The organism is Ciceribacter ferrooxidans (assembly GCF_004137355.1).
Lineage (GTDB): Bacteria > Pseudomonadota > Alphaproteobacteria > Rhizobiales > Rhizobiaceae > Allorhizobium > Allorhizobium ferrooxidans.
This window is the reverse complement of record NZ_SDVB01000170.1, coordinates 113,203-224,488: the sequence shown is the minus strand read 5'-3', so window position 1 is coordinate 224,488 and position 111,286 is coordinate 113,203. Positions and strand designations below refer to the sequence as shown.

Genomic DNA, 111,286 nt, shown 5'->3' with positions numbered 1-111,286 from the left:
TGAACCCTGGCGGATGGGCGTCGGCGCGCTGGTCACGGCCGGACGCGGCGATCTCGCCCGCGAGGCCTTTGCCGGGGTTCCGGAGGCCGCGCGGCTCGTGGCCATGCTGGAGGGCGGAATGCGGGTCGCCGAAACCTCGAGCCTCGGCCGGCTCTTCGATGCGGCGGCGGCGATCGCCGGGACCCGCATGATCCAGACATTCGAAGGGCAGGCGGCGATGGAATTCGAGGCCGTTGCCCGCGAGGTGGAGGCGGATACCGCGGGCTATCGCATCGAGAAGGGTGTCGTCGACTTCCGACCGCTCCTGGTGCGGATCGCCGAGCAGGGGCTCAATGGTACGGCCGCTTCTAGCTTCTTCCATGCGACGCTCATCGCCGGCCTTGCCGAATGGACGCTCGCGGCCGCGAGGACCGAGGGGCTCGACCGCGTCGTGCTCTCCGGCGGCTGCCTCGCCAACCGAAGACTCGCGGAGGGCCTTCGTGCAAGGCTCTCGGCTGCCGGCATCGAAACCTGGTTGCCGCAGGCGGTGCCCGCCGGCGACGGCGGGCTGTCGCTCGGCCAGGCGGCCTTTGCGCGGCACGTCGTCGCGAACGACAGAACACAAGTGGAGGAGCCGTAGGCATGTGTCTTGCGATACCCGTTCAGGTGAAGGAAGTGCTTCCCGGCGAGATGGCGAGGGTGACGCTGGACGGCGTCTCGAAGGTCATTTCGACCGCCCTCGTCGATGACGTGAAGCCCGGAGACTATCTCGTGTTGCACGTCGGCTACGCGCTCGCGAAGATCGAGCCGGAGGAGGCGGAACGGACGCTGGAACTGATCCGGCAGGCGGCAGAAGGGGCGGCGGCATGAAATACATCGACGAATACCGTGACGGCAGGCTCGCCAAGGACATCGCCCGGCAGATCGCCGCGCTCGCGCGGCCCGACCGTACCTATCATTTCATGGAGTTCTGCGGCGGCCACACTCATGCAATCTCGCGCTACGGCCTCGAAGACCTGCTGCCCGCCAATGTGCGGATGATCCACGGACCGGGCTGTCCCGTCTGCGTGCTGCCGATCGGTCGGATCGATGCGGCGATCTCGCTCGCCATGCGCCCGGAGATCACTCTCTGCACCTATGGCGACCTGATGCGCGTACCGGGCTCGGAGGGATCGAGCCTCCTGAAGGCGAAGGCCGCCGGCGCCGACATCCGCATGGTCTATTCGACGCTCGACGCGATCCGTATCGCCGAGCAGGAACCGCACCGGGAGGTGGTGTTCTTCGCGATCGGCTTCGAGACGACGACGCCGCCGACCGCCATGGCGATCAAGATGGCGATCGCGAAGGACCTGCCGAACTTCTCCGTCTTCTGCAATCACGTCCTGACGCCGGCTGCGATCCAGAACATCCTCGAAAGCCCGGATGTCCGCAAGCTCGGCACGGTCAAGATCGACGGGTTCATCGGCCCCGCCCACGTCTCCACCGTGATCGGCACCGAGCCTTACGAGTTCTTCGCCGAGGAGTTCCGCAAGCCCGTCGTCGTGGCCGGTTTCGAGCCGCTCGACGTCATCCAGGCGATCCTGATGCTGGTGAAGCAGGTGAACGACGGCCGCCACGAGGTGGAGAACCAGTATATCCGGGCGGTCACGACCGTCGGCAACGAGAAGGCACAGGCCGAGGTCGCCACCTATTTTGAACTCAAGGAGAGCTTCGAGTGGCGGGGGCTGGGGCAGGTGCCCTACAGCGCGCTGCGGCTGCGGTCCCAATATGCCCGCTTCGACGCCGAAAAGCGCTTCGGCCTCGAAACGCGGGCGGCGAGCGACAACCCGGCCTGCGAATGCGGCGCGATCCTGCGCGGCGTCAAGCGCCCGGCCGATTGCAAGCTCTTCGGCACCGTCTGCACGCCGGATACACCGATGGGCTCATGCATGGTCTCGTCGGAAGGTGCCTGCGCCGCTCACTGGACCTATGGCCGCTTCCGGGAAAAGGCGAAGGAAGCGAATGCGGGGAGGGCTGTCGCGTGAACATGGTGCTGAAAGCCTATAAGCGCAAACTCGACATTCGCAACGGCCTCGTCGATCTCTCCCATGGTGCCGGCGGCCGGGCGATGGGGCAGTTGATCGACGGCATTTTCCACAAAGCCTTCGACAACGACTGGCTGCGCGCCGGCAACGACCAGTCGGCCTTCACGGTGCCCGCCGGGCGAATGGTGATGACCACGGACGGCTATGTCGTCTCGCCGCTCTTCTTCCCCGGCGGCAATATTGGTTCGCTGGCCGTTCACGGCACCATCAACGATGTCGCCATGGCGGGTGCGACGCCGCTTTACCTCTCGGCGAGCTTCATCATCGAGGAGGGATTTCCGCTCGCCGATCTGGCGCGGATCGCCGAAACCATGGGGGAAGCGTCGCGCGAGGCCGGCGTGCCGATCATCACCGGAGACACCAAGGTCGTCGAACGCGGCAAGGCGGACGGCGTCTTCATCTCGACGGCCGGCGTCGGCGTGGTGCCGCCGGGCCTCGACCTGCGCTCGGATGCCGCTCGTCCGGGGGACGCGGTGATCGTCTCGGGCTCGATCGGCGAGCACGGCGTGGCGGTGATGTCGAAGCGGGAGAACCTGGAGTTCGAGGTCGATATCGTTTCCGACACGGCGGCGCTGCACGGCTTGACTGCCGCCATGGTCGAGGCCGGCGGGGCTGCTCTCCGACTGATGCGCGATCCGACCCGCGGAGGCCTGGCGGCGACGCTGAACGAGATCGCCAACCAGTCGAAGGTCGGGTTCCGGATCGACGAGGACGGCATTCCGATGCGGCCGGAGGTGGCCGCGGCCTGCGAGTTCCTCGGACTTGATCCGCTGAACGTCGCCAACGAGGGCAGGCTGGTGGCGGTCGTCGCACCCGAAGGGGCGGAGATGATCCTCGCGGCGATGCGAAACCATCCGCTCGGCCGCGACGCTGCGATCATCGGCCACGCGGTTGCGGACGAGCACTGCTTCGTACAGATGGAGACGTCCTTCGGCGGCGGCCGGATCGTTGACTGGCTGTCCGGCGAGCAGCTGCCGCGCATTTGCTGACCGCTATGCGCATTCTGTTCTTATGCCACAGTTTCAATTCGTTGTCGCAGCGTCTTCACGTAGAGCTTCGGGAAGCGGGATACGTCGTCTCGGTCGAGCTCGACATCCATGACGACCTGACGCGGGAAGCGGTGGATCTCTTCTCCCCGGACGTGATCGTCGCGCCGTTTCTGAAAAGGGCGATTCCAGAGGATATCTGGTCGCGTGTTCTCTGCCTCATCGTCCATCCGGGTATTCGCGGCGACAAGGGGCCGAACGCTCTCGACTGGGCGATCTTGGAGGATGAGCCCGTATGGGGTGTCACGCTCGTCGAGGCCCGGAAGGCGATGGATGCCGGTCCGGTCTGGGCCTTTCGGGAGTTCCCGATGCGTGAGGCCCGCAAGTCCGACCTCTACCGGGAGGAAGTGACCGATGCCGCCACCGCCTGCGTGCTGGAGGCGATCGGACGGATCGCGGCGGGAGACCGCACACCGCTTATGGAGGCGAACAACGGCAAGGGTCGTCTCCGCCCGCCGGTGCCGCGGCAGCGCCGCGCGCTCGATCCTTCGGCAATGACGGCGGCGCAGGCGCTACGGATCGTCCGCGCCTCCGACGGCGATCCGGGTGCGATGATCGAGATCGCGGGAAAGACGTTCCGCGCGTATGACGCGGGGCTCGCCGAGGGATGCTCAGGCCCTGCCGGCATGATCGTCGCACGAAGCGGCGGTGCAGTCGCGATTGCCTTTTCGGACGGCGCCCTGTGGATCGGCCATTTGCGAGAGCCGGGCGCGCAGAAGCCGAAACTGCCGGCCACGACGCTGCTTGCCGAACATCTGGCGGCGGTGCCGGAAATGGCCGCACTGTCGCGCGTCTCCTACCGGGAGGAGGACGGTGTCGGTTTCCTATCCTTTTCCTTCCACAACGGGGCGATGTCCTCCGAGGATTGCGAGGAACTGCGGCAGGCGTTCCTTGCCGCAGTGGCCCGGCCGATGCGCGTCCTGGTGCTGCAGGGCGGTTTCGAGACATGGTCGAACGGCATCCATCTTTCCGTCATCGAGAACGCTGAAAGCCCGGCCGACGAATCCTGGCGCAACATCAACGCCATGAACAATCTCGTCGAGGCGATCATCCGTGCCGACGACCGGCTGGTGATCGGAGCCGTGCTCGGAAACGCAGGGGCGGGCGGCGTGTTCCTGTCACTCGCCGCCGACGAGGTCTGGATGCGCGACGGCGTGGTCCTCAACCCGCACTACAAGGACATGGGCAATCTCTACGGCTCGGAGTACTGGACCTATCTGCTTCCCGCCCGAGTCGGCGAGATGCGGGCGCGGGTGATAACGCAGGCGCGCCTCCCGATGGGTGTGTCGGAAGCCGACGCGCTCGGCCTTTGCAGCCGGCGGCTGCCGAGAGCGCGGGCGGAGGCGCTCGAGGCGCTCGGGACGGCGGCGAAGGAGCTTGCCGCGGCACCGGACCTCGACGACCGGATCGCGGCGAAGCGGGCGCGGCTCGCTGCGGACGAGGAGAGAAAACCGCTCTCGGCCTACCGGGCCGAAGAGCTTGCCCGCATGCGGCGCAATTTCTACGGCTTCGATCCGAGCTACCATGTGGCGCGGTTCAATTTTATCCATAAGATAGCGAAGTCGAGAACGCCGGCGACGCTGGCCGTTCACCGCGCCGGCGACGGCGGCAGACAGGGGGGCGCAGGGTGCAGGCCTTGATCAATACCCACACGACCGTTCTGGTCGTCGACGACGAGGTACGCTCGCTTGAGGCGATCCAGCGCATCCTGAGCGACGAGTTCGAGGTCATCTGCGCCCGCAACGCCGAGGAGGCGGAGGCCGTTCTCAGCGGCGAACTGGTGCAGATCATCCTGTGCGACCAGCGGATGCCGGGCGAATCCGGGGTTTCATTCCTGCGCCGTGCCCGCGAACTCTGGCCGGACACGATCCGCATCATCATCTCCGGCTACACAGCCTCGGAAGACATCATCGACGGCGTAAACAAGGCCGGCATCTATCGCTACATCACCAAGCCGTGGAACCCGGACGAACTGCTCACCTGCCTGCGTGAGAGTGCCAGCCTCTGGCGGCTCCAGCATGCCGCCGGCGAGGTGAATGTCGAGGTGAAGCCGGTGAGCGACCGCCTGGAGAAGGTCGTCACCGACAAGCGGCGCAACGCCCAGAAGAGTTTCGGCTTCGATCGCATCGTCCATACGCCGGCAAGCCCGCTCGTGCATTCGATCCGGCTCGCCCGCCAGGCGGCACGTTACGACGTTTCGGTGCTGATCACCGGCGCCTCGGGTACGGGCAAGGAACTGCTCGCACGCGCCATCCACCGGGAATCGGCCCGTTCGGACCAGTCCTTCGTCGTCGAGAACTGCGGTGCGCTGCCCGACGACCTGCTCGAAAGCGAGCTCTTCGGCTGCAAGAAGGGGGCCTATACCGGCGCCTACCAGGATCGCGTCGGCCTTTTCGAACTCGCCGACAACGGTACGATTTTCCTCGACGAGGTCGGCGAGACCTCGCCCGCTTTCCAGGTGAAGCTCCTGCGCGTGCTGCAGGAGGGGGAAATCCGCCCGCTCGGCGCGCAGCGGCCGCGCAAGGTCAATGTTCGGGTGATCGCCGCGACCAACCGCGACCTTCTCGCCGAGGTCGCCGTCGGACGCTTCCGCCGCGACCTCTATTATCGTCTGGCAGCCTTCCCGATCCACATGCCGGCACTGAAGGAGCGCGCCGAGGACATTCCGGTCATCGCCGCGCGGATGCTTATGCAGGTCAACCAGTCCTTCAATCGCCAGGTTCCGGGTTTCCACCCGCGCACCCTCGATCTCATGAACGCCTATCACTGGCCGGGCAATGTCCGCGAGCTGCACAACGAGATCCAGCGGATGGTGGTCCTGTGCGACGAGAACACACCGCTGGAACCTTCACTACTGTCGCCGGAAATCGTCGGTGCGCTAGGTCCGAAGCCGAACGGCGTGAACCACTGCGAGGCGAAGCAACTGAAGGACATCGTCGCGGATGTAGAGAGGGTGGCGATCCAGGCGAGCCTGGAACGCAACCACGGCAATATCAGCCGCACGGCGGACGAATTGGGCTTGTCGCGCGTCGGTTTGCGAAGCAAACTCGAACGATACGATCTGCGACGTGGCCAGGACGACGATGACGCCGACTGAGGCAATGCTCGGACATCAAAACGGAACGGTCCGCACTCAGGGTGCGATGGAGCTCGACAGCGCCAGCGAAGCCATGTGGGTGGACGTCATCCGTCGCATGGACGAGGTCTATTCCGAACTCCTGCGCAACGAGGCCGATCTCGAACGCAAGAATGCCGAACTCGAGGAGGCGCAGACCTTCATTTCGAGCGTTATCGCGTCTGTGTCCGATGTCCTGATCGCCTGCAGCGCCGACGGCCGCATCAAGAAGGTCAATCCCGCCTTCCTGAAGTTGACCGGGCATGAGGAGAAGGCGGTGCTCGGAAGCCGGATCTTCGGCTATCTCGCCGAACGCGACAGGCCGCAGGCGGAAAGGCTGATCGCCGCCGGCCATCAGGGCAACGTCATGGAGGGCGATCTGCATCTGATCGCTGCCGACGGACGCGAGGAGTGCCTAGCCATCCGCTGTGCGGCGCTGTTCGATGCCGGCCGCCGCCGCATCGGCGCAGTCCTGACCGGGCGTCCGATCAGCGAGCTCAAGCAGGCTTACGAGGCGCTGCATCGCGCCCATATGAACCTGCAGCAGGCGCAACGCCGGCTGATTGAACAGGAAAAGATGGCAAGTCTCGGCCGCCTCGTGGCGGGCGTCGCTCACGAGCTCAACAATCCGATCAGCTTCGTCTACGGCAACATCTATACGCTCGACCGCTACCGCAAGAACCTGATCTTCTACCTCGACGCCATCCATCGCGGCGAGACGCCGGAACGGCTCGCCGAGCTGCGCAAGAGCTTGAAGATCGATGCCATCACCGCCGATGTCGGTTCACTGCTCGAAGGGACGCTCGAAGGCGCGAACCGGGTGAGCGACATCGTCAAGAACCTGCGGCGGCTCTCCTTCAGCAAGGCCGGCGAGCGCCAGACAGTCGATGTCGGCCGCCTTTTGCGCAATTCCGCCCACCTTGCAGCCAAAGCGAAGAACGCGCAGGCCGAAATTGTAATCGACAGCGATCCAGACCTCGTCATCGAGGGGCATGAGGGGCAGCTGCATCAGGTGGTCGTCAACCTGATCGACAATGCACTCCATGCCGTCGAGGGGCGAGACGGTGCGCGGGTGCAGCTCGCTGCACGACGGCTGGATCAGGCGATCGAGATCTCCGTCGCGGATAACGGGCCGGGCATCGCCGAGAAGGACATGGGCAAGATCTTCGAGCCATTCTTCACGACCAAGGCGGTCGGCGAGGGGACCGGGCTCGGGCTCTGGATCAGTTTCACCATCATCGAGGATTTCGGCGGCACGATCACCGCCGGGCGCTCGAAGGACGGCGGTGCCGAGTTCAGGATCGTCTTGCCGGCCGCCGAAGGGCGCTCATAGGCGAGGAGAGGGCGGGCGGACGCTCAGATCAGCCGGAGCCCACGGAAGCTCGCGTGACCCTGCCGGCCGATGATGATGTGGTCGTGGACGATGATGCCGAGCGGCTTTGCGGTATCGATGATGGTTTTCGTCATGTCGATGTCGGCGCGTGACGGCGTCGGGTCTCCGGACGGGTGATTGTGGACGAGGATGATCGCCGTCGCGGAAAGTTCGAGCGCGCGCTTCACCACCTCCCGCGGATAGACGGGCGTGTGGTCGATCGTGCCGCGCCCCTGCACCTCATCGGCGATCAGCGCGTTGCGCTTGTCGAGGAATAGGATGCGGAACTGCTCCGTCGTCTCGTAGGCCATCGCCGCGTGGCAGTAGTCGATCACCGACGACCACGAGGAGAGCACGTGCCGCTCCTTGAGCTCGCTCTTCAGCATCCGCTGGGCCGTGGTCGCGATGAGTTTCAGGTCAAGCGCCACCGTCTCACCGATTCCCTTCACCTCCTGCAGCAGTGCAGGTGGCGCGCCGAGCACGCCGGCGAGCGTCCCGAAACGGCTGATCAGCGCCTTGGCAATGGGCTTGGTATCGCGGCGGGGGATGAGCCGGAAAAGCAGAAGTTCGAGGAGTTCGTAGTCCGCGAGCGCCGCCTCGCCGCTTTCGCGGAAGCGTGTCCTCAGCCGGTCGCGATGACCGATATAGTGCGCCTCTTCCTGGGCGTTCGCTCCGGAGATCGGTCGCGGCTTCGTCGGCTGTTCAGCGAAGAAGCTTCGTTCGTCGACGGCGGCAGTATCCTCCTCCGCCTCTTCCCGGTCCGGAGCGACGATTTCGTCGTCTTCATCGTCTGCCGGGAAAAGGGAAGGAGGTTTGCCCATCGTCAGCCTCGAAGCGGCGGCAATCCCGGCCGGTCGATGCCGGCGGGCGAAAGCGTGAAGATTTCGCAACCCGTCGCCGTCACGCCGACGGCATGCTCGTATTGCGCGGTCAGCGAACGGTCGCGGGTGACCGCGGTCCAGCCGTCGGAGAGCACCTTCACGTGCGGACGGCCGAGATTGATCATCGGCTCGATCGTGAAGATCATTCCCTCGCGCAGTTCCGGCCCTTCGTCGGCCCGGCCGTAATGCAGGATGTTCGGTGAATCGTGGAACAGCTTGCCGATGCCGTGGCCGCAGAAATCGCGCACGACAGAGCAGCGCTCGGCCTCCGCGTAGGTCTGGATCGCTTCGCCGATCGCACCGGTGCGGGCGCCGGGGCGCACCGCGGCGATCCCGCGCATCAGGCACTCGTAGGTGACTTCGAGCAGCCGTTCGGCGGCGCGCTTGATCTCGCCCACTGGATACATGCGGCTCGAATCGCCGTGCCAGCCATCCAGAACATAGGTCACGTCGATATTAATGATGTCGCCCTCGCGCAGCGGCTTGTCATTCGGAATGCCATGGCAGACCACGTGGTTGATCGAGGTGCAGCAGGATTTCGTATAGCCGCGATAGTTGAGCGTCGCCGGGAGCGCCCCGTTGTCCATGCCGAATTCGAAGACGAAGCGATCGATCGCGTCGGTCGTGACGCCGGGCTTCACGATAGAGGCGAGTTCGTCCAGGCAGCGCGCCGTCAGTTGCGACGCCTTGCGCATGCCTTCAAAGGCCTCGGGGCCGTAGAGCCGGATCGCTCCGGTGTTCTTGAGCGGCGCCGTTGCCGCATCGATGTAATTTACCATTCATCCGCTTTCAGGTTGGATGCATTCCGATTGTCAGACCGTACATAATGCAGCAGGGGCGGCCTCGTCCATCGTGATGCGCTGAAATGGCGCGATTTCCGCAGCACTCACCCGGCATTTGACGGCATAGGCCTCGACGCCGCGCCGTCTCGCTTCGGTGAAGGCGTGCGCATACGTGGGGTCGAGATCGCCCGAAAGGCGGAAACGGTCGCAATCCTCGCGCTGGATGAGATAGAGCATGACGGCACGATGACCGGCATCCACCATCGTCGCGAGCTCTTCGAGATGCCTGGCGCCGCGTGCCGTGACGGTGTCCGGAAATTCGGCAAGCCGGCTCTCGCGGATGAAATGCACGTTCTTCACCTCGACATAGGCGTCCGGCCGTCCGGGTGAGGAAATGAGGAAGTCGACACGCGAGTTCCGACCGTAGCGCTGCTCGCGGCGCAAGGTTTCGTAACTCGCCAGGTTGTCGACGAGGCCCATCCGGATCGCCTCTTCGCCGAGGCGGTTGGCGAGCGCGGCATGGACGCCGACGACGGTATCGGCGGCCTCGATCAGTTCGAAGGCATACCGGTGCTTGCGCGCCGAGCCGGCGTGATCGGAAAGCCAGATGCGCGAACCGGCATCCGTCAGCCCCAGCATCGAACCGGTGTTCGGACAGAATCCGGTGATCTCGGTTCCGTCGTCGAGCACCGCGTCGAACAGGAAGCGCTTGTAGCGCCGTATGAGCGTGGCGGGGACGAGAGGTGGGTCGAACTTCATCGCCCCGGCATCACGCCCGTTCGCGCACATAGGTGCCGGGGGCATCGGCGATTGCGTTCAGTGCACCACCGCCGACCTTGCGGGCAGGGACCCGCTTGCCGTCGAGCGACTCGACCCAGGTCTGCCAGTGAGGCCACCAGGAACCCGGCGTCTCTTCGGCTTTTGTCAGCCAGTCCTCAAATGCGCCGGTGGGCGCGCCGCCGGTCCAGTACTGGTACTTCTGCTTGCCGGGCGGGTTGACCACGCCGGCGATATGGCCGGAGCCGCTGAGTACAAAGGTGACCGGGCCGCCGAACAGGCTGCTGCCGACGAAGACGGACTTGGCTGGCGCGATATGGTCCTCGCGGGTCGCGAGATTGTAGATCGGAATTTTTACGTCCTTCAGCGACAGCGTCTTGCCCGCAATCTTCATCCGTCCCTTGCTGAGCGCGTTGTCGAGATAGCAGTTACGCAAATAGAAGGAGTGGTTGGCGGCCGCCATCCGGGTCGAGTCCGAATTCCAGAACAACAGGTCGAAGGGCATTGGTTCCTCGCCCTTCAGGTAGTTGTTGACGAAGTAGGGCCAGATGAGCTCGGAAGCCCTCAGCATGTTGAAGGCGGACGCCATCTTCGAGCCTTCGAGATAGCCGCTTGCCCGCATGCGCTCTTCCATCGCGTCGAGCTGTTCCTCGTCGACGAACACCTTGAGGTCGCCGGCATGGGTGAAATCGACCTGGGTGGTGAAGAGCGTGGCGCTGGCGATGCGTTTGTTGCGCTCCTTGGCGTGCAAGGCGAGCGCGGCGGAAAGCAGCGTACCGCCGACGCAGTAGCCGATGGCGTTGACCTTGGTCTCGCCGGTCGCCTTCTCGACGGTCTCAAGGGCAAAATCGACGCCCTCGCGGATATAGGCTTCCCAGTCCTTCGTGGCATGCCGCTCGTCTGGGTTGACCCAGGAAATGACGAAGACCGTGTGCCCTTGGTCGACGCACCACTTGATGAAGGATTTCTGCGGGTTGAGGTCGAGGATGTAGAATTTGTTGATCCACGGCGGCACGATCAGGAGCGGTCGCTTGAGAACTGTGCCGGTGGCCGCTTCGTATTGCAGGATTTCGCAGATGTCGTTCTGGGCGATCACCTTGCCCGGTGTGACGGCCATGTTCTCGCCGACGGCGAACTTGCTGTAGTCGGTGTGGCGAAGACGCAGGTCGCCGCCACCGGCGGCGAAGTCCTCGGCGAGCATCTTCATGCCGCGCACGAGATTGTCGCCGTGGCTGGCCACGGTTTCGCGGTAGACCTGCGGATTGGTGACGACGAAGTTGGCGGGCGAGAGGGCAGCCGTGATCTGCCGGACGTAGAAGGCGGCCTTGTGCCGGGTATGCTCGTCGAGCCCCTCGGCATCGCGCACCATGCGCTCGGCCCAGTCGCTGCCGATGAAATAAACCTGGCGCAAGAAGTCGAAGAACGGGTTGCGCTGCCAGTCCTCGTCGGAGAATCGCTTGTCGTTCGGGAACTGCGGCGCAGGCTCCGCGCCTTCACCGCCGGCGAGCCTCTGTGCGGTCCGCGTCCAGGCGCCGAACATGCCGGCCAGCAGATGGCTCTGCGCTTCCAGCGTCCGCTTCGGGTCCGACATCCAGTATTCGGCGACCTTCGACATCGTCTTGACGAGTTCCGTCAGCGGTTGCGACACCGGGTCGACGATCTCGCCGCGCTCGCGCGGCGCAAGCCATGTCGAGGCGGCTTTTCCGAGGTTTTCGAGGGCACGGGCGACATTGAGTGCCAGCGCTTCGGGATCCTTGACGATGTAGGGTTCAATCAGCTTCGGATCGAAGCCTTGGGCCGTGGCACCGGATGTAGCACCGTCTTCGGTGTCTCTGCTCAAGCTGTTCCTCCCGAGAGTGCTCGTGCGAGTCCTCTTTTATGTTTGCTTATCCTGCCTGAAAACGACTACAAGTTCCAGCGATACGAAAGCCATTCCTGACGTATTCGGAAGCAGGGATCAACCGCCGGATGCAGCGCGGCGCCGGTTTGGGATATATGGGTATGATTGCAGCGATGTGGGCGATGAAAACGTGGCGTCTTGCTTCCGGTCTGGCACTGGCCTGTGCACTCGGGCTTGCCGCGGGATGCTCGTCGACGGGCGAGCAGACGGCTGCGGCCGAACCGCGTTCCTCCGTGCTCGACGTCACCGTCAGCGACGAGGCCCGTAGCCCGCAGGCGCCGGCGCTCGGCACGTCTCCGGACGGCTACCCGGATTTCTCGCAGCCGCTGACGGCCGCAAGCGTTCAGATGAGCGACGAGGAGGCGGTGGCGCTGCAGGCGAAGCTGTCTGCACTCGCCTCCGCCCGTAAGGCGGGCACGATTTCCGAGGCCGAATACCAGCAGCGGGTGGAAGAGTTGCGCAAGCTCGCCGCAGAGCACGGCGTCGACGTACAGGCCGCACTGGCCAAATAGCGCTTGCCTTTGCTGCAATTTGGAAGCAAAGCAATCGAGGTGTGACCGCTCGCTGCGGCGGGTCCGTCCTTTGCCGACGGACACAGATTTGCCGCAGCGCTTCGCCATTGCATCACAAAAGGATCTGTTCCGGTTTCGGGTTCGTTACGGAACATGTCAGGAGCAACAAACGAACCCGCTTGGCGCGGATGCTGCCGCGCGATCCCACGGGGTTTGAGATGGAAGAGTTTCACAAAGTTCGGCGCCTGCCGCCCTATGTTTTCGAACAGGTCAACCGTTTGAAGGCTAGCGCGCGAGCCGGTGGCGCCGACATCATCGACCTCGGCATGGGCAACCCCGACCTGCCGACCCCGAAAGCCATCGTCGACAAGCTCTGCGAAGTGGTCCAGGACCCGCGCACGCACCGCTATTCGTCTTCCAAGGGCATTCCCGGCCTCCGTCGCGCTCAGGCCGCCTACTACGCGCGCCGCTTCGGTGTGAAGCTCAACCCGGAAACCCAGGTCGTCGCGACGCTGGGTTCCAAGGAAGGTTTCGCCAACATGGCGCAGGCGATCACCGCGCCGGGCGACGTCATCCTCTGCCCGAATCCGACCTATCCGATCCACGCCTTCGGCTTCCTGATGGCCGGCGGTGTCATCCGTTCGATGTCCGTCGAGCCGGACGAGACCTTTTTCCCGCCGCTCGAACGCGCCGTGCGCCATTCGATCCCGAAGCCTTTGGCGCTCATCATCAACTATCCGTCGAACCCGACGGCGCACGTCGCCTCGCTCGACTTCTACAAGGACGTGATCGCGTTCGCGAAGAAGCATGACCTGATCGTGCTCTCCGACCTCGCCTATTCGGAGATCTACTTCGACGACACCCCGCCGCCGTCGGTTCTCGAGGTCCCCGGTGCAATGGACATCACCGTCGAGTTCACCTCGATGTCGAAGACCTTCTCGATGCCCGGCTGGCGCATGGGCTTTGCCGTCGGCAACGAGCGGCTGATCGCGGCGCTGACCCGCGTGAAGTCCTATCTCGACTACGGTGCCTTCACGCCGATCCAGGTCGCGGCGACCCACGCCCTCAACGGCGACGGTTCCGACATCGCCGAAGTCCGATCGGTGTACAAGCGCCGCCGCGACGTGCTGGTCGAGACCTTCGGCAAGGCCGGCTTCGAAGTGCCTCCGCCGGCGGCGACCATGTTCGCCTGGGCGAAGATCCCGGAGAAGTTCCGCCCGCTCGGCTCGCTCGAGTTTTCCAAGCTTCTCGTCGAGAAGGCCGACATTGCCGTCGCTCCCGGTATCGGCTTCGGTGAGCAGGGCGACGACTATGTTCGTATCGCGCTGGTCGAGAACGAGCACCGCATCCGCCAGGCGGCGCGCAATCTCAAGCGCTTCCTGTCGACGGCCGACGAAACGATGCACAACGTCATTTCGCTGAACGCTCACCGCCAAGGTTGAGCTTTCCCGCTGGCGGCGATAACGTCGCCGGCCAGAAGCCCGGCGGCCCGCTCGCGGCCGCCTTTTGTGCAATCGTAAAGTTTCGGGAAGTTGACTTATGGCGGATGCCCTCAGGATAGGCATTGCGGGTCTGGGCACCGTTGGTGCCGCGCTGGTTCGCATTCTTCAGCAGCGCAGCAATGAGCTTGCCATCTCCTGCGGTCGGAAGATCGAGATTACGGCGGTGTCCGCACGCAACCGAAACAAGGATCGCGGCATCGATCTTTCCGGAATCGCCTGGTACGACGATCCTCTCGACCTTGCCGCCAATGCCGATATCGACGTCTATGTCGAACTGGTCGGCGGTGCCAACGGCGCGGCGGAGACGTCCGTCAGGGCAGCGCTGGCGCGGGGCCTGCATGTCGTTACCGCCAACAAGGCGCTGCTCGCGCGTTACGGCGTCGAACTGGCGCGCATCGCGGAGAAGAACGGCGCTCTCCTCAATTACGAGGCGGCGGTCGCCGGCGGCATTCCGGTGATCAAGGCACTGCGCGAGTCGCTGACCGGAAACCATTTCTCCCGCGTCTACGGGATCATGAACGGTACCTGCAACTACATCCTCAGCCGGATGGAGAAGGAGGGCCTTTCTTTCGACGAGTGCCTGAAGGACGCCCAGCGGCTCGGTTATGCCGAAGCCGATCCGAGCTTCGACATCGAGGGCAACGACACCGCCCACAAGCTCGCGATCATGACGACGCTCGCCTTCGGCAGCGAGATCGCCGCCGATGACATCTATCTCGAAGGCATCACCAACATCTCGATCGAGGACATCCGCGCGGCCAACGAGCTTGGTTACCGTATCAAGCTCCTGGGTGTTGCCCAGAAGACCGAGACCGGCATCGAACAGCGTGTTCATCCGACCATGGTGCCGCTCGATTCGGTGATCGCGCAGGTCGACGGCGTCACCAATGCCGTCGCGCTCGAATCCGACATTCTCGGCGAACTGCTGATGGTCGGCCCCGGCGCCGGCGGCAGCGCGACGGCTTCGGCGGTGCTCGGTGACATCACCGACATCGCCAAGAGCCGCCCTGGCGCCCAGCAGGTACCGGTGCTCGGTCGCCCGGCGCATCTGCTCGAACCCTATCGTCGCGCACAGATGCGCAGCCACGAAGGCGGCTATTTCATCCGGCTGACCGTCGCCGACAGGATCGGCGTGTTCGCGAACATCGCGACCCGCATGGCCGACAACGGTATCTCGCTCGAATCGATCGTGCAGCGCTCGCAGCCGGATGCCGAGCCCGGCGCGCCGGTAACGATCATTCTTGTCACTCATGCGACGATGGAAGATTCGGTCCGCAAGGCGGTCTCGGCCATTCGCGCGGAGGGATATCTTGTCGGCGAGCCGCAGACGATCCGCATCGAGCGGCCGAAGACGGTGTGACGGCCTCCTGCCTTCCGGGCGGGGCGGCAGAGGCTGCCGGTGGCTTGCCGCATGCGATCTCTTATGGGCGCGAACCTGGAATGAAAACAGGCGGGAAGACAGATGGGCATGATTGAACCGGTCGATCCGGTGCCGCGCGCGTTCCTCGGCGTGGAAAGCTCGGTGAGCGGCCAGCGTTGGGTTTCGCGCCTCGACCAGGCCGGCCAGAACCGTGCGCTCGCCATCGCCCAGCTTCACGGCATGCCGGAACTTCTGGCGCGCGTTTTGGCGGGTCGCGGCGTCGGTGTCGACGAGGCGCCTGCCTTTCTCGATCCCACCATCCGCTCTCTGATGCCGGATCCGGACTCGCTGACCGACTGCGAGGCGGCGGCGGCGCGGCTCGTGCGGGCGATCGCCGCCGGCGAACGCATCGCGATCTTCGGCGACTATGACGTCGACGGAGCAGCCTCGTCGGCGCTTCTCTACCGCTTTCTCAGCCATTTCGGCGCCGAGGCGGAGATCTACATTCCCGACCGTATCTTCGAGGGGTACGGCCCGAATCCGGCGGCGATCGGCCAACTGATCGAACGCGGTGCGCGGCTGGTGGTCACCGTCGACTGTGGCTCGACGAGTTTCGAGGCCCTGGAAGAGGCACGCCGGCGCGGCATCGATGTCGTCGTCATCGACCACCACCAGATGGCGCACGCCATGCCCGCCTGCCACGCGCTGGTCAATCCCAATCGCGAGGACGATTTGTCGGGGCAGGGGCATCTCTGTGCCGCCGGCGTCGTCTTCCTCGTGCTGGTCGCCACGCTGCGGCTGCTCAGGCAGCAGGGCAACGGTCGTGCCGGATCGCTCGACCTGCTCGCCTGGCTCGATCTCGTGGCACTCGCAACGGTCTGCGACGTCGTTCCGCTCAAGGGACTGAACCGCGCCTATGTGGTGAAGGGGCTGATTGCCGCACGCCATCAGCAGAATGCCGGTCTCGCCGCCCTATTGCGCGTGGCCGGCATCGGCGGTCCGGTGACGCCCTATCATTTCGGCTTCCTCGTCGGACCCAGAATCAACGCCGGCGGTCGCATCGGAGACGCGGCGCTCGGGAGCCGCTTGCTGACGCTCGATGATGCCACCGCCGCTGGTGAGATCGCGGCCAGGCTCGACGAACTCAATCGCGAGCGGCAGGCGATGGAGACCGCGATGCTGGCCGAGGCGGAAGCGGAGGCGCTTGCCGAATACGGCACCGGCGAAACAGCGTCCGTCATCGTCACCGCCCACGACCATTGGCACCCTGGCATCGTCGGGCTGCTCGCCGCGCGTCTGAAGGAGAAGTTCAAGCGGCCAGCCTTCGCGATCGCCTTCGATCCCTCGGGCAAGGGCACGGGCTCGGGACGTTCGATCAACGGCTTCGACCTCGGACGCATGGTGCGGGCGGCCGTCGATGCCGGCCTGCTCGTCAAGGGCGGCGGCCATGCCATGGCGGCCGGCCTGACGGTCGAACGTGCCAATCTCGGCAGGCTGCGCGCCTTCTTCGACGAGGTCGCAGGCAGCCAGGTGTCGACGCTTGCCGCCAACCGCAGCCTGAAGATCGACGGAGCGCTCGGTGCATCCGGCGCGACCATCGCGCTGATCGACCAGCTGGAGACGGCGGGTCCATACGGCGCCGGCCACCCGCAACCCTGTTTCGCGATTCCGGCGCATCGCTTGCGGGATTCGCGCCTGGTCGGCGTCAATCATGTGAAGGTGACGGTCGAAGCGCAGGACGGATCACGACTCGACGGGATCGCCTTTCGTGCGGCCGAAACGCCGCTCGGCGATTTCCTGCTGTCCTCGCGGGGCAGTCAGGTCCATCTCGCGGGCTCGCTGAGTGCCGAGCACTGGCAGGGCACGCGGCGCGTGCAGATACGCGTCACCGACGCCGCGAAAGCGTTCTGAGCAATATCCGGCGATGTTCAGAAGAGTGGAAGTGGCACGCCCTAGGGGAGTCGAACCCCTCTTCCCAGAATGAAAATCTGGTGTCCTAACCGATAGACGAAGGGCGCGTGCGCTTCGTTGTGGCGCCCTTATAGTCAGGGCTTCGGAATCCCGCAAGCGGAAAAATGCATTTTTCCGGTCGTCCGCCAAAAAAATCGGGAGAGAGCCAAGTTACGGGAAAAATTACCGAAAATGCCTGTGACGACGCCAGACGCATGACCGCGCGAGGCGTCGCGGCGGCTGTGTCATCCAATTGCAGGGAAAAGAAAGTGGCACGCCCTAGGGGAGTCGAACCCCTCTTCCCAGAATGAAAATCTGGTGTCCTAACCGATAGACGAAGGGCGCGTGCGCTTCGTTGTGGCGCCCTTATAGTCAGGGCTTCGGAATCCCGCAAGCGGCTTTCTTCCGATTTTTGCAAAAAATATGACGGCTGTGAATTCTTGCGAAGCTTTTATGAAAAAGATGTTTTATATCAGATGGATAGACGCGCATTCTGCGTCGTGCGCAAACAGCATCACCTTACGGAAGACGACTGAAACGAACAGGACATCTTTCGCTGGCGGAGCTGCAGAAGGCAGTAGGCGTCCTACGACTTGGCCTTGCCGAGCAGTCGTCCGAGAATCGGGAAAAGCGTCTTCTTCGCCGGTTCCGCCAGCGCCTCCTCCGCCAGCGGTTCCGCAGGATCTGCGCTTGCCGCCTCTTCGGCGTCGGTCGCTGTCGGAGCGTCGGCTATGTCGGCCGGGGCCTCTTCCTCGAGCGGCGGTGATGTGACCTGCTCGTCCGCCGGCAGGCCTGCCGGATCGGCGGATGCATATTGCGGGGCACTGAACAGGCTGCCGGTCATCGGGCTCACGCGCCGCGTCGGCATTTCGGCCGGTACGAGGCTCGCGGCCGTCATCGTCGATGCTGCGGCATCGGCCGGCATTGGCTCCTGCTGCTGGGCGAAAATACTGGAACGACCGGCATTTATTGCTGCCGGCTGCATCACGACCTCGCCGAGGTTGGCCGTCGCTGCTCCTGGTGTCGCCGTGTTCTCCTGCGTCGCCGCGGGCGCCGCCATCGGCTGCTGGCCGCCCGCCGCCATCGCGACGACGGACGGATCGGTATAGCCAGGTTTTCTCGCAGCAGGTTTGCCTGCGGCCGTTTCAGCCGGGAGCACTGCGACCTCGGATGCGGAGGCCGGGGCCGTCTCGGCGGACGCCTTTTCGCCCGTCGTCGCGCAGCCTTGCAGCGCTGCCAGGGTCACGCCGCAAAGGACGATCCGGCATACGATCGGGCGACGCACCGAGGATATCGGCAGGCAGGTCATGGAAAACCCCGCAGAACTGGTTGAGCGCGGCCGAAACGGAAACAGAAGGAATGCTGCGTCGGGCCACGTGTTCTGCAGGGGATAGCCCGCCAAGCTTGCGCGAGGCGGGCCGAAGCCGCTACCAGCTTCCCGTATTCGGCATCGACAGCCAGGGCTCGGCCGGTGTGAGGCTTCCGCCCTTCTGCAGGATCTCGATCGAGATTCCGTCGGGCGAGCGCACGAAGGCCATGTGACCGTCGCGCGGCGGGCGGTTGATCGTCACGCCGTTCTCCATCAGGGTCCGGCAGGTGGCGTGGATGTCGTCGACCTCGTAGGCCAGGTGACCGAAGTTGCGGCCTCCGGTATAGTCCTCGGTATCCCAGTTGTAGGTGAGCTCCAGGCACGGCGCCTTGTTGTCGCGCGCCGCCTCGACGTCGTCCGGGGCGGCCAGGAAGACCAGCGTGAACCGGCCCTTTTCGTTCTCGATCCGCCGCACCTCGGTGAGGCCGAAGACACGGCAGTAGAAGTCGAGCGACGCATCAAGATCTTTGACGCGCACCATGGTGTGAAGATAGCGCATGATGTCCTCCTAATAACGTGTCCGGATATGGAGCAGACGACAGCTTCGAGCAAGGATGAAGCGTCAAAAGGATTTGGGTATATCTTAGACAGGGACTTGCGCGACACCAACAGGCGAATGTTAACTTGTTCGTCAAGAATCAGTTAACGAACCGGTGTGACGCGTTTTCGAGGGGCGTGAGGAAATGGCGGACAGGATTTCATCGAAAGGGCTCGTTGAGTTCGAGGAGCTGTCCGGCGAAGGCGTCGAACTCCTCGAGATTACCGGCATCGTCAAGTGGTTCGATGTCGCCAAGGGATTCGGGTTCATCGTTCCGGACAACGGCATGCAGGATGTCCTGCTGCACGTGACCTGCTTGCGGCGCGACGGTTACCAGACCATCCTCGAGGGTACGCGCATCGTCGCGCTGATACAGAAGCGCGAACGCGGTTACCAGACCTTCCGCATCCTCTCCATGGACCAGTCGACGGCGATCCACCCCTCGCAGATGCCGCCGGTGCGCACCCATGTGCAGGTGACGCCGACGAGCGGGCTCGAGCGGGTGCTGGTGAAGTGGTTCAACCGCACCAAGGGTTTCGGCTTCCTGACCCGCGGCGAGGGCACGGAAGACATTTTCGTCCACATGGAGACCCTTCGGCGCTACGGTCTTACGGAACTTCGGCCCGGGCAGAGCGTTTTGGTACGCTTCGGCAATGGTGAAAAGGGGCTGATGGCCGCCGAAATCCATCCTGACAATCCGGGCCCGGCGACCCGCGCCCATTGAGGCAGCGTCTTATGATCGGCGAAATCTGGAGAAGCGCTGTCCTGGCGCTTTTTTTGTTGCTTCCGGTGGCGGCTTCGGCGCAAGAGGCCGACCTGCGCAAGACGGCGCTGGCGATTGAAACGCCAAGCGGCGAGCGCCATGTCTTTCAGGTGGAATGGGCGGGCACGGCGGCCGAGCGTGAGCACGGGCTGATGTTCAGGACCGAGCTGGACGCCGATTCCGGCATGATCTTCGATTTCGGCGAAGCACGGACGGTGATGATGTGGATGAAGAACACGCCTCTTTCGCTTGATATGCTGTTCATCGACGAGAAGGGTGTCGTCAGCCGCATTGCCGAGCGCACGGTGCCCTATTCGGAGGATATCATCGCCTCTCCCGGACCGGTTCGCTACGTGCTGGAGGTCAACGGCGGACGGTCGGCCGCCCTCGGCATCGTCCCGGGCAGTCGTGTGGATGTCGACGCGGCCCGGGCGGCGTTGAAATGACAGCGTTTTTGTCACCGTTCACGGTGGCGGAAAGTCGATTTTAGCTGTTGCCCATGACGGGTGAACCGTGTATTTCGGCATTGATCGCTGGAACGGAGTGTAGCGCAGTCTGGTAGCGCATCTGGTTTGGGACCAGAGGGTCGGGAGTTCGAATCTCTCCACTCCGACCACCGCGGTGGTCCTGCGATCGTCCAGGAAGGGACCTTCCTTCCTTCGCAGTCCTTTGGAGCTCGTTGCGACATGACCGCCAAGATTTATCGCCCCGCCAAGACCGCCATGCAGTCGGGCAAGGCCAAGACGCAGTTCTGGCTGCTCGAATACGAGCAGGAAGTGCCGCGCAAGGTCGAGCCGATGATGGGCTATACGAGCTCGGCCGATACGCGCCAGCAGGTCAGGATCACCTTCGAGACGCTCGAACAGGCAGAAGCTTTCGCCAAGCGCAACGGCATCGAATACCGGGTGATCCTGCCCAAGGAAGCCAAGCGCCAGGTCGTATCCTATACCGACAATTTCCGTTATAACCGCCTGCAGCCCTGGACGCACTGACCGCGTCCGGCCTTGCAGGACCGCCGTCGTCGTCCGCCGGACCAGAAGGCGACACACGGAGGCCCCTTAGCTCAGCTGGATAGAGCACCTGCCTTCTAAGCAGGTTGTCGTTGGTTCGAGTCCAACAGGGGTCGCCAATCCTCCGGTTTTCCAGCTCCCACGTGCATCGTCGCGGTGACCATTGTCGCCTTGTTCCTGTCTCGTTCTCGCGCCCTCTGGCGACGACTCCCGCGCCGTGATAATGGCGGGACGTGAGGTATTCGCATGGCTCGTTCTCCTTCGTCGTCATCCAGGCGCGCGCCGCGCAAGCGCCGCAAATCGTCCAGCTCGCGCTCGTCCGGCAGCCTCTGGCCATGGGCCGGCGCGCTGATCGTCGTCGCCGGCGCCATCGCCGTTTACGACAGTCGTGACCAGTGGCAGGCGAGCTGGCCGAGGATTGCCGCTCTGGTGCAGCCGAAGAGCGGCGGAGCCGGCAAGGGGGCGGACGGCGGCACCGCGAGCAAATCATCGCCGGCAAGGACCGTTCCGCCCGCCGCTGTCGGTTCGACGGCCAAACCGAAACCCGCACCGGGCCGTACAACCGCAGCGCTGATCCCGCCTGCGCCAGTGGGCAAGACTTTGCCGCAAGCGCTGCCGCAACAGCGGCCGTCCGAGGCTGGTATGGAGGGCAGGGGCTTTGCCGGCACCTTCTATTATTGCGGCACCTCCGGGCTCGACAACTGCGTCGCGAGCGGCGACACCTTCTGGCATCACAAGACGAAGATCGTGCTTGCTGACGCGGTCGCGCCCCAGACGGAGAGGGCGAAGTGCCAGGCGGAGCGGGACAAGGGCTTTGCCGCCAAGGTCCGGCTCAAGGAACTGCTCAATGCCGGCGCCTTCGATCTCGTGGCACCAGGCATGCCGGTTGCGGCTTCGGGCAGTGAATACAAGGTCGTGCTGCGCAACGGACGCTCGCTCGGTGCCGTCCTCCTGAACGATGGCCTGGCACAGCCGAGGGCCGGGGAACGCAAGGGTTGGTGCCCGTAGGGGGTACCTCCGGACGGCGGGAAGCAAAGAGAAACCCGCCGCGGCGATGAGCCGGGCGGGTTTTCGTGTCGGCGCTGAGTCCGCCTGTCAGTGCAGGATCTGGCTCAGGAACAGCTTGGTGCGCTCGTGCTGCGGATTGTCGAAGAACTCGGCCGGCGAGTTCTGCTCGACGATCTGCCCCTGGTCCATGAAGATCACGCGGTTGGCGACCTGACGGGCGAAGCCCATTTCATGGGTGACGCAGAGCATGGTCATGCCTTCTTCCGCGAGGCCGACCATGGTATCGAGCACTTCCTTGACCATTTCCGGGTCGAGCGCTGAGGTCGGTTCATCGAAGAGCATGATCTTCGGCTTCATGCAGAGCGCGCGCGCAATCGCCACGCGCTGCTGCTGGCCGCCGGAGAGCTGGCCCGGATACTTGTTGGCCTGTTCCGGGATCTTCACGCGCTTCAGGAAGTGCATGGCGACCTCTTCGGCTTCCTTCTTCGGCATCTTGCGGACCCAGATCGGGGCAAGCGTGCAGTTCTCGAGGATCGTCAGATGCGGGAAGAGGTTGAAGTGCTGGAACACCATGCCGACTTCGCGGCGGACTTCATCGATCTTCTTCAGGTCGTTGGTGAGTTCGATGCCGTCGACGACGATCTGCCCGGCCTGATGCTCCTCGAGCCGGTTGATGCAGCGGATCATAGTCGACTTGCCAGATCCGGAAGGACCGGCGATGACGATGCGCTCGCCCTTCATGACCTTGAGGTTGACGTCGCGCAGCACGTGGAAGTCCCCGTACCACTTGTTCATGTTGACGATTTCGACCGCGACTTCCGTCTGCGAAATTCCGGATTGAACGGCTTGCTGGGCCATGTTTGTTCCTCTCATTTATCTCTTGTGGCCTCTGTCCAGGCGGCGCTCGACGAAAGCCGAGTAGCGCGACATCCCGAAGCAGAACAACCAGAATACAAAGCCGGCGAAGATGAGGCCGGTGAGCGGGGTCACCGGGGTGAGCCAGCTGGCGTCACCGAAACTCGCCTTCACGATGCCGAGCAGGTCGTACATGTTGATGATCGACACGAGCGAGGTGTCCTTGAACATGCCGATGAAGGTGTTGACGATGCCCGGAATGACGAGCTTGATCGCCTGCGGCATGATGATCAGGATCATCTTCTGCCAGTAGGTGAGGCCAAGCGAGTCGGCACCTTCATACTGACCCTTCGGAATGGCCTGCAGGCCGCCGCGGATGACTTCGGCCATGTAGGCCGAGGCGAAGATCGAGACGCCGACCAGTGCCCGCACGAACTTGTCGATGTTGTTGCCGGGCGTCAGGAAAAGCGGCAACAGCACGCTCGCCATGAAGAGCACGGTGATCAGCGGAACGCCGCGGACGAGCTCGATGAACCCGATGGAAGCGCTCCGCACGATCGGCATGTCGGAGCGACGGCCGAGCGCGAGCACGATGCCGAAGGGCAGGGAGACCACGATGCCGACGAAGGACAGCAGCAGCGTCACCATCAGGCCACCCCACTGGCTCGTTTCAACGTGGGGGAGGCCGAACCAGCCACCGAGCAGCAGCACATAGGCGAGGATCGGCAGGACGACGAGCAGCAGCAGCGCGTTGAGCCCCTTGCGCGGTGCCGAGGGCACGAGCATCGGAGCGAGCAGGCCCACGAAGAGGACGGCGATGAGGATCGGACGCCAGAGCTGGTCGCGGGGATAGGAGCCGACCATGAACTGGGTGAACCAGTCACCGACGTAAGCCCAGCATGCGCCGCTCCAACCATCCGGCTGGATTCCGCCCTGAACGGTGGTGGCGCAGACCGCACGGCCTTCGCCCGTCCAGACGGCCGAGATGAACAGCCAGTCGAAGGCCGACACGGCGAACCAGACGATGATCACGCCGAAGATGATTGTCGTTACCGCGTCGAGTGGGCTCGCAAAAAGGTTCTTGCGGGCCCAGCCGATCGCCGAGCGGTCGCTCAGCGGGGCGGGTCGGGGCGCCAGGAACTCCTGGCGGAGATAGGAGACGTTGTTTTCGCTCATGTCAGCGCTCCACCAGGGCCATCTTGGCATTGAACCAGTTCATGAAGAGAGAGGTCGCGAGGCTGATCGACACGTAGATCAGCATCCAGATCGCGATGATCTCGATCGAATGGCCGGACTGATTGAGGATAGTCCCGCCGACCGCGACCAGATCGGCGTAACCGATGGCGACGGCAAGCGAGGAGTTCTTGGTCAGGTTGAGGTACTGCGAGGTGAGCGGCGGAATGATGATCCGCAACGCCTGCGGCAGGACGACGAGACGCATCGTCGGACCGCTCCGCAGGCCGAGCGCGCTCGCCGCTTCCGTCTGGCCCTTCGGCACGCCACGGATACCGGCACGCACGATCTCGGCGATGAACGCGGCCGTGTAGAAGGACAGCGCCATGTAGAGCGACAGGAACTCCGGACCGATGACGGTGCCGCCGCGCATGTTGAATTTGCCGAGTTCCGGAATGTCGAAAGTGATCGGCGCGCCGAGCACGACGAAGACGACGAGCGGCAGTCCGACGATCAGTGCGATATTGACCCAGAGGACCGGCGGGCGCTTGCCCGTGGCGAGCTGTCTCTTCGTCGCCCAGCGGGCATAGAAGATGGCAGCGGCGATGCCAATGACGAAGGTTCCGACGACCAATGAGATGCCTTCGCCGAAGACCGGTGCCGGCATGTATATGCCGCGGTTGCTCACGAAGACGGAGAGCGGCAAGGCCAACGCCGACCGGACCTCCGGCAGCAGCGAAAGAACGCCCTTGTACCAGAAGAAGATGACGAGCAGCGGCGGAATGTTGCGGAACACTTCCACATAGACCGTCGCGAGCCGAGAGATCAGCCAGTTGTGCGAAAGCCGGCCAATGCCGACGATCAGCCCGATGACGCTGGCCGTGATGATCCCGCTTACGGCGATGATCAACGTATTCACCAGGCCGACCGCGAGCGCCTGCAAGTATGTATTGTCGCTCGTATAGGCGATCGGCGTCTGGGCGATGTCGAAGCCCGCGCGGTTTCTCAGAAACTCGAACCCGGCCGTCATGTTGGCGCGGGCGAGGTTCTGGGCGGCATTGGTTCCGGCGAACCAGAACAGCCACACGATGAAGACGAGAGTCAGCGCCTGATAGACGAACTGACGGAAAGCTGGATTGTACAGCAAAGAGTGCACCGAACGGCTATTGCCGTCCCGGCCCGAGGCGACCACTGCCATGCATTATCCCCTGTTCGCAGCCATCATTTTTCGTAGCTGCCTTTTTTCATTCTGTCGATCGGAAAGGCGCCGCGGCGCCTTTCCGGTATGCTGGTTGCGACCGCTCAGCGGATCGGCGGAGCGTACTGCAGACCGCCCTTGGTCCACAGAGCGTTGAGGCCGCGCTCGATCTTCAGCGGGCTGCCGGCGCCGACGTTGCGCTCGAAGGACTCGCCGTAGTTGCCGACCTGCTTGATGATGTTGTAGGCCCACTTTTCGTCAAGGCCGAGGTCCTTGCCGATGGTCTGGTCCTTTTCCTCGCCGAGGAAGCGCTTGATGTCCGGGTTTTCGGACTTCAGCATTTCGTCGACATTGGCGGAGGTGATGCCGAACTCTTCACCTGCGACCATGGCGAAATGTGCCCAGGTCATGACGTCGAGCCACTTGGAGTCGTTCTGGCGAACGGCCGGGCCGAGGGGTTCCTTGGAGATGATTTCCGGCAGAACCATGTGATCGTCGGGGTTGGCGAGCGACAGGCGGATCGAGTAGAGGCCGGACTGGTCGGTCGTGTAGACGTCGCAACGGCCGGACTGGTAGGCCGCGTCGACTTCTTCCTGCTTCTCGAACACGACCGGCTTGTACTCGAGGCCGTTGGCCTTGAAGTAGTCGGCGAGGTTGAGTTCGGTCGTCGTGCCGGACTGTACGCAGACGGCAGCGCCCGAGAGCTCGAGTGCGGACTTTACGTTGAGGCTCTTCGGAACCATGAAGCCCTGGCCGTCGTAGTAGTTGACGACGCGGAAGTCGAAGCCGAGCTGCGAGTCACGGCTGGCGGTCCAGGTCGTGTTACGGGCCAGCATGTCGATTTCGCCCGACTGCAGGGCCGGGAAGCGGTCCTTTGCCGAGAGGGGGGTGTACTTGACCTTGGTTGCGTCGCCGAAAACGGCAGCGGCAACGGCACGGCATACGTCGACATCAAGACCGGCCCAGTTGCCCGAGGAGTCCTGGGCGCCGAAGCCGGCGAGATTGGAGCCGTTGACGCCGCACTGCACGAAACCCTTCGCCTTCACGTCGTCCAGCGTGCCCGCGAACGCGGCCGGCGCACCAAAACCGACGACCGCAGCGCCGAGAGCGACTGACAGAAGCTTCTTGTTCATTTTTCCCAACCTTTGTCTATTGTTCTTGAAAATACGCGACGGTCACGTTCGCTCGAACGATTTCATGCCTCCGCCGGCCCGCTGACCTCCCGGTGCGAGCCGTGCTATCACAGTCTTAAAATGAACCACGGTCAAGACTGCGGTCCGCGAAATGGGGTAGAAAATTGGAAAAATGCCTAATTCGCATCAAAATCGGGCAGGAAATGGCGGAAAAAATCGGAAATTGGCTAAAAAAGCACCGATTCGCCGCATAACCAGCATCGAGACTCCGGTCGCGGAGGCCTAAACGTGCCTTGACGTCCTTTCTTCAGAATACGACAAATCCGCTCGTCATATTCCCGAGGAAAGGCTTGGTTCGCATGAGAGACAGAAAAGAGATGCTGGCCGCCGCCGGTACGGACACGCGCTTGTGCCATGTCGGCAATGATCCGATGAGCTATCATGGCTTCGTCAACCCGCCCGTGGTCCATGCTTCGACCGTTCTGTTTCCCGATGTTCAGACCATGGAGACGCGGTCGCAGAAGTATACCTACGGCACACGGGGGACGCCGACGACGGACGCGCTTTGCGAGGCGATCGACGAACTCGAAGGCTCGGCCGGTACCATTCTCGTGCCGAGCGGACTTGCCGCGATCACGGTTCCGTTTCTGGCTTTCCTTTCACCTGGCGACCACGCGCTCATCGTCGATTCGGTCTACGGACCCTGCCGTCATTTCTGCGACACGATGCTGACCCGCCTCGGCGTCACTGTCGAATATTATGATCCGGACATCGGTTCGGGGATCGAGGCGCTGATCCGTCCGAACACGAGACTGGTACACACGGAGGCTCCGGGTTCCAACACCTTCGAGATGCAGGACATCCGGGCGATCTCGGAGGCTGCGCACAGGCACGGCTGCGTCGTCACGATGGACAATACCTGGGCGACCCCGATTTATTTCAAGCCGCTCGATTTCGGCGTCGACGTCTCGATCCACGCGGCGACGAAGTATCCGTCGGGCCATTCTGACATCCTGATGGGCACGGTCTCGGCCAACGCCGCCCACTGGCCGCAGTTGAAGGAAGCAAACGGCACGCTCGGTATCTGCGGTTCGCCGGACGATTCCTATATGATCCTGCGCGGGCTGCGCACGATGAACCTCCGGCTGGAGCACCACAACAGGAGTGCTCTTTCGGTCGCCACATGGCTCGAGGCGCGTGACGACGTCGCAAGGGTCCTGCATCCTGGCCTGCCGAGTTTTCTCGGCCACGACATATGGAAGCGCGACTTCAAGGGCGCGAGCGGCATCTTCTCCTTCGTGCTGAAGGTGGATGACCGGGAGAGCTTCAAGCCGAAGGCACGCGCCTTTCTCAATGAACTCTCGCTCTTCGGGCTCGGCTATTCCTGGGGCGGCTACGAGAGCCTCGCCGTCATGGTCGACCTCTCCGACCGCAAGATTCGCAAGGCGCCGGCCGAAGGTCCGGTCATCCGCCTGCAGATCGGACTGGAGAACGTCGAGGACATCATTGCCGACCTCGAACGCGGGTTCAGGGCCGCGGCCGGGGCCTGAAGTCAGCCCTTCGCGTGATAGCCGTAGAGCCAGTCCAGATCGGCGGCGAGGCTCTGCGGCGATCGCGTCGCGAGCACCAGGTCGCGGGCGATGCGGACCGGGCCGCGCGCATGATAGGCGAAGCGGTTGAACGCGCCGCGCTTGCCGACCCGGGCGGCGCGTGCCTGCCGAACGCGCTCGTAGATCGCGAGTGCTTCGGGAAGCGGCGTGCTCGCGACGAGACCGGCGAGTTCGAAGGCGTCCTCGATCGCCATTGCCGCACCCTGTGCGGCGAACGGCATCATTGCATGTGCCGCATCACCGATCAGCACCGTGTCGCGTCCGTTTTGCCACCGGCCGGGCCCCGCTTGGTAGAGGGGCCAGAAGGTGGCGCCTCGCAAACTCGAAAGCAGGTTCCGGATATCGGGATTCCATTCGGAGAATTGCTCGGCGAGCGTCCGGCTCTGCCGCTCGCTGCCTTCCGTCGACCAGGTTTCTCCGGGATCGACGCCCGCGGCGATCGCCACGATGTTGAAACCACCGATCTCCTTCAGCGGATAGCAGACGAGGTGGGTTCTCGGGCCGAGGAAAGCGGTGACGTTCGCGGGATCGAGGAAGCCTGGGGCGTTTGCTCCCGCCATCGTGAAGCGCCAGGCGATGTTGCCGGAAAAGTGCGCCTTGGGTGCATCCGGGATGCGGGCGCGGGTTCTCGACCAGACGCCGTCCGCGCCGATGACGAGATCCGTCTGTTCGCCGGTCGCGCGCGCCACCGCCGCGTCGCTCGGGCTCTCTATATGGCAGCCGAGATGGATCTTGCAGAGCGGATTGCGCAGCACCGCAGAAAGGAGTGCCTGCTGGAGCGTCGATCGGTGCAGAACGCCGTAGGGTGCGCCCCAGCGCTCCCGCGCGAAAGCCCCCACCGGGACGGCGGCGAGTGCCCCGAGCGTCACGCCGGATTTCAGCCGGATTTCTTGCGGCTCGCACCAACGTTGCTCGATATCGCGAAGGACGCCGAGTTCGCGAAGGATTCGCGAGGCATTGGGCGAAATCTGCAGGCCGGCACCAACCTCACCGAGCTGGGGTGCCTGATCGACGATCTCGCTGCGGATCCCGTGTCGCGCCAGCGCCAGCGCAGCCGTAAGCCCCGCCATCCCGGCTCCGATGATGGCGACGACGTTGGTGGCCATAGTTTTGCCGATCGTAGAAAGCGGGTGGCGGTCAGGCCGCCTTGACGTGGTAGACGCAACCGGCGGGATTGGTCTGTTCGGCCTTCAGCGACGGATTATAACGATAAAGGGTCGAGCAGTAGGAGCAGACCTTTTCGTTGTCGTCGCCCATGTCGATGAAGATATGCGGATGGTCGAAGGGGGCCGAAGCGCCCGTGCACATGAACTCCTTCACGCCGATCTCGATCACGCGGTGCCCGCCGTCGTTCTGGAAGTGGGGAATGGTGTGCCCGGCCATATGTCTCTCCGAATGCCTTTTCACTTTGCGGCGGACATTATCCTCCTTCGCCGCGAATGTGTAGAGACAAACACGCGCCCAACCCACAGAAAAGAGACAGATGCGCCTTTGATGCGCAGGCCCGTTTCACTAAGGTGCGCGCCGTCACGCCCCGAATAAGACATGGATCGAAGCGATGAATCTGAATGCGCCCGCATTCTCCCTTTTCTATCACGACGGATTGCAGCTGGCCTATTTCGATGCTGGCGATCCGTCCGGCCCGCCGATTCTGCTGATCCACGGATTCGCCTCGACGGCGACGGTGAACTGGGTTCACCCGGGTTGGCTGAAGACGCTCGGCGAGGCCGGCTACCGCGCCATCGCGATCGACAATCGTGGCCATGGCGCGAGTGATCGTCCGCATGAGCCGGAGGCCTATCATCCTTCACGGATGGCCGCGGACGCCGCCGCGCTACTGACCCATCTCGGGCTGCCGGACGCCGATGTGATGGGTTATTCGATGGGCGCGAGGATTTCCGCCTTCATGGCGCTCGAACATCCCCACCGCGTGCGCTCGCTGGTCTTCGGCGGGCTCGGCATCGGTCTCTGCGACGGGGTCGGCGACTGGGACCCGATCGCCGAGGCGCTGCTGGCGCCGTCGCTTTCGGATGTGACCCACGAGAGGGGGCGCATGTTTCGCGCCTTCGCCGAGCAGACCCGCAGCGACCGCATCGCGCTTGCCGCCTGCATTCAGGAGTCCCGTGTGCTGGTCGACCGCGCCGATATCGCCCGCATCGATGTCCCGACCCTGATTGCCGTCGGCACCAAAGACGATATCGCCGGCTCGCCTCACGAGCTGGCGGCGCTGATGCCGGACGCGAGGGCGGTCGATATCCCGAACCGCGACCATATGCTCGCGGTCGGCGACAAGGTGTTCAAGAAAGCCGTGCTCGATTTCTATCGCGAGATCGGCCGTCAATGACGCCCGCGTCGTTCATTCCCCGGTGAAAGCGGGCCTGCGCTTTTCCGCGAAGGCGCGCCGGCCTTCGGCATAGTCTGCGCTGTCGAAGGTCGAGGCGCCGACCACCTCTGCTTCACGCAGAAGGTCGTCGTCGACTTCAGCGACGGCCCTCAGGGCGAGCTTCGAGGCCTGTACCGACAGCGGGGCGTTGGTGGCGATCGTTTCGGCGAGCAGCATGACCCTGTCGTCCAACGTGTCGGGTGCAGTGACATCGAGCAGGAAGCCGCGGGCGAGCAGTTCGGCAGCGCGCATGGCGGCGCCCGTGTAGAGCACCTTGCGGGCCATCTGATCGCCGAGCGATCGTGCAAAGTCCTGGACAGCGTCGGCCGGATAGGCAAGCCCGAGGCGAGCGGCGGGGACTGCGAAGGCTGCCGTGTCGTCGGCGATGCGCAGGTCGCATGCCGCCGCAAGCCCGAAGCCACCGCCGTAGCAGATGCCGCGGATCGCGGCGATGACGGGGACACGAGCCTCCCGCACGGCGGTGAAGGCCGCACTGTTGTCCGCCTCGTAGAGCCGTGCGGTCGCCGTGTCCTTGCGCACGATCGGGAACTCCGAGATATCGGCGCCTGCGCTGAAATCGCGTTCGCCTGCACCCGACAGCACGATGGCGCGCGCGCCGGCTTCGCCACACAGCCAGTGAACGGCGTCGGGGATCGCCCGCCACATGGCCGCCGTGACGGCATTCTTGCGTTCCGGATTGTCGATGACGAGGAGGCCGACGCCGTCACGGCTCTCGGCGCGAATTCTTCCTGCAGCGAAATCACGGATTTGCTTCATCGTTTCTGCCCATCTGGTTTGCTTCGCCGATAGCCTATATAATGTAACCGCGATGGAACAGAGGAGACCGGCGATGGCCGCAAAGACAGAAGTCCTCCACGGCGAGCATATCAAGTCGATGGACCCCATCTGGGATACGCTTCGCCACGAGGCCCGGACGGCAGCCGAGCATGATCCGCTCCTGGCGGCCTTCCTCTATTCGACGGTCCTCAATCATCGCTCCCTCGAAGACTGCGTCATCTACCGGATTTGCGAACGGCTGGATCATGCGGACCTTCAGGCGATCCTGCTGCGGCAGACGTTCGAGGAGATGGTACGGGACTGGCCGGAATGGGGCCAGATCATGCGCGTCGACATCCAGGCGGTCTACGACCGCGACCCCGCCTGCACGCGATTCATGGAGCCCGTCCTCTATTTCAAGGGTTTCCACGCCATCCAGACGCACCGCCTCGCACATTGGCTGTGGAATCGCGGACGGAGCGATTTCGCGCTCTATCTGCAGAGCCGCTCCTCCAGCGTCTTCCAGACGGACATCAATCCGGCGGCACGGATCGGCAAGGGCATCTTCCTCGATCATGCCACGGGCCTCGTCGTCGGCGAGACGGCGCGGATCGGCGACAATGTCTCGATCCTGCACGGCGTCACCCTCGGCGGCACCGGCAAGGAGGGAAGCGACCGTCACCCGAAGATCGGCGATGGCGTGCTGATCGGAGCGGGCGCGAAGGTGCTCGGCAATATCGAGGTCGGTTGCTGCTCGCGTGTCGCTGCCGGCTCCGTCGTCCTGAAACCCGTTCCGAAGGGCTCGACCGTGGCCGGCGTGCCGGCCCGGGTCGTGGGCGAGGCGGGCTGCGCCGAGCCGGCCCGTTCGATGGACCAGATGCTCGCCTCCGAGGCGTGACCGGAAACGACCACGTCGGCAAAGGCAGTCGAAGGTGGTGGGGTTTCAGCCTCCGGCCATTTGTCCGCGCCCGTGTCTTTACATCATCCGAGCGGCCGTGCGACAAGCGCCGCGAACCTGAATCGCCCATGGAGAACTGTAGTGAAGCCCGACGAAATCAAGAAGCTCGACGCCTATTTCAAGCGGATGTTCAATCCGGCCATCGTGGTCAAGGCTCGTCCCCGCAAGGACGACTCCGCGGAAGTCTATCTCGCTGATGAGTTTCTCGGCGTGGTTTTCCGCGACGATGAGGACGGCGACCTCTCCTACAATTTCTCGATGGCGATCCTCGACGTCGATCTCTAAGCCTCTAGTTGCAGGCTTGCTGATATATTTCTTCCATATCAGTATGCAGGGTCGCCCGTGCTCCAGGCGGCCCTTATTTCTAACAATGACTGCAACCTGAGCGGGATATTGCGGCGCGGAAAACAATTGACAAAAATTGTGCACGTGCTATGTGCGTTGGCAGCGAAATCAAGCAGAAGGGACACTGCCGTATGTTTAATTTCGATGAAGCGAACAGAAAGGGCAAGGAAGCCATGGACGCGATGCTGAAGAATTACGCAGAGATCGCGAAGGGCTTTCAGGCCATCGCGACGGAAGCCTCCGAATATTCGAAGAAGTCGTTCCAGGATGCGGTTGCGCATATGGAAAGTCTGGCCGGCGTGAAGAGCGTCGAAAGTGCGCTGGAACTGCAGACGAACTTCGTGAAGGGCGCATACGAAGGCTTCGTTTCCGAAGCGACGAAGCTCACGGAAATGTATGCCGACCTGGCGAAAAGCGCCTACAAGCCGTATGAGGCCCCGGTCGTGAAGGCGTCGAAGTCCGTCGGTGTCCCGGCCGCGACGGCCGCCTGAGGCAAACCGGTCGCGCCACCGGGCATCGAATAAATCAAGGCCGGCTGCGGGACCCGCGGCCGGCCTTCTGCGTTCCCTCTCACGGCCTGTCCCCGCTTTTCTCGACGGCGGCGGCCGTTACGATGCAAATGTGTTTGCACTCCCTTGCAGGGGGCTTAAAATCACCAAATTACGAACTACCTTAATGTGCTAAGTGTTCGCTTCGGCGCCAGCCGGCCGGCGAACCACTGGAGAATGGAAGAATATGATCGCCACGCCGGTCTTCATGCAGCAGAAAAGTGACGGGGACAACGCCGGTCGCGGCACGTCGGTCATCACGCGCACGAAGCCGAAGACCAAGAAGCCGAATCTGTATCGCGTGCTGCTGCTCAACGACGACTACACCCCGATGGAATTCGTGATCCACATCCTGGAGCGCTTCTTCCAGAAGGACAGGGAGGCGGCCACGCGTATCATGTTGCATGTTCACAATCATGGCGTCGGGGAGTGCGGTGTCTTCACTTACGAGGTCGCCGAAACCAAGGTCAGTCAGGTGATGGATTTTGCCCGGCAGCACGAGCACCCGCTGCAATGTGTGATGGAAAAGAAGTGAGGATCTGACGTGCCAACATTTTCTCCGAGCCTCGAAAAGGCGTTGCACCAGGCACTGACCTACGCGAACGAGCGGCATCATGAATATGCCACGCTCGAGCATCTTCTGCTCGCGCTGATCGACGATGCCGATGCGGCGGCCGTGATGGGGGCGTGCAACGTCAACCTCGACGTGCTGCGCAAAACCGTCAGCGACTATGTCGACAACGAGCTTTCCAACCTGGTGACGGGCTACGATGAGGACTCCAAGCCGACCTCTGGCTTCCAGCGTGTGATCCAGCGCGCGGTCATTCACGTGCAGTCCTCCGGCCGCGAAGAGGTGACCGGCGCGAACGTGCTGGTGGCGATCTTCGCCGAGCGCGAGAGCCATGCGGCCTATTTCCTGCAGGAGCAGGAGATGACCCGCTACGACGCGGTCAACTACATTTCCCATGGCATCGGGAAGCGTCCGGGCTCGTCGCAGGTGCGCCCGCCGCGTGGCGCCGAAGAGGGTGAAGCCGAGGCCAAGCAGGCGCGTGACCAGGAGGAGGGTGCCGCGAAGGGCAAGCAGGAGGCGCTGAAGGCCTACTGCGTCAACCTCAACGAGAAGGCTCGCGCCGGCCGGATCGACCCGCTCATCGGCCGCAACGACGAGGTGAACCGGACGATCCAGGTGCTTTGCCGCCGCTCCAAGAACAACCCGCTCTATGTCGGCGATCCCGGCGTCGGCAAGACGGCGATCGCCGAAGGTCTCGCCAAGCGCATCGTCGAGGGCAAGGTTCCCGACGCGCTGAAGGATGCGACGATCTTCTCGCTCGACATGGGGACGCTGCTCGCCGGAACCCGCTACCGCGGTGACTTCGAGGAGCGCTTGAAGCAGGTGGTCAAGGAGCTCGAGGAGTACCCGGGCGCCGTGCTCTTCATCGACGAGATCCACACCGTCATCGGTGCGGGTGCGACGTCGGGCGGCGCCATGGACGCCTCGAACCTCCTGAAGCCGGCACTCTCCTCGGGGGCGATCCGTTGCATCGGGTCGACGACCTACAAGGAGTATCGCCAGTTCTTCGAGAAGGACCGGGCACTCGTCCGCCGTTTCCAGAAGATCGACGTCAACGAGCCGTCGATCGACGATGCGATCGAGATCATGAAGGGCCTGAAGCCGTATTTCGAGGACTACCACAAGCTCCGTTACACGAACGAGGCGATCAAGGCGGCCGTCGAGCTTTCGGCGCGCTATATCTCCGACCGCAAGCTGCCGGACAAGGCGATCGACGTGATCGACGAAACCGGCGCGGCGCAGATGCTGCTGCCTGCCTCCAAGCGGCGCAAGCTGATCACCGAGCGGGAGATCGAGGCGACGATCGCGACGATGGCGCGCATTCCGCCGAAGACGGTTTCCAAGGACGACGAGATGGTGCTCGCCAATCTCGAGAAGGAACTGCGTTCGGTGGTCTACGGTCAGGACAAGGCGATCGAAGCGCTCTCGACCTCGATCAAGCTCGCCCGTGCGGGCCTGCGCGAGCCGAACAAGCCGATCGGCTGCTACGTCTTCTCCGGCCCGACGGGTGTGGGCAAGACCGAAGTCGCAAAGCAGCTTGCCGCCTCGCTCGGCGTCGAACTGCTGCGCTTCGACATGTCCGAATACATGGAGCGCCACACCGTCTCGCGGCTGCTCGGGGCGCCTCCCGGCTATGTCGGCTTCGATCAGGGCGGTCTCCTGACCGACGGCGTCGACCAGCACCCGCATTCGGTCGTCCTTCTCGATGAAATCGAGAAGGCGCATCCGGACATCTACAACATCCTGTTGCAGGTGATGGATCACGGTTCGCTGACCGACCACAACGGCAAGAAGATCGACTTCCGCAACGTCATCCTGATCATGACCACCAATGCCGGTGCGACAGAGGGGGCGAAGGCGGCGATCGGTTTCGGCTCGTCGAAGCGGACGGGAGAGGAAGAAGAGGCGCTCAACCGCCTCTTCACCCCGGAATTCCGCAACCGGCTCGATGCGACGATCCAGTTCGCACCGCTGCCGACCGAGGTCATCCATCAGGTGGTGCAGAAGTTCGTCATGCAGCTCGAGGCGCAGCTTTCCGAGCGCAATGTCACCTTCGACCTTGCGCCGGAAGCGATCGCCTGGCTTGCTACCCGTGGCTACGACGAGAAGATGGGCGCCCGCCCGCTGGCGCGCGTCATTCAGGAGTACATCAAGAAGCCGCTCGCCAACGAAATCCTCTTCGGCAAGCTGAAGAAGGGCGGCGTCGTCAAGGTCGGCGTCAAGAAGGACGAGACCGGCGCCGAGGTCCTCGATCTCGATGCGGTTCCGGATGTCGCGCCGGTGAAGCCGAAGGCGGAGGCCGAGACTGTTGGCGGAGCGGCCAGGACTGCCCGCAAGGCGAAAGCCTCGGCGGAAGAGCCGGACGAGGCCCCGGCTCCGCAAAAGCGAAGCTCGGTTCCCAAGGTGCCGAAGAAGAAATAGCGGCTGGTCTTCGAATGGTGGTCCCTTGCTATACGAAGAGGTGAATTGACCCCTCGCGGCTATGCTGCGAGGGTTTTCTCGTTGGTACTGCCGACGGCAATCGGGGGAGCGAAAGGATGGAGCATGAGAGCGGCGAGGTACCTCGTCTCGGTGATGAGGAGCAGCTGCTCTGGGAGCACGTCCAGATGCTATGGGAGCTCGCCCGCCGGCGTGAGACTGCACCGGTCCGCAAGCTTCTGCATCCCGATTACACCGGCTGGGTGACCGGCCTCGACAGGCCGCATGACTACGAGGCGGCGGTGGCGTCCGTCGGACCGGATTCGCCGCGCATTCTCCGCTACCGACTGCAGCCTCTCAAAGTGACGGTCTTCGATCACGAGGTCGGCGTCGTTCACTATCGTTACGAGGCGGAGGTCGAGGCCGCAGGCGGCGCATCCCAGACGATCGCGGGGCGCTGGACGGAGGTCTACAAGCGTCGCGGCCGCGGCTGGTTGATGATTTCTGTGAGCGGCGGGCCGGACGGCATGCGCTGAGGTGATGGCGGGATTGCGGAAAACCGCTGTCTCGCTCGGGGAATCGCCGATATAGCTTGCCGCGAGCCCTTTTCTTCGGATCGGAGCACCGGTCCCTCCCGTCTTCCGCGGAACCACCGATGACCCTTTTGAGAGCCGATCCCGAGTCGTTTCGCTGGTTCAGGCGCGGTGCAAGCGGTATTTTCAGCCTGCCGGCGCTGATTCTTATGACCTCATTCGTCGGTTTCGCCGCCTTTGCCCTGGAGGCGGGCATTTCGCGCGGCGCGGCCATGTTCATGACGCTGATGGTCTGGGCGCTTCCGGCCAAGATGATCCTGACCGGGATGCTCGCAAGCGGCGCCCATATTCTCGCGATCATCGTCGCCGTCTCGCTCTCCTCGATCCGGATGATGCCGATGGTGGCCTCGCTCGTTCCGGAGATCCGCACGCCGCGCACACCCGTCTGGCTGCTGCTCTTTCTTTCCCATTTCATCGCGATCACCGCCTGGGTTTTCACCACCCAGCACATTGGTGCCGTGCCGCGCGAGCATCGGACCGTCTACTTTGCCGGTTTCGCGATCACGCTTACGCTCACCAACACACTCCTGGTCGGCATCTGCTATGGCCTCGTCGAGACCTTTCCGCCGCTGGTGGCCGGGGTGCTGTTCTTTCTGACGCCCATCTATTTCGTCGCATCCATCTGGGCGACCTCGCGCCAGCCTGTCCTCAAGCTGGCATTTCTCGTCGGGATCGTCGGCGGGCCGCTGCTTTCGCTTGTTGCGCCCGGACTGGACGTACTGATCGCCGGCCTCGGCGGCGGGACGCTGGCCTATCTTGTCGACCGGCTGGTGCTTTCCGGCCGACGGAAGCGTCAAGAGGGAGAGAGCCGATGAACGACTACACGATCTATGGCGTGATCCTCCTCGCCGGCTGGCTGGCGACGGATGTCTGGCGCTGGCTCGGTGTGATCGCAGGCAACCGCATGAACGAGGATTCCGAGGCGCTGAAATGGGTGAGGGCGGTTGCCACTTCGCTCGTGATGGCGGTGACGGCGAAGCTCATCGTCTTCCCGACCGGCAGTCTCGAAGCTTCGCCGCTCTGGCTGCGGCTCGCCGCGGCGGGGCTCGGCTTCGCCGCGTTCCTCGCAGCAGGGCAGCGGGTCGTCGTCGCCGTCGTGGTTTCCGTGGCGCTTCTGGCGCTCGGCCTCGCCTTCGTCTGAGCCTCAGCCAGCCGGAAGGGTCGCGGCGGCCGCTTCCGCAAGCAGCCAGTCCCGCATCAGGACCGCTTCCGGTGAGAGGCTTGCCGCTTCCGTCAGCCAGTAGGCCTTCTCCATATCCGTCGGGCGATCGAACAGGATTTCGAGTTCCCCTCGCGAAAGCTCGTCGGCAATGAGCGCGGTCGGGCAGAGCGCAACGCCGAGCCCGGCGGTCAGCGAACTCAGGAGCAGGTTGAAATCGGCGAAGATCGGCCCTGCCTCGCGCGGGCTTTCGAGGCTCCCTTCGGCAAACCAGCGCCACCACGCGGCCGGGCTCTCGTCATGTAGGAGATCGGCCTCGAGAAGGTCTCGGGGATCGCGGATCGGGCCTTTGCGATGCAGATAGGCCGGCGCACAGGTCGGATGTGTCGCACCGGAGAGGATCGGTACTGCTCCGGCATCCGGACGAGCGCCGTGCTGGATCAGCAAGTCTGACGCCGCCTCGGACGCTGTCTTTGCGCCTGCTGCGTAGGAAATCGCGACCTGTATGTCCGGATGGGCGGCGCGGAAGCGGGGCAGCCGCGGCGCCAGCCAATGGGTGACGACCGAGGGAAGGCAGGCGAGACGCACGGTGCGGCGCCTTGCTGCCGCGGTGAGCCGTTCGGCGGCAGCGGCGATGCCGGCGAGCCCCGCGGTCACCGCGCTGCCGAATTCCCGACCGGCGGGCGTCAGCCGCACGCCGCGGGCGCTGCGCTCGAAGAGCCTTACGCCGAGCCAGTCTTCGAGGCTGCGCACGTGCTGGCTGACGGCGGCCGGTGTCATGCCAAGTTCGGTTGCCGCCTGGCGGAAATTCTCGCGGCGGGCGGCGGATTCGAAGGCGCGGAGACTTGGCAGGGGCGGGAGCTTCATGAGCAAGAAGGATAAGTGGTACTTACTCTTCTGGCAAGGAAAAGTCGTCTTGTCAGCTGCCTTGCCGGCGTGCAGTGTCCCTGCCGATATTCGTCCAAGAGCGCGCAGGATCATTCATGACCGCCAAGTCCGCCATCCCGGCCCCCATTCAGGCCCCCGCCGACGCCGCCGAGCGCCGGGCCCATCGCCCCGTCGTCGTCTACCCTAACGGAACCTTGCCGGCTCCGGACATGGCGCGACTCGAGGAAGCGCGCGCAACACTCGAAAAGATCGACGAAATTATCGTTCCGCCGCGCGACGGCGGGGCGTTTGAGGTGCCGAAGGGGCATTTCTTCCGTGTCGTCAGCATCGAGGGTCCGCAGGTCGGCGACCTCAACCTCTGGAACGCGGCGGATCTTTCCGAGCGCTTCTTCAGCGGCAAGACCCGGGCGCTGCACGCGACCCACGTCTCGGTCGGCGACCGCTTGTGGAGTTCGCTGCCGCACCTGCGCCCAATGGCGACGATCACCCATGATACGCTCGCCTGGTACGGCTGGGACGAGGACGGCGCGGGCCTGCATGACGTTATCGGAACGCGCTGCGATCCCTATACCAACCGGCTGCTCTCCGGCGGCGACTATCATCATTGCTGCCATTCGAACCTGACGCGTGCGCTCGGTGGGGTGAAGGGGCTCGCCTTCCGCGAGGCCGAACCGCACGTCCACGACGTGCTCAACGTCTTCATGTGCACCGGCTTTACGAAGGATACGCACCAGTACTTCATGAAGGCGAGCCCGGTCCGGCCCGGCGACTACATCGAGTTCTTCGCCGAGATCGACCTCATCGGCGCGCTTTCGGCCTGCCCCGGCGGCGATTGCAGCGCCACCCATTCGAGCGATGCTGCCGCGTGCTATCCGCTGAAGGTCGAGATCTTCCGGCCGGACATGGGGCTTTTGAAAGACTGGCCGTTTCCGGCGCGGAACGGCTATCGTAATCCCGAGTAAACCGGAGAGACGACGGAATGCGAAGAAGCGCGGTCACGTTGCTGCTGTCGGTTGCCTGCGTTTCCTGTTCGCCTCTCTCCGGCCAAGTGGGGAAATTGGAAAGCGCTCTTCTCGCAATCCCCGTTGGTTCATCGGTCAGATTCGAGGATCCATCGCAACTTGCCGGAAGAACGATCTGCATGGTTCAGCCATACCAGGACAATCTGGCTCTACGACATCCTCTGGCAGATCAGGTGAACGAGTATCTTGCAGATCAAGGATTCGAGTCAAACGAAGCGTATTTCGCGTTTGTTTTGGTCGGGGACAATGAATTCGATGTCGTCAAGCTACCACGCTCGGACAAGCTCGACATCCTCGCGCTTCATCAAGCCTCGCAAATGTCGCGGGGGACGTTGCCACAAGGCTTCGTCCCTCGCGAATGCGTCACCGGTCCAGATGCGGCGACTGCCAAGATTGAGTTTATGGGGCGAGCGTATATCCGCTTGGGGCAGATGCAGTAGCAACTTGGTGACCGGCACGGATCGGCACCACGGTCGCTTTACAGCGCCGCCTTGATCTTCTCCGCGTGCGCCTTCAGCACCTCGATATCCTCCATCTGACCGGAATGCGGCCGGAGCGACACACCCTCGTAACGGGGAATGACGTGGAAATGCAGGTGGAAGACGGTCTGACCGGCAGTAAGCTCATTGAACTGGGTGACGAGAACGCCGTCTGCATCGAGCGCTTGCCTGACGGCAACCGCAAGCTTCTGGACGACCGGCATCGTGCGGGCGAGGACCGCGGGATCGGCGTCGAGCAGATTGCGCGATCCCTCTTTGGGAATGACCAGCAGATGGCCCGGCGACTGCGGCATCACGTCCATGAAGGCGAGCGTATGCTCGTCCTCGTAGAGACGAACCGAGGGAATTTCGTTGCGTAGGATCTTGGCGAAGATGTTGTTGGGGTCGTAGGCCGGGCTGGTCATCTTGGGGCTCCTCGTTTCGCTGCGTACCTAACGCGACCGAGGCGGCCGATCAAGCGTCCGTCAGTCGTCGCGACACTGGCGCTCACCCTTCCGGAAAGGGGTGTGCTCGCCGAGATACTCGCCGATCTGTTCGACCTCGCGGCGCTCGTGTTCGAGATAGTCGGCGACGGCGCGTCTAAGGCCGGCATGGGCGATGAAATGGGCGGAGTGGGTGGTCACCGGCTGATATCCGCGGGCGAGCTTGTGCTCGCCCTGCGCTCCGGCCTCGACCTTCTTGAGGCCCTTCGCGAGGGCGAAATCGATCGCCTGGTGGTAGCAGACCTCGAAATGCAGGAACGGATGCTCCTCGATGCAGCCCCAGTGGCGGCCGAAGAGTGTGTCGCCGCCGATGAAGTTGATTGCGCCCGCAATGTATCGCCCGTTGCGTTTCGCCATCACCAGCAGGATGTCGTCGGCCATCCGCTCTCCGATGAGCGAGTAGAAGTCCCGTGTGAGGTACGGGCGGCCCCATTTGCGGCTGCCGGTGTCCATGTAGAAGGCGAAAAACTCGTCCCAGACCGACTCGGTGAGATCGGAGCCGGTGAGCCAGTCGATCGTGATGCCGTTTTCGAGCGCGGCGCAGCGCTCCTTCTTCAGCGCCTTGCGCTTGCGCGAGGCGAGGGTGTCGAGGAAGTCGTCGTGATCCCTGTAGCCGGCGTTCAGGAAGTGGAACTGCTGGTCGGTCCGGTGAAGATAGCCCTGTCCCTCGAATGCGGCGAGCTCGTCTTCCGGCAGGAAGGTAACGTGGGCGGAGGAGGCGCCGAGCTTCTCGGTGATCTGGCGCAGACCTGCGGCGAGCAGCGCGCGGATCTCGGCCTGGTGTCGGCCTTGCGCCACCATCAGCCGCGGCCCCGTCGCCGGGGTGAACGGAATGGCGGCCTGCAGCTTCGGATAGTAGTGCCCTCCGGCGCGCTGGTAGGCGTCGGCCCAGCCGTGATCGAAGACGTATTCGCCACGGCTGTGGCTCTTGAGATAGCAGGGAACGGCGCCGATCAGGATTCCGGCGGCATCCTCCAGCAGCAGATGATGGCCGAGCCAGCCGGTCTCGGCAGTCGCCGACCCCGACTCCTCGAGCGCGGAGAGGAATCCATGGGCGTTGAAGGGATTGTAAACCCCGCCCGCCTTATCGCGATCAGCACCTTCGAGCGTGGCCCAAAGCTCGGGCGGGATCGCTGTGAAGGACTGTTCGATCCGGATGGATACCTCTTGCGTCATGCTGCTCCCGTCAGGCGGTCGCGACCGTTTCCCTGGGGTCGAACCCCTCGAAGGTCATCTGCTCCGCATATTTATAAGTATGCTGCCGCATGATTTCATCCCTGACCGTCCAGGTAATGACCGGGATGCCGCGTTCGCGCTGGGCGGTGACGAAGCTGTTCGGCAGATGCGCGGCACAGTAGGAGATGAAATCGAGCCCAAGCTGCATCGCCTCGTCATGGACGAAGAAGGTTTCGGGCTTGGCGCCCTCCGCCGTAAGTCCGACCGGGTAGGGGCAGTCGAGCGACTTCAGGTCCTTCAGCAGCCAATGGTCGAAGCTCATCAGCGCGACCTTGCCTTCGTAGCCTTCGAGCACGTCGAGCACGGTTACGGCGAAGCCGTCGTCCTCCTCGACGCTGGTGCCCTTGAGCTCGATGACCAGCGGAACACGACCCTTGATGAGCGCCAGCATCTGCCGGAGCGTCGGAATGCGGTCGGCGGTGCCGCCGACCGACAGCAGGCCGAGCTCGGCGGCGGTGCGCTCGCGCACATCACCGGCAATGCCGCACAGCCGCTGCAGATCGTGGTCGTGGAACACGACGGGGACGCTGTCGGCCGAAAGCTGCACGTCGCATTCGATCGCGAAGCCGGCGTCGATCGCCCGCTGGAAAGCGGAAAGGGTGTTTTCCCAGACGGCCTTGTTCATGTCGTGGAAGCCGCGATGGGCGACCGGCAGGTCCCTGATCCAGCTGGCGTCGGTCACTGGCCGATCTCCAGGATCGCGTCGATCTCGACGGCGGCATTGAGCGGCAGGGCGGCCATGCCGACGGCGGCGCGGGCGTGCTTGCCGGCGTCTCCGAGAACATTGGCGATGAGGTTGGAGGCGCCGTTGATCACGAGATGTTGCTCGGTGAAGCCCGGTGCCGAAGCAACGAACCCGTTGAGCTTGATGACGCGGGCGATGCGGCCGAGATCGCCGAGGGCCGCCTTTGCCTGTGCGAGAATGTTGATGGCACAGAGCTCCGCGGCCCGCTGCGCTGCCGCGAGATCGACGTCGCTGCCGACCAGGCCGGTCACTGCGATCTTGCCGTCCTCCATCGGAAGCTGGCCGGAAAGGTAGAGCAGGTTGCCGCTGATGACATATGGAACGTAGTTCGCGGCCGGTGCGGCGGCGACCGGAAGGCGGATACCCATGGCTTCCAGACGATTGTCGATTGTCTCGGACATTCTAGTTTCCCGGTTTTGTTGTAAACATTGAAAAAGAATCTTGCATTACACGAAGGCGTGCCTCGCTTTCGCCGGGACAGTTCTTATATCATCACCGTCCAGTCCAACAGGAGGTATTGAATGTTTCGCTCGAGCTATGCAGCTGCCGCTCTGGCCACCCTCGGAGCCGCCGGCTGGACGGCGAGCGGGGCAGAAGCTGCCGCCGGGCGTTTGGCGCCCCACAGGGCCGTCTACGACGTCGAGCTGAAGGAAGCCTCCGAACGGGCCGGCATCGAGGCGATGCGCGGTCGCATGGTCTACGAATTCGACGGATCGGAATGTAAGGGCTACACCACCAACTTCCGCTTCGTGACCCGAATCGACACGGGCGAGCAGGTGCGGGTAACCGACCAGCAGAGCCGCACCTTCGAGGACATCGCCAACGGCAAGTTCCGGTTCGAGACGAAGTCGTTCACCGACGACCAGCTCGACAAGGACGTGAAGGGCAAGGCCGCCGATGATAACGGCCGGGTCAAGATCGAGATCGAAGGGCCGGCGAAGCGCGCCGTGGAACTGGTCGACAGCCGCTTCCCGGCCGAGCACATGCTGGAGGTCATCGACAGGGCGAGGAAGGGCGAGACCTTTTTCGAGGCGCGCATCTTCGACGGCTCGGAGGACGGCGATCGCAGCTATCTGACGACCACGATCGTCGGCCATGCGACCGAACCGGGCAACGACGAGCCGGATGCCGGAAAGGCCGGCGCAATGGCCCGGGCGAAGTACTGGCCGGTCTCGATCGCCTACTATGACGACAAGACGGCCGGGGACCAGTTGCCCGTCTACACTCAATCCTTCAAGCTCTACGAGAATGGCGTCACCCGCGACCTTACCCTCGACTATGGCGACTTCATCCTCAGCGGTCATCTCTCGAAACTGGAGATGCTCGAGGACCGCGGCTGCAAGTAGTCCTGCCAATACCGGTTCACCGAAACAATCTTTGCCGACAAAAGCCTTGATTTCCTGACGAACTCGCTATATGGCGAGCGGCATTCCACACGTAAGGCATGGGATTGTCCGGGAGAAATCCGGGCGTTTCCGCCGGTGGCATTCTCGAAGAGGGTGCTGTTCGCCTTGCGGAGGTTCAACCGGAAAAGGAGAAAAAGGCATGGCATTGCCTGATTTCAGCATGCGCCAGCTTCTGGAAGCTGGTGTTCACTTCGGCCACCAGACCCACCGCTGGAACCCGAAGATGAAGCCGTACATCTTCGGCGATCGTAACAACATCCACATCATCGACCTCGCGCAGACCGTGCCGATGCTTTCGCGCGCCCTGCAGGTCGTTTCCGACACCGTCGCCCGCGGCGGTCGCGTGTTGTTCGTCGGCACCAAGCGTCAGGCTTCCGACCTGATCGCCGACAGCGCCAAGCGTTCGGCCCAGTACTACGTCAACTCCCGCTGGCTCGGCGGCATGCTGACCAACTGGAAGACCATTTCGAACTCGATCGCTCGCCTGCGCAAGCTCGACGAGATCCTTGCTTCGGAAGCCCAGGGCTATTCGAAGAAGGAACGCCTCAACCTCGAGCGCGAACGCGAAAAGCTGAACAAGGCTCTCGGCGGTATCCGCGATATGGGCGGCACCCCGGACCTGATGTTCATCATCGACACCAACAAGGAAAAGATCGCAATCGATGAAGCCAAGCGCCTGGGTATCCCGGTCGTTGCCATCATCGACTCGAACTGCGATCCGGACCAGATCGACTACGCGATCCCCGGCAACGACGACGCCTCGCGCGCCATTGCTCTCTACTGCGACCTGATCGCCCGCGCGGCGATCGACGGTATCGCACGTCAGCAGGGTGCCTCCGGTCGTGACATCGGCGCCTCTGCCGAAGCCCCGATCGAGCCGGCGCTCGAAGACGAAGCCGGCGCCTGACGATGGCGAGCGGCGGAGCCTTTTCGGTCTTCGCTGCGTTTTCCTGATACGGGACGGGGCCGCTCTCAGCGATGCTGTTGGCGGCCTGTTCCTTTGCGGCGCGGACCTTTCGAACTCGCCGCCGCGATAGTCACCAGAGTTTATTATCGTGATGGCGCTGCTTCATCACGTTGTCATACTTCCGGGTACAGTTCGTGCCCCAAACAGGGCGCCTTCCGTCGTTTCGGGGGCGGGCGCACCGCTTGAACCGACAAGAGGCAAACAATGACCGAGATCACTGCTGCAATGGTGAAGGAACTGCGCGAAAAGACCGGCGCAGGCATGATGGATTGCAAGAAGGCGCTCGCCGAGACCAACGGCGACATGGAAGCCGCGATCGACTGGCTGCGCGCCAAGGGCATCGCGAAGGCCGACAAGAAGTCCGGCCGTACCGCAGCGGAAGGTCTCGTCGGCATCGCCGGCGCCGGCACCAAGGCCGTCGTCGTCGAAATCAACTCCGAGACCGACTTCGTCGCCCGCAACGACGCCTTCCAGGACCTCGTTCGCGGCGTTGCCGGCGTTGCGCTTTCGACCGACGGCTCGGTTGACGCGATTGCCGCCGCCACCTACCCGGCAACCGGCAAGTCCGTCGCTGAAAGCCTGAAGGATGCGATCGCCACGATCGGCGAAAACATGACGCTGCGTCGCGCGACCCTGCTCTCCGTCGAAGACGGCGTCGTCGCCACCTACATCCACAACGCCGTCGCCGACGGCCTCGGCAAGCTCGGCGTGCTGGTCGCGCTGAAGTCGACCGGCAACAAGGATGCCCTGAACGCTATCGGCCGCCAGGTCGCCATGCACATCGCCGCCACCAACCCGCTCGCCATCCGTGCCGAGGAAGTCGACGCCGCTGTCGCCGAACGCGAACGCAACGTCTTCATCGAGCAGTCGCGCGCTTCCGGCAAGCCGGACAACATCATCGAGAAGATGGTCGAAGGCCGCATGCGCAAGTTCTTCGAAGAAGTCGCGCTGCTCTCGCAGGCCTTCGTCATCAATCCCGACCTGACGGTCGGCGCTGCGATCAAGGAAGCCGAGAAGGAAGTCGGCGCTCCGATCGAAGTCACGGGCATGGCTCGCCTGCTGCTCGGCGAAGGCGTCGAGAAGGAAGCGACCGACTTCGCCGCCGAAGTCGCAGCCGCTGCCAAGGGCTGATCGGCTCTTTCGTCCTTCATTGGGAAAAACATGGGCATCGCGTGACAACGCGATGCCCTTCGTGTATCCGGCATCTAGTCATTCAAGGAGCGATCATGTCTTCCGCACCTCTCTACAAACGCGTTCTTCTGAAGGCCTCGGGCGAAGCCCTGATGGGCAGCCAGGGTTTTGGTATCGACGTGGCGGTCGCGGACCGCATCGCCTCCGATATCGCCGAAGCGCGGGCCATGGGTGTGGAAGTCGGCGTCGTGGTCGGCGGAGGCAACATCTTCCGCGGTGTCGCAGTGGCCTCGAAGGGTGGTGACCGGGTGACCGGCGACCATATGGGCATGCTCGCGACTGTCATCAACGCTCTGGCGCTCGCAACCTCGCTGCGCAAGCTCGACATCGACACGGTGGTGCTTTCGGCGATCGCCATGCCGGAAATCTGCGAAAGCTTCTCGCAGCGCGCGACGCTCTACCATCTCTCGCTCGGCCGCGTCGTGATCTTCGCGGGCGGCACCGGCAATCCCTTCTTCACGACCGATTCGGCAGCCGCACTCCGCGCCGCCGAGATGGGCGCCGAGGCGATCTTCAAGGGAACGCAGGTGGACGGCATCTACTCGGCCGATCCGAAGAAGGAGCCGACGGCCACCCGCTTCGAAAAGCTCACCCATGACGAAGTTCTCCAGAAGGGTCTGGCAGTGATGGACGTCGCTGCCGTCGCCCTGGCACGCGAGAACCACATTCCGATCATCGTCTTCTCCATCCACGAAAAGGGCGGGTTCCGTGACATCCTCGCCGGTGGCGGCAGGAAGACGGTCGTTTCCGATACCTGAAACGCCGGGGCATTCTTTCTCCAGGCCGCCGGCCATTTCGACTACAGGAGCATCATCATGACTGCAGAGGTTGATCTCAACGATCTGAAGCGCCGAATGGAAGGCGCGATCAACGCGTTCAAGCACGATATCGCGTCGCTGCGCACCGGCCGCGCGTCGTCCAACCTGCTCGATCCGGTCCAGGTCGAAGCCTACGGCTCGCGGGTGCCCCTCAATCAGGTGGCCAACATCACCGTCCCGGAACCGCGCATGCTCGGCGTATCCGTCTGGGACAAGTCGATGGTCGGTGCCGTCGACCGGGCAATCCGCGAGTCGAATCTCGGCCTCAATCCGATCATTGACGGCCAGAACCTGCGCATTCCGCTGCCGGAATTGAACGAAGAACGCCGTAAGTCGCTGGTCAAGATTGCCCACGACTACGCCGAGAAGGCGAAGGTCGCCGTTCGCCATGTGCGCCGCGACGGCATGGACGGCCTTAAAAAGGCCGAGAAGGACGGCGTTATCGGTCAGGACGAGAGTCGCGCGCAGTCGGACAGAGTGCAAAAGATGACCGACGATACTATTTCTGAGGTCGACCGCTTGCTCGCGGAGAAGGAAAAGGAAATCATGCAGGTCTGAGGGGCGCCGGGCGCGTCCCTGTCGTCCTGCCGAACGGAGAACCGGATCGAACATGTCCACATCCGAGAGCCGCGCTGCCCCGCAGCATGTTGCGATCATCATGGATGGCAACGGCCGCTGGGCAAACGCACGCGGTCTGCCGCGGGCGGTCGGCCACCGCAAGGGGGTTGAGGCGGTCCGGGAGGTCGTTCAGGCAGCCGCTGATGCGGAGATCAAGTATCTGACCCTTTTCGCCTTTTCCTCGGAGAACTGGCGGCGTCCGCAGGCCGAGGTCAACGATCTGTTCGGCCTCCTGAAGACTTTCGTCCAGCGCGACCTTGCGGAACTTCATCGCAAGGGTGTCCGCATCCGGGTGATCGGCGACCGCGTGCACCTGCGCGACGACATCCGCATGCTCCTCCTCGAGGCGGAAGAGACGACGCGCGCCAATGGTGCGCTGACCTTGATCATCGCGTTCAACTACGGCTCCCGCGACGAGATCGCGCGAGCTTGCGCAGCAATCGCCGCGGACGTCCAGACCGGCCGCCTACAGCCGTCGGACATCGACGCGCAGATGATCAACGATAGGCTGGATACTGCCGGCATTCCGGATCCGGACCTCGTCATCCGCACCAGCGGCGAGGAGCGACTCTCCAATTTTCTGCTGTGGCAGGCGGCTTATGCGGAGCTGATGTTCGTGCCGGAATACTGGCCCGATTTCACCCGTGAAATCTTCTTTTCGGCACTTGATCGCTATGCGGCGCGCGACCGGCGATTTGGTGGGCTGTCGGCCACGCCCGTGGCTGTGAGCTCGTAACGATGGCCCAAGAACTCCGTCTTCGCATTTATTCGGCAATCGTCCTTGCCGCGATCGTGCTGGCCGCGACCTGGATCGGAGGTCTGGCGTTTCGCATCGTCGCCTCGGTGATCGGCCTGCTTGTCTATTATGAGTGGTCGATGATAACAGGGCTCGCAGAAAAGAGCGTGCGCGGCAACGCCTGGGGATGGTTCTCCGTCGTGGCGGTCACGGCGACGCTGCTGCTGACCTCGGGCGAGATGGCGGTTCCGCTCTTTGCCGGCCTGGTGCTGACGGCTGCACTGCCGGCAATCGCAGGGCGCTGGAGCTGGTGGCAGCCCGGCGGCATCTTCTATGCGGGCCTGAGCGCAATCTCGCTGTCGGCGATCCGCGGCGAGGATTCGCTGGGCTTCACGGCCATGCTCTTCGTCTTCGCAGTCGTCTGGGGTACGGATATTCTCGCCTATTTCGTCGGCCGGGCGCTCGGCGGACCAAAGCTCGCGCCCAAAATATCGCCCGGCAAGACGTGGTCCGGTGCCATCGGCGGCACGGTTGCGGGTGTTGCCGGTGGGATTGCCGTCGCGCTCGCCTATTTCCAGAGCGTCGCGCTGTGGGTGCCGGCCGTCGCCTTTGCGCTCTCGGTGTCGAGCCAGATCGGGGACCTCTTCGAGTCCTTCATAAAGCGTCGCTTCGGCGTGAAGGATTCCGGACGGATCATTCCGGGACACGGCGGCATCATGGACCGCGTCGACGGACTTGTTTTTGCCTGTTTTTCGGCTTTCCTTCTGGCTGTCGGCTATTCGGCGGTCACCGGCGCCGGAATAGACTCGCTCGGCGGCTTCCTGCTCGGCCTCTGACGCAAACCATCAAAGGGAGCGGAAATGGATCAGATCACGGCATTTTTCGGATTTCTCACGGGCTATATCCTGCCCTATGTGATCATCCTGTCCCTGCTCGTTTTCGTGCATGAAATGGGGCACTATCTCGCCGGGCGCTGGTCCGGCATCCGCATTCTCGCCTTTTCCGTCGGCTTCGGGCCGGAACTCGTGGGCTATACCGACAAGCACGGTACGCGCTGGAAGATTTCCGCGATCCCCCTCGGCGGCTATGTCCGGTTCTTCGGCGATGCGGATGCGGCAAGCCGTCCGGGCGGAGAGCTGGAAGGCTTGAGCCCGGCGGAGCGCGAACAGACGCTCGCCGGTGCGCGGTTGTGGAAGCGTGCGATTACCGTCGCCGCCGGTCCGATCGCCAATTTCGTGCTCGCGATCGTGATCTTTGCGGCGATCTTCGGCGCCTACGGCAAGCCGGTCGCCGATCCGGTGGTCGCCGAAGTCAAGGCGGAGAGTGCAGCCGAGGCGGCGGGGGTCAGGCCGGGCGACCTGCTGATCTCGCTCGACGGCTCCAAGGTCGAAACGTTCGACGACGTCGTGCGCTATATCACCATGCGGCCGGAAATCCCGGTCGTCGTGACCGTCAAGCGTGGCGAGAACCTCCTCGATCTCGAAATGGTGCCGCGCCGGACGGTGACGACCGACCGCTTCGGCAACAAGATGGAAGTCGGCCAGATCGGCATCGTCACCAACAAGGACAGCGGCAATTTCCGCATCGAGCCGCTGTCGCCGCTGCAGGCGGTGGGCGAGGGCTTCCGCCAGACCTGGCACATCGTTACCGGAACCGTCGACTATATCGGGAACATGTTCGCCGGGCGGATGAATGCCGACCAGCTCGGCGGGCCGGTCCGTGTGGTACAGGCGTCCGGCCAGATGGCCACTCTCGGCGTTCTGGCTCTCCTCAACCTCGCGGCGGTCTTGTCCGTTTCTCTTGGACTATTGAATTTGATGCCAGTTCCGGTCCTTGACGGAGGCCATCTGGTGCTCTACGCGCTTGAGGCCCTGCGCGGGAAACCGGTCGGGGCGGCGGCCCAGGAAATTGCCTTCCGGATCGGTTTGGCGATGATCTTGTCACTGATGGTTTTCGCGACGTGGAACGACATCAGCCGGCTGATCGGATGAGGGCCGTCTTGAAAGGTGCGATACGATTTGTTTACGATGATTCAAACTCGTAGTGGCGATTGGGTCACGGATTCAAACGAAGTAAATAGAAATTAACGTCCACACTTGCTTGTAGGGTAAAACCCGTTAAAACCACTCACGGGCCGGAGTCGGCATACGGCTGCGGGACATTGGGAAGAAGGTTGGAAATACACATGAAGGCTGGTTCAAAGTTTTTGAACGCAGTATCGGCGGTCGCGTTGTCTGCTGGTGTTGTTTCATCTGGCGCAGGTATCGCCTTTCTCGCATCGGCGGTTGTCGCTGAAGCGGCGGTCATTCAGCGTATCGATGTCCGGGGTGCCCAGCGTGTCGGTGTCGAAGCCGTGCGTTCCAACATCACCATCAAGCCCGGCAAGAGCTTCTCGAATGCGGATATCGACGAGTCCGTGAAGCGCCTTTACGAGACCGGATTCTTCTCCGACGTGCGGATTTCCGTTTCTGGCGGCACGCTTGTGGTTTCCGTCGTGGAAAACAAGCTGGTGAACCAGGTGGTCTTCAATGGTAACCGCAAGATCAAGGACGACAAGCTACAGACGGCCGTGCAGACGCAGCCGCTCGGTCCCTACAGCGAGAGCCTGATCGCTGCCGACATCGAGCGCATCAAGGAAGCCTATTCCGCGATCGGTCGCAGCGACGTCGAGGTGACCACGCAGGTCGCCGAAGTGGGCGACGGTCGCGTCAATCTTGCCTTCGTGATCAACGAGGGCGAGCGCACCAAGATTTCGCAGATCAACTTCGTCGGCAACCAGGCCTACAGCGACGGTCGCCTTGCTGCGGTGATCCAGACGAAGCGCTCGAACATGCTGTCGTTCCTGACCCGTCGGGACGTCTACAACGAGGACAAGCTGCGCGCCGACGAAGAGGCGCTGCGCCAGTTCTACTACAATCACGGCTATGCCGACTTCCGCGTCGTTTCCTCGGATGTGTCTCTGAACGAGGCAGGCAACGAGTACACGATCACGCTGACCGTCGAAGAAGGCGAGCGCTACAAGTTCGGCGACATCAGTGTTGAATCGACCGTCGAAGGTGTCGATGGCGAAGAGCTGAAGCGGTATGTCGAGTCGCGTACCGGCGACACCTACAGCGCCAAGGATGTCCAGAAGTCGATGGAGGCGATTTCCCGTCGCGTCTCTTCGGAAGGCTATCCGTTTGCCCGCGTCGTTCCGCGCGGCGACCGCAATTTCGAAAACAATACGATCGGCGTGACCTATCTCGTCGATCAGGGCGAGCGCGCCTATGTCGAGCGGATCGAGATCCGTGGCAACACCCGCACGCGTGACTACGTCATCCGCCGCGAGTTCGACATCAGCGAAGGCGATGCCTTCAACCAGGAAACCATCTCGGCTGCCAAGCGCAGGCTTGAAGCGCTCGGCTATTTCACGACGGTCAACATCTCGACCGCGCCGGGCAGTGCTCCAGACCGCGTCATCGTCGTCGTGGAAGTCGAAGACCAGCCGACCGGCTCGTTCGGTATCGGCGCCGGCTACTCCGTTGGCGGTGACGGCTTCGTCCTCGAAGCGTCGATCGAAGAAAAGAACTTCCTCGGTCGCGGCCAGTTCATCCGTCTGGCGGCCGGCGGCGGCTTCGAGGATGCCCGTAGCTACAACTTCTCCTTCACGGAGCCGTATTTCCTCGGCTACCGCCTCGCAGCCGGCTTCGATCTCTTCAAGAGCTCGACCAGCAGCAATGACAACTATGATTACGACGAGCGGGGCGGTACCGTTCGTGTGACCGCGCCGATCACCGAAGATCTGGCGACGACGTTGAAGTACACCTACAAGGAGATCGATTACAGCGCGAGCGGCTCGGACTACGCAGCCCTTTCGGCGCCCTACCAGGATCTGGTGGACGGCAGCCCGTGGAAGCAGTCGATCATCGGCAATACCTGGGTCTACAACACGCTGGACGACCGCATCATCGCGCGTGAAGGCATGTACCTGAACGTCACGCAGGAATATGCGGGCCTCGGCGGCGATTCCGACTTCTACAAGATCTATGGCCGCTTCCGTTACTTCCACAGCCTGTCCGACGAGATGGACATCATCGGTTCGGTCTCGCTCGGTGGTGGCCACGTAGTCTCGACCGACGGATCGCTCAAGGTCTTCGACCAGTTCATGATCGGTGGCAAGGACCTGCGCGGCTTCGAAAGCAGCGGTATCGGTCCGCGCATGGCGAACGGCGATGCGCTCGGCGGCACGACCTACTTCACGGCTTCGGCTGAAGCGAGCTTCCCGATGCCGGGCATCCCGCAGGACTTCAACCTGCGTGGCGCGGTCTTCGCCGACGCCGGTACGCTCTACGGCAATGACGTGGCCAACAGCGCCGGCGCTGTCGGAACCGACATGTCCTGGCGCGCCTCGGTCGGTGCCGGCATCGTCTGGGTGTCGCCCTTCGGTCCGCTGCGGTTCGACTACGCCGTCCCGGTCGTCAAGGAAGACTTCGACAAGGTTCAGAACTTCCGCTTCAGCATGGCGAACCAGTTCTGAGTTGAGTGCTCCCGGACTGCAGGCAGTAATACGTTCTGGGGCTATGGCTTATGGAGCATGAGTATTTTTTTCCGCCCCATGACGGCATAAGCCTCGCTTCGTTGGCTGCGCAAATTGGGGCGGAACTCGAAGACGAGAACCACGCCGATCGACTGATCCACTCCGTTTCGCCCGTGTACAGGGCGAAACGGGGGCAGATTTGTTACATTCTCTCGCGCAAGAACCGCGAGGAGCTGCAGACCTGCGAGGCGTCCGCGATCCTGTGTGACAGGGCGCTGCGTTCTCTCGTTCCCGATCACATTCCCGTCCTTCTGAGCAAGACGCCGCACACCGCTTTTGCAATGGCGGGCGCAATCCTGCATCCGAAGGCGATGCGGCCGTTGACGACGGCCGAAAAGGCGGAAGGCGTTTCGCCGGCGGCGTTCGTCGATCCGACGGCAAGGCTCGAGCCGGGCGTTGTCGTCGAGCCGATGGCGGTGATCGGCGCCCATGTCGAGATTGGCAGTGGAACGCGGATCGGCGCCGGCGCGGTCATCGGCGAGCACGTGCGCATCGGGCGCGAGTGTTCGATCTCCTCCGGAGCGTCTATTCTCGCGGCGCTGATCGGCAACAACGTCATCATCCACAACGGTGCCCGCATTGGGCAGGATGGCTTCGGCTATGCGCCGGGTCCGCGCGGCATGCTGAAGATTGTTCAGGTCGGACGGGTCATCATTCAGGATCACGTCGAAATCGGCGCGAACACGACGATCGACCGCGGCACGATGGACGACACGGTCATCGGCGAAGGCACGAAGATCGACAATCTGGTGCAGATCGGTCACAACGTGCGGATCGGACGCCATTGCGGCATCGTGAGCCAGGTCGGCATTGCCGGCAGCGCGAAGATCGGCGACGGGGTGATGCTCGGCGGGGCCTGTGGCGTCAACGGACATATTACGATCGGCGACGGGGCACAGATCGCGGCGATGAGCGGTGTGCTGGCAGACGTCCCGCCCGGCGAGCGCTATGGCGGCGTGCCGGCACGGCCGCTCAAGGATTATTTGCGTGAAGTGGCCGCAACGCTCGGCCAGGCTGACAGCCGCGCGAAGGAGAAAGGGGGCAAGAATGGTTGACGACGTGAAGTCGACATTGGGTTCGGCGGATATCCTCGAGATCATGAAGCTGTTGCCCCATCGCTATCCGTTCCTGCTCGTGGACCGGATCATCGAGATCGACGGCGACAATTCCGCGATCGGCATCAAGAACGTGACCGCGAATGAGCCGCATTTCACCGGCCACTTCCCGGACGCCCCGATCATGCCGGGGGTGCTGCTGGTCGAGGGCATGGCGCAGACGGCGGGTGCGATCTGCGCACGCAAGCAGGGTGAGGGCGGCAATCTCGTCTACTTCATGACGATCGACAATGCCCGTTTCCGCAAGCCCGTCGTGCCGGGCGATCGCGTGGAATTCCATGTCGTGAAACAGAAGCAGCGCGGCAACATCTGGAAGTTCCATTGCGAGGCCAAGGTCGACGGCGCACTTGCGGCCGAGGCCGATATCGGCGCCATGATCATGCGCAAGGACAGTAAATGAGCGGCATCGCAGCAAGCGCCGTCATCCATCCGCTCGCCGTCGTCGAAGACGGTGCGGTTATCGGCGAGAATGTGAAGATCGGCCCGTTCTGCCATGTCGGCCCGAAGGTCACGCTCGGCGACGGATGCGAGCTGCTTTCGCATGTTTCTGTGACAGGACTTACGACGATAGGCCGCAATGCGCGCATCTTTCCTTGCGCCGTCATCGGCGGTGAGCCGCAGAGCATTCATCATGAGGGCGAGGAGACCACGCTTTCGATCGGCGACAATTGCACGATGCGCGAAGGCGTGACGATGAATGCGGGCACGGTCGGCGGCGGTGGCAAGACCGTAGTCGGCAACAACAACCTGTTCCTTGCCAACTCGCACGTTGCTCACGACTGCCAACTCGGCGATCACATCATCCTCTCGAACAACGTCATGCTTGCAGGCCATGTCACGGTCGAGGATCGGGCGATCCTCGGGGGCGGTTCGGCCGTGCATCAGTTCACCCGCGTTGGCCGTCACGCCTTCATCGGCGGGCTGTCGGCGGTCAGCTACGACGTCATCCCCTACGGGATGCTGAACGGCAACCCGGGCGTGCTCGGCGGTCTGAACGTCGTCGGCATGACGCGCGCCGGCATCGAGCGCTCGGTCATTCACCGGGTTCGCCGCGCCTTCAAGCAGATATTCGAAGGTGAAGCTTCCGCGCGCGCCAATGCGGCGGCCATTCGCGAGGAATACCTCGATTGCCCGCAGGTGATCGAGATCCTGGATTTCATCGCCGCCGAGAGTGACCGGGCGCTTTCCTCGCCCTTCCGCGGAAAGAACTGACGGCGATGTCCGCCCCCGCCGGAAAGCATGACGGTCGGCTGGCGATCGTTGCCGGCAGCGGCATGCTTCCTCATTTCGTCGCAGAGGCTGCGCGAGAGGCGGGCGAGAACCCCTTCATCTTCCGGCTCAGCAACGAATCCGACCAGACCTGGAACGGTTTTGACAGTGCGGCAATCGGTGTCGGAGACATGGCCGGGCTTTCCCGCCTCGTGAAAGCGAAGGGCATCGGCCGCGTAGTGCTTTCCGGCGGCGTCAAGCGCCGCCCGGCCTTTCGCGACATCCACGTCAACCTGCGTTCGCTTCTGAAGCTGCCGATGGCAGTGAAGACCCTGCTTGCGGGAGGCGACGACGCTGTCTTGAAGATGGTCATCGCGTTGATCGAGGCGCAGGGCTGCAAGGTGCTCGGCGCCCACGAAATTGCTCCCGATCTGCTGGCCGAAACCGGGCCGCTCGGCAGCGTAAAGCCATCGAGCGACGACATACGCGATATCGCCCGCGCCGCCGAGGCTGCGGAGGCGCTCGGACGGCTCGATGTGGGGCAGGGCGCGGTCAGCGTCGGCGGCCGCATCGTGGCGTTGGAAGGGGTCGAGGGCACGGATGCCATGCTCGCGCGTGTGGCGCGGCTTCGCGCGGAGGGCCGTATATCGAGCTACCGCAAGGGTGTGCTTGTGAAGCTCTGCAAACCGCAGCAGGATATCCGGGCCGACCTGCCGACGATCGGTCGATCGACGGTCGAGAACGCCGCGAAGGCCGGACTTGCCGGCATCGCCGTCGAGGCGGGTCGCGCGCTGGTCATAGAGCGCGCGGCGGTTCTGGAGGCTGCAGACGCGGCCGGAATCTTCGTCTGCGGGATCGATCTTGATCTGCCGGGAGGAATGATGTGAGCGCGAAGGCCCTCAAGATCGCGGTGATCGCGGGCGAGGTCTCCGGCGATCTTCTGGGCGGCGATCTCGTGGCGGCGCTCAAGATGCGGTATCCGGGGCCGGTGAACCTGGTCGGTGTGGGGGGGGAGGCGTTGCGGGAGCAAGGGCTCACCTCGCTCTTCGACTTCTCCGAACTGTCGGTGATGGGGCTGACGCAGGTTCTCGCAAGGCTCCCACGCTTCATCAAACTCATCTCATGGACGGCCGAGGCGATCATCGCCGAAAGGCCCGACCTGCTCTTGATCGTCGACAGCCCGGATTTCACCCATCGCGTGGCGAAGAAGGTCCGCAAGGCACTGCCCGACCTGCCGGTCGTGGATTATGTCTGCCCGAGCGTCTGGGCCTGGAAGGAATACCGCGCCCGCGACATGCTCGCCTACGTCGATCGGGTACTCGCAATCCTGCCCTTCGAGCCCGACGTCATGGAGCGGCTCGGCGGCCCGGAAACCCATTTCGTTGGCCACCGGTTGACGGCCTATCCTAAGCTCCTCAATACCCGCGCCGCCCGCATCGCCAGGGGCACTGCCGCCGAAGGGACGGAACGGACGGTTCTTCTCCTCCCGGGATCGCGCAAGGCGGAGGTAGTGACGCTCCTGCCTATCTTCGGCGAAGTCGTCCAGCAGTTCGTCGAGCGCAACGGCCCGGCCCGTCTTCTGCTGCCGGCTGTCCCGAAACAGGTGGAGCGGATCCGAGCAATTACTGATACGTGGGCCGTGAAGCCGGAGATCCTCCTCGGCGAGGAGGAGAAGTGGCGAGCCTTCGAAGCGGCCGACGTCGCGCTTGCGGCGTCCGGCACGGTGATCCTGGAGCTCGGGCTCGCCGGTGTGCCGGTGGTCTCCGTCTACAAGGCCGACTGGCTGATCACGCTCATGAGGAACAGGATAAAGGTCTGGTCCGCAGCCCTGCCGAACATCATCGCCGACTATCCTGTCGTCCCGGAGTACCTGAACGACGCGGTGCGGCCCGGTCCACTCGTCCGCTGGCTGGAGCGCCTTTCCTCCGACACCCTCGAGCGCAAGGCCATGCTTGCGGGCTTCGACGAAGTCTGGGCCAGGATGAAGACCGAGACCGCGCCGGGTGAGGCGGCGGCAGCCATCGTTCTCGATCTCCTGCGGCAGAGGGGTGTCATCTCGTCTCTCTGAGCCGGGCGTACGGGGCGCCGCATGCGTCTATGCACGCGTCGTCCAGGAGGCGAAGGGGTCGGGAAGATTGCGCCACACCTCCGGCGTGAAACCGTCCGCCGGGACCAGACAGTTGTCTAGCTCGGCGCGGATATCTTCCTCGCTCATCGGATCGCATCCGATGAAGACGAGCTCCTGCCGGCGGTCGCCCCAAACGGGATCGAGATAGGGCGTCATGGCCCGCAGAAACTCCGGATCATCCGGCCATTGCTCGCGCGGCACCGATGCCCACCACAGCCCCCTGCGGCCTGTGCGGACGAGCGGTCCGGCATGGCTGAGTTCGCCCACATGGTGCGGCCGGGTTGCCAACCAGAAGAAGCCCTTGGCGCGAATGACCCCGGGCCATGGGCGGTCGAGAAAAGCCTGAAACCGCATTGGGTCGAAGGGCGTGCGCGCCTTGTAGACGAAGGAGCGGATGCCGTATTCCTCTGTCTCCGGCACATGGTCACGGAAGCCGTGCAGCTCCTTGAACCAGAGTGGATGCGTTTCCGCCCGGGCGAAGTCGAAGAGCCCGGTTCCGAGAATGTCGCCCGGCGCCACCGCTCCGAAATCCGCCTCGATGATCCGGGCGTCGGGATTGAGCCCGGTGATGATCTTGCGCGCGGCGGCGCGGTCCTGTTCGCGCGCAAGCGAGACCTTGTTCAGCACGATCACATCGGCGAATTCGATCTGTTCCACCAGCAGGTCGACGATCGTGCGATTATCCTCCGGGCCGGCCGCTTCGCCACGCTCGACGAGGAAGTCGGAGGAGCTGTAGTCACGCAGGAGGTTCGCTGCATCGACGACGGTGACCATGGTGTCGAGCCGGGCGACGTCGGAGAGGCTCTTGCCGTCCTCGCCGCGGAAGTCGAAGGTGGCGGCGATCGGCAAGGGCTCGGCGATGCCGGTCGCCTCGATCAGCAGGTAGTCGAAGCGGCCCTGCGCCGCGAGATCACGAACCTCCGTCAAAAGATCGTCACGCAGCGTGCAGCAGATGCAGCCGTTGCTCATCTCCACGAGCTGTTCGTCGGTGCGGGAAAGGGCGGCGTCTCCGCCGCGCACCAGCGCGGCATCGATATTGATCTCGCTCATGTCGTTGACGATGACCGCGACCCTGAGGCTGCTGCGGTTCCCGAGCACATGATTGAGCAAAGTGGTCTTCCCGGCACCGAGGAAGCCGGAAAGGACGGTAACGGGGAGCTTGTTCATCGGATGTCCTGCTTGTGGCAACGTAATACTATAACAAGTCGAGGGCTGAAGAAGGCGGATGTCGCCATCCGCCGTCGTCTGGTTCATAGGATTACTTGGAAAGGCACTCGGTGAGCGAGGTTGCCATGGCGCGCAGGAGGTCACCATAGAGGGCCGGACCTTCGGCGAGAGCCCCGCCCTCCGGATCGAGGACGCCGGATCTTGCGGTCGTGCCTTCGGTGACGACGTTCAGCAGCTTCGGTTCGAACTGGGGTTCCGCGAAGACGCAGGCCGCGCCGAGTTCGCCGATCTTGGTGTGTATCGCCGAAAGGCGCTCGGCGCCCGGCATCGTCTCGGGGCTGACCGTGACGGAGCCGGCCACGTGGACATGATAGCGGTTTTCGAAATACTGGTAGGCGTCATGGAAGACGACGAAGGGCTTGTCCTTGACCGGTTCGACGGCCGCGGCAATCTCCTTGTCGAGCGCGTCGAGCTGCTTGCCGAGCGTTTCGGTATTCTTCCGGTAGATGTCGGCGTTCGCGGGGTCGGCCGCAACGAGGGTATCGCTGATCTCGGCGGCCATTGCTTTGGCGTTCATCGGATCGAGCCACAGGTGCATGTCGACGCCGCCGTGCTCGTGGTCGTCGTGGTGTTCGGCCTCGCCACCCGCCTCGGCCGCGTGGCCCTCATGGTCGCCGTCGTCATGGGCTTCGAAAGGGCCGCCCTCGCGGAAGGGAAGCTCGACGAGCCCGCGTGCTTCGCTCAGGGCGACGACCTTGGCGTCGCCGGGCAGTGCTTCGAGCGGCTTGTCGAGAAAGGCTTCGAAATCGTGCCCGATCCAGAAGACGACGTCGGCATCTTCGAGCTTCTGCGCGTCCGATGGCTTCAACGAGTAGGTATGCGGGGAAGCGGCGCCGCCGACGATGAGTGCGGGCTCGCCGACGCCTTGCATGATCGAGGCGACCAGCGAATGGATCGGCTTGACCGAGGCGACGACCCGGACCTCGGCTGCGGCGAGGGACGGCATGACGAGCAGCGCGGCGGCCGATGCTGCCGCGCGGATGAGGCTTTGATTCATTTCGAGACTCCAGCTTGCGAACGATATGTAATGTTATTACATCAATTGCGTAATGCTATAACGTGTGTCATAGCCGTTCGCAACAGCAAAACGTCAGGTCACCATGCTTCATTCTGCCAAACAGGGCGGCAAGCCGCTCGTCAGCCTATCCGGCGCCGGCGTCCGCCGTAATGGTCGCTGGCTCGTCCGCGGCGTCGATTTCACCGTTCATCGCGGCGAGATCGTCACCCTGATCGGACCGAACGGATCGGGAAAATCGACCAGCGCGAGAATGGCGATCGGTGTCCTGCGGCCTGACGAGGGGCAGGCGGCGCGAGTATCCGGCCTGACTGTCGGATACGTTCCGCAGAAGCTCGCCGTCGACTGGACGATGCCGCTCACCGTGCGCCGGCTGATGACGCTGACGAGCAGGCTCTCCGAACGGGATATCCTCGAAGCGCTGGATGCGGTCGGCATCGCCCATCTTGCGGGTGCGGAGGTTCAGCATCTCTCGGGCGGCGAGTTTCAGCGGGCGCTGCTCGCACGGGCGATCGCCCGCAAGCCCGACCTGCTGGTGCTCGACGAGCCCCTCCAGGGTGTGGATTTCGCCGGAGAGATCGCCCTCTACGATCTCATCACCTCCATCCGCAACCGCACCGGCTGCGGCATCCTGCTGGTCTCGCACGACCTGCATGTCGTCATGGCGGAGACGGACACGGTCATTTGCCTCAATGGGCATGTCTGCTGCCGCGGCACGCCGGCCCATGTCAGCCAGAGCCCGGAGTATATGCGTCTCTTCGGGGCGCGGGCCGCCGGTACGCTCGCCGTCTACCGTCACGAACATGACCACACCCATCTGCCGGATGGCCGCGTGCTTCACGCCGACGGTTCGGTGACGGAACACTGCCATCCCGGTGACGGCCACCACGATCACGCGGGGCACGATCATCATGATCACAGTCATGACCACGATCATGACGGCGCCCATCAGCATGAGGCTGCCAGCGGCCCGGCGCACGGCGAAGAGAGAAGGGGTGAGCACCATGCTTGACGATTTCTTCACCCGCGCGCTGATTGCCGGCATTGGTCTCGCGCTGACCACCGGGCCGCTCGGCTGTTTCGTCGTCTGGCGCAGAATGGCCTATTTCGGTGACACGATGGCGCATTCCGCCTTGCTCGGGGTCGCCCTTTCGCTGCTCTTCTCGGTGAACCTGATGGCGAGCGTGTTCGCGGTCGCCGTCACGGTCTCGCTGGTCCTGCTCCTGCTGCAGCGGCGTCAGGCGCTTTCGGCCGACGCGCTTCTCGGCATCCTCAGTCACGCAACGCTCGCCGTCGGCCTCGTCATGGTCGCCTTCATGTCCTGGGTGCGCTTCGATCTCATCGCCTTCCTGTTCGGCGATATTCTTGCGGTCACTCCGACCGATATTGCGATCATATGGGGCGGCGGCGCGGCAGTGCTGGCCCTCGTCGCCTGGCTCTGGCGACCGCTGCTTGCGGCGACCGTCAATCCCGAGGTCGCGGAGGCGGAGGGAATGAACCCCGAACGGTCGCGGCTCGCCTTCATGCTGCTGATGGCGCTGGTGATCGCGATCGCGATGAAGATCGTCGGCATCATGCTGATCACATCGCTCCTGATCATTCCGGCAGCCGCCGCACGCCGCTTCTCCTCAACGCCGGAGATCATGGCCGTGCTCGCCTCGCTGATCGGCGCCATCGCCGTCGCCGGCGGCCTGTTCGGATCGTTGACCTATGACACGCCATCCGGACCGTCGATCGTCGTTGCCGCGACCATCCTGTTCCTGGTGAGCCTGTTGCCGTTCAGGCTGCGGGCCGGCGAAACCGCAGCCCGTTGAGCGGAGGACACCATGACGACACCGCAGCTGACGCGCAATCAGTCTCTCGTCTTCGACACGCTCATGAAATCGGAAGGGCCGATGTCGGCCTATACGATCCTCGACCGGCTGCGCGACCACGGATTTCGTGCACCTCTGCAGGTCTATCGCGCGCTCGAGAAGCTGGTAGAGTTCGGGCTGGTTCACCGCTTGGAGAGCATCAACGCCTTCGTCGCCTGCTCCCACCCGGCGCAGGACTGCTGCCGGCACGGCACGGTGGCGTTCGCGATCTGCAACAGTTGCGGCGGTGTCACCGAGTTTCACGACCACTCGATAGACCATCGGCTATCCGACTGGGCGAAGGGGCAGCAGTTCAAGGCGGAAAAGACGACCATCGAGATCCGCGGTCTCTGCCGTCAGTGCAGTTGAGGCGAGGGGACGAGTGCCTCTTCAGAGCGGCCGGAGTTCGCGAGCGAACCGCTGCCAATTGCGGACGTAGTTTTCCGCCGAGAGCCTGAGACCCGCGGCCGCCCGTTCGTCCAGTGTCCGGACGATCCGCGCAGGCGAGCCGACGATCAGTGAATTGTCGGGAAATTCCTTGCCCTCCGTCACCAGCGCGTTGGCACCGATCAAGCAGTTGTTGCCGATTCTGGCGCCATTCAGCACCGTCGCTCCCATGCCGATCAGCGAATTGTCGCCGATCGTGCAGCCGTGGATGATGGCATGATGGCCGATCGTGCAGCCCTTGCCGATCCGCACGGGAAAACCCGGATCGACGTGTAGCATCGCGCCTTCCTGGATATTCGTGCCGTCGCCGATCGTGATCGGCTCGTTGTCGCCGCGCAGCACCGAACCGAACCAGATGCCGACATCGAGTCCGAGCTCGACCTGGCCAATCACATGGGCGTCAGGCGCGATCCAGAAGCGATCCTCGGCCGGCGTCTTCGGGACGAGATTTCCGAGCGCATAAAGGGGCATAACGGCACTCCGTGCTACCGGCCGGGGTTGGTTGCGTGACGTCAACGGAGTCTCAGCACCACCGGTGCCCGGCCTCCGGGTGCGCAGACATGCAGGTGGATGTTGGTCTCCGGCTGTGAATAGCGCCAGGCGCGCGCGCCGTGGCAGAGCAGAAGTCCGATCAAATCCTTGGTCATCGACCTTTTCCGGCCGAGTCCGAGGTCCGCGATCCGCATTGCCGCCTCATGAAGCGGATGCAGCGCTGGGCGATACGGCCTTTTCGTCTCCCCGCCATGGGGAGAAAGGCCGAAGCGGTTCTCGTTCGATGCCATGTCTGCTACCTCGTACTCACTACATTTCGAGGTGGCCGACGGGCGTCCTGCTTACTGCAGGGAAGCCCAGCAGCCAAATCCTTTGCTCTTCAGCGCCTTGCACGCGTTCACGGCCGCCTTCTGGTCGGCGAAGCCGCCGAAGCGTGCACGGTGGACCTGTGCGGAACCGCTGCCGTAGGCGACGGTGAAGGGGGAGGCGGAACGCAATACCTTGCCGCCTTTGTCCTGCGCCTTGCGCAGAAGCTCCATTGCGAGTTTCTTGTCGGCCGCAGCGCCGATCTGGATCACCCAGCCTGCGGGTGCCTTCGGGGTGGACGCGGTGACCGTGTTGTCAATTTCTTCCGCCGCCGGGGCAGGCGCCGCTACCGGCTCGAGAGAGGCCTGCTCATTGCTGACGCGACCCGTCTTTAGGCTGGATTCCGGCATATAGGCTGGCGCCGGCTCCGGGACCGGAAGAGCGGCTGCCGGAGGCGCGGCGACAGGGGCCGTGACTGCTTCGAGAGCAGGACTTGCGCCGCCCGTGCTTGCGTAGGCGGTCTGCATGCCGGCCGGCTGATAGCGAATTTCCGGAAGAGGGCCGCGCGAAGGAAGATCGACAGCGGACGCAGAAGCGGAGGCAGCGGCGGCCGAAGGTGCTGCCGCAACGGGCGATTCCGGGGCGATCGTCGTCTCGCTGCGGGCGAGGACAAAATCGCCACTGCCGGACCGCGATGCCTTCGGAAGATAACGAAGCACGAGCTGCTTCATCGTCTCGTTGCGCTTGCCCCCGGAGGAAGACCCCATGACGACCCCGACGATCGACCGGCCGTCAGCCTGGGCCGATGTCACGAGATTAAATCCGGCAGCGCGGGTATAGCCGGTCTTTATGCCGTCGACGCCGCGAACGGCACCGAGCAGGCGGTTGTGATTACCGATGACCTGCTTGCCGAATTTGAAGCTGCGCGTCGAAAAATACCCGTAATACTGCGGGAAATGCTGACGCAGGGCGATACCGAGGCGCGCCTGGTCGCGCGCCGTGGTCATCTGCGCGGTGTTCGGCAGGCCGTTGGCATTGCGGTAGGTCGTCTTGCTCATGCCGAGGCTGCGGGCCTTCGCGGTCATCATCTTGGCAAAGCGGGCTTCCGAGCCGCCGAGATACTCGCCGAGAGCCGTCGCGATATCGTTGGCGGAGCGCGTGACCAGGGCAAGGATCGCCTGCTCGACAGTCACGGAACGCCCGGCACCGACCCCAAGCTTGGATGGCGGCTCCGCAGCGGCATTGGCGGAGACCGGAACGCGGCTGTTGAGGCTGATCTTGCCCGATTCGAGCGCTTCGAACGTCAAGTACAGCGTCATCATCTTGGTGAGCGACGCCGGATAGCGAAGGCTGTCGGCGTTCTCGCTGTAGAGAACCTTGCCGGTCTTGGCGTCGATGACGATGCCGGCATAGGTGGGAGCCGCACTTGCTGGCGCCGAAGACGCAAACGACAGTGCCGAGAAAGCCATGGCCACCATCAATATCTTGCGTGCCGACGCCGAGAAGATGGACATCAAGCCGTGGCAATTCTTGATATTTTTCACCGCGAAACTCTTCATATGCTGACAAGGACGAACTGGGCGCTCCCCCAACGCGACCATTTCGCCGGAGCTTACGGCGGTAGCCTTACCAAGAGGTTTATAATGAATCATTTCTTGCCGGCTTCTCTGGAATTTTAGAAAAACGCGATGGAAAGTGCGCCTCTGAATCGATCCTTGCGGTGATGTAGCTACGCACGGCATCGTCGATCGCCGCCCAGTCGGAAAGAAGCCCGCTCGAGAAGCGGTAGAGGACGCTGAGGTCTCGTCCGACGTGGATGTCGCGCTGGCAGTCGCCGCTGCTGGCGGGGGCGCCTGCGGCGGGCAGCGCGCAGCGCACGGCGAAGTCGGGTCCGCCCGGCCGGGGCGCCGTAAGAAGGACTTCATTTCCGTAGCCGGCGTCGGATTTCAGACGGTGCAGGGTGAGGCCGTACTGTCCCGTCTCGGCCGGTCCGTCGAACAGATGACTGTAGATCGGCTCCACGCGCCCGGACATGTCGCGCGACATCGTGCTTTGCGACAGCTGTACGAAGATGAGTCCGCCGGATTGGGTGACGTCATCGAAGCGCGCCCGCAACTCACTGCGATATCCCGACATCTCTGGCCACAACAGGTAGAGATCGGCCCGTTCCGCAGGGCCGTGACGACGCTGCGCCTCGAACCGGAGAGTGTTGGCGGCGAGGTGGAGCCGATCCTGCCCGATGGTCACGAGGAAGTTTTGCGTGCTGTCGCTGTGTCCGGCCAGTGCCAGCTCCGCGCCGAGCTTGCGTCCGCCGACATTGATCGCAACGGAAAGCAGGGCCAGAAATGCGACGAGTGCCGTCGCAGTATAGACAAACCGGTTGGAGATCAGTGGCAGGTGCTCGGAAACCTGTTCAGGCGCGACCGGCCTCTTCATCTCTCGTCCCTTCCGCCGGCAGTCGTTGATGCGGGTCAGTCACGCGGAACTGGAGGAGACGCTCGCCGCCATTGGTCGCGGGCGCATCGAACACTGCGAATGATACAGTGCTCAAGAAATAGTCGGCTCATGGTTAATGTCGGGTAAATGCTGCGGCCCGCAGTGTCGCTTGCTCCCGGAAAGGAAAAGCCGGCCCCGCGGAGCGGGGCCGGCCTTCGGTTCGGTCAAGGGAAGGGATGACGGACGACCGAACCGGATGCTGCAATCGCTGCGTCAGTTCGACCCGACGCTGCCGACCGCGGTCGCGCGTCCGTCCTGCAGCTTGACCCAGCGGCCGGGATCGTCGGCCGACTGGCGCTTCAGATAGGTATACTCGGTGTCCGACCAGAGCAGGACCTTGTTGCGCATGTTGTCGAGAATGAAGTCGCCGTGGTCCGTGCGAACCGTCAGGACGGCATGGCCTTCGCCGTTCGGCTGCAGTACGACCGTCATCAGCAGGTCCGCGGGCGAGAAGCCGCGGTCGATAAGGAGCTTGCGCTTCAGAAGCGCGTAGTCCTCACAGTCCCCGACCGAACGTGGATAGGCCCAGCGCTCCTCGACGCCGTAGATCTCCTGATCCGTCAGGGGTTCGATGGAGGTGTTGACGGTGTAGTTGATGTCGAGCATGGCGCGCCAGGCGTCCTCTGACAGCGCGGCCGGGCCGGTGTCGCCGGTCTTGCCGCGGCATTCGTCCGGGTAGCTGCGGCAGAACTCGTAATGCCCGATCGGCGGATTTGCCTTGCCGACGACGTGCATGTTCGACGGCATTGCCGCAACCGGCAGCGCGATGGCGCCGCTCAGCAGGGCTATCAGAACTCCAACGCTCAGACTTCTTTTCTTGGTCATTTGTCGTCTCCCCGTGTTGGGAAGACAATGACAGGTGCGGTTTTACTCTGCGCAAAAACGCGAAGTAAAATAAGCGGATTACTTGAGTATAATTACGCGAAAAATAGAATTGAATAAGAATAAAACTGTAGATGTATTTGACGATAATTTTCGTAAAATTGTATCTAGTTACGGCGCCGCATCGCATCGGATCTGTCGAGGGCATGAGGTATGGTGCTGAAAAGAAAAGAAAAATTGCGATGAGGTGTCGGGTTTCGGCTGGCTTCGCTCCGGCGATCGTGGCGACCGGCGAGCTTGCAGCTTCGTCGGTGTGACATCGGAGGCCGTTCCGTGCGCAAAATCGTGCGGCATGCGCACGCTGCGACGTTCAGAATTTCTTTAGCGTAATCGAAAGTGGCGGGAATGCGAGCCGCGGTCGCCGCCTCTGTCTTCGGAGCCTGAGGCTCTGGAAGTCCGTCAGAGAAACTCGGTCAGGGCTTCGCGGGACTGCAGGGTCAGGAATTCGATCGCCACGCCCTCGACGAAGTGTCGGACGACTCGGCCCCGCATATTGCCGACGCGGACCGCCGTCCCGATCGGCGGACGAATATCGATGTCGATCGCGGCGCCCGACAGCGACAGGTCCATGAGGCGGCAGGGATAGCGCCGTCCATCTTCCAGGACGAGTTCGGTCCGGGTCTGTCTTGGCGTCAGGCGATCGTGGCGGCGATCTTCGGGCAGGCCGAGTTCGTGCTTGTTGGCGATCCAGGTGAGTTGCGCTGCGAGCTTCTCGCGCTTGCGGCCCGTGGCGACGATCGACATGACGAAGCCGTCTTCGGTGAGCTTGATCGTGCTGCCTTCCAGGCGCCCGAGGTGATCGATGTAGGCAATGACCTTTTCACCCGGGCCCGGCCGGCCAGCGCAGGCGAATCGCACGTCGCCGGGGGACATGTCGACGACCTGGCAGACATACTCGTCGTAATTGGCGAGCATCAGCCGCCCCTGAAGGCTGACGCTGACACGCTGGAAGGCCCGGCGCCCGGCGGGAGAAACTGCACTACCGGTCTGGGATGCCTGCGACGTGAACATGGTGTCGATTCTTGACCCTTCAGCTATGGTTAAATCCTTACCTGCGAGCGGTTAACAGAACGTTTTGCGAGTATTGTGCCAATCCGTAGCAGGAGGGGCGGGGCCGCCGCGGTTAATCTTGTTTTCGAAACTTGATTGCATACTAATAATGGCTGTGGCACATCGTGCCCATTGATTTCGAAGGGCCTCCTTCGGCACCAACTGTCGGGCGCGGTTTTCCCGTGCATTCGATTGGCCGTCCGGATATCAGCCGGACGGCTTTTTTTTGCCCTTTGTCTGCGATAAGGCTCCGGGTAGTGAGCGGTCACAGGGATACGCCGGACATGGATGAAATGCCGACACGGCCTTCGGGCGACGACTGGCCGGGTGGCGATACAGCCGAAGGTGGCGCCGCGCGCCAGCCGGTCTTCAATATGCCGGCCGGCATCCTGTTTTGTCTCGCGGGGCTTGCCGTCATCTATTTCGTCCAGTCGACGCTGTTGTCGCCGAATCTTGCCGAGTGGCTCGTCATAGAGTTCGGTTTCTCGCCGCTGCGCTACGTCTACGGTTTCTCCGAGCAGGGCTACGAGTGGCTTTGGACGCCACTGACCTATTCCTTCCTTCACGGCAGTCTCGAACACCTTGCCTTCAACGGCCTGTGGCTGGCAGCGTTCGGAACGCCGGTGCTCAGGCGCATCGGCGGGTGGCGCTTCGCCGCGCTGTGGGTCGTATCGGCTGCTGGTGGAGCGTTGGCGCACGCGCTGGTGAACTGGGGACAGCCGACACTGATGATCGGCGCATCGGGCGTCATCTCCGCGCTCATGGGGGCTGCATGTCGATTTGCCTTCGGACCGGGAAGATCGGTTCGCGTTCAGCCTGATCGGCCGCTTCCGAGACTTTCGGTGCCCGCGGCGCTCCGGCAGCGGACGGTGGTCGTCTTCATCGCAGTCTGGCTCTTTGGCAACCTCGTGATCGCAATCGGCATGCCGCTGGTGGGCGCTCTCTCCGGTGCCGTTGCGTGGGACGCGCATATTGGCGGCTTCCTGGTCGGTTTTCTGGGATTCGCCGCCTTCGATCGCCCGCTGCCGCGAGATTGAGCCGGTATCCTCGGGGTAGGAGAGCAAACCCCTCGTTTCGCAGGGTTGGCCGGACCGTCGAACTTGTTGCAAACTTCCTTGAATAGGGGCACCATTTTCAGTGTGCCGTCGCGGCCAGGAGGGGCTGGCGACGGTCCATTGAAGGCCAGCGATCTGGAAAAGGAGGAGCCATGTCTGCAACGGTCAGGAGCATACTCGAAGAGAAGGGCCGCAACGTCGTCACGATCGGGCCCGATACAACCCTTGCCGACGCCGCCCGTATCCTGGAGGAAAACCATATCGGGGCCGCGGTGGTGTGCGATGCCAGGGGGCAGATCGCCGGAATCTTCACCGAGCGCGACCTTGTCCGGGCGATCGGCCGTAGCGGATTGATCAGCCTGAGCCAGTCGGTGGCCGCCGTGATGACCAAGAACGTGCATCGCTGCAGCGAGGAGACGACCGTCAACGAGCTGATGGAAGTGATGACCGGACGGCGGTTCCGGCACGTCCCTGTGGAGAAAGACGGCAAGCTCGCCGGCATCATCTCGATCGGGGATGTGGTGAAATCCCGCATTCGCGACATCGAAACCGAAGCGGAACAGATCAAGGCCTATATCGCCGGATGACGGCGGTCCTCGGCGGCGTTCAGCGGGCGAAGGAGTCCTGCATCCGCTTCAACTCGCCGAGGCGGAGCTTTGCCTCCTCGTAACCGCGGTCGATCGCTTCGCCGGCACGGTGAAATTCCGAAAGGCCGATGTCGTTGACGCGCGGTTGAAGTGCCAGGTCAGGCGGGTCGCCGGCAAGCCGGGCGCGCGAAATACGGTCCTGGATGATGTTGAAGGCCTGGACCATGACGCCCGTCATGCCGAGGCGGCCGTGGTGCTTCTGCGTGTCGCCCTCGGGCACGGCGACTTCGCCGGCCTTGTGCTTGACGACGGCCGACCGACCGAAAAGGTCGTAGTGGAGGTTCACCGCCATGACGAGCGGCTGCTCGTAGGCGCGGCAGACGGACACCGGGACGGGGTTGACGAGCGCGCCGTCTATCAGCGTGCGGTTGTTGCAGAGAACCGGTTCGAAAATGCCGGGCAGCGCGTAGGACGCGCGCAGGGCCGTGATCAGCGGGCCGCCGTCGACCCATACCTCGTGACCGGTGTTGAGCTCCGCAGCCACCGCAATGAAGGGTTTGGGCAGGTCCTCGATCGCCAGCCCCTGCAGATGTTCCTGCATCCGTTTGGTGAGGCGCATGCCGCCGAGCAGACCGCCCCCGCCGATCGTGAGGTCGAGCAGGGATGCGATGCGCCGCATCGTCAGCGAACGTGCGAAGATTTCCAGTTCGTCGAGCTTGCCGGCGAGATAGCAGCCGCCGACCAGCGCGCCGATCGACGTGCCGGCGATCATGCTGACCTCGACGCCTGCTTCATCAAGTGCGCGAAGCACGCCGATATGCGCCCAGCCACGGGCGGCGCCACCGCCGAGCGCGAGTGCGATCGGTGCCTTTTTCGGTGGTGAAGGAACAGGACCGGGATCGACGACGATCGGCTCCTGGCCGCTACCAAGGCCGGCCCCGGCGGCAGACGGACTGTTCCTCATATTCCAGTTCAGCATTTACGCGCACCTCAAGCTGAACGCTCCCAATGCCTCGATTAACGCACCGGAGACTTACCAAATCGTTTAGCGAAAGGGCGCCGTTGTGCCGTTCCTGGTCGAAGTCAGCCCTTTGTCGCGTCGTCGTAGATCGTGTCCGGATCGAAATGCCGGTGGTGATCGGTTATCTCGAGGCGAGCTTCGCCGCCGACCGACGACACGCGCCTGTAGAAGCACGAGCGGCGGCCGGTATGACAGGTTGCGTCATGTCCGGCGACCTCGACCTTCAGCCAGACGGCATCCTGATCGCAATCGACGCGCACTTCCCTTACATGCTGGAGATTACCGGAGGTTTCGCCCTTCTTCCATATCTTGTTGCGGGAGCGGCTGAAATAGTGCGCGATCCCGGTTTCCAGCGTCAGGCCGAGCGCTTCGGCATCCATGTGGGCGACCATCAGCAGCTCGCCGTCCTTCGCGTCGGTCACGACGGCGGTCACGAGGCCGTTGGCGTCGAATTTCGGGGTGAAAGGCCCGTCAACCTCCAGCGCGCCCTTGTCCGAAGGCGGGCGGTCGAATGTGATCGTCATGGCTGGTCTTCCGGATGCGTTGCTGTGGTCAACGGCCACGCACCATGGACATGAAGCGCGCCTGTTCGGCGGCGCTGTCCTTGAAGCTGCCGGTGAAGGTGGTGGTGAGCGTCGTGGAGCCGGACTTCTGGACACCGCGCATGGCCATGCACATGTGCTCGGCTTCGACGAAGACGGCAACGCCGCGCGGGCTGAGGCCCTGGTTGATCGCGTCTGCGATCTGCGCGGTCATCGCTTCCTGGGTCTGCAGGCGCCGGGCGAAGACCTCGACGATGCGGGCGATCTTGGAGAGGCCGAGTACCCGACCGGACGGCAGATAGGCGATGTGCGCCTTGCCGATCACTGGCAGCATGTGATGCTCGCAATGGGAAAAGAACGGGATGTCACGGACGAGCACGATGTCGTCATAGCCGGCGACCTCTTCGAAAGTCGTGCCCAGCACGTCGTCGATGTCGGCATCGTAACCGGCGAAAAGCTCGCTGTAAGCCTTCACGACACGTTTCGGGGTGTCGAGCAATCCTTCGCGGGAGGGATCATCGCCGGCCCAGCGCAGCAGCACGCGAACGGCTTCCTCCGCTTCCTCGCGGGTCGGCCGAGCGCTCTCCTGCGACAGTTTCTTGGCGAATGCGTCCATGCCTTCGGTCTCCCGGTCCGTCGACGGCCCGACGGAGTTTTGTGTTCTTCCAGCCTGTAAATGCGTAACTCGGCTCATGATGGCAAGCCCATATCTCTCGATTGTCCGTGGCCGTCGGCGACAAGGCTCTTGTTTTCTTTGGACCGCGTTTGCACTTCTTATATAGTGAGCTCGACGCGGCATGTGAAGGAATGACGGTGCGACACACTGTTGCCAGGGCGTCGACAGTTGCCCGGAACGGGCCGCTTCTAGCATCGCATTCTAAGGTTCGATAGCGCATGGACGACATTTACAACAGCAAGATCCTCGAATTTGCCGGCAATATCGCGCGGATCGGAACCTTGCCGGATGCTGATGCGGTTTCCGAAAAGCACTCCAAGCTCTGCGGCTCTAAGGTCAGGGTCTACCTGAAGATGGACGACGGAGTCGTCAGTGATTTCGCCCACGAGGTGAAGGCCTGTGCCCTCGGGCAGGCCTCGTCCTCGATCATGGCGCGTCACGTCGTCGGTGCGACGGCGGAAGAGCTTCGCCGGGCAAGGGAAGACATGCTCGCCATGCTGAAGGCCGATGGCGACGGACCGACGGGTCGTTTCGAAGACATGCGGTTTCTTAAACCCGTGAAGGACTACAAGGCGCGGCACGCCTCCACCATGCTGACCTTCGACGCCGTGGTTGACGCGATCGACCAGATCGAGGCGAAACGGCCGGCGGCCGTGGCAGGCTGACGATGTGCAATGCTCCCGAGTGTGGCGGCGGTCACGACCACGGTCCGCCGGCGCGTCGCGGTCGCAACTGGTCCGGCCCGTTCGCCAGGACGCCCGGTCGGCTCTTCGGCATGGGCTTCATCCGCCTCTATCAACTGACGCTCTCCGGCTTCGTCGGCAATTCCTGCCGGCATATGCCGACATGCTCGGAATACGGCTACGAGGCAATCGCGCGGCACGGGTTGTGGGCCGGCGGGTTCCTGACGCTCTTCCGGGTCGGACGCTGCGGTCCGGGGGGAACGTGGGGTTTCGACCCGGTGCCGGAGAGGCTGGACGAGCGCTTTCACTGGTGGACGCCCTGGCGTTATCGGCGGCCCGGTTTGCACCGCTCGGACATCAGTCGTTGACAGAGACCGGCTGGCGGTACACTCGCGGGAGTCCGCTGCTGCAACAGAGGGAGGGCGCGGTCTCATGACGGTCCCGATGGAATACCGAGAGGCCACACGGGATTTCGAGAGTTTCCTGATTGCCGTTCGTGATCGCGCCGGCCTCGCGACCACCAACCAGGCCTTCACCATGGTGGACGGCGTCTTACGCACCTTCCGTCGTCGCCTGGAGCCTGCTGAGGCGATCGCCTTCGCACAGGTCCTGCCGGCCTGCCTGCGCGCGCTCTTCATCCGTGACTGGGACCTCGACGAGCCGCGGAAAACCTTCGACACGAGGGAGGCGATGACGCTGGAAGTGAAGGCGCTGCGGTCGGAGCACAATCTCTCGACCGAAAGCGCGATCGCCGATGTGGCGTCGGTTCTCAGGGAAACTCTTGATATCGCAGTGCTGGATCAAGCACTCGCCGGCCTGCCGGCAGGGGCGAAGCGGTTCTGGCTCACCTAGCCGGCAATCGCCTTTACTCCCGCCGGATTTCCCGATATCACGCCGACGTTGCGGCCGGTCGAGTCCGGCGCTTTCACCACCCGCATTCGTTGGCGGGACTGGATAAGGAGAACCTCATGTCTGCTTCCGTTTCCCTCACATTTCCCGATGGCTCCGAGCGCAGCTTTCCTGCCGGCACGACCGGACGGGATGTCGCGGAATCGATCTCGAAGTCGCTGGCCAAGAAGGCCGTCGCCGTCACGCTGAACGGCGTGACGACCGATCTTGCCGATCCGGTCACCGACGGTGCCAAGATCGAGATCGTCACCCGCAGCGACCCGCGCGCGCTGGAACTCATCCGCCACGACGCCGCCCACGTCATGGCCGAGGCCGTGCAGGAACTCTGGCCGGGAACCCAGGTAACCATCGGGCCGGTGATCGAGAACGGATTCTATTACGACTTTGCCAAGGACGAACCCTTCACGCCCGACGATCTGCCGAAGATCGAGAAGAAGATGAAGGAGATCATCCAGCGCAACAAGCCGTTCACCAAGGAAGTCTGGCCGCGCAACAAGGCCAAGGAGGTCTTCGCCGCCAAGGGTGAGGCCTACAAGGTCGAACTCGTGGATGCGATCCCGGAAGACCAGGACCTCAAGATCTACTATCAGGGCGACTGGTTCGACCTCTGCCGTGGCCCGCACATGGCCTCGACCGGACAGATCGGAACGGCCTTCAAGCTGATGAAGGTCGCCGGCGCCTACTGGCGTGGTGACTCGAACAATCCCATGCTGACCCGCATTTACGGCACGGCTTGGGCGGAACAGGAAGAGCTCGACAACTATCTGCACATTCTGGCCGAAGCCGAAAAGCGCGACCACCGAAAGCTCGGCCGCGAAATGGATCTCTTCCATTTCCAGGAAGAGGGCCCCGGCGTCGTCTTCTGGCACGGCAAGGGCTGGCGCATGTTCCAGACGCTGGTCTCCTACATGCGCCGCCGGCTTTCCGGCACCTACCAAGAGGTCAACGCGCCTCAGGTGCTGGACAAATCGCTGTGGGAAATCTCCGGCCACTGGGGCTGGTACCGCGACAACATGTTCAAGGTGACGGTCGCCGGTGACGAGACCGACGACGACCGCGTCTTCGCACTGAAGCCGATGAACTGCCCCGGTCACGTGCAGATCTTCAAGCACGGTCTGAAGTCGTACCGCGAACTGCCTGTGCGACTTGCAGAGTTCGGCATCGTTCATCGGTATGAGCCGTCCGGCGCCCTGCACGGCCTGATGCGGGTGCGCGGCTTCACGCAGGATGATGCGCACGTCTTCTGCACCGACGAACAGATGGCGGCGGAATGCCTGCGCATCAACGACCTGATCCTCTCGGTCTACAAGGACTTCGGCTTCGACGAGGTCGTTGTTAAGCTCTCGACCCGTCCGGAGAAGCGCGTCGGTTCCGACGAGCTCTGGGACCGTGCCGAAGGCGTGATGATGGAGGTGCTGCAGAAAATCGAGGCGCAGTCGGGCGGCCGCATCAAGACCGGCATCCTGCCGGGCGAGGGCGCCTTCTACGGGCCGAAGTTCGAGTACACGCTGAAGGACGCGATCGGCCGTGAATGGCAGTGTGGCACGACCCAGGTCGACTTCAACCTGCCGGAACGCTTCGGCGCCTTCTATATCGACCAGAACTCGGAGAAGACCCAGCCGGTGATGATCCACCGGGCGATCTGCGGATCGATGGAGCGCTTCCTCGGCATCCTGATTGAGAACTTCGCCGGTCACATGCCGCTCTGGATCGCGCCGGTCCAGGTGGTCGTCGCCACGATCACCTCGGACGCCGACGCATACGGCAACGAAGTGGCGGAAGCCCTGCGCGAGGCCGGGATGACGGTCGAGACCGACTTCCGCAACGAGAAGATCAACTACAAGGTCCGTGAGCACTCGGTGACCAAGGTTCCGGTGATCATCGTCTGCGGCAAGCGCGAGGCTGAAGAGCGGACGGTCAATATCCGCCGTCTCGGCTCGCAGGAGCAGGTCTCGATGTCGCTCGACGAGGCCGTTTCCGCGCTCTCGTGGGAAGCGACCGCGCCCGACGTCAAGCGCAAGGTCGAGGCAAAGAACGCCCGCGCCTGACCCGCCCGCGTTCGCGAGTAACCGCCGGCAGATTCTTCGGAACCTGCCGGTCTTCTTTTGTGCCTTTTTTGAAGGAGCGGGAGCGCCGACTGGCGCGTCAGTTCAGGATCAGTTCGACGTCGATGTTGTGGCCGGCTTCGACGGTGAAGTCCTTCTGGTAGATCTTGTCCTTGTTGCGGGCGATCGCGGTATAGCCGCCCTCGGCGAGCACCATGACCGGGAAGGCGCTGACGCTTTCGGCGACCACGTCGCCGGAGGCCGTGAGGATCGACCAGGCGGTGTCTGCGATGGCCTCACCGCCGGCCTCGGACACCAGCTTGAAGCTGATCTGCGAGGCGCGGTGCTGGATGGTTGCTTCGGTGAGTTTTCCGGCTTCGACCTTCAGGTCGGCGCGCACCACGGCATTGACCGAACCGTACTCCGAAACGACGTGGTAAGTCCCTGCGTTGAGCCGCACGATGGTGTTCGGCTTGACATTGGCCATCACCAGCCCGCGCTCGCCGTCTTCCTGCGTTTCGGAGGAATAGACACTGAATTTCAGCTCGGCTGTGGGTATCCGGGTATCATCGCCCGAAACGGCGTTAAGCAGCATGCCGCCGGCGTCCAGAACCAGTACCTGCGTCTCGATATCGCCGCTCTCCGGAACCGTGAGCTTCTTGGTGGCACCGGCACGGCCGAACGAGACGTTGACGAAATACTCGCCCGGCGAAAGTTGAAAGTCGGCCGATCCGCCCTCGGAGCTCGCGACGAGCGGCAGCTTGCCATCGTCGGCGGGAATAGGGCTGAAGACGCGCCAGGAGAGGCCCTGCTGGACAGGCTCGCCATCGCCGGTGAGCTTGGCCTCGAAGACGATGTTCTTCGCGACCGGCGGCTTCAGCGTCTCACCGAAATCGGGCGAGAAGGCCTTGAGCTTTGGCATCTTGGTGGTGCTGTCGAGCTGTTTGAACGACTTGAACGCGTCATCGGCGCCCGTCGACGGCATTGCCGGCAGGCTGACCGCCAGCATGAGGGCCAGGCGGGCGACAAAACGATGAACTCTCATGCGATGCACAATCAGTTGACTTCCTCACCAATGGAAGCAACTTCAATCCGAATGCGATGGCAATTTCAAGACGTGTCCGTCGTGCTAGCCGAAGGGAAAGCAAATCAACATGAAAAAAGACATCCATCTTGCCGACTATCTGGCGACTCGCCGCTCCGTGCCCGCCTTCCAGATGTGTGAACCCGGGCCGTCGAGGGAGGAGATCGAAGCGATTCTGACGCTGGCCGTCAGGGTTCCGGATCACGGCAAGCTGGCGCCTTGGCGCTTCATCGTCTATCGGGGTGCCGAACGGGCACGGATCGGCGATGCGCTGCTTGCCATGGCGATGGAGAAGAATCCGGACCTGAGCGGCGAGATGCAGGCCGTCGAAAAGACCCGGTTTACCCGGGCGCCGGTCGTGATCGCAGTCGTCAGCCGCGCTGCTCCGCATCAAAAGATTCCTGACTGGGAACAACTGATGTCGGCGGGTGCCGTCTGCCTGAACCTGCTGATGGCGGCCAACGCGCACGGCTACGTCTCCAACTGGCTGACGGAATGGTTCGCCTATGACGAGGGCGCCTATCCCTTGCTCGGCATCGCCCCGGGAGAAAAGGTGGCAGGCTTCATCCATATCGGCTCGACGACCTTCCCCGTCACCGAGCGCCCGCGCCCGCCGCTCGCCGAGGTGGTGACCTGGGTCGGTGGAGACGAATGATGTTTTATACCACCGACACGAACCTCCATGGCCTGCCGCACGATCCGTTCAAGGCCATCGTGACGCCGCGTCCGATCGGCTGGATCGGTTCGAAGGGGAAGGACGGGTCGATCAATCTCTCTCCGTACTCCTTCTTCAACGCCGTCAGCGACCGGCCGAAGATCGTGATGTTCTCGTCGAGCGGCCGAAAGGACACGTTGCGCAACGTCGAAGAGACCGGTGTCTTCACCACCAGTTTCGTGGGCGCCAAGATATTGAAGCCGATGAACGAGTCGTCCGTCGTCGTGCCCTACGGCGTCGACGAGTTTTCGATTGCCGGCCTCACGGCCCGAACGGGAGAACTGGTCGACGCGCCGTATGTAGGCGAGGCCCTTGCCGCCTTCGAATGCAAGGTCACGGAAATCCATCGCCTGAAGACGGCTGCCGGCGACTTCTCCGACAGCTATGCCGTCTTCGGCGAGGTGGTGGGCATCCACATTGACGAGCGGGTGTTGCGCGACGGTCGTTTCGACGCCGCGCTGGCACGGCCGATGGCGCGGATGGGCTACATGGATTACGCCGAGGCCTCGGAAACCTTCGAACTCTTGCGTCCGGTTCCGCCCTCGCGAACCTGATGCCTCTTTCAGGAGAGGACGCGGTTGACGGTCGCGACCTGTTCGCGGCGCTCGCAGATGATGGCGGAGAACCCATCCTGCAGCGCGGTTCGGCACGCCTCGGACACGCTGTCCTCGTTGATCTCCGCTCTGAGCCAGTCGATCGCTGCGATGCCGGCCGACGCTGCGCCGAGAAGCATAAGCCCCCGTGCGGTCGCCAGACTGCCGGGAAGGGGCATCGAGTCGAGAGAGGCGGCCACCCCGAGATTCGCGGCAAGAGCCATGGGATGCCAGGCGAGCCCCGCCAGACGCTTCGACTTTCCGGCAAAGCTTGCTGCCGACAAGGCTCCCGCCGGATTGTCGCCGGCGAGCGCAAGGATCGCGGTGCGGCCGACCGCCAGGCCCGCCTTCGCTTCTTCCACCGAGAGCATCACATCGGCTTTCTGGACGTCCGCGCCGCAGGTCGGACCGCTGAGCAGTATCGCATCCGGCTGATGAGGGACGATGAGTGAAAGCGCAAGGGCGAGGGCATCCGTCTCAAGGGGCGGCGGGACAAGCGCGAAAAGGGCCGGTGGCGTCGCCCTCGCTCCGATCCGCTGGGTGAAAGCCCTGACAGTTTCTGGCGCAATTGCCGCGTTCTCAAGGCGATCCGCACGCAGGTCGAGAGCGACGGCGTCGGCGCCCGCCATGTCCTGTTCATCGAAAAGCCCAACGAGAAGCACGGATCGGACGCGGCGTCCGCCGAGCTCAAACCACCCATGTGTTTTCAAGGGAAACCTCGTGGTTAACGGATATGGTGAACCAATCTTAAACACTTTGGCGATAGTGTGAAACCGTGGCTGAAATGCCATGGGGACTCGCTTGCATCCGCTGGGGCTGGAATTGATCGTAGAGACATTTCTTCGTTGGGTTGAGACCGCAAGGGCGGGCGACCGGGCGCGGGCAGCCAATGCCCTTGCACGGGCGTTCCTGCGCTCGACCATGGCCGTCGAAGAGCGGCGCGCCGCCAAGGTGGCGATGACATATCTGCTGGACGATCCGTCGCCGCGGGTCCGTCTCGCGCTCGCCGAGGCACTCTCCGATTCGCCGGAGGCGCCGCGCGCCCTGATGATCTCGCTCGCGGAGGACCAGCCGGAGATCGCCTCGCAGGTGATCCTTCGCTCACCCGTTCTCGGTGAGTCGGATCTCGTCGATCTCGCCGGCCGGGGATCGACTGCCGCTCGCATGCTGATCGCCGCCCGTCCGCGTATCGGTCGTGGACTTGCCGCCGCGCTCGCCGAGATCGGCGATGCCGAGGAAACGGTGGTGCTGCTCGAAAACCCGGCCGCAGAGATCGCGCGCTTCACGCTGAAGAGGATCGCCGAGCGGCACGGCAGCGATGAGAATGTCCGTGCGCTGCTGCTTGATCGCGACGACCTGCCGGCAGATGCCCGCCAGATGCTCGTCCAGCATGTGACGGAAGCGCTTGCCAGTTTCGGCCTCGTCCGGGCGGCGGTCGACAGCCGCCGCATCGAACACCTGATTCGCGAGGCCGGTGCCAGTGCGACGATCACCATTGCCGCCAATGTCCTGCCCGACGAACTGCCCGCGCTCGTCGAACATTTGCGTGACACCGGGCGGTTGACACCCGCCTTCCTCATGCATGCTCTGTGTTCGGGGCGTACAGACTTCTTTGCTGCCGGCATGGTCAGCCTGTCGGGGATCGAGGAACGGCGCGTGCGCTCGATCCTCGCCACGGGCCGCTTTCATGCCGTCAGAGCGCTCCTCGAAACTACAGGGTTGCCGCGCGAACTGAGCCCGATCTTCGTTGAGGCGATCATGCTCTGGCGTACCGCCATCCGCGCTGCGTGCGGCAGCGAGATGGAGAGCATCTCGGCCCGTCTCATCGAGCATTATCGCAAGGCTCCGCCGGAAAGCGAGGCCGCGAGGGCGCTTCTGGACATGGTCGAGAAACTCGCGATCATCGACCAGCGTCGTCTCGCCCGTGATTACGCGACCGGGCTTGCGCTGACGGCGGCCTGAGAACCCTCAGGGCGTGAGTTTCTTGGCGACCCAGGAATAGCCGTCCGCGACCACATGGAGCGGCGTTTCGAACACCATCTTTATCCGTTCGGTTCCGGGCAGAACGCCGCGGATTTTTGCCACGGCCCTGGCCGTAAGGCTCTCCTGTTGCTGAACGGGCGGCTTTGCCGTATCGGCCGGCGGCGCTTCGGCTGCCTGGGGGGCGGTTGCGGCCTCGTTTCCGGCATTCTCCGGAGGCTGGCAAACGGCGATCACCATCGGATAGCTAGCGCCTGTATAGCCTTCGAGCACCTGCTCCGAGGCGGCGTGGCAAAGCTCGATCGAAACCCATTTCTGGTCGGCCGTGTCGATATAGTGGCACTGGCTGACGCTGTCGTCGCAGCCGAGAATGGTCATCATGATGGCGGCTGTTTTCATGCGGCTGATCCCCCGAATCTGAAACTCACGAAGACCTGTTAACGCCGCCATTCCAGCGAGACCATGGCGAATGCCGATCGTGAACGGAATTTAATGCGCGGTCTCTTGCTTGCCCGTCACTTGATCGATCAAGAGAAAGTCGTCATTGCTTGGGACCCTGTCCGCCAGCCGGATCGAGCAAAACACTGAAGCCGGGTTTCTCCCATGACCGTGACGATTACCGCCGAGCCGCCCCGCCAGACCGAGGTGCTCCGCCTTCTCGAAATGTCGGACGCCTACATGGCCTCGCTCTATCCGGCCGAGAGCAACCATATGCTGGACATAAGATCGCTGGAAAAGCCGGGCGTGAACTTCTTCGTCGCACGCCACGACGGTCGCATCGTCGGATGCTGCGCGCTGGTGGAGGCGGGCGACGGCACTGCCGAGATCAAGCGCATGTTCGTCGATCCCGAGGCTCGTGGCCTGTCGATCGGCCGTCTGCTCATGGAGACGATCGAGGCGCTCGGAAGGGAGAGGGGCGTTTCCGCAATCCGGCTCGAAACCGGGATCAGCCAGCCGGAAGCGTTGGGGCTCTATCGCCGCTTCGGCTACGGAGAGATCGGGCCCTTCGGCGATTACAGGCCCGATCCCTTGAGCCTCTTCATGGAAAAGCGGCTCTGACGACCGCTGGCGCGGGAGAGGTTTTTCCGCGCTGATCTCAGGGAGCCGAGGCCTTGCGGATCAACGGGGTCTCCGGCGGGAGGTCATCGATCACCGGCACCATGCCGTCGGCATCGCGCGGCTCGGACAACTCGACCTCGCGCATCCACTCCCGCCAGATCGACACGATGAGCGCCATCAGCACCGGGCCGATGAAAAGGCCGAGGAAACCCATGGTCTTCACGCCGCCGACGAGGCCGAAGAATGTCGGCAGGAAAGGCAGTTTGATCGGCCCGCCGACCAGACGCGGACGAACGGTCTTGTCGACGATGAAGAGTTCGATCGTGCCCCATGCCAGGAGCCCGAGCCCCGCGACGTAGGAGCCACGCGCCAGCAGATAGAAGGAAACGAGCGTGAACGAGAGCGGTGCGCCGCCCGGAACAAGCGCCATGATGCCGGTCAGCACTCCGAGCGTTACAGGCGAGGGCACTCCGGCCAACCAGTAGGCGATGCCGAGCACAATGCCTTCGCCGATCGCGATCAGGGTCATGCCGGTGACCGTCGAACTGATGGTCGCCGGAACGACGCGGGAGATGCGTTCCCACCGCGTCGGAAGGATGCGCTCACCGAGCAAGTCGAGCTGGCGCGTGAAATTCGAACCGTCGCGGTAGACGAAGAACAGCGCGATCAGCATGAAGAGCAGCGTCAGCAGCAAATGGAAGGCACCATCGCCCGCCGCGATCAGCGCCCGGTATATGTTGCCGATGTTGGCGCCGCTGACGATCTGGATGAGTTCGCCGATCGAACCCGGAGAACCGATGTGCTCTTGCCACTTTTCACCGAGCCATGGCCCGACGCCCGGCAGCGCCGTGATCCAGTCCGGCGGCGGTGCACCGGAGCGGTTGACCTCGAGGGCCCAGCCGATCCACTGGCGCACCTCGCCGATCGTGTAGCTGACGGCGATGCCGATCGGCACCACCAGGAAGGCGATGATGAAAAGGATGGCGAGCGTCGCGCCGATCGTGGTATTGCCGCCGATCCTGCGCAGGAGTTCCTTGTAGAGCGGCCAGCTCGCAAAGGCGATCACCAGCGCTGCGAGCACCGGGACCACGAAACCGTGGAAGAAATAGATGCCGGCGATCACGATCAGGACAAGGAGCCAGCGGGCTGCGGAAATCGGCGGAATGAGCGCCGTCCGGCTCGGCGCCACCGGTCCGAGCCAGCGTGGTGCATTCGGTTTCTTGTTGTTTTCGGTCATGCTCACGACGATAGGCTACTCGATCTTTCCGGCCGGCGGCAACCGCTACGGCTGTGCACTCGCCAGTACGCGGGCGGGCGTTCCATAAATTCAAAGAGTCGCCCGGCCGTCCTTTGCGAACGCGGCCGGGCGACGACCGTCGCTGTTATATCAGGGATGTTTGCGTCTGCCTAATGACATCTCTCGCCGTCAGATGTCGAGGTTCTCGGCGAAGATCGCGCGTTCCTGGATGAAGCGGAACCGGGCCTCCGGCTTCGAGCCCATGAGCGCATCCACCGCATCGCGGGTGCCTTCGAAGTCGACGTCGTCGATCTCCACCCGCAGCAGCGTCCGCTTGCCGGGGTCCATAGTCGTCTCCTTGAGCTGGGCCGGCATCATCTCACCCAGACCTTTGAAGCGGCCGACTTCGACCTTCTTGCCCTTGAAGACCGTCTCCATCAGTTCCGCCCGATGGCCATCGTCGCGCGCATAGACCGTTTTTGCGCCCTGACGGATGACATAGAGCGGCGGCACGGCGAGGTAGAGGTGATTGCCGCGGATGAGTTCCGGCATCTCCTGATAGAAGAAGGTGATGAGCAGAGAGGCGATGTGCGCGCCGTCGACGTCCGCATCGGTCATGACGATGATGCGTTCGTAGCGCAGGTCCTCGTCGCGGTATTTCGTGCGGGTGCCGCAACCGAGGGCCTGGACGAGATCGGCGATCTGCTGGTTGGCCATCAGCTTTTCACGGCTGGCATTGCCGACGTTGAGGATTTTTCCGCGCAACGGCAGGATCGCCTGATTGGCGCGGTTACGCGCCTGCTTCGCCGAGCCGCCGGCCGAATCGCCTTCGACGATGAAGAGCTCGGCGCCCTCCGCGGTGTTCTGCGCGCAATCGGCGAGCTTGCCGGGCAGGCGTAGCTTGCGCACGGCCGTCTTGCGGTTGACTTCCTTTTCCTTGCGTCGCCGGAGCCGTTCCTCGGCCCGCTCGATCACCCAGTCGAGCAGCTTCGCCGCTTCAGCCGGATTGTCGGCGAGGTAGTGGTCGAAGGGGTCGCGCAGCACATTCTCGACGATGCGCTGGGCCTCGACGGTTGCGAGCTTGTCCTTGGTCTGGCCGACGAATTCCGGCTCGCGGATGAAGACGGAGAGCATGCCGACGGCGGAGATCATCACGTCGTCGGTGGTGATCTGCTGCGCGCGCTTGTTCTGCGTCAGTTCGGCATAATTCTTGAGCCCCTTGGTGAGCGCGATGCGCAGGCCCGCTTCGTGCGTGCCGCCTTCCGGCGTGGGGATCGTGTTGCAGTAGGAGTGGAGCGCCGGGTCGCCGCCATACCAGGTGACCGCCCATTCCATGGCGCCGTGACCACCGGTCTTTTCCGTCTTGCCGGAAAAAATCTCGCGGGTGACGGTGAAGTCCTTGCCGATCGTCGCGGCGAGATAGTCCTTGAGGCCGCCGGGGAAATGGAAGACGGCCTTGTCCGGGATGTCGCCGCCTTCCGGCACGAGACCCGGGTCGCAGCTCCAGCGGATTTCGACGCCGCCGAAGAGATAGGCCTTGGAGCGGGCCATGCGGAAGATGCGCGCCGCCTCGAACCGCGCCTTGTCGCCGAAGATCTGCGGGTCTGGATGGAAACGCACGCGCGTGCCGCGGCGGTTGTGGACCTCGCCGAGTTCTTCCAGGCCTCCGAGCGGCACGCCACGGGAGAAGCGCTGGCGATAAAGCTTGCGATTGCGCGCGACCTCGACTTCGAGGCTGTCGGAGAGCGCGTTGACGACTGATACGCCGACGCCGTGGAGACCGCCGGAGGTCTCGTAGGCCTTGCCGTCGAACTTGCCCCCAGCATGGAGCTTGGTCATGATGACTTCGAGCGTCGATTTGCCCGGAACCTGCGGATGGTTTTCCACGGGAATACCGCGGCCGTTGTCGGTGACCGTCAGGAAGCCTTCGGCGTCGAGATGGACGTCGATGAAGTCGGCATGACCGGCCACCGCCTCGTCCATCGAGTTGTCGATGACTTCGGCGAAGAGGTGATGAAGCGCCTTTTCGTCGGTGCCGCCGATAAACATGCCCGGCCGCATGCGCACCGGCTCCAGTCCTTCGAGCACGCGGATCGAGGACGCGCCGTACTCGTTATCGGTCGACGAGGCGGGCGCGGCGCGCGGCTTCGCGGCCTCGTTCGAAGGCTCGGATGGCGTGGTCGGGGCAGGGGTCTGCTCGGGCCTCGGGCCGAGCGGCATGCCGGCAAAGAGATCGCTGTTGTCGTCCATGGCGTCGTTCAATAATCTATTTCATCGGGCGAAACCAGCGCGGCGTCCACACCTGATCGCCCTTGCGAATCACCCGAATTGTGCCAGAAAGGCGGCGCAGGCGCGACGTGGTCGGACCGGCGCCGCGTTCGTTCAGGCAAGCTTTGCGGTCGCCGGCCGGCAATGGCAAGGCGCGTTCCAGCAAGGAGGCGACGGTCGTCGAGATGTCCACAGCTCATTTCCGCCTTGCTCTCGCTTTCGGCGCATCGCTGTTCCTTGCGGGCGCGACAAACGCCGGTTCCGAAGCGCTCCAGCCCTTCAAGGACGAGCTCTTTTCGATGCAGACGGTGATCGAGACGGGCGACGGCGGCGACTTCAAGGTCGTCGACTATCAGGAGATGCGCGACATCAACGGCCGCGACCAGATCCCCGAACGGCGGGTGAAGTCGGCCTATGTGTCACTCGGGGTGCGGCGCCAGCAGGTCGACGAGACCATCGATCTCGGCACACGGAAGCTCGCGGTCACGCGGACCGGTGCCGCCGGAGGGAGCCGGTTCACGGTGATCTTCATTCACGGACGCGGCGGAGACCGCAGGCTGGGCGCGAACGACTTCACCTTCGGCGGCAACTTCAACCGGCTGAAGAACCTCGCCGTCGAAAACGGCGGCACCTACTACGCGCCGAGCGTTCCGTCCTTCGACAGCGACGGCGTTGCCGCGATCGCGGACCTGATCCGCTTCAGCGCGGCACAGTCCTCCGGAAAGCCGGTGGTGCTCGCCTGCGCCTCCATGGGCAGCTTCATCTGCTGGGGGATCGCCCGCGACGCAGCAAGCGTCGAGAGGCTCGCAGGTATGGCGATCCTCGGCGGCGCGACGGACCCGGCCTTCATCGGCAGCGCCGCCTACAAGCAAAAGCTTCCGCTGTTCTTCACCCATGGCAGCCGCGACAGCGTCTATGCGGCTGACGACCAGCTCGCGCTCTACCGGCGTCTGCACGGCGAGAAATATCCGACCCGCTTCACGCTCTTTCAAACCGGTTCCCACGGCACCCCCGTGCGGATGAGCGACTGGCGGGAAATCCTCAACTGGATTCTCGCGCACTGAGAGTGCCGGCGCACGCGCCGCCGTCTGGGTCATGCGTCGAAAGGTCAGCCTGCTTTGTCCCGGCAAAACAGGCGTTCCCGCTTTCCTTTCGCGGCGGCATTTGCTAGTCGGGCAGGGACGTTAGAGAGGGGTAGGAGTTTGCCATGACACCGAATGTTCGTCCGCTTGTCGCCGGAAACTGGAAAATGAACGGCACGCGTGCCTCGCTCGACCAGATCAAGGCGATTGCGGAAGGCGTGAAATCGCCCCTGTCGGAAAAGGTCGAAAGTCTGATCTGCCCGCCGGCGACGCTGCTCTACGTCGCGACCGCGCTCTGCGACGACAGCCCGCTTGCGATCGGCGCACAGGATTGCCACCAGAATGTCTCGGGCGCCCATACCGGTGACATCTCGGCGGAAATGATCGCGGATTGTTTCGGCACCTACGTCATCGTCGGCCACTCGGAGCGCCGGACCGACCACGCCGAAGCCGACGATCTCGTCCGGGCGAAGGCGGAAGCCGCCCATGCGGCCGAACTCGTCGCGATCGTCTGCGTCGGCGAGACCGAAGCGGAACGCAAGGCAGGCCGCACTCTCGACGTGCTGAAGAGCCAGCTTGCCGGGTCGCTCCCGGACGCGGCGACGGCGGCGAACACCGTCATTGCCTACGAACCGGTCTGGGCGATCGGTACCGGCCTCACGCCGACGGTCGAGGATGTCCGGGAAGCCCATGCGTTCATGCGTGCCGAACTGGTGAAGCGCTTCGGCGGCGAGGGTGAGAAGATGCGCATCCTCTACGGCGGATCGGTCAAGCCTTCGAACGCCAGGGAACTGATGGCAGTCGCGAATGTCGACGGTGCACTGATCGGCGGAGCGAGCTTGAAGGCCGCCGACTTCCTCGCCATATACGGCGTCTATGGTGAACTCGTCGCCTGATTTGGTGCCGAGGGGCTTTCTTTGACGCGACCTCTCATGTAAAGAGCCGCCAATCCTTTCAGATTTTGCCCGATGGGCAGGATGGAACATCCATGCAAACCGTTTTGATTGTCATTCATCTCATGATCGTGCTGGCGCTGGTCGGCGTCGTGCTCATCCAGCGCTCCGAAGGCGGTGGCCTCGGCATCGGCGGCGGCTCCGGCTTCATGTCGGCGCGCGGTACGGCCAACGCTCTGACCCGCACGACGGCAATCCTGGCGACGCTGTTCTTCATCACCTCGCTCGGCCTCGGCATCCTGGCCCGCTACGAGGCACGGCCGACCGATATTCTGGATCGTATCCCGGCAGGCACGTCCAATGGTTCCAACGTCCTCGACCAGCTCGGCGGCGCGCCGGCGCAGGCTCCTGCTTCAGGTACGACGGCCCCGGCTGAAGTTCCCGCTTCGGGCGCAACCGCTCCCGCGGAGGCTCCGGCCGACGGTGCCTCGGCACCTGCCGCCGGCACGCAGGGTACGGCCCCGGCCCAGAAGCCGGCCGATCCGAACGCCGTTCCGACCGGCAACTGATCGGGTTAACAATTTCCACTCCGGCGGGCTCTCGGGTCCGCCGGTTTTCTTTTGTCAAGTATTCCGCCTCGCCTCAGAAAAAAGACGGGACATGATCGTTTTTGGCTGGCGGAATCAGTCTCGAAAAGGTATCCGGTGACTCCCATGGCGCGATATGTATTCATCACAGGCGGCGTGGTTTCCTCTCTTGGCAAGGGCATCGCAGCCGCGGCACTCGGAGCATTGTTGCAGGCGCGGGGCTACCGCGTGCGCCTGCGCAAACTGGACCCCTATCTCAACGTCGATCCGGGCACGATGAGCCCGACCCAGCACGGTGAGGTGTTCGTCACCGACGACGGGGCGGAAACCGACTTGGACCTCGGTCACTACGAACGCTTCACGGGGCGTTCGGCGACGAAGACCGACAACATCACCACGGGCCGGATCTACAAGAACATCATCGACAAGGAACGTCGGGGCGACTACCTCGGCGCGACCGTCCAGGTCATTCCGCACGTCACCAATGAGATCAAGGACTTCGTCGTCGAAGGCAACGAGGACTATGATTTCGTGATCTGCGAGATCGGCGGCACGGTCGGTGACATCGAGGCGATGCCGTTCATCGAGGCGATCCGCCAGCTCGGCAACGAGCTGCCGCGCGGCACCGCCGTCTACGTCCACCTGACGCTGATGCCCTATATCCCGGCCGCTGGCGAGCTGAAGACCAAGCCGACGCAGCATTCGGTCAAGGAACTGCAGGCGCTCGGGATCCATCCCGACATCCTGCTCGTCAGGGCGGATCGCGAAATCCCGGAGGCTGAGCGTCGCAAGCTCTCGCTCTTCTGCAACGTCCGTCCCTCGGCCGTCATTCAGGCGCTCGACGTCGCGAACATCTACGACGTGCCGATGGCCTATCACAAGGAAGGCCTCGACAACGAGGTGCTTGCCGCCTTCGGGATCGAACCGGCGCCGAAGCCGCGCCTGGAAGCCTGGGAAGAGGTCTGTAACCGCATCCGCACGCCGGAAGGCGAGGTGACGATCGCGATCGTCGGCAAGTACACCGGCCTCAAGGACGCCTACAAGTCGCTGATCGAGGCGCTTTATCACGGCGGCATCGCCAACCGCGTCAAGGTCAAGCTTGAATGGATCGAGTCGGAGGTCTTCGAAAAGGAAGACCCGGCGCCTTATCTCGAGAAGGTCAACGGCATCCTGGTGCCCGGCGGCTTCGGCGAGCGCGGCTCGGAAGGAAAGATCCATGCGGCGCAGTTCGCCCGCGAGCACAAGGTGCCCTATTTCGGCATCTGCTTCGGCATGCAGATGGCCGTCGTCGAAGCGGCCCGCCATCTCGCAGGCATCGAGAAGGCCTCCTCGACCGAGTTTGGTGCGACGGCGGAACCGGTCGTCGGTCTGATGACCGAATGGATGAAGGGCAACCAGCTGGAGAAGCGCGCCGCCTCCGGCGATCTCGGCGGCACGATGCGCCTCGGCGCCTACAAGGCATCGCTCAAGAAGGGCACGAAGATCGCCGAGATCTACGGCTCTACCGAGATTTCCGAGCGTCACCGCCACCGCTACGAGGTGAATGTCGACTACAAGGACCGCCTCGAAGCCTGCGGTCTCGTCTTCTCCGGCATGTCGCCGGATGGACTGCTGCCGGAGACGATCGAATATGCGGATCATCCGTGGTTCATCGGCGTCCAGTATCATCCGGAACTGAAGAGCCGACCGCTCGATCCGCATCCGCTGTTTGCGAGCTTCATCGAAGCGGCGGTCGAACAAAGCCGCCTGGTCTGACGAACGGCCATATTGCTGAGACTGTGACTAAACCCGGCCGCGACGGCCGGGTTTTCTATTGCTCGGTCGTCGGAGCCAAGGTCCGTGCAAGGCTTCTGCGCCACTCTGCGCGCAATCCTTGGAGGTCGTCATGCGTATCGCTGCCATGCCCATGTTCTCGTCGCAGGATATTCCTGGCACAACGGGCGTTTCCCGAACTTCGGGAAACGCCGATTTCTCCGCGCTTCTGGATGAGAAGAGCAATCCTCGCTCGTTTATCAGCGAAGAGGATCTCGAGGTGCGCAAGAATGAACAAGAGGCCCGGCAGAAGGCGGAAAAGAGTGCCGCCCGGGCCGACGTCATTTCGCAGTTCCTCGATTATTCGGAGATGACGTTCGCCGAGAGGATTCGCGCGACCTGGCTCTCCGACCACAATCTGACCGAAGAACAGCTTGCGGCGCTGCCGGACGACCAGCGCAAGGCGATCGAGGACGAGATAGAGGAAGCCGTCAAACGGCAACTCGGCTTCGAAGGCGAGAGCGGCGGATCATCGGCGACGATCGGCGCCGACGGCGATCATCGCTGACGATACCGCGCGTCAGTTGACCAGACGGACCCCGGAACCGGCTCCGCCTGAACTTCCGCCCGATGAAGTATAGGGTTCGATCTGCCAGTTGGCGGAGTTCATGATCATGCTGTTCACGACCATGGAAATCCGGTTCACCTGATTGGTGGTCGAGTTGTAGGTAACGTCGCGGTTCGGCAGATAGATGATGCCTTCCAGCGTCTCGCCGAGCGAGCCGTTGAAGATGTACTGCTGCGAGTAGAGATTGTTCGCCGGGTCGCTCGTCTTTTCGAACATCAGGATGCCCTTGTAGGTACCGCTGGTCGGTGCGATGCCGCGGAATTTGACGCCGCCGTTGATTCGGATTTCGCTGTAGACATCGGGGAAGTAGAAGGTCACGCCCTCGGCGGTGACCGTCGCGTTGCTGTTGATGATCATCCGGCCGCGAATGATGTGCAGGCCGGGTTCGAAGGTGATCGTCGGACTGCCGTTGAAGCCGGTGTCGCAGTGGAGGCCGGGTTTCAGGGAGACGACCTGGTCGTTGATCCAGCCGCTGCTGGTGCAGTTGGAAGGCACGCTCGGCTCGGGCAGGGCGCCGGCATAGGGATCGGGATCGACGGAACAGCCGACCTGCATGTTGGAGATCGTTCCGCCGTTCTTGATGTAGTTGGTACCCCTCACACAGAACTTGGCGGTGTCGATCGTCGAACCGGCGTTCATGATGAAGGCGGGCGCGGCCTTCGAATGGACGTGGATTTCGCAGGCCTTGGAGGTGATGTTGGCACCCGAGTTGATCAGCACATCCTGGCCGCGACTGGCGAGCACGTAGATGCAGGGACCGCCGGCGGCAGCGGACGTATTTGCGATCGCAGTGGACGTGACTGAAACGTTGAGCGACGAAAGGCCTATCAGGCTGAGGAACGGGCTGTCGCTGCTACCGGCATAGACGCCGCTGAGACTGCCGTCGCTATTCCTGGTGAGTGTCAGGGCCTTGCCGTAGTCGACGCTCGCATCCCCGCCGGAGGCCAGGAACTGTTTGGCTGTCTCAAACTGGCGATCGGGGTCCGTCTCATGCACGGCCGCGAGCACCGCGCTGTCGAGCAGACCCTGCAATCGCCCCTTCTCGACATAGGCGCCGGCCACGTCGATCGCACCGCCGGCAACCAACAGGAGCACGGTCGCGAGGAGGGCCGTTATTATGCCGAAATTGCCGGAGCGGTCTTGGCGAAGTTTTTGAAATACATGAAAAAGAAGCGAAAGTCTGTACGTCGGCATTATCTTGCTATCTACAAAGTCATTCATGAAAAAATGAGTGCCCGGCGGGAAGAGCCTCCCGGAGATCATTCTCACAGCCTGACAGATGGTCGTGAAAATTCGCTCAAAATATATGGTTATCGATATCGAACGATATTCACTCGACTCTGGCACTTCAAAGGCTTCGCTCGTCGGAGAGTTTGCTCGTCAGCCTTCGAGCGGCCTCAGGAGCAGAACGGAGCAGGGGGAGCCCGGTGCCAGCTCCGGCGCGTGCGGCGGCCGGACGATCAGGCAGTCGGAGTTCGCGAAGATCTTCATCATGGAAGAGTCCTGCTTTTCGTATGCCTCCGCGACGAGACGACCTTCGTCGTCCCGGGTGAGCCGTGCCCGTAGGTGGTCCTGCCGCCGGTCGTTGGCGCGCAGGAGGTTTGCCGTCGTAGCGACCGCTTCGCGGTTGCGAGGCACTCGACGCGCAAGCTTGCAGACCAGCGGTTCGAGGAACAGCAGGCCGCAGACCATGCTCGAAACCGGATTTCCGGGCAGGCCAAGCACGTGCATGTCGCCGAGCGAGCCGACCATCAGCGGCTTGCCCGGCCGCATGGCGATCTTCCAGAAATCGAGGCGCATGCCGGCATCGACCAGCGTCTTTTGAACGAGGTCGTGGTCGCCGACCGATGCGCCACCGAGTGTCACGAGCACATCGGCGCCCGCCTCTTGTGCTTTGCGGACCGCGGCAGTGATCTGTGCCTGATCGTCGGGCACGATGCCGAGATCGAGAACGTCCGCGCCGTTCTCGCGTGCCAGGGCGGCGACACCGAAACTGTTGGAGCCGACGATCTGGTCCGGGCCGGGATGTTCTCCGGGCCGCACGAGCTCGTCGCCGGTCGCCAGAATGGCGACAAGCGGCCGCCGATAGACGACGACCTCGCGATGGTTGAGCGCCGCAGCAAGTGTCAGACGTGCGAAGTCCAGGGACTGCCCGGCCGAAAGGACCGTCTCGCCCTCGGCGAAGTCCTGCCCGCGGGGCCGGATATGACGGCCTGCGATGGAGGCAAAGGTCGTGCAGATGCGGCCGTCCTCGAGCTTTTCGGTGTCTTCCTGGATCAGGACAGCATCGGCACCCGCCGGCACGGGCGCGCCCGTGAAGATCCGCACGGCTTCTCCTTCTCCAATCGTCCCGTCGAAACCATGCCCGGCGGAAGCCGTGCCGATCACGCGAAGGATGGCGCCGGGTGCCGCGGCGTCTCGACTCCGCAGTGCATAGCCGTCCATGGCGGATGCATCGAACGGAGGCTGCGTCAGCCTCGCGGCAAGGTCTTCGGCGAGCACGCGGCCGGCGGCGCTACGGAGGTCGAGAACTTCGGTCCGGCCGATCGGGACCGCCGGATCGAGCAGCCTGGAGCGCGCTTCACTGACCGAGAGAAGGGTCATCTAAAGGGCCTCGGGATTGCGATAGTGACCGGATTTCCCGCCGGTCTTTTCGACGAGCCTGATGCCGCCGATCTCCATGCCCTTGTCGGCAGCCTTCGCCATGTCGTAGATCGTGAGGCATGTGACCGATACTGCCGTCAGCGCTTCCATCTCGACACCCGTTTTCCCGGTGAGCTTGACGGTCGCGGTGACCCTGAAGCCCGGCAGTTCCGGTTCCTCGTCGATGTCGACAGTGACCTTGGACAGCATCAGCGGGTGACAGAGCGGGATCAGGTCGGATGTCCGCTTCGCCGCCATGATGCCGGCAATGCGCGCTGTGCCGATCACGTCACCCTTCTTGGCGTTGCCTTCGCGAATCAGCGCGAGCGTTTCCGGCTTCATCCGGATTCGGCCCTCGGCGACGGCAATCCGGACGGTCTCGGCCTTCTCGCCCACATCGACCATGTGGGCTTCGCCCGAGGCTGCAATGTGGGTGAGGTTGTCGCTCATTCCGCCGCCATGACGCCGGCGTCGCCGTCGAGAAGCGCCTTGGTCGCAGCGGTGACGTCGTCCTTGCGCATCAGGCTCTCTCCGACCAGGAAGGTGGTGATGCCGCTCTCCTTCAGCCGCAGGCAGTCGGCATGGGTGAAGATGCCGCTTTCGCCCACCAGCAGCCGCTCGTCCGGCACCATCGAAGCAAGCCGCTCGCTGACGGCGAGATCGACCTCGAAGGTTCTCAGATTGCGGTTGTTGATACCGATCATCGGCGAGGTGAGCTTCAACGCTCTCTCTAGTTCTACCTCGTCATGGACCTCGATGAGCACGTCCATGCCGAGCGCCATCGCCTCGGCCTCGAGCATCGCCGCATCGGCATCCGAGAGCGATGCCATGATCAGGAGAATGCAATCCGCACCCCAGGCGCGGGCCTCGTGCACCTGGTATGCGTCGAACATGAAGTCCTTGCGCAGCGCCGGCAGCGCACAGGCGTCACGGGCGGCCTGGAGGAATTCGAGCCTGCCCTGGAAACTCGGCGTGTCGGTGAGCACCGAGAGACAGGCGGCTCCGCCGGCCTCGTAAGCCGCGGCCAGCGCCGGCGGATCGAAATCGGGGCGGATCAGCCCCTTGGACGGGCTCGCCTTCTTGATCTCAGCGATCAGCCCGAAGAGGCCGGCTGTCCGCTTCTCGGCCAACGCACGGAAGAAGCCACGGGGAGCCTCCCGGTCGGCGGCGATCGCCTTGATCTCGGCGAGCGGAACCGCAGCCTTCGCCGCAGCGATCTCCTCACGCTTGTAGACTTCGATGCGCTTCAGGATATCGGTCATGGCGTGAGCTTAGCCCTGTGCGACGGAATTGGAAACCTCGATCAGCTTGTCGAGCGCCGCGGCGGCCGCACCCGAATCGAGCGACCGGCTGGCGAGCACCATACCCTCGCGGACGTTCTCCGCCTTGCCGGCGACGACGAGCGAGGCGGCAGCATTGCAAAGCGCAACGTCGCGATAGGCGGTCCTGGCGCCGGCAAGCACGTCGCGCAGCGCGGCCGCGTTGACCACACCGTCGCCGCCGCGGATCGCTTCCAGCGGAACGACCGGAACGCCGAAATCCTCCGGCGTCAGCTCGAACGTGGTAATCTCGCCGTCCTTCAGCGCGGCGACCATGGTCGGACCGGTCGTCGTGACCTCGTCGAGGCCGCTTCCATGAACGACCCAGGCGCTCGTCAGGCCTAAATCGCGGAGCGCCTCGGCGCCCGGCACCAGCCATTCGGGCGAATAGACACCGAAGAGCTGCCGCTTGACGCTGGCGGGACTCGAAAGCGGGCCGACGATGTTGAAGATCGTGCGGGTGCCGAGTTCGACGCGCGCCGGGCCGACATGGCGCATGGCGGGGTGATGAAGCTGGGCGAACATGAAGCCGATGCCCGCCTCGCGAATACAGCGCGAGATGGTCTCGGGATCGATGTCGAGCTTGACGCCGAGCTGCGAGAGCGCGTCGGCAGTGCCCGACTTCGAGCTCAACGCCCTGTTGCCGTGCTTGGCGACCGGAACACCGGCGCCGGCGACGATCAGCGAGGCGAGGGTGGATATGTTGTAGGTGTTGGTCCCGTCGCCGCCGGTCCCGACGATGTCGATGGCGTCTTCGGGGGCCTCGACCGGAACCATCTTGGAGCGCATGATCGAAACGGCGCCGGCGATCTCGTCGACCGTCTCTCCGCGCACGCGCAGCGCCATGAGGAAGCCGCCGATCTGGGCCATGCTGGCCTCGCCGGACATCATGACTTCGAAGGCGTCGCTCGCCTCGATGCGGCTCAGCACCTGGCGGGTCGCGACCTTGGCGATAAATGGTTTCAGTCCGGACATGCTGCTATTTTCCCCCAAGGCCTAGCGAACCATCGCCTGCTCGGCGAGCGTACGATTGATGGTCACGCCGTATTCGGTCTGCAGCCGATTGACCATCTGGTCGAGGATATCGTCGCCGGCGGCCTTGGCAAGCGCCAGTACCTGGGCGTCGTCATCACCGAGGATGTTGGTCGTCGGCTGTTCGCTGACTGCCGTAACCTTGAGCAGGATCTGCGTTTCCGGGTCGGCGCCGGGCGCTGCCGCCGCAGTGCCGTTCGGTCCGGAGAAGGCGGCGGCAACGGCCGCGCGGCCGAGGATCGGGTCGTCGGTTGCGCGACGAATGCCGGTCTTGGTTTCGACCGCGAGACCGAGTTCCGTCCCGAGCGCTGCAAGCGTCTCGCCCTTTGCAAGACGGTCCTTCAGGCTTTCCGCTTTCGCGCCGAGGGCGATCTTCTGCTGTTCGGCGGTCCAGTCGGCCGTTGCCTTCTCGCGGACTTCGTCGAGCGTGCGGTCGCGTTCGGGCACGATCTCGCTCACGTCGAACCAGAGATAGCCGTCGGTGCCGATATTGAGCGGCAGGGCCTCCGTGCCGACATCCGTCTTGAACACCTCGGCCAGCAGTTCGTCGCGGGACGGAAGCGTGACTTCGCCTTCCGTCATGTCGCGGCCACGGCGGTCGACGGGCTTTACGGTGACTGGCTTCAGCTTCAGTTGGGTCGCGGCTTCGGCGAGCGTCGAGCCGGAGGCGCGCAGATCCTCGAACTGGTCGTGGATCGTCATGATGTCTTGCTGGGCGGCGGCCTCGGCGAGCGCCTTGCGGATTTCGTCCTTCACCTCGTCCAGGGTGCGTGTGCGGCCTTCCTTGAGGTTGGTGACGCGCAGGATGACGGGCCCGAAGGTCCCTTCGACGACCGGTGTCGTGCCGCCTTCCTTGGTGACGGCGAAGGCAGCCTCCGCAAGGGTCTGGTCAGGCATCTGCTCGCGGGTGAAGTCGCCGAGCAGGACATCGCTTGCGGTCTTACCCTGGTCGGTGACGAGCTGGTCGAACGGCGTTCCGGAGGCGAGTTCTGCCTGGGCTGCGTCGGCCATCTCGCGGGTCTCGAAGGTCAGCTGTTCGACAGTGCGCGTTCCGGGGGCTTCGTAGTTCTTCTTGTGAGCCTCATAGTCCTGCTTGATCGCCTCCTCCGAGATCGAGGCGAGATCGGCGATGTCGGAGGGCTCGAGCTTCACGTAGGAGAAGCTGCGGTATTCGGGCGCCCGGTAGCGGCTCTTGACGGTTTCGAACCAGGCGCCGAGCGTCTTGTCGTCCGGCGCGGCGATCGGGTCTATATTGGCCTTTGTGAGCAGGAGATAATCGAGCGAGCGGTTCTCGTCACGGTAGCTCTTCAGCGCATCGACCAGCACCTTCGGCGGCTCGAAGCCGTCGGCCGTCGCCTCGACGATCTGGCTGCGGACGGCGACCTTCGAACGTTCGCTGATGTAGTCGTCCTCGCGCAGCCCGGCATTGCGCAGCCGCGACGTGAAGAGCTGGCGGTCGAACTGGCCCGAAGGCGAGTGGAAGGCCGGGTCGTCGGCAATCAGCTTGGCAAGGCGATCTTCCGAAAGCCCGAGATTCATCTCTTCCGAAAGCTGGTCGAGTGCGGCGCCTGCGGCGAGCTGGGCGAAGACCTGGTTCTCGATGCCGAGCGCACGCGCCTGTTCAGACGTGATCTGCGTGCCGAAGCGGCGACCGAGATCAGCAAGCTGCCGCTGATAGGCAAGCCGGAATTCGTTGACCGAAACACTCTGGTCGCCGACGGCGACGACCGTTTCGGAAACACCGTTCATCAAAGATCGTGACGCGCCCCAGATGCCGAAGGAGACGGCAAGAATGAGCAGAAGGAATTTCGCCACCCAAGTCCGGGCGGCCTTTCGCATGACGACGAGCATCGGGACGCAAACCTCATTTCTTTTGCTCGCCAACCGGCGAAGCAGATGACGTTCCATAAATCAAACCTGCAAGGAAATGAAGGCGTGATCTCGCGAATCTGGGGCCGTGCGGCGCGGCGTTGGAGCAGCAGGCCCTGAGGCCACGCTATCGCCCCGAGATGTCGGCGTATGACAAATATCAATGTTCGGTGCCCGCCGCTCTTCCTATAGTGGTGCGCAGACGCGGATCGGCCGAACGAGGAACCTCTAAGTGACAGCGCAAGCGGAGACACCGGTGAACGTCCGACCAGAAGGATTGACTTCGCAGGAAGTCGCGGCAGCACTCGAAACCTATGGCGCAAACGTGCTGCCGGTCGGCAGGCCGCCATCGTTTCTGAAGGTGCTGCTCATGCAGTTCCTCAGTCCTCTCATTTACATCCTCATGGTTGCGGCGGTGGTCTCCGCCTTCGTCAGCGAGATCACCGATACGCTGTTCATCGCGGCCGTGCTGGTGATCAACGGCATCATCGGGGCGGTGCAGGAGTACTCGGCCGGGCAATCGGCACATGCACTGCGCGCTCTGGAGGAGCCGCAAGCGACTGTCGTCCGCGACGGCACAAGGCAGGTGATCGACGCCATGGGACTGGTACCGGGCGACCGGGTCCTTCTGGAATCCGGGCAGCGCGTTCCCGCCGACATCCTGCTCGACGCATCCGAGCACCTGCAATTGGACGAGGCCACCCACACCGGAGAATCGCGTCCCATCTACAAGTCCGCAGGCGACCTTGTCTTCGCCGGCACGATCGTCACCCGCGGCCGGGGCGAGGGTGTGGCGACGGCGACCGGCAGCCGCACCGAACTCGGCAGGATCGCGGACGCCATCCGCGAGCGCGCGACGGCCAAGCCGCCACTGATGATCCGCATGGAGGAATTCACGCGCCGGATTGCGGTTGCTGTCGGCATCGCGATCCTGTTCCTTTTCGCGGTCGGCTGGTGGCGCGCCATGCCAGCGGGCGATCTCTTCACCATGTCGATCGGCCTCGCCGTCAGTGCGATCCCCGAAGCGTTGCCGATCGCCATTTCGGTCGCACTCGCGATCGGCATGCGGCGCATGGCGCGGGTCAACGTCATCGTCCGAAATCTCCCGGCGGTGGAGTCGCTCGGCTCCTGCACGATGATCGCGACCGACAAGACCGGCACGCTCACCCTGAACGAGCTGACGGTGACGGACATTCGCCTGCCAGACGACAGCCACTGGGTTCTGGAGGCCGGGCCGCATCCGTTGTCGGGCCGCATCAAGAGCCGGGACGGCGGCAAGGATGGCCCGAGTGCCGCCGTACGGAGGCTGCTCGGCGTCGGCAGCCTGCCGAACGAGGGAGAGATCAGTGTCGATGATGCGGAGAGCTGGCGCCCGGTCGGCGATACCGTGGACGTGGCGTTGCTTGCCGCCGCGCACAAGGCCGGCATCAGCCGTTCGAGCCTTCTCGAGAGATTCCCGCTCGAACGGCGCATTCCCTACGAGCCCGAGCAGAAATACGCGGCTTCCTTCCACCAGGTCGAGAACCGCATGCACGCCTTCGTCAAGGGCGCGCCGGAACTGCTGCTGTCGATGTGCAAGACGATGGAGACGGCCGAGGGGGCCGTGCCGATCGATCGCGCCCACCTGCGCGGCCAAATCGAGGAGATGGCCCGTGAAGGGCTGAGAGTGCTCGCCTTCGCCTCCGGCGAGATCGGCGGTTCCGAAGACGGCGATTACGGCGGACACCTGCTGATCGACCTCAATTTTCTCGGCCTCGTCGGCATGCAGGACCCGATCCGCCCGGAAGTGCCGGCCGCGCTCGACGCCTGCCGGCAGGCCGGCATTGGGGTTGCCGTCGTCACCGGCGACGATCCGACCACGGCGAGCGTGATCGCCCGCAGGGCGGGAATGCGGTTTGACGAGGCGGACGTGGTGACCGGCGAGCAGATTGCCGACGCCGTTGCCGCCGGTGAGCGCGCGCTTGATGAAATCACCCGGCACGGACGCATCTTCGCGCGCGTGAAGCCAGACCAGAAGCTGGCGATCATCCGCTCGCTCGCCCGAAACGGCCACTATGTCGCCGTGACCGGCGACGGCGTCAACGACGCGCCGGCGCTTAGACATGCCCATGTCGGCGTTGCAATGGGCCACGGCGGAACAGACGTCGCCAAGGAGAGCGCCGACATCATCCTCACCGACGACAATTTTGCCTCGATCGTTGCCGGGATACGGGAAGGACGTGTCGCGTACAACAACATCCGCAAGGTGATCTTCATGCAGATCTCCACGGGTGCCGCCGAGGTCCTGCTCTTCCTGCTCGCCATGGTGCTCGGCACACCGATGCCGATGACGGCCGTGCAATTGCTCTGGCTCAATCTCGTCACCAACGGCGTGCAGGACGTGGCGCTCGTGACCGAGCCCGCGGAAGGCGACGAACTGCGTTCACCGGTGCGCCGCCCGGGAGAGCCGATCTTCGACCGCCTGATGCTTCGGCGCATCGCCCTGGCCACCGTGGTCATGGGGGGAGGCGGCTTCGCCTTCTTCTACTGGGCGACGACGTCCGGTCTGTCGCATTTTACGGCGAGCAACCTCCTGCTGTTGCTCTTCGTACTGTTCGAGAACGTCCAGTGCATCAACAGCCGCTCCGAGCGCCGCTCGGTCTTCCGGCAGTCGCACTTCTCGAACCCGTTCCTGCTGCTCGGGGTTCTCGGCTCGCAGGCCTTGCACATCGGCGCGATGTACGTGCCGGGCGTGAACGACATCCTGCAGATTGCGCCGATTTCGCTGGAGCAGTGGCTGTTGCTGCTCGCCGCCGCTGCACCACTTCTCGCAGTGAGCGAAATCGACAAATGGCTGTTACGCCGGCACGACTCGACGAAGCGAGGCAACGACGACAACAAGGCGTAATAAGAAAGGCCCGGAAGACCTTGGTCCGCCGGGCCTTGTGTTGCCGCCGTGACGGCGTTTTCAGCGTTGCGAAACCGGCACGTAGTCGCGCTGGGGTGCGCCGGTGTAGAGCTGGCGCGGACGGCCGATGCGCTGCTGCGGATCCTCGATCATCTCGTTCCACTGGGCGATCCAGCCGACGGTGCGGGCGAGTGCGAAGAGAACGGTGAACATCGTGGTGGGGAAGCCGAGCGCACGCAGCGTGATGCCGGAGTAGAAGTCCACGTTCGGATAGAGCTTCTTCTCGATGAAGTATTCGTCGTTGAGAGCGATCTTCTCGAGTTCTAGCGCCACCTTCATCAGCGGGTCGTCCCCGTGGCCGGTCGCCTCCAGAACCTCGTACATGGTCTTCTGCATGATCTTCGCGCGCGGATCGTAGTTCTTGTAGACGCGATGACCGAAGCCCATCAGGCGGAACGGATCGTTCTTGTCTTTGGCACGGGCGATGAATTCCGGGATCCGGTCGACGGAGCCGATTTCCTGCAGCATGTTGAGGGCTGCTTCGTTGGCGCCGCCGTGGGCCGGGCCCCAGAGGCAGGCGATGCCTGCTGCGATGCAGGCGAACGGATTGGCGCCCGACGATCCGGCGAGGCGGACGGTCGACGTCGAGGCGTTCTGCTCGTGATCGGCATGCAGGATGAAGATCCGGTCCATGGCGCGGGCGAGCACCGGATCGACCTTGTACTCGTCGCACGGTACGGCGAAGCACATGTGCAGGAAGTTCGCGGCGTAATCGAGATTGTTCTTCGGATAAACGAAGGGCTGCCCGATATGGTACTTGTAGGCCATTGCCGCAATCGTCGGCATCTTGGCGATCATGCGCAGCGATGCGACCATGCGCTGGTGCGGATCGGTGATATCCGTCGAGTCGTGATAGAAGGCCGACAGGGCACCGACGGTGCCGACCATGACGGCCATCGGGTGGGCGTCGCGGCGATAGCCGGAGAAGAACTTGCTCATCTGTTCGTGCACCATCGTGTGGTGCGTGACGCGATAGTCGAAGTCCTTCTTCTGGGCGGCGGTCGGAAGATCGCCGTAGAGAAGCAGATAGCAGACTTCCAGGAAGTCACCCTTTTCGGCGAGCTGTTCGATCGGATAGCCGCGGTGCAGCAGCACGCCCTCGTCGCCGTCGATATAGGTGATCTTGGATTCGCAGGACGCAGTCGAGGTGAAACCCGGATCGTATGTGAAGGAGCCGGTATGCTTGTAGAGGGCCCCGATGTCAATGACACTCGGTCCGATGGTTCCTTCCTTCACCGGAAGGTCGACCTTCTTGTCGCCAAGTGCCAGTGCTGCGCTTTTTTCCGTCATGCTAATCCTCCGAAATTGGCGGTCCGGCGCCTTCGAAAAGGCGTCGCAGGTTAAGCGTCCCGAGTTAGCTATATGATCCCGACGTTAATGCCAAGCTAGCCAAAGGGCAAATTGTGCGACGCGAAATGCCAGCAACATATCGTGATTTCCGAAGCTTATCTCGCCGCTATCATGAGGTGTTTCAGGCTTTTTTCCGCGCGCATTGATTGCTACAGTCTGCCGGTGAGGCGGATGCCGTAGCGCTGGCGTCCGGTCCTCCGATCGGGGCTGGGGCCATCTTGGAAAAGATCGCGGAAGACCGCGCCGGGACCGGGGCAGGGGAAGGGCCGGCACTCGCCGTCGCCATCCCCTTTAACGCGATGGTTATCGCGGAGCCGCACCCGGCTGGAGCACTCGTCGTCCGCGAGGCGACGGGCAGGGAAAGTCTTGTTTCGCGCGTTTCCCGTTCGACCGCGATGGTAGCGCGGTCGGCACACGCGGCGATTGGCCGCGAGGCGGCGTTTGGACATGTCTTCCTCTTCGTGCCCGTCGCGCTGGGTGCAGGAGCCATTATCTGGTTTGCCCTGCCGCAAACCCTGCCGATCGCAGCGCCGGTGCTCCTGTTTGTTGTTTCCTCCGTCTTTGCGCTGCTCTCGCGTTTCGGCAGCCCCACGGCGCATCGGACATGGTCGGCGCTGGCGCTTTGTGCCATTGGAATGTCGCTTGCGGATCTCGAGGTTCGCAGGATGCAGACGGTCATTCTCGACACGTCCGTCACGACGCAGGTGACGGGAAGGGTGCTCCGGCGGGAAGCCGGCGCGGCCGGCGAGTGGCGCTATCTCGTCCGCGTAGAGGCGACGGCGGAACCGCAGATCAAGCGCGCCGGACGAGGTCGTGCTCACGACCCGCGCCCGACACGAGCCTTTTGCACTCGGCGAGGTGCTACATGGAAAGGCACGGCTCTCGCCGCCTTCCGGGCCGGCCTTGCCGGGTCTCGACGATTTTTCGTTCTCCGGCTACTTCGGCGGGATCGGCGCCGTCGGCTATTTTCTCGGAGCGCCGGCGCGCGTCGAAGGCTTGGCCGAGAGCGGAACCGGCACATGGTGGGAGGCCGCCGAGCAGACGCTCCTTGTCGTCCGCGACGGCATCACACAGCGAATCAGGAGGACGGTTCCGGGCGATGCCGGCGGTTTTACTGCCTCGATCGTCACCGGTGATCGGCGATCGATGTCGGAGGCGACGACGGAGGCATTGCGGCTTTCGGGGCTGGCGCACATCACCGCGATCTCCGGCCTCAATATGGCGCTTGCCGCCGGCATTTTCTTTGTCGGCTTGCGCAAGCTTCTCAGCCTTTCACCGGCGATCACCCAGTCCTGGCCGGTAAAGAAGATCGCTGCCGCTGCCGCGCTCGTCGCCGCCTTCCTCTATCTGATGATTTCCGGCTATCAGGTGTCCGCCGTCCGCGCCTTCCTGATGACGGCGATCATGCTGGTCGCCGTCCTGTTCGACCGTCCGGCGATCAGCCCGCGCAACCTCGCACTGGCGGCGATCGTCATTCTTGCCATCTCCCCTTCGCAGGTGCTCGGCGCGAGTTTTCAGATGTCGTTTGCCGCGACCGCCGGGCTGATTGCCGGTTACGACGGTTGGCGACGGGGTGCAGGGCGGTCGTCGCGCTACGCGCCGGACTTCCCTGGCCGCAAAGCGCTTTCGTTCCTGTGGAACTTCGCCGCCGGCACGTTCGTGACCTCGCTGATTGGGGGACTGGCGACCGCAATCTTCGCGGTCGCCCATTTCCATCGAATGGCACCCTACGGCCTCGTCGCGAACCTTGCGGCGATGCCGATCATTTCGGTCGTGGTGATGCCGGCGGCGCTGGCGGGAATGCTGCTCATGCCATTCGGCCTCGACGCTCCGTTCCTCATTCTCGCGGGCGAGGGGCTCGAGATTGTCATCGCGATTGCAGCCACGGTGGCCGGTTGGAGCGAGGGAACGTCCTTCGGCCGGTTCGGGGCATGGTTCCTGCCGCTCGCCAGCGTAGGGCTGCTGCTGCTCACCCTGCTGCATACACGGCTGCGCTGGATCGGTGCGGCAGTACTTGCGGCCGCGATCGGGCTTGCGGTGTTCTTGCCGGCGGAAGAGACGGCGGATCTCATCGTCTCCGAGGACGGACGCCTGGCGGGTCTGCCCGGTGCCGACGGCAGGACGATCGCGACGAACCGCAACAAGCCGTCGGACTTTCTCTTCTCACAATGGCAGCATGCGCTTGCGCGCCCCAATCATCTAGGCCCGCTCCGCAGCGAGGACGATGTCGCCGCCGGCACCCGGGCGGACGGAACGGACCGGCTGTCCATCGAACAGATCAGAGCTGTCCGTGACACGATGCGGCGACAGTTCGGAGCGGCGGCCCCCGGCCGCTTTCTCTGTACCGGAAAGGTCTGGTGTGTCGCCCGGCTGGCGGAAGGGTGGCGGATCGCCACCGTCGAGGACCCGGCACTTCTCGGCGCCGCCTGCGATGTCGCCGATCTCGTGATTACGCCGCGCCGTTCACCTTTCGGCACCTGCCGCTCCGGCGCGAAGATGATCGATGCCGAGGTGCTCCGCCGCACGGGCGCGACCGAACTCTATCTCGGGAATCACGACCATCGTGAAATTCGCCAGCGCACGGCATTCACCACCCTCGACAGGCCCTGGCAGCGGCATCGCCTTTACGACTGGCGGACCGACAGCTTCGCCGACAGAGAGCCCGCGGAATTCGCCCCCGCCGCAACGGTCAGTGATAGCGGCGGATAAGTCCGACGAGCTTGCCCTGGATCTTGACCCGATCGGGGCCGAAGATGCGCGTCTCATAAGCCGGGTTCGCAGCCTCGAGCGCGATCGAATCGCCGCGGCGGCGGAAGCGTTTCAGCGTCGCTTCTTCGTCATCCACCAGTGCCACCACGATGTCGCCGGGCGTTGCGTTGCTGGCGTTGCGGATGATGACCGTATCGCCGTCGAGGATACCGGCCTCGATCATCGAATCACCTTTGACTTCGAGCGCATAGTGCTCGCCTGAACCGAGCATCTCGGCCGGAATGGTGATTTCGTGGGTGTTGTGCTGGATCGCCGAGATCGGCACGCCGGCCGCGATGCGGCCCATGACGGGCACGGCGACCGAATTCGAACGCTCCTCCGCGGGTGGCTTGGCGGACGGGGAGGGTTGGCCCTTGCCGAGGCTTCCTTCGATGACGCTCGGCGAGAAACCTCGCCGCGGCTGCAGGCTGGAGGAATAGGCCTCCGGCAGCTTGATGACCTCCAGAGCCCGCGCCCGGTTCGGCAGTCGGCGGATGAAGCCGCGCTCCTCGAGCGCCGTAATGAGGCGGTGGATACCGGACTTCGAGGCGAGGTCGAGCGCGTCCTTCATCTCGTCGAAAGACGGCGGCACGCCCGATTCCTTCATCCGCTCGTGAATGAAGAGAAGCAGTTCCTGTTGCTTGCGCGTCAGCATGGTCCAGAGCCCCGTCGTGTGAAACAAATCCAGAACATACACTATCTGTTCCATATGTGTTCCGCAAGTGCTTAAATATTGGTAAGCAGTTGGCCGTTCGGGGAAATTTTCGCGTGCATTGGCTTCGGGGCGAACGCTGATCGGACGGGGCCGCAGCCGCCTTGCAAAGCGCCTGCAAATCGCGCAAACCAGACGCGGTCGACAAGGAGGGCGCGGGATGTCCACTGCCATGGAGACGCCGCGCGGCGTCGATCACATCGTTCTGCCGGTGCACGGGCTGAAGCCTGCGCGCGAGCGGCTCGGGGCGCTGGGTTTCACCGTCGCCGCCGATGCGCTGCATCCCTTCGGCACCGAGAACGCCTGCGTCTTCTTCGCCGACAAGACCTATCTGGAACCGCTTGCCGTGGCGAGCCGCGAGACATGCGAGGAGGCCGCCCGCAAGGGCAATGTCTTCGTCGCGCGCGACCGCGCCTTCCGCTTCCGCATGCCAGACGGCGAGGGACTATCGGGAATAGCGGTTGCTTCGACGGATGCGGCTGCGGACCACGCGATCTATGTCGAGCACGGCCTTTCCGCCGGCGATATCCTGCATTTCTCGCGGCCGCTCAGATTGCCGGATGGCACCGAGGCGACGGCCTCGTTCAGGCTTGCCTTCGCCGCCGACCTGCGCGCGCCCGATTTTCTCCTCTTCTCCTGCGAACGCGCCAATCCGCTGCCGGCCGACCGTGCCGCGCTCGAACGCCACGAGAACGGCGTGAGCGGGATCGCTGCCGTCGTGCTCACCGAAGAGAATCCCTCCGACTTCCAGGAGATGCTGGAGACCGTCTTCCACCAGCGCGAGATCGAGGCGCATTCCTTCGGGCTTGTCGTGCCTTCGGCGAACGCGAAAATCGAGGTGCTGACGCCGGCCGGTCTCACCGGCTATTTCGGGCTCGATGTGCGAAATGCCGGACGCGGCCCCGTCGGTGCGGCGATCGTCTTCCGGACAGGGGATATCGGCGTGACAGAACGCTTGCTGGCTGATAATGGCGTTCGCCATGCACGCAAAGATGGTCGCCTGATCGTGCCGCGTGAAGCGGGGCAGGGCGCGCATTTCGTATTCGAGGAAATTTGATGAGCAATCCGACCAATTCCGAAGTCATCGTCGGCGAAGGTGCCGCCAAGGTCGTCTTCTCCAATTCCAGGCGCTTCTCGCTGATTGCCGGCCCCTGCCAGATGGAAAGCCGTGATCACGCCTTCATGATGGCCGGCGCGACCAAGGAGATCTGCGACAAGCTCGGCGTCGGGCTCGTTTACAAGTCGTCCTTCGACAAGGCCAACCGCACGTCGCTCTCCGGCAAGCGCGGCATCGGCCTCGACAAGGCAATGGAAGTCTTCGTTGATCTCAAGAAGGAATTCGGCTTTCCGGTTCTGACCGACATTCACACCGAGGAGCAATGCGCGATTGTCGCCCCTGTCGTCGACGTCCTGCAGATCCCGGCCTTCCTTTGCCGCCAGACCGATCTTCTGGTCGCCGCCGCGAAGACCGGTCGCGTCATCAACGTCAAGAAGGGCCAGTTCCTCGCCCCCTGGGACATGAAGAACGTACTCGCCAAGATCACCGAAAGTGGCAATCCGAACGTGCTTTTGTGCGAACGCGGTGCTTCCTTCGGCTACAACACCCTGGTCTCGGATTTCCGCGCGCTGCCGATCATGGCGGCGATGGGCGCGCCCGTGGTGTTCGACGCCACCCACTCGGTGCAGCAGCCCGGCGGGCAGGGCGGTTCGACCGGCGGGCAGCGGGAATTCGTGGAGACGCTGGCGCGGGCTGCGGTTGCCGTCGGCGTTGCCGGCCTCTTCATCGAGACCCACGAGGACCCGGACAACGCCCCGTCCGACGGCCCGAACATGGTGCCGCTGAAAGACATGCCGCGTCTTCTCGAAAAGCTGCTCGCCTTCGACGCCGTTGCCAAGGGCGCTTGATTCAGCAATAGCGCGTCACCAGAAGAGCGCCGACCCAGCCGGGCCGGCGCTTTCTTGTTGTCATCCCTTCTTTCCGGTCGCCGCGTGGCGATGTCACACTGCGTGCATTGTATTTTTTCCGTCTTCGATTAAGACAGGCGCCATCCTCAATCCCACCCAGCACCAGGGAGGCGCTCATGACTGCAATCACCGACATCATCGGCCGCGAAATTTTGGACAGCCGCGGCAATCCGACCGTCGAGGTCGATGTCTATCTGGACGACGGCAGCATGGGACGCGCAGCCGTTCCGTCGGGTGCCTCGACCGGTGCGCATGAGGCAGTCGAACTGCGTGACGGCGGCAGCCGTTATCTCGGCAAGGGCGTCGAGCGCGCCGTCGAGGCCGTCAATACCGAAATCTTCGATGCCGTCGGCGGGCTGGATGCGGAAAACCAGATCCAGATCGACAAGGTGATGATCGAGCTCGACGGCACGTCGAACAAGTCGCGCCTCGGCGCCAACGCCATCCTCGGCGTCTCGCTCGCCGTCGCCAAGGCCGCCGCCGAAGCGTCCGGCCTGCCGCTCTACCGCTATGTCGGTGGCCCGAACGCCCATGTTCTGCCGGTCCCGATGATGAACATCATCAACGGCGGCGCCCACGCCGACAACCCGATCGACTTCCAGGAATTCATGATCATGCCCGTCGGCGCCGAAACGATGCGCGACGCCGTGCGCATGGGTTCCGAAGTCTTCCATACGCTGAAGAAGGAACTGGCCGCCCAGGGGCACAACACCAATGTCGGTGACGAGGGCGGCTTCGCGCCGGGCCTCGAAAGCGCGCCGGCCGCCCTCGACTTCATCGTGAAGTCGATCGAGAAGGCAGGCTACCGCCCCGGCGAGGACATGTATCTGGCGCTCGACTGCGCCTCGACCGAGTTCTTCAAGGACGGTAAGTACGTGCTGGAAGGCGAGGGCCGCACGCTCGAGCCGGAAGCCATGGCGGAATACCTCGCCGAGCTGGCCGCCAAGTATCCGATCATCTCGATCGAGGACGGCATGGCCGAAGACGACTGGGACGGCTGGAAGGTTCTGACCGACAAGATCGGTTCGAAGTGCCAGCTCGTCGGCGACGACCTCTTCGTCACCAATTCCGCGCGCCTTCGTGACGGCATCCGCATGGGCGTCGCGAACTCGATCCTCGTGAAGGTCAACCAGATCGGTTCGCTCTCCGAGACCCTCGACGCGGTCGAGACCGCCCACAAGGCCCGCTATACGGCCGTCATGTCGCACCGTTCGGGCGAAACCGAGGATTCGACGATCGCCGACCTCGCGGTTGCCACCAACTGCGGACAGATCAAGACCGGCTCGCTCGCCCGCTCCGACCGGCTTGCCAAGTACAACCAGCTGATCCGCATTGAGGAGATGCTGGGTCCGCAGGCCCGTTACGCCGGCTCGTCGATCCTGCGCGGCTGACGCCCGAAGATCTCGTCTACGGCCCGCGCCTCCGAGAGGGGGCGCGGGCTTTTTTTGCACGCACCCCTTATGGTCAACGATCGATTAAGCAATCGCCGCTAGTTTGATCCAAAATCGTTTTGCGTATCAGGGCGTCGCTCGATGTGGACCAGGCAGCACAAGAACCGGAAACTCGGACGCTTTGTCCTTCCGCTCGTGACCGTCGCATTCCTTTCCTACTTCGGTTATCATTCGATCCACGGCGATCGCGGCTTGATCGCTGCGCAGGAATTCGAGAAGCTGAGATTTAGGCGCGGCGCCGAGTTGGCCGAACTCGTGTCGCACCGCAAATCGCTGGAACGGCAGGTTGAATTCCTGAGTGACGGCTCGCTCGAGCGCGACATGATCGATGAGAAGGCGCGCTACCAGCTCAATGTGTCGCGCCCCGACGAAATTGTGATCTTCAACAACAAAATGAATTAACCGAAATTCGGTTAATCGCTAATAGTAATTATAATTCAAAGCGATATCGTGAATGCGAGCTATGCATTTATGGCATTGCGGCCGCACGTTTTCTTGCCTATCCTTCGCGCCGACGTAAATTCGACAAAAACCTAGGGAGGGACGAATGGCGCCGCGAAAACCTGCGACCGCGAGCGGTCGCAAGCCGACGACCAAGTCTGCCGCAAAGAAAGAATTGACTCAGGGGCTGGTTGCGGAATTCGACCGCCAGAGTGAGCTTGACGCCTATCGCGAAATGCTCCTCATCCGCCGCTTCGAGGAAAAGGCCGGCCAGCTCTACGGCATGGGCTTCATCGGCGGCTTCTGTCACCTCTATATCGGCCAGGAAGCCGTCGTCGTCGGCGTCCAGATGGTGCTGAAGGAAGGCGACCAGGTCATTACCGGCTATCGCGACCATGGCCACATGCTGGCCTGCGGCATGAGTGCACGCGGCGTCATGGCCGAACTCACCGGCCGTCGCGGCGGGCTGTCCAAGGGTAAGGGCGGCTCGATGCACATGTTCTCCAAGGAGAAGAACTTCTATGGCGGTCACGGCATCGTCGGAGCGCAGGTGTCGCTCGGCACCGGTCTCGCCTTCGCCAACAAGTACCGCGAGAACGGCAATATCTCGGTCGCCTATTTCGGCGACGGCGCCGCCAACCAGGGCCAGGTCTACGAAAGCTTCAACATGGCGCAGCTCTGGAAGCTGCCGGTGATCTACGTGATCGAGAACAACCGTTACGCCATGGGCACCGCGGTCTCGCGCGCCTCGGCACAGACCGATTTCTCCCAGCGCGGCGTCTCCTTCGGTATCCCCGGCATCCAGGTCGACGGCATGGATGTCCGTGCCGTCAAGGCCGCGGCCGAGCAGGCTGCCGCCCATACCCGCTCCGGCAAGGGGCCGGTCATCCTCGAAATGCTGACCTACCGCTATCGCGGTCACTCGATGTCCGACCCGGCGAAGTACCGCTCGAAGGACGAGGTGCAGAAGATGCGTTCCGAACACGACCCGATCGAGCAGGTGAAGAACCGGCTTATGGAGAAGGGTTGGGCGAGCGAGGACGAACTGAAGGCGATCGACAAGGACGTCCGCGACATCGTCGCAGACAGTGCCGATTTCGCCCAGTCCGATCCGGAGCCGGACGTATCCGAGCTCTACACCGATATCTTGCTATAAGGGTTGGCAACCGCAGCCGGGCGAGGGGGCGTTGAAATGGCTGACTGGATACTAGGCTTCATTCTAGCTTCGTTCATCCTGTCGGCTCCCTTCCACTGGTACGCGAACCAGGTTGCCTATGAGGCTGCGAGGAAGAAGTTACCTGAAAAGCAAATCTGGGGCTTCACGCAGTTTGCGAAATTCGGGGAAGTCAATCGCCTCGCCAAGGAGGGGCACCGCTTCGCCAAGGTCACGATCACCGTATTGCGAATACAGCTGTTGGTGACGATCGTTGCGGTTAGTTTTGGTTGGTTCTGGCCGGCGATCGCCGGCGCTTTCAAGAGCCTGGAATTGTGAGGAAACAATGTCAGTCAATATTCTCATGCCGGCCCTGTCGCCGACGATGGAAGAGGGAACCCTCTCCAAATGGCTGAAGAAGGAAGGCGACAAGGTCACCTCCGGTGACGTGATCGCCGAGATCGAGACCGACAAGGCGACGATGGAAGTGGAAGCCGTGGACGAAGGCGTGATCGGCAAGATCCTCGTCGACGCCGGCACCGAGAACGTCAAGGTCAACACGCCGATCGCCATCCTGCTGCAGGAAGGCGAAAGTGCCGCAGACCTCGCGGCCGCGCCGAAGGCCGAGGCCGCTCCCCAGGCAACCGCGCCGCAGGTCGAGCAGCCGACGGCGGCCGGCTCCGCCGCAGCACCGGTCCCGGCGCAGCCGCTTGTCGCCGCCGACCCGGATATTCCGGCCGGCACCGAAATGGTCACGATGACGGTGCGTGAGGCACTGCGCGAGGCGATGGCCGAGGAAATGCGCCTGAACCCGGACGTTTTCGTCATGGGCGAGGAGGTCGCGGAATACCAGGGCGCCTACAAGATCACGCAGGGCCTGCTGCAGGAATTCGGGCCGAAGCGCGTGGTCGACACGCCGATCACCGAGCACGGCTTTGCCGGCGTCGGCGTCGGTGCGGCCATGGCCGGCCTTCGCCCGATTGTCGAGTTCATGACCTTCAACTTCGCCATGCAGGCGATCGACCAGATCATCAACTCGGCCGCCAAGACGCTCTACATGTCGGGCGGCCAGATGGGCGCACCGATCGTGTTCCGCGGCCCGAACGGGGCTGCCGCCCGCGTCGGAGCCCAGCACAGTCAGGACTATGCGGCCTGGTACAGCCAGATCCCGGGCCTCAAGGTCGTCATGCCGTATACGGCTGCCGATGCGAAGGGTCTGCTGAAGGCCGCGATCCGCGATCCGAACCCGGTGATCTTCCTCGAAAACGAAATCCTCTACGGCCACTCGTTCGAAGTGCCGAAGCTCGATGACTTCGTCCTGCCGATCGGCAAGGCGCGCATCCACAGGACCGGCAAGGATGCGACCGTCGTCTCCTTCGGAATCGGCATGACCTACGCGGTCAAGGCCGCCGAGGAGCTGGCGAAGGAAGGCATCGACGTCGAGCTCATCGACCTGCGCACCATCCGTCCGATGGACATTCCGACCGTCATCGAGTCGGTCAAGAAGACCGGCCGTCTGGTCACCGCCGAGGAAGGCTATCCGCAGTCCTCCGTCGGCACCGAGATCGCGACCCGCGTCATGCAGCAGGCCTTCGACTATCTCGACGCGCCGATCCTGACGATCGCCGGCAAGGACGTGCCGATGCCCTATGCCGCCAACCTCGAGAAGCTCGCGCTTCCGAACGTCGGCGAGGTCGTCCAGGCGGTCAAGACCGTCTGCTACAAATAACGGGAGGGCTTGGAAATGCCGATCAATATCACCATGCCGGCCCTCTCCCCGACGATGGAAGAGGGCAATCTTTCCAAATGGCTGGTCAAGGAAGGCGACAAGGTCAAGTCCGGTGACGTGATCGCCGAGATCGAGACCGACAAGGCGACGATGGAAGTCGAAGCCGTCGATGAAGGCACCGTGGCGAAGATCATCGTCCCGGCCGGCACCGAGGGCGTCAAGGTGAACGCGCTGATCGCGATCCTCGCCGGCGAAGGCGAGGATGTGAGCGCGGCTGCAGCAGGCGGTGCCGCCACGGCACCTGCGCCGAAGACCGAGGCAGCTCCGGCGGCGACGCCGGCGGCCGTTCCGGTCACCGACAAGGCGCCGGCAGCCTCCACGCCGGCTCCCGTCGCGGCAAGCGGCGACCGCGTCTTCTCCTCGCCGCTCGCCCGTCGTCTCGCCAAGGAAGCGGGCATCGACCTTTCGGCCGTTTCCGGCACCGGCCCGCATGGCCGTGTCGTGAAGAGCGACATCGAGAAGGCTGTCGCTGGCGGGGTCGCCAAACCCGCGCCCGCAGCTGCCGCGCAGGCCGCACCTGCGCCGGCGCTTGCCAAGGCACCGTCGGACGATGCCGTGCTCAAGCTCTTCGAGCCGGGTTCCTACGAGCTCGTGCCGCATGACGGCATGCGCAAGACGATCGCCAAGCGCCTCGTCGAATCCAAGCAGACGATCCCGCACTTCTACGTCACGGTCGACTGCGAACTCGACGCCCTGCTCGCCCTGCGCGCACAGCTGAACGACGCCGCTCCGCGCAAGGACGGCGCTCCGGCCTACAAGCTGTCGGTCAACGACATGATCATCAAGGCCCTGGCGCTCTCGCTGCGCGACGTTCCGGACGCCAACGTCTCGTGGACGGAAAGCAACATGGTCAAGCACAAGCACGCCGATGTCGGTGTCGCTGTCGCAATCCCCGGCGGCCTGATCACCCCGATCATTCGCAATGCCGAGCTGAAGTCGCTGTCCGCCATCTCCAACGAGATGAAGGACCTCGGCAAGCGCGCCAAGGAACGCAAGCTGAAGCCCGAGGAGTACCAGGGCGGCACGACCGCGGTCTCCAACATGGGCATGATGGGCGTCAAGCACTTCGCCGCCGTCGTCAACCCGCCGCACGCGACCATCCTCGCGGTCGGCGCGGGCGAGGAGCGGGTGGTCGTCAAGAACGGTGAGATGAAGATCGCCAACGTCATGACCGTCACGCTCTCCACCGACCATCGCTGCGTCGACGGCGCGCTCGGAGCCGAGTTCCTCGGCGCCTTCAAGCGCTACATCGAAAATCCGATGGGCATGCTGGTCTGACGCGGAGGCCGTCACCGATGAAGGTGTTTGGAGCGGGCATGGCAATACCACGCATTGAAACGCACCCCTTGGGCGCGTCGTTTCGAGCAGCGCTGGTTGCTTGCCTTGCCGGCTTCGGG

The 111,286-nt window shown here is 63.5% G+C and carries 114 protein-coding genes and 4 tRNA genes (2 of these 118 running past the window's edge); 72 read left to right on the top strand and 46 right to left on the bottom strand.

Features of this window, described 5'->3' with window-relative positions; translation table 11 throughout:
* The 7 genes in view from hypF to EUU22_RS05425 are tightly spaced (at most 41 nt apart) and all read left to right on the top strand, a layout consistent with a single transcriptional unit that may run on beyond the window.
* Positions 1-619: the final stretch of a carbamoyltransferase HypF gene (hypF, locus tag EUU22_RS05455; protein ID WP_129331040.1), read on the top strand. Its footprint begins 1,646 nt before the window's first position; 619 of the gene's 2,265 nt are visible here — the last part of the coding sequence; its start codon lies beyond the left edge, outside the window; it ends in the stop codon at positions 617-619.
* Positions 620-621: 2 nt separating this feature from the next.
* Complete coding sequence (locus EUU22_RS05450; RefSeq protein WP_112688359.1) at positions 622-849, top strand: HypC/HybG/HupF family hydrogenase formation chaperone; 228 nt, start codon at positions 622-624, stop codon at positions 847-849.
* Positions 846-2,003, top strand: a complete 1,158-nt coding sequence (gene hypD / locus EUU22_RS05445; RefSeq protein ID WP_129331039.1) for a hydrogenase formation protein HypD — start codon at positions 846-848, stop codon at positions 2,001-2,003. Before EUU22_RS05450 ends, hypD begins: the two co-directional genes overlap by 4 nt.
* Positions 2,000-3,052: a hydrogenase expression/formation protein HypE gene (gene hypE, locus EUU22_RS05440; protein WP_280956472.1), complete on the top strand. Its 1,053-nt coding sequence runs from the start codon at positions 2,000-2,002 to the stop codon at positions 3,050-3,052. Before hypD ends, hypE begins: the two co-directional genes overlap by 4 nt.
* A gap of 41 nt (positions 3,053-3,093) precedes the next feature.
* Positions 3,094-4,749, top strand: a complete 1,656-nt coding sequence (locus EUU22_RS05435) for an enoyl-CoA hydratase-related protein (RefSeq protein WP_342635408.1) — start codon at positions 3,094-3,096, stop codon at positions 4,747-4,749.
* The gene (locus tag EUU22_RS05430) at positions 4,749-6,206 is read left to right on the top strand and encodes a sigma-54-dependent transcriptional regulator (protein ID WP_129331479.1); all 1,458 of its coding nucleotides are present in this window, start codon (positions 4,749-4,751) and stop codon (positions 6,204-6,206) included. The genes EUU22_RS05435 and EUU22_RS05430 overlap by 1 nt, the downstream gene beginning before the upstream one ends.
* A 4-nt stretch (positions 6,207-6,210) precedes the next feature.
* A complete protein-coding gene (locus EUU22_RS05425; protein WP_129331037.1) occupies positions 6,211-7,557 on the top strand; it encodes an ATP-binding protein in 1,347 nt (448 codons plus the stop codon).
* A gap of 23 nt (positions 7,558-7,580) precedes the next feature.
* On the opposite strand, the gene radC is transcribed toward EUU22_RS05425, so the two are convergent.
* The 4 genes from radC to EUU22_RS05405 are packed head-to-tail and all read right to left on the bottom strand — an operon-like array spanning position 7,581 to position 11,876.
* Entirely contained in the window at positions 7,581-8,417 is an 837-nt protein-coding gene (gene radC, locus EUU22_RS05420) for a RadC family protein (protein WP_129331036.1), read from the bottom strand.
* 2 nt (positions 8,418-8,419) lie between these two features.
* Positions 8,420-9,256 carry a type I methionyl aminopeptidase gene (gene map, locus EUU22_RS05415; RefSeq protein WP_129331035.1) on the bottom strand — a complete coding sequence of 279 codons (837 nt, stop codon included), beginning with the start codon at positions 9,254-9,256 and terminating at the stop codon, positions 8,420-8,422.
* 33 nt (positions 9,257-9,289) lie between these two features.
* Positions 9,290-10,018: a DNA/RNA nuclease SfsA gene (gene sfsA / locus EUU22_RS05410; protein WP_129331478.1), complete on the bottom strand. Its 729-nt coding sequence runs from the start codon at positions 10,016-10,018 to the stop codon at positions 9,290-9,292.
* A gap of 10 nt (positions 10,019-10,028) precedes the next feature.
* Positions 10,029-11,876: a PHA/PHB synthase family protein gene (locus EUU22_RS05405; RefSeq protein WP_129331034.1), complete on the bottom strand. Its 1,848-nt coding sequence runs from the start codon at positions 11,874-11,876 to the stop codon at positions 10,029-10,031.
* 161 nt (positions 11,877-12,037) lie between these two features.
* On the opposite strand from EUU22_RS05405, the gene EUU22_RS05400 reads away from it, so the two are divergent.
* From EUU22_RS05400 to recJ, 4 genes are all read left to right on the top strand, one after another.
* Positions 12,038-12,448 carry a hypothetical protein gene (locus EUU22_RS05400; RefSeq protein ID WP_129331477.1) on the top strand — a complete coding sequence of 137 codons (411 nt, stop codon included), beginning with the start codon at positions 12,038-12,040 and terminating at the stop codon, positions 12,446-12,448.
* Between the two features lie 218 nt (positions 12,449-12,666).
* Complete coding sequence (locus EUU22_RS05395; protein ID WP_129331033.1) at positions 12,667-13,890, top strand: LL-diaminopimelate aminotransferase; 1,224 nt, start codon at positions 12,667-12,669, stop codon at positions 13,888-13,890.
* A 97-nt stretch (positions 13,891-13,987) separates the two neighbouring features.
* Positions 13,988-15,310: a homoserine dehydrogenase gene (locus EUU22_RS05390; RefSeq protein WP_129331032.1), complete on the top strand. Its 1,323-nt coding sequence runs from the start codon at positions 13,988-13,990 to the stop codon at positions 15,308-15,310.
* A 108-nt stretch (positions 15,311-15,418) separates the two neighbouring features.
* A complete protein-coding gene (recJ, locus tag EUU22_RS05385; protein WP_129331476.1) occupies positions 15,419-17,221 on the top strand; it encodes a single-stranded-DNA-specific exonuclease RecJ in 1,803 nt (600 codons plus the stop codon).
* A gap of 32 nt (positions 17,222-17,253) precedes the next feature.
* On the opposite strand, the gene EUU22_RS05380 is transcribed toward recJ, so the two are convergent.
* The 4 genes from EUU22_RS05380 to gloA form a co-directional block, all read right to left on the bottom strand.
* Positions 17,254-17,328 (bottom strand) — tRNA-Glu (locus tag EUU22_RS05380).
* Positions 17,329-17,530: 202 nt separating this feature from the next.
* Positions 17,531-17,605 (bottom strand) — tRNA-Glu (locus tag EUU22_RS05375).
* 241 nt (positions 17,606-17,846) lie between these two features.
* A complete protein-coding gene (locus EUU22_RS05370) occupies positions 17,847-18,569 on the bottom strand; it encodes a hypothetical protein (RefSeq protein ID WP_129331031.1) in 723 nt (240 codons plus the stop codon).
* A 118-nt stretch (positions 18,570-18,687) separates the two neighbouring features.
* Positions 18,688-19,128: a lactoylglutathione lyase gene (gene gloA / locus EUU22_RS05365; RefSeq protein ID WP_129331030.1), complete on the bottom strand. Its 441-nt coding sequence runs from the start codon at positions 19,126-19,128 to the stop codon at positions 18,688-18,690.
* 184 nt (positions 19,129-19,312) lie between these two features.
* On the opposite strand from gloA, the gene EUU22_RS05360 reads away from it, so the two are divergent.
* From EUU22_RS05360 to EUU22_RS05335, 6 genes are all read left to right on the top strand, one after another.
* Complete coding sequence (locus tag EUU22_RS05360) at positions 19,313-19,891, top strand: cold-shock protein (protein WP_129331029.1); 579 nt, start codon at positions 19,313-19,315, stop codon at positions 19,889-19,891.
* A gap of 11 nt (positions 19,892-19,902) precedes the next feature.
* The gene (locus tag EUU22_RS05355; protein WP_245484914.1) at positions 19,903-20,376 is read left to right on the top strand and encodes a DUF192 domain-containing protein; all 474 of its coding nucleotides are present in this window, start codon (positions 19,903-19,905) and stop codon (positions 20,374-20,376) included.
* A gap of 93 nt (positions 20,377-20,469) precedes the next feature.
* A tRNA-Pro gene (locus EUU22_RS05350) sits at positions 20,470-20,546 on the top strand.
* A 70-nt stretch (positions 20,547-20,616) separates the two neighbouring features.
* Positions 20,617-20,922 (top strand): ETC complex I subunit, encoded by a 306-nt coding sequence (locus tag EUU22_RS05345; protein ID WP_129331027.1) that lies wholly within the window; start codon positions 20,617-20,619, stop codon positions 20,920-20,922.
* 60 nt (positions 20,923-20,982) lie between these two features.
* Positions 20,983-21,059: transfer RNA gene (locus EUU22_RS05340), tRNA-Arg, on the top strand.
* 127 nt (positions 21,060-21,186) lie between these two features.
* Entirely contained in the window at positions 21,187-21,948 is a 762-nt protein-coding gene (locus tag EUU22_RS05335; RefSeq protein ID WP_129331026.1) for a nuclease, read from the top strand.
* Positions 21,949-22,035: 87 nt separating this feature from the next.
* Here the strand turns inward: EUU22_RS05335 and EUU22_RS05330 are convergent, their stop codons facing one another.
* The 4 genes from EUU22_RS05330 to EUU22_RS05315 all read right to left on the bottom strand — a co-directional run bounded on the left by EUU22_RS05330 (position 22,036) and on the right by EUU22_RS05315 (position 26,307).
* On the bottom strand, positions 22,036-22,806 hold the full coding sequence (locus EUU22_RS05330) for an amino acid ABC transporter ATP-binding protein (protein WP_129331025.1): 771 nt from the start codon (positions 22,804-22,806) through the stop codon (positions 22,036-22,038).
* Positions 22,807-22,821: 15 nt separating this feature from the next.
* Positions 22,822-23,979 carry an amino acid ABC transporter permease gene (locus EUU22_RS05325; protein WP_129331024.1) on the bottom strand — a complete coding sequence of 386 codons (1,158 nt, stop codon included), beginning with the start codon at positions 23,977-23,979 and terminating at the stop codon, positions 22,822-22,824.
* A gap of 1 nt (position 23,980) precedes the next feature.
* Positions 23,981-25,174: an amino acid ABC transporter permease gene (locus EUU22_RS05320; RefSeq protein ID WP_129331023.1), complete on the bottom strand. Its 1,194-nt coding sequence runs from the start codon at positions 25,172-25,174 to the stop codon at positions 23,981-23,983.
* Between the two features lie 104 nt (positions 25,175-25,278).
* A complete protein-coding gene (locus tag EUU22_RS05315; protein ID WP_129331022.1) occupies positions 25,279-26,307 on the bottom strand; it encodes an amino acid ABC transporter substrate-binding protein in 1,029 nt (342 codons plus the stop codon).
* Positions 26,308-26,666: 359 nt separating this feature from the next.
* Between EUU22_RS05315 and EUU22_RS05310 the strand changes: the two genes are divergently transcribed.
* The gene (locus tag EUU22_RS05310; protein WP_129331021.1) at positions 26,667-27,857 is read left to right on the top strand and encodes a cystathionine beta-lyase; all 1,191 of its coding nucleotides are present in this window, start codon (positions 26,667-26,669) and stop codon (positions 27,855-27,857) included.
* A gap of 2 nt (positions 27,858-27,859) precedes the next feature.
* Here the strand turns inward: EUU22_RS05310 and EUU22_RS05305 are convergent, their stop codons facing one another.
* Complete coding sequence (locus EUU22_RS05305; protein ID WP_129331020.1) at positions 27,860-29,023, bottom strand: FAD-dependent monooxygenase; 1,164 nt, start codon at positions 29,021-29,023, stop codon at positions 27,860-27,862.
* 31 nt (positions 29,024-29,054) lie between these two features.
* Entirely contained in the window at positions 29,055-29,300 is a 246-nt protein-coding gene (locus EUU22_RS05300) for a zinc-finger domain-containing protein (RefSeq protein ID WP_114363131.1), read from the bottom strand.
* 175 nt (positions 29,301-29,475) lie between these two features.
* Between EUU22_RS05300 and EUU22_RS05295 the strand changes: the two genes are divergently transcribed.
* Positions 29,476-30,261, top strand: coding sequence for an alpha/beta fold hydrolase (locus EUU22_RS05295; RefSeq protein ID WP_129331019.1), 786 nt, complete (start codon positions 29,476-29,478; stop codon positions 30,259-30,261).
* A gap of 12 nt (positions 30,262-30,273) precedes the next feature.
* Here the strand turns inward: EUU22_RS05295 and EUU22_RS05290 are convergent, their stop codons facing one another.
* The gene (locus tag EUU22_RS05290) at positions 30,274-31,077 is read right to left on the bottom strand and encodes an enoyl-CoA hydratase-related protein (protein WP_129331018.1); all 804 of its coding nucleotides are present in this window, start codon (positions 31,075-31,077) and stop codon (positions 30,274-30,276) included.
* 73 nt (positions 31,078-31,150) lie between these two features.
* On the opposite strand from EUU22_RS05290, the gene cysE reads away from it, so the two are divergent.
* From cysE to EUU22_RS05250, 8 genes are all read left to right on the top strand, one after another.
* Positions 31,151-31,975: a serine O-acetyltransferase gene (gene cysE / locus EUU22_RS05285; RefSeq protein ID WP_129331017.1), complete on the top strand. Its 825-nt coding sequence runs from the start codon at positions 31,151-31,153 to the stop codon at positions 31,973-31,975.
* A 141-nt stretch (positions 31,976-32,116) separates the two neighbouring features.
* Positions 32,117-32,320 (top strand): DUF3126 family protein, encoded by a 204-nt coding sequence (locus EUU22_RS05280; protein WP_129331016.1) that lies wholly within the window; start codon positions 32,117-32,119, stop codon positions 32,318-32,320.
* Between the two features lie 191 nt (positions 32,321-32,511).
* Positions 32,512-32,871: a phasin family protein gene (locus EUU22_RS05275; RefSeq protein ID WP_129331015.1), complete on the top strand. Its 360-nt coding sequence runs from the start codon at positions 32,512-32,514 to the stop codon at positions 32,869-32,871.
* Positions 32,872-33,115: 244 nt separating this feature from the next.
* Positions 33,116-33,463, top strand: coding sequence for an ATP-dependent Clp protease adapter ClpS (gene clpS, locus EUU22_RS05270; RefSeq protein ID WP_114363134.1), 348 nt, complete (start codon positions 33,116-33,118; stop codon positions 33,461-33,463).
* 9 nt (positions 33,464-33,472) lie between these two features.
* Positions 33,473-35,920 (top strand): ATP-dependent Clp protease ATP-binding subunit ClpA, encoded by a 2,448-nt coding sequence (clpA, locus tag EUU22_RS05265; protein ID WP_129331014.1) that lies wholly within the window; start codon positions 33,473-33,475, stop codon positions 35,918-35,920.
* Positions 35,921-36,036: 116 nt separating this feature from the next.
* On the top strand, positions 36,037-36,453 hold the full coding sequence (locus EUU22_RS05260; protein ID WP_129331013.1) for a nuclear transport factor 2 family protein: 417 nt from the start codon (positions 36,037-36,039) through the stop codon (positions 36,451-36,453).
* A 119-nt stretch (positions 36,454-36,572) separates the two neighbouring features.
* Entirely contained in the window at positions 36,573-37,325 is a 753-nt protein-coding gene (locus tag EUU22_RS05255) for an AzlC family ABC transporter permease (protein WP_129331012.1), read from the top strand.
* On the top strand, positions 37,322-37,651 hold the full coding sequence (locus EUU22_RS05250) for an AzlD domain-containing protein (RefSeq protein ID WP_129331011.1): 330 nt from the start codon (positions 37,322-37,324) through the stop codon (positions 37,649-37,651). The genes EUU22_RS05255 and EUU22_RS05250 overlap by 4 nt, the downstream gene beginning before the upstream one ends.
* 3 nt (positions 37,652-37,654) lie before the next feature.
* Here EUU22_RS05250 and EUU22_RS05245 read toward each other — a convergent pair whose 3' ends face one another.
* Positions 37,655-38,536: a LysR substrate-binding domain-containing protein gene (locus tag EUU22_RS05245; RefSeq protein ID WP_129331010.1), complete on the bottom strand. Its 882-nt coding sequence runs from the start codon at positions 38,534-38,536 to the stop codon at positions 37,655-37,657.
* Positions 38,537-38,652: 116 nt separating this feature from the next.
* On the opposite strand from EUU22_RS05245, the gene EUU22_RS05240 reads away from it, so the two are divergent.
* Positions 38,653-39,519 (top strand): urea carboxylase-associated family protein, encoded by an 867-nt coding sequence (locus EUU22_RS05240; protein WP_129331009.1) that lies wholly within the window; start codon positions 38,653-38,655, stop codon positions 39,517-39,519.
* A gap of 17 nt (positions 39,520-39,536) precedes the next feature.
* The gene (locus tag EUU22_RS05235; protein ID WP_165351095.1) at positions 39,537-40,019 is read left to right on the top strand and encodes a hypothetical protein; all 483 of its coding nucleotides are present in this window, start codon (positions 39,537-39,539) and stop codon (positions 40,017-40,019) included.
* Positions 40,020-40,057: 38 nt separating this feature from the next.
* Here the strand turns inward: EUU22_RS05235 and EUU22_RS05230 are convergent, their stop codons facing one another.
* Genes EUU22_RS05230 through EUU22_RS05215 form a run of 4 tightly spaced genes read right to left on the bottom strand, consistent with a single transcriptional unit; the run spans position 40,058 to position 42,943 of the window.
* Entirely contained in the window at positions 40,058-40,483 is a 426-nt protein-coding gene (locus EUU22_RS05230; protein ID WP_129331007.1) for an HIT family protein, read from the bottom strand.
* A 60-nt stretch (positions 40,484-40,543) separates the two neighbouring features.
* Positions 40,544-41,737, bottom strand: a complete 1,194-nt coding sequence (locus EUU22_RS05225; RefSeq protein ID WP_129331006.1) for a GNAT family N-acetyltransferase — start codon at positions 41,735-41,737, stop codon at positions 40,544-40,546.
* A 10-nt stretch (positions 41,738-41,747) separates the two neighbouring features.
* Positions 41,748-42,479, bottom strand: coding sequence for a glycerophosphodiester phosphodiesterase (locus EUU22_RS05220; protein ID WP_129331005.1), 732 nt, complete (start codon positions 42,477-42,479; stop codon positions 41,748-41,750).
* A complete protein-coding gene (locus EUU22_RS05215) occupies positions 42,476-42,943 on the bottom strand; it encodes a RidA family protein (protein WP_129331004.1) in 468 nt (155 codons plus the stop codon). Before EUU22_RS05215 ends, EUU22_RS05220 begins: the two co-directional genes overlap by 4 nt.
* 120 nt (positions 42,944-43,063) lie before the next feature.
* Between EUU22_RS05215 and EUU22_RS05210 the strand changes: the two genes are divergently transcribed.
* From EUU22_RS05210 to lpxB, 14 genes are all read left to right on the top strand, one after another.
* Positions 43,064-43,888: a cell envelope integrity EipB family protein gene (locus tag EUU22_RS05210; RefSeq protein ID WP_129331003.1), complete on the top strand. Its 825-nt coding sequence runs from the start codon at positions 43,064-43,066 to the stop codon at positions 43,886-43,888.
* Positions 43,889-44,087: 199 nt separating this feature from the next.
* A complete protein-coding gene (rpsB, locus tag EUU22_RS05205; protein WP_112689767.1) occupies positions 44,088-44,855 on the top strand; it encodes a 30S ribosomal protein S2 in 768 nt (255 codons plus the stop codon).
* Between the two features lie 264 nt (positions 44,856-45,119).
* Positions 45,120-46,046, top strand: coding sequence for a translation elongation factor Ts (gene tsf, locus EUU22_RS05200; RefSeq protein WP_129331002.1), 927 nt, complete (start codon positions 45,120-45,122; stop codon positions 46,044-46,046).
* Between the two features lie 95 nt (positions 46,047-46,141).
* Positions 46,142-46,864, top strand: a complete 723-nt coding sequence (pyrH, locus tag EUU22_RS05195; RefSeq protein WP_129331001.1) for a UMP kinase — start codon at positions 46,142-46,144, stop codon at positions 46,862-46,864.
* A gap of 57 nt (positions 46,865-46,921) precedes the next feature.
* Entirely contained in the window at positions 46,922-47,482 is a 561-nt protein-coding gene (gene frr / locus EUU22_RS05190) for a ribosome recycling factor (RefSeq protein WP_129331000.1), read from the top strand.
* A gap of 52 nt (positions 47,483-47,534) precedes the next feature.
* Positions 47,535-48,278 carry an isoprenyl transferase gene (locus EUU22_RS05185; protein ID WP_129330999.1) on the top strand — a complete coding sequence of 248 codons (744 nt, stop codon included), beginning with the start codon at positions 47,535-47,537 and terminating at the stop codon, positions 48,276-48,278.
* A gap of 2 nt (positions 48,279-48,280) precedes the next feature.
* Positions 48,281-49,114: a phosphatidate cytidylyltransferase gene (locus EUU22_RS05180; RefSeq protein WP_129330998.1), complete on the top strand. Its 834-nt coding sequence runs from the start codon at positions 48,281-48,283 to the stop codon at positions 49,112-49,114.
* A gap of 24 nt (positions 49,115-49,138) precedes the next feature.
* Positions 49,139-50,269 (top strand): RIP metalloprotease RseP, encoded by a 1,131-nt coding sequence (gene rseP, locus EUU22_RS05175; RefSeq protein WP_129330997.1) that lies wholly within the window; start codon positions 49,139-49,141, stop codon positions 50,267-50,269.
* 194 nt (positions 50,270-50,463) lie between these two features.
* Complete coding sequence (bamA, locus tag EUU22_RS05170) at positions 50,464-52,794, top strand: outer membrane protein assembly factor BamA (protein ID WP_129330996.1); 2,331 nt, start codon at positions 50,464-50,466, stop codon at positions 52,792-52,794.
* A 50-nt stretch (positions 52,795-52,844) separates the two neighbouring features.
* Positions 52,845-53,909 (top strand): UDP-3-O-(3-hydroxymyristoyl)glucosamine N-acyltransferase, encoded by a 1,065-nt coding sequence (gene lpxD / locus EUU22_RS05165; RefSeq protein ID WP_129330995.1) that lies wholly within the window; start codon positions 52,845-52,847, stop codon positions 53,907-53,909.
* The gene (gene fabZ, locus EUU22_RS05160) at positions 53,902-54,369 is read left to right on the top strand and encodes a 3-hydroxyacyl-ACP dehydratase FabZ (protein WP_129330994.1); all 468 of its coding nucleotides are present in this window, start codon (positions 53,902-53,904) and stop codon (positions 54,367-54,369) included. The genes lpxD and fabZ overlap by 8 nt, the downstream gene beginning before the upstream one ends.
* On the top strand, positions 54,366-55,181 hold the full coding sequence (lpxA, locus tag EUU22_RS05155; protein WP_129330993.1) for an acyl-ACP--UDP-N-acetylglucosamine O-acyltransferase: 816 nt from the start codon (positions 54,366-54,368) through the stop codon (positions 55,179-55,181). Before fabZ ends, lpxA begins: the two co-directional genes overlap by 4 nt.
* A 5-nt stretch (positions 55,182-55,186) precedes the next feature.
* Complete coding sequence (locus EUU22_RS05150) at positions 55,187-56,065, top strand: LpxI family protein (protein ID WP_129330992.1); 879 nt, start codon at positions 55,187-55,189, stop codon at positions 56,063-56,065.
* Positions 56,062-57,246, top strand: a complete 1,185-nt coding sequence (gene lpxB / locus EUU22_RS05145) for a lipid-A-disaccharide synthase (RefSeq protein ID WP_129330991.1) — start codon at positions 56,062-56,064, stop codon at positions 57,244-57,246. The genes EUU22_RS05150 and lpxB overlap by 4 nt, the downstream gene beginning before the upstream one ends.
* A 27-nt stretch (positions 57,247-57,273) precedes the next feature.
* Here lpxB and EUU22_RS05140 read toward each other — a convergent pair whose 3' ends face one another.
* Together EUU22_RS05140 and znuA are read right to left on the bottom strand one after the other, a co-directional pair.
* The gene (locus tag EUU22_RS05140; protein ID WP_129330990.1) at positions 57,274-58,473 is read right to left on the bottom strand and encodes a GTP-binding protein; all 1,200 of its coding nucleotides are present in this window, start codon (positions 58,471-58,473) and stop codon (positions 57,274-57,276) included.
* A 91-nt stretch (positions 58,474-58,564) separates the two neighbouring features.
* Positions 58,565-59,530 (bottom strand): zinc ABC transporter substrate-binding protein ZnuA, encoded by a 966-nt coding sequence (gene znuA / locus EUU22_RS05135; protein WP_129330989.1) that lies wholly within the window; start codon positions 59,528-59,530, stop codon positions 58,565-58,567.
* A 103-nt stretch (positions 59,531-59,633) separates the two neighbouring features.
* On the opposite strand from znuA, the gene EUU22_RS05130 reads away from it, so the two are divergent.
* Genes EUU22_RS05130 through EUU22_RS05120 form a run of 3 tightly spaced genes read left to right on the top strand, consistent with a single transcriptional unit; the run spans position 59,634 to position 61,770 of the window.
* A complete protein-coding gene (locus EUU22_RS05130; protein WP_129330988.1) occupies positions 59,634-60,560 on the top strand; it encodes an ATP-binding cassette domain-containing protein in 927 nt (308 codons plus the stop codon).
* Positions 60,553-61,362, top strand: coding sequence for a zinc ABC transporter permease subunit ZnuB (gene znuB, locus EUU22_RS05125; protein WP_129330987.1), 810 nt, complete (start codon positions 60,553-60,555; stop codon positions 61,360-61,362). Before EUU22_RS05130 ends, znuB begins: the two co-directional genes overlap by 8 nt.
* 12 nt (positions 61,363-61,374) lie before the next feature.
* Positions 61,375-61,770, top strand: coding sequence for a Fur family transcriptional regulator (locus EUU22_RS05120; protein ID WP_129330986.1), 396 nt, complete (start codon positions 61,375-61,377; stop codon positions 61,768-61,770).
* 21 nt (positions 61,771-61,791) lie between these two features.
* On the opposite strand, the gene EUU22_RS05115 is transcribed toward EUU22_RS05120, so the two are convergent.
* From EUU22_RS05115 to EUU22_RS05090, 6 genes are all read right to left on the bottom strand, one after another.
* A complete protein-coding gene (locus EUU22_RS05115; protein WP_129330985.1) occupies positions 61,792-62,319 on the bottom strand; it encodes a gamma carbonic anhydrase family protein in 528 nt (175 codons plus the stop codon).
* A 41-nt stretch (positions 62,320-62,360) separates the two neighbouring features.
* Positions 62,361-62,630: a hypothetical protein gene (locus EUU22_RS05110; protein WP_129330984.1), complete on the bottom strand. Its 270-nt coding sequence runs from the start codon at positions 62,628-62,630 to the stop codon at positions 62,361-62,363.
* 51 nt (positions 62,631-62,681) lie between these two features.
* On the bottom strand, positions 62,682-64,160 hold the full coding sequence (locus EUU22_RS05105; RefSeq protein ID WP_245484927.1) for a D-alanyl-D-alanine carboxypeptidase: 1,479 nt from the start codon (positions 64,158-64,160) through the stop codon (positions 62,682-62,684).
* 124 nt (positions 64,161-64,284) lie between these two features.
* Complete coding sequence (locus EUU22_RS05100) at positions 64,285-65,082, bottom strand: hypothetical protein (RefSeq protein WP_129330982.1); 798 nt, start codon at positions 65,080-65,082, stop codon at positions 64,285-64,287.
* Positions 65,083-65,355: 273 nt separating this feature from the next.
* On the bottom strand, positions 65,356-65,967 hold the full coding sequence (locus EUU22_RS05095) for a transglutaminase-like cysteine peptidase (RefSeq protein ID WP_129330981.1): 612 nt from the start codon (positions 65,965-65,967) through the stop codon (positions 65,356-65,358).
* A gap of 456 nt (positions 65,968-66,423) precedes the next feature.
* Entirely contained in the window at positions 66,424-67,035 is a 612-nt protein-coding gene (locus EUU22_RS05090; RefSeq protein WP_129330980.1) for a PilZ domain-containing protein, read from the bottom strand.
* A 323-nt stretch (positions 67,036-67,358) separates the two neighbouring features.
* Here EUU22_RS05090 and EUU22_RS05085 point away from each other — a divergent pair, with 323 nt between their 5' ends.
* The gene (locus EUU22_RS05085) at positions 67,359-68,111 is read left to right on the top strand and encodes a rhomboid family intramembrane serine protease (protein WP_245484913.1); all 753 of its coding nucleotides are present in this window, start codon (positions 67,359-67,361) and stop codon (positions 68,109-68,111) included.
* Between the two features lie 170 nt (positions 68,112-68,281).
* Positions 68,282-68,716: a CBS domain-containing protein gene (locus EUU22_RS05080; protein WP_129330979.1), complete on the top strand. Its 435-nt coding sequence runs from the start codon at positions 68,282-68,284 to the stop codon at positions 68,714-68,716.
* 19 nt (positions 68,717-68,735) lie between these two features.
* Here the strand turns inward: EUU22_RS05080 and EUU22_RS05075 are convergent, their stop codons facing one another.
* The 3 genes from EUU22_RS05075 to folE all read right to left on the bottom strand — a co-directional run bounded on the left by EUU22_RS05075 (position 68,736) and on the right by folE (position 70,895).
* Positions 68,736-69,695 (bottom strand): patatin-like phospholipase family protein, encoded by a 960-nt coding sequence (locus EUU22_RS05075; RefSeq protein ID WP_129330978.1) that lies wholly within the window; start codon positions 69,693-69,695, stop codon positions 68,736-68,738.
* Between the two features lie 104 nt (positions 69,696-69,799).
* The gene (hisI, locus tag EUU22_RS05070; RefSeq protein ID WP_129330977.1) at positions 69,800-70,261 is read right to left on the bottom strand and encodes a phosphoribosyl-AMP cyclohydrolase; all 462 of its coding nucleotides are present in this window, start codon (positions 70,259-70,261) and stop codon (positions 69,800-69,802) included.
* Positions 70,262-70,289: 28 nt separating this feature from the next.
* Positions 70,290-70,895, bottom strand: coding sequence for a GTP cyclohydrolase I FolE (gene folE / locus EUU22_RS05065; RefSeq protein WP_129330976.1), 606 nt, complete (start codon positions 70,893-70,895; stop codon positions 70,290-70,292).
* Positions 70,896-71,173: 278 nt separating this feature from the next.
* Here folE and EUU22_RS05060 point away from each other — a divergent pair, with 278 nt between their 5' ends.
* The 4 genes from EUU22_RS05060 (at position 71,174) to thrS (ending at position 74,595) form a co-directional block, all read left to right on the top strand.
* Complete coding sequence (locus EUU22_RS05060; RefSeq protein ID WP_129330975.1) at positions 71,174-71,620, top strand: iron-sulfur cluster assembly scaffold protein; 447 nt, start codon at positions 71,174-71,176, stop codon at positions 71,618-71,620.
* Positions 71,621-71,622: 2 nt separating this feature from the next.
* Positions 71,623-72,006: a membrane protein insertion efficiency factor YidD gene (gene yidD, locus EUU22_RS05055; RefSeq protein ID WP_129330974.1), complete on the top strand. Its 384-nt coding sequence runs from the start codon at positions 71,623-71,625 to the stop codon at positions 72,004-72,006.
* Positions 72,007-72,070: 64 nt separating this feature from the next.
* Positions 72,071-72,490, top strand: a complete 420-nt coding sequence (locus EUU22_RS05050) for a DUF2267 domain-containing protein (protein ID WP_129330973.1) — start codon at positions 72,071-72,073, stop codon at positions 72,488-72,490.
* A gap of 116 nt (positions 72,491-72,606) precedes the next feature.
* Entirely contained in the window at positions 72,607-74,595 is a 1,989-nt protein-coding gene (thrS, locus tag EUU22_RS05045; RefSeq protein WP_129330972.1) for a threonine--tRNA ligase, read from the top strand.
* A 97-nt stretch (positions 74,596-74,692) separates the two neighbouring features.
* Here thrS and EUU22_RS05040 read toward each other — a convergent pair whose 3' ends face one another.
* Complete coding sequence (locus tag EUU22_RS05040) at positions 74,693-75,637, bottom strand: RgsD C-terminal domain-containing protein (RefSeq protein ID WP_129330971.1); 945 nt, start codon at positions 75,635-75,637, stop codon at positions 74,693-74,695.
* 109 nt (positions 75,638-75,746) lie between these two features.
* On the opposite strand from EUU22_RS05040, the gene EUU22_RS05035 reads away from it, so the two are divergent.
* Both EUU22_RS05035 and EUU22_RS05030 read left to right on the top strand, forming a co-directional pair.
* Positions 75,747-76,331: a nitroreductase family protein gene (locus EUU22_RS05035; protein ID WP_129330970.1), complete on the top strand. Its 585-nt coding sequence runs from the start codon at positions 75,747-75,749 to the stop codon at positions 76,329-76,331.
* Positions 76,331-76,945: a flavin reductase family protein gene (locus EUU22_RS05030; protein ID WP_129330969.1), complete on the top strand. Its 615-nt coding sequence runs from the start codon at positions 76,331-76,333 to the stop codon at positions 76,943-76,945. The genes EUU22_RS05035 and EUU22_RS05030 overlap by 1 nt, the downstream gene beginning before the upstream one ends.
* A gap of 8 nt (positions 76,946-76,953) precedes the next feature.
* Here the strand turns inward: EUU22_RS05030 and EUU22_RS05025 are convergent, their stop codons facing one another.
* A complete protein-coding gene (locus EUU22_RS05025; protein ID WP_129330968.1) occupies positions 76,954-77,613 on the bottom strand; it encodes an aldolase/citrate lyase family protein in 660 nt (219 codons plus the stop codon).
* A 160-nt stretch (positions 77,614-77,773) separates the two neighbouring features.
* Between EUU22_RS05025 and EUU22_RS05020 the strand changes: the two genes are divergently transcribed.
* Complete coding sequence (locus EUU22_RS05020; protein ID WP_129330967.1) at positions 77,774-78,946, top strand: DUF2336 domain-containing protein; 1,173 nt, start codon at positions 77,774-77,776, stop codon at positions 78,944-78,946.
* A gap of 6 nt (positions 78,947-78,952) precedes the next feature.
* On the opposite strand, the gene EUU22_RS05015 is transcribed toward EUU22_RS05020, so the two are convergent.
* Positions 78,953-79,363: a hypothetical protein gene (locus EUU22_RS05015; RefSeq protein WP_129330966.1), complete on the bottom strand. Its 411-nt coding sequence runs from the start codon at positions 79,361-79,363 to the stop codon at positions 78,953-78,955.
* 204 nt (positions 79,364-79,567) lie between these two features.
* On the opposite strand from EUU22_RS05015, the gene EUU22_RS05010 reads away from it, so the two are divergent.
* On the top strand, positions 79,568-80,023 hold the full coding sequence (locus EUU22_RS05010; protein WP_129330965.1) for a GNAT family N-acetyltransferase: 456 nt from the start codon (positions 79,568-79,570) through the stop codon (positions 80,021-80,023).
* A gap of 37 nt (positions 80,024-80,060) precedes the next feature.
* Here EUU22_RS05010 and EUU22_RS05005 read toward each other — a convergent pair whose 3' ends face one another.
* From EUU22_RS05005 to EUU22_RS04995, 3 genes are all read right to left on the bottom strand, one after another.
* A complete protein-coding gene (locus tag EUU22_RS05005; RefSeq protein ID WP_439329129.1) occupies positions 80,061-81,260 on the bottom strand; it encodes an AI-2E family transporter in 1,200 nt (399 codons plus the stop codon).
* A 189-nt stretch (positions 81,261-81,449) separates the two neighbouring features.
* Positions 81,450-83,510, bottom strand: coding sequence for a DNA topoisomerase IV subunit B (parE, locus tag EUU22_RS05000; protein WP_129330963.1), 2,061 nt, complete (start codon positions 83,508-83,510; stop codon positions 81,450-81,452).
* Positions 83,511-83,526: 16 nt separating this feature from the next.
* Positions 83,527-83,721, bottom strand: a complete 195-nt coding sequence (locus EUU22_RS04995; protein WP_129330962.1) for a hypothetical protein — start codon at positions 83,719-83,721, stop codon at positions 83,527-83,529.
* On the opposite strand from EUU22_RS04995, the gene EUU22_RS04990 reads away from it, so the two are divergent.
* The 5 genes from EUU22_RS04990 to EUU22_RS04970 all read left to right on the top strand — a co-directional run bounded on the left by EUU22_RS04990 (position 83,714) and on the right by EUU22_RS04970 (position 88,410).
* Entirely contained in the window at positions 83,714-84,592 is an 879-nt protein-coding gene (locus EUU22_RS04990; protein WP_129330961.1) for an alpha/beta hydrolase, read from the top strand. The genes EUU22_RS04995 and EUU22_RS04990 overlap by 8 nt on opposite strands.
* Before the next feature lie 143 nt (positions 84,593-84,735).
* A complete protein-coding gene (gene tpiA / locus EUU22_RS04985) occupies positions 84,736-85,506 on the top strand; it encodes a triose-phosphate isomerase (RefSeq protein WP_129330960.1) in 771 nt (256 codons plus the stop codon).
* Positions 85,507-85,598: 92 nt separating this feature from the next.
* The gene (gene secG, locus EUU22_RS04980; RefSeq protein WP_129330959.1) at positions 85,599-86,072 is read left to right on the top strand and encodes a preprotein translocase subunit SecG; all 474 of its coding nucleotides are present in this window, start codon (positions 85,599-85,601) and stop codon (positions 86,070-86,072) included.
* Between the two features lie 135 nt (positions 86,073-86,207).
* Positions 86,208-87,845: a CTP synthase gene (pyrG, locus tag EUU22_RS04975; protein WP_165351094.1), complete on the top strand. Its 1,638-nt coding sequence runs from the start codon at positions 86,208-86,210 to the stop codon at positions 87,843-87,845.
* A gap of 130 nt (positions 87,846-87,975) precedes the next feature.
* Positions 87,976-88,410 carry a hypothetical protein gene (locus EUU22_RS04970; RefSeq protein WP_129330957.1) on the top strand — a complete coding sequence of 145 codons (435 nt, stop codon included), beginning with the start codon at positions 87,976-87,978 and terminating at the stop codon, positions 88,408-88,410.
* 12 nt (positions 88,411-88,422) lie between these two features.
* Here EUU22_RS04970 and EUU22_RS04965 read toward each other — a convergent pair whose 3' ends face one another.
* The 6 genes from EUU22_RS04965 to EUU22_RS04940 form a co-directional block, all read right to left on the bottom strand.
* On the bottom strand, positions 88,423-89,664 hold the full coding sequence (locus EUU22_RS04965; RefSeq protein ID WP_129330956.1) for a TadE/TadG family type IV pilus assembly protein: 1,242 nt from the start codon (positions 89,662-89,664) through the stop codon (positions 88,423-88,425).
* Between the two features lie 186 nt (positions 89,665-89,850).
* Positions 89,851-91,074, bottom strand: a complete 1,224-nt coding sequence (locus EUU22_RS04960; RefSeq protein WP_129330955.1) for a molybdopterin molybdotransferase MoeA — start codon at positions 91,072-91,074, stop codon at positions 89,851-89,853.
* Positions 91,075-91,563 carry a cyclic pyranopterin monophosphate synthase MoaC gene (gene moaC / locus EUU22_RS04955; protein WP_129330954.1) on the bottom strand — a complete coding sequence of 163 codons (489 nt, stop codon included), beginning with the start codon at positions 91,561-91,563 and terminating at the stop codon, positions 91,075-91,077.
* Positions 91,560-92,375, bottom strand: coding sequence for an indole-3-glycerol phosphate synthase TrpC (gene trpC, locus EUU22_RS04950; RefSeq protein WP_129330953.1), 816 nt, complete (start codon positions 92,373-92,375; stop codon positions 91,560-91,562). Before trpC ends, moaC begins: the two co-directional genes overlap by 4 nt.
* A 9-nt stretch (positions 92,376-92,384) precedes the next feature.
* On the bottom strand, positions 92,385-93,407 hold the full coding sequence (gene trpD / locus EUU22_RS04945; RefSeq protein WP_129330952.1) for an anthranilate phosphoribosyltransferase: 1,023 nt from the start codon (positions 93,405-93,407) through the stop codon (positions 92,385-92,387).
* Between the two features lie 21 nt (positions 93,408-93,428).
* A complete protein-coding gene (locus EUU22_RS04940; RefSeq protein ID WP_129330951.1) occupies positions 93,429-95,315 on the bottom strand; it encodes a peptidylprolyl isomerase in 1,887 nt (628 codons plus the stop codon).
* Positions 95,316-95,589: 274 nt separating this feature from the next.
* On the opposite strand from EUU22_RS04940, the gene EUU22_RS04935 reads away from it, so the two are divergent.
* Positions 95,590-98,220, top strand: a complete 2,631-nt coding sequence (locus EUU22_RS04935) for a cation-translocating P-type ATPase (RefSeq protein WP_245484912.1) — start codon at positions 95,590-95,592, stop codon at positions 98,218-98,220.
* A gap of 60 nt (positions 98,221-98,280) precedes the next feature.
* On the opposite strand, the gene gltA is transcribed toward EUU22_RS04935, so the two are convergent.
* Together gltA and EUU22_RS04925 are read right to left on the bottom strand one after the other, a co-directional pair.
* Positions 98,281-99,570, bottom strand: a complete 1,290-nt coding sequence (gene gltA, locus EUU22_RS04930; protein WP_129330949.1) for a citrate synthase — start codon at positions 99,568-99,570, stop codon at positions 98,281-98,283.
* A gap of 209 nt (positions 99,571-99,779) precedes the next feature.
* The gene (locus EUU22_RS04925; RefSeq protein ID WP_129330948.1) at positions 99,780-100,451 is read right to left on the bottom strand and encodes a hypothetical protein; all 672 of its coding nucleotides are present in this window, start codon (positions 100,449-100,451) and stop codon (positions 99,780-99,782) included.
* Between EUU22_RS04925 and EUU22_RS04920 the strand changes: the two genes are divergently transcribed.
* Positions 100,444-102,339, top strand: a complete 1,896-nt coding sequence (locus tag EUU22_RS04920) for a ComEC/Rec2 family competence protein (RefSeq protein WP_129330947.1) — start codon at positions 100,444-100,446, stop codon at positions 102,337-102,339. The two genes, EUU22_RS04925 and EUU22_RS04920, sit on opposite strands and share 8 nt — an antisense overlap.
* On the opposite strand, the gene lexA is transcribed toward EUU22_RS04920, so the two are convergent.
* Positions 102,320-103,033: a transcriptional repressor LexA gene (gene lexA, locus EUU22_RS04915; protein ID WP_112689803.1), complete on the bottom strand. Its 714-nt coding sequence runs from the start codon at positions 103,031-103,033 to the stop codon at positions 102,320-102,322. The genes EUU22_RS04920 and lexA overlap by 20 nt on opposite strands.
* A gap of 217 nt (positions 103,034-103,250) precedes the next feature.
* Here lexA and EUU22_RS04910 point away from each other — a divergent pair, with 217 nt between their 5' ends.
* The 9 genes from EUU22_RS04910 to EUU22_RS04870 all read left to right on the top strand — a co-directional run.
* Entirely contained in the window at positions 103,251-104,147 is an 897-nt protein-coding gene (locus EUU22_RS04910; protein WP_129330946.1) for a VOC family protein, read from the top strand.
* Positions 104,147-104,995, top strand: a complete 849-nt coding sequence (kdsA, locus tag EUU22_RS04905; protein ID WP_129330945.1) for a 3-deoxy-8-phosphooctulonate synthase — start codon at positions 104,147-104,149, stop codon at positions 104,993-104,995. The genes EUU22_RS04910 and kdsA overlap by 1 nt, the downstream gene beginning before the upstream one ends.
* Positions 104,996-105,171: 176 nt before the next feature.
* Complete coding sequence (eno, locus tag EUU22_RS04900; RefSeq protein ID WP_129330944.1) at positions 105,172-106,446, top strand: phosphopyruvate hydratase; 1,275 nt, start codon at positions 105,172-105,174, stop codon at positions 106,444-106,446.
* 141 nt (positions 106,447-106,587) lie between these two features.
* Positions 106,588-106,908: an FtsB family cell division protein gene (locus tag EUU22_RS04895; protein ID WP_129330943.1), complete on the top strand. Its 321-nt coding sequence runs from the start codon at positions 106,588-106,590 to the stop codon at positions 106,906-106,908.
* Between the two features lie 145 nt (positions 106,909-107,053).
* Positions 107,054-108,103 (top strand): pyruvate dehydrogenase (acetyl-transferring) E1 component subunit alpha, encoded by a 1,050-nt coding sequence (pdhA, locus tag EUU22_RS04890; RefSeq protein WP_129330942.1) that lies wholly within the window; start codon positions 107,054-107,056, stop codon positions 108,101-108,103.
* 36 nt (positions 108,104-108,139) lie between these two features.
* Positions 108,140-108,439, top strand: coding sequence for a hypothetical protein (locus tag EUU22_RS04885; protein WP_129330941.1), 300 nt, complete (start codon positions 108,140-108,142; stop codon positions 108,437-108,439).
* Positions 108,440-108,446: 7 nt separating this feature from the next.
* Positions 108,447-109,829 (top strand): pyruvate dehydrogenase complex E1 component subunit beta, encoded by a 1,383-nt coding sequence (locus EUU22_RS04880; protein WP_129330940.1) that lies wholly within the window; start codon positions 108,447-108,449, stop codon positions 109,827-109,829.
* A gap of 15 nt (positions 109,830-109,844) precedes the next feature.
* A complete protein-coding gene (locus EUU22_RS04875; RefSeq protein ID WP_129330939.1) occupies positions 109,845-111,167 on the top strand; it encodes a pyruvate dehydrogenase complex dihydrolipoamide acetyltransferase in 1,323 nt (440 codons plus the stop codon).
* Between the two features lie 17 nt (positions 111,168-111,184).
* On the top strand, positions 111,185-111,286 hold the 5' portion of the coding sequence (locus EUU22_RS04870) for a hypothetical protein (protein ID WP_129330938.1). It continues 348 nt past the right edge of the window; only the first 102 of its 450 coding nucleotides appear in the window; its start codon is at positions 111,185-111,187; the stop codon falls past the right edge of the window.

Excerpts from the sequence above, each read along its gene's own strand:
- EUU22_RS05450 (WP_112688359.1), top strand. The coding sequence starts at position 622 with ATGTGTCTTGCGATACCCGTTCAGGTGAAGGAAGTGCTTCCCGGCGAG.
- hypD (WP_129331039.1), top strand. The coding sequence starts at position 846 with ATGAAATACATCGACGAATACCGTGACGGCAGGCTCGCCAAGGACATC.
- EUU22_RS05425 (WP_129331037.1), top strand. The coding sequence starts at position 6,211 with ATGCTCGGACATCAAAACGGAACGGTCCGCACTCAGGGTGCGATGGAG.
- radC (WP_129331036.1), bottom strand. The coding sequence starts at position 8,417 with ATGGGCAAACCTCCTTCCCTTTTCCCGGCAGACGATGAAGACGACGAA.
- map (WP_129331035.1), bottom strand. The coding sequence starts at position 9,256 with ATGGTAAATTACATCGATGCGGCAACGGCGCCGCTCAAGAACACCGGA.
- sfsA (WP_129331478.1), bottom strand. The coding sequence starts at position 10,018 with ATGAAGTTCGACCCACCTCTCGTCCCCGCCACGCTCATACGGCGCTAC.
- EUU22_RS05400 (WP_129331477.1), top strand. The coding sequence starts at position 12,038 with ATGATTGCAGCGATGTGGGCGATGAAAACGTGGCGTCTTGCTTCCGGT.
- EUU22_RS05395 (WP_129331033.1), top strand. The coding sequence starts at position 12,667 with ATGGAAGAGTTTCACAAAGTTCGGCGCCTGCCGCCCTATGTTTTCGAA.
- EUU22_RS05390 (WP_129331032.1), top strand. The coding sequence starts at position 13,988 with ATGGCGGATGCCCTCAGGATAGGCATTGCGGGTCTGGGCACCGTTGGT.
- recJ (WP_129331476.1), top strand. The coding sequence starts at position 15,419 with ATGATTGAACCGGTCGATCCGGTGCCGCGCGCGTTCCTCGGCGTGGAA.
- EUU22_RS05370 (WP_129331031.1), bottom strand. The coding sequence starts at position 18,569 with ATGACCTGCCTGCCGATATCCTCGGTGCGTCGCCCGATCGTATGCCGG.
- gloA (WP_129331030.1), bottom strand. The coding sequence starts at position 19,128 with ATGCGCTATCTTCACACCATGGTGCGCGTCAAAGATCTTGATGCGTCG.
- EUU22_RS05360 (WP_129331029.1), top strand. The coding sequence starts at position 19,313 with ATGGCGGACAGGATTTCATCGAAAGGGCTCGTTGAGTTCGAGGAGCTG.
- EUU22_RS05355 (WP_245484914.1), top strand. The coding sequence starts at position 19,903 with ATGATCGGCGAAATCTGGAGAAGCGCTGTCCTGGCGCTTTTTTTGTTG.
- EUU22_RS05345 (WP_129331027.1), top strand. The coding sequence starts at position 20,617 with ATGACCGCCAAGATTTATCGCCCCGCCAAGACCGCCATGCAGTCGGGC.
- EUU22_RS05335 (WP_129331026.1), top strand. The coding sequence starts at position 21,187 with ATGGCTCGTTCTCCTTCGTCGTCATCCAGGCGCGCGCCGCGCAAGCGC.
- EUU22_RS05330 (WP_129331025.1), bottom strand. The coding sequence starts at position 22,806 with ATGGCCCAGCAAGCCGTTCAATCCGGAATTTCGCAGACGGAAGTCGCG.
- EUU22_RS05325 (WP_129331024.1), bottom strand. The coding sequence starts at position 23,979 with ATGAGCGAAAACAACGTCTCCTATCTCCGCCAGGAGTTCCTGGCGCCC.
- EUU22_RS05320 (WP_129331023.1), bottom strand. The coding sequence starts at position 25,174 with ATGGCAGTGGTCGCCTCGGGCCGGGACGGCAATAGCCGTTCGGTGCAC.
- EUU22_RS05315 (WP_129331022.1), bottom strand. The coding sequence starts at position 26,307 with ATGAACAAGAAGCTTCTGTCAGTCGCTCTCGGCGCTGCGGTCGTCGGT.
- EUU22_RS05310 (WP_129331021.1), top strand. The coding sequence starts at position 26,667 with ATGAGAGACAGAAAAGAGATGCTGGCCGCCGCCGGTACGGACACGCGC.
- EUU22_RS05305 (WP_129331020.1), bottom strand. The coding sequence starts at position 29,023 with ATGGCCACCAACGTCGTCGCCATCATCGGAGCCGGGATGGCGGGGCTT.
- EUU22_RS05300 (WP_114363131.1), bottom strand. The coding sequence starts at position 29,300 with ATGGCCGGGCACACCATTCCCCACTTCCAGAACGACGGCGGGCACCGC.
- EUU22_RS05295 (WP_129331019.1), top strand. The coding sequence starts at position 29,476 with ATGAATCTGAATGCGCCCGCATTCTCCCTTTTCTATCACGACGGATTG.
- EUU22_RS05290 (WP_129331018.1), bottom strand. The coding sequence starts at position 31,077 with ATGAAGCAAATCCGTGATTTCGCTGCAGGAAGAATTCGCGCCGAGAGC.
- cysE (WP_129331017.1), top strand. The coding sequence starts at position 31,151 with ATGGCCGCAAAGACAGAAGTCCTCCACGGCGAGCATATCAAGTCGATG.
- EUU22_RS05275 (WP_129331015.1), top strand. The coding sequence starts at position 32,512 with ATGTTTAATTTCGATGAAGCGAACAGAAAGGGCAAGGAAGCCATGGAC.
- clpS (WP_114363134.1), top strand. The coding sequence starts at position 33,116 with ATGATCGCCACGCCGGTCTTCATGCAGCAGAAAAGTGACGGGGACAAC.
- EUU22_RS05260 (WP_129331013.1), top strand. The coding sequence starts at position 36,037 with ATGGAGCATGAGAGCGGCGAGGTACCTCGTCTCGGTGATGAGGAGCAG.
- EUU22_RS05255 (WP_129331012.1), top strand. The coding sequence starts at position 36,573 with ATGACCCTTTTGAGAGCCGATCCCGAGTCGTTTCGCTGGTTCAGGCGC.
- EUU22_RS05250 (WP_129331011.1), top strand. The coding sequence starts at position 37,322 with ATGAACGACTACACGATCTATGGCGTGATCCTCCTCGCCGGCTGGCTG.
- EUU22_RS05245 (WP_129331010.1), bottom strand. The coding sequence starts at position 38,536 with ATGAAGCTCCCGCCCCTGCCAAGTCTCCGCGCCTTCGAATCCGCCGCC.
- EUU22_RS05240 (WP_129331009.1), top strand. The coding sequence starts at position 38,653 with ATGACCGCCAAGTCCGCCATCCCGGCCCCCATTCAGGCCCCCGCCGAC.
- EUU22_RS05235 (WP_165351095.1), top strand. The coding sequence starts at position 39,537 with ATGCGAAGAAGCGCGGTCACGTTGCTGCTGTCGGTTGCCTGCGTTTCC.
- EUU22_RS05230 (WP_129331007.1), bottom strand. The coding sequence starts at position 40,483 with ATGACCAGCCCGGCCTACGACCCCAACAACATCTTCGCCAAGATCCTA.
- EUU22_RS05225 (WP_129331006.1), bottom strand. The coding sequence starts at position 41,737 with ATGACGCAAGAGGTATCCATCCGGATCGAACAGTCCTTCACAGCGATC.
- EUU22_RS05215 (WP_129331004.1), bottom strand. The coding sequence starts at position 42,943 with ATGTCCGAGACAATCGACAATCGTCTGGAAGCCATGGGTATCCGCCTT.
- EUU22_RS05210 (WP_129331003.1), top strand. The coding sequence starts at position 43,064 with ATGTTTCGCTCGAGCTATGCAGCTGCCGCTCTGGCCACCCTCGGAGCC.
- rpsB (WP_112689767.1), top strand. The coding sequence starts at position 44,088 with ATGGCATTGCCTGATTTCAGCATGCGCCAGCTTCTGGAAGCTGGTGTT.
- tsf (WP_129331002.1), top strand. The coding sequence starts at position 45,120 with ATGACCGAGATCACTGCTGCAATGGTGAAGGAACTGCGCGAAAAGACC.
- pyrH (WP_129331001.1), top strand. The coding sequence starts at position 46,142 with ATGTCTTCCGCACCTCTCTACAAACGCGTTCTTCTGAAGGCCTCGGGC.
- frr (WP_129331000.1), top strand. The coding sequence starts at position 46,922 with ATGACTGCAGAGGTTGATCTCAACGATCTGAAGCGCCGAATGGAAGGC.
- EUU22_RS05185 (WP_129330999.1), top strand. The coding sequence starts at position 47,535 with ATGTCCACATCCGAGAGCCGCGCTGCCCCGCAGCATGTTGCGATCATC.
- EUU22_RS05180 (WP_129330998.1), top strand. The coding sequence starts at position 48,281 with ATGGCCCAAGAACTCCGTCTTCGCATTTATTCGGCAATCGTCCTTGCC.
- rseP (WP_129330997.1), top strand. The coding sequence starts at position 49,139 with ATGGATCAGATCACGGCATTTTTCGGATTTCTCACGGGCTATATCCTG.
- bamA (WP_129330996.1), top strand. The coding sequence starts at position 50,464 with ATGAAGGCTGGTTCAAAGTTTTTGAACGCAGTATCGGCGGTCGCGTTG.
- lpxD (WP_129330995.1), top strand. The coding sequence starts at position 52,845 with ATGGAGCATGAGTATTTTTTTCCGCCCCATGACGGCATAAGCCTCGCT.
- fabZ (WP_129330994.1), top strand. The coding sequence starts at position 53,902 with ATGGTTGACGACGTGAAGTCGACATTGGGTTCGGCGGATATCCTCGAG.
- lpxA (WP_129330993.1), top strand. The coding sequence starts at position 54,366 with ATGAGCGGCATCGCAGCAAGCGCCGTCATCCATCCGCTCGCCGTCGTC.
- EUU22_RS05150 (WP_129330992.1), top strand. The coding sequence starts at position 55,187 with ATGTCCGCCCCCGCCGGAAAGCATGACGGTCGGCTGGCGATCGTTGCC.
- EUU22_RS05140 (WP_129330990.1), bottom strand. The coding sequence starts at position 58,473 with ATGAACAAGCTCCCCGTTACCGTCCTTTCCGGCTTCCTCGGTGCCGGG.
- znuA (WP_129330989.1), bottom strand. The coding sequence starts at position 59,530 with ATGAATCAAAGCCTCATCCGCGCGGCAGCATCGGCCGCCGCGCTGCTC.
- EUU22_RS05130 (WP_129330988.1), top strand. The coding sequence starts at position 59,634 with ATGCTTCATTCTGCCAAACAGGGCGGCAAGCCGCTCGTCAGCCTATCC.
- znuB (WP_129330987.1), top strand. The coding sequence starts at position 60,553 with ATGCTTGACGATTTCTTCACCCGCGCGCTGATTGCCGGCATTGGTCTC.
- EUU22_RS05120 (WP_129330986.1), top strand. The coding sequence starts at position 61,375 with ATGACGACACCGCAGCTGACGCGCAATCAGTCTCTCGTCTTCGACACG.
- EUU22_RS05115 (WP_129330985.1), bottom strand. The coding sequence starts at position 62,319 with ATGCCCCTTTATGCGCTCGGAAATCTCGTCCCGAAGACGCCGGCCGAG.
- EUU22_RS05110 (WP_129330984.1), bottom strand. The coding sequence starts at position 62,630 with ATGGCATCGAACGAGAACCGCTTCGGCCTTTCTCCCCATGGCGGGGAG.
- EUU22_RS05105 (WP_245484927.1), bottom strand. The coding sequence starts at position 64,160 with ATGTCCATCTTCTCGGCGTCGGCACGCAAGATATTGATGGTGGCCATG.
- EUU22_RS05100 (WP_129330982.1), bottom strand. The coding sequence starts at position 65,082 with ATGAAGAGGCCGGTCGCGCCTGAACAGGTTTCCGAGCACCTGCCACTG.
- EUU22_RS05095 (WP_129330981.1), bottom strand. The coding sequence starts at position 65,967 with ATGACCAAGAAAAGAAGTCTGAGCGTTGGAGTTCTGATAGCCCTGCTG.
- EUU22_RS05090 (WP_129330980.1), bottom strand. The coding sequence starts at position 67,035 with ATGTTCACGTCGCAGGCATCCCAGACCGGTAGTGCAGTTTCTCCCGCC.
- EUU22_RS05085 (WP_245484913.1), top strand. The coding sequence starts at position 67,359 with ATGGATGAAATGCCGACACGGCCTTCGGGCGACGACTGGCCGGGTGGC.
- EUU22_RS05080 (WP_129330979.1), top strand. The coding sequence starts at position 68,282 with ATGTCTGCAACGGTCAGGAGCATACTCGAAGAGAAGGGCCGCAACGTC.
- EUU22_RS05075 (WP_129330978.1), bottom strand. The coding sequence starts at position 69,695 with ATGCTGAACTGGAATATGAGGAACAGTCCGTCTGCCGCCGGGGCCGGC.
- hisI (WP_129330977.1), bottom strand. The coding sequence starts at position 70,261 with ATGACGATCACATTCGACCGCCCGCCTTCGGACAAGGGCGCGCTGGAG.
- folE (WP_129330976.1), bottom strand. The coding sequence starts at position 70,895 with ATGGACGCATTCGCCAAGAAACTGTCGCAGGAGAGCGCTCGGCCGACC.
- EUU22_RS05060 (WP_129330975.1), top strand. The coding sequence starts at position 71,174 with ATGGACGACATTTACAACAGCAAGATCCTCGAATTTGCCGGCAATATC.
- yidD (WP_129330974.1), top strand. The coding sequence starts at position 71,623 with ATGTGCAATGCTCCCGAGTGTGGCGGCGGTCACGACCACGGTCCGCCG.
- EUU22_RS05050 (WP_129330973.1), top strand. The coding sequence starts at position 72,071 with ATGACGGTCCCGATGGAATACCGAGAGGCCACACGGGATTTCGAGAGT.
- thrS (WP_129330972.1), top strand. The coding sequence starts at position 72,607 with ATGTCTGCTTCCGTTTCCCTCACATTTCCCGATGGCTCCGAGCGCAGC.
- EUU22_RS05040 (WP_129330971.1), bottom strand. The coding sequence starts at position 75,637 with ATGAGAGTTCATCGTTTTGTCGCCCGCCTGGCCCTCATGCTGGCGGTC.
- EUU22_RS05035 (WP_129330970.1), top strand. The coding sequence starts at position 75,747 with ATGAAAAAAGACATCCATCTTGCCGACTATCTGGCGACTCGCCGCTCC.
- EUU22_RS05030 (WP_129330969.1), top strand. The coding sequence starts at position 76,331 with ATGTTTTATACCACCGACACGAACCTCCATGGCCTGCCGCACGATCCG.
- EUU22_RS05025 (WP_129330968.1), bottom strand. The coding sequence starts at position 77,613 with ATGGCGGGCGCCGACGCCGTCGCTCTCGACCTGCGTGCGGATCGCCTT.
- EUU22_RS05020 (WP_129330967.1), top strand. The coding sequence starts at position 77,774 with ATGGGGACTCGCTTGCATCCGCTGGGGCTGGAATTGATCGTAGAGACA.
- EUU22_RS05015 (WP_129330966.1), bottom strand. The coding sequence starts at position 79,363 with ATGAAAACAGCCGCCATCATGATGACCATTCTCGGCTGCGACGACAGC.
- EUU22_RS05010 (WP_129330965.1), top strand. The coding sequence starts at position 79,568 with ATGACCGTGACGATTACCGCCGAGCCGCCCCGCCAGACCGAGGTGCTC.
- EUU22_RS05005 (WP_439329129.1), bottom strand. The coding sequence starts at position 81,260 with ATGACCGAAAACAACAAGAAACCGAATGCACCACGCTGGCTCGGACCG.
- parE (WP_129330963.1), bottom strand. The coding sequence starts at position 83,510 with ATGGACGACAACAGCGATCTCTTTGCCGGCATGCCGCTCGGCCCGAGG.
- EUU22_RS04990 (WP_129330961.1), top strand. The coding sequence starts at position 83,714 with ATGTCCACAGCTCATTTCCGCCTTGCTCTCGCTTTCGGCGCATCGCTG.
- tpiA (WP_129330960.1), top strand. The coding sequence starts at position 84,736 with ATGACACCGAATGTTCGTCCGCTTGTCGCCGGAAACTGGAAAATGAAC.
- secG (WP_129330959.1), top strand. The coding sequence starts at position 85,599 with ATGCAAACCGTTTTGATTGTCATTCATCTCATGATCGTGCTGGCGCTG.
- EUU22_RS04970 (WP_129330957.1), top strand. The coding sequence starts at position 87,976 with ATGCGTATCGCTGCCATGCCCATGTTCTCGTCGCAGGATATTCCTGGC.
- EUU22_RS04965 (WP_129330956.1), bottom strand. The coding sequence starts at position 89,664 with ATGCCGACGTACAGACTTTCGCTTCTTTTTCATGTATTTCAAAAACTT.
- EUU22_RS04960 (WP_129330955.1), bottom strand. The coding sequence starts at position 91,074 with ATGACCCTTCTCTCGGTCAGTGAAGCGCGCTCCAGGCTGCTCGATCCG.
- moaC (WP_129330954.1), bottom strand. The coding sequence starts at position 91,563 with ATGAGCGACAACCTCACCCACATTGCAGCCTCGGGCGAAGCCCACATG.
- trpC (WP_129330953.1), bottom strand. The coding sequence starts at position 92,375 with ATGACCGATATCCTGAAGCGCATCGAAGTCTACAAGCGTGAGGAGATC.
- trpD (WP_129330952.1), bottom strand. The coding sequence starts at position 93,407 with ATGTCCGGACTGAAACCATTTATCGCCAAGGTCGCGACCCGCCAGGTG.
- EUU22_RS04940 (WP_129330951.1), bottom strand. The coding sequence starts at position 95,315 with ATGCTCGTCGTCATGCGAAAGGCCGCCCGGACTTGGGTGGCGAAATTC.
- gltA (WP_129330949.1), bottom strand. The coding sequence starts at position 99,570 with ATGACGGAAAAAAGCGCAGCACTGGCACTTGGCGACAAGAAGGTCGAC.
- lexA (WP_112689803.1), bottom strand. The coding sequence starts at position 103,033 with ATGCTGACGCGCAAGCAACAGGAACTGCTTCTCTTCATTCACGAGCGG.
- EUU22_RS04910 (WP_129330946.1), top strand. The coding sequence starts at position 103,251 with ATGTCCACTGCCATGGAGACGCCGCGCGGCGTCGATCACATCGTTCTG.
- kdsA (WP_129330945.1), top strand. The coding sequence starts at position 104,147 with ATGAGCAATCCGACCAATTCCGAAGTCATCGTCGGCGAAGGTGCCGCC.
- eno (WP_129330944.1), top strand. The coding sequence starts at position 105,172 with ATGACTGCAATCACCGACATCATCGGCCGCGAAATTTTGGACAGCCGC.
- EUU22_RS04895 (WP_129330943.1), top strand. The coding sequence starts at position 106,588 with ATGTGGACCAGGCAGCACAAGAACCGGAAACTCGGACGCTTTGTCCTT.
- pdhA (WP_129330942.1), top strand. The coding sequence starts at position 107,054 with ATGGCGCCGCGAAAACCTGCGACCGCGAGCGGTCGCAAGCCGACGACC.
- EUU22_RS04885 (WP_129330941.1), top strand. The coding sequence starts at position 108,140 with ATGGCTGACTGGATACTAGGCTTCATTCTAGCTTCGTTCATCCTGTCG.
- EUU22_RS04880 (WP_129330940.1), top strand. The coding sequence starts at position 108,447 with ATGTCAGTCAATATTCTCATGCCGGCCCTGTCGCCGACGATGGAAGAG.
- EUU22_RS04875 (WP_129330939.1), top strand. The coding sequence starts at position 109,845 with ATGCCGATCAATATCACCATGCCGGCCCTCTCCCCGACGATGGAAGAG.